General features: G+C 73.3%; 99 protein-coding genes, 2 tRNA genes and 1 pseudogene (1 of these 102 only partly in view). 65 read left to right on the forward strand and 37 right to left on the reverse strand.

Annotation, left to right across the window (positions count from 1 at the left end; translation table 11 throughout):
• From BMW67_RS13460 to BMW67_RS13470, 3 genes are all read left to right on the forward strand, one after another.
• The coding region (locus BMW67_RS13460) for an FAD binding domain-containing protein (protein ID WP_425433842.1) at window positions 1-372 on the forward strand (372 nt) is incomplete at its 5' end.
• Between the two features lie 60 nt (window positions 373-432).
• Window positions 433-1341, forward strand: coding sequence for a 3-dehydrocarnitine:acetyl-CoA trimethylamine transferase BcoG (bcoG, locus tag BMW67_RS13465; protein WP_072748200.1), 909 nt, complete (start codon window positions 433-435; stop codon window positions 1339-1341).
• Window positions 1338-2645, forward strand: a complete 1308-nt coding sequence (locus BMW67_RS13470) for a 3-hydroxyacyl-CoA dehydrogenase NAD-binding domain-containing protein (RefSeq protein ID WP_083581549.1) — start codon at window positions 1338-1340, stop codon at window positions 2643-2645. The genes bcoG and BMW67_RS13470 overlap by 4 nt, the downstream gene beginning before the upstream one ends.
• Before the next feature lie 288 nt (window positions 2646-2933).
• Here the strand turns inward: BMW67_RS13470 and BMW67_RS13475 are convergent, their stop codons facing one another.
• The 4 genes from BMW67_RS13475 to BMW67_RS13490 form a co-directional block, all read right to left on the reverse strand.
• The gene (locus BMW67_RS13475; RefSeq protein WP_072748201.1) at window positions 2934-3365 is read right to left on the reverse strand and encodes a c-type cytochrome; all 432 of its coding nucleotides are present in this window, start codon (window positions 3363-3365) and stop codon (window positions 2934-2936) included.
• Window positions 3366-3470: 105 nt separating this feature from the next.
• Window positions 3471-4385: a calcium-binding protein gene (locus tag BMW67_RS13480; RefSeq protein WP_072748202.1), complete on the reverse strand. Its 915-nt coding sequence runs from the start codon at window positions 4383-4385 to the stop codon at window positions 3471-3473.
• Between the two features lie 129 nt (window positions 4386-4514).
• Window positions 4515-5444, reverse strand: coding sequence for a calcium-binding protein (locus BMW67_RS13485; RefSeq protein WP_072748203.1), 930 nt, complete (start codon window positions 5442-5444; stop codon window positions 4515-4517).
• Between the two features lie 88 nt (window positions 5445-5532).
• Complete coding sequence (locus tag BMW67_RS13490) at window positions 5533-6273, reverse strand: FkbM family methyltransferase (RefSeq protein ID WP_072748204.1); 741 nt, start codon at window positions 6271-6273, stop codon at window positions 5533-5535.
• Between the two features lie 170 nt (window positions 6274-6443).
• Between BMW67_RS13490 and BMW67_RS13495 the strand changes: the two genes are divergently transcribed.
• Window positions 6444-7052, forward strand: a complete 609-nt coding sequence (locus BMW67_RS13495; RefSeq protein WP_083581553.1) for a YqhA family protein — start codon at window positions 6444-6446, stop codon at window positions 7050-7052.
• Window positions 7049-7633: a hypothetical protein gene (locus tag BMW67_RS13500; RefSeq protein WP_072748205.1), complete on the forward strand. Its 585-nt coding sequence runs from the start codon at window positions 7049-7051 to the stop codon at window positions 7631-7633. Before BMW67_RS13495 ends, BMW67_RS13500 begins: the two co-directional genes overlap by 4 nt.
• Before the next feature lie 151 nt (window positions 7634-7784).
• Here BMW67_RS13500 and BMW67_RS13505 read toward each other — a convergent pair whose 3' ends face one another.
• Window positions 7785-8504, reverse strand: coding sequence for a Bax inhibitor-1/YccA family protein (locus tag BMW67_RS13505; RefSeq protein ID WP_072748206.1), 720 nt, complete (start codon window positions 8502-8504; stop codon window positions 7785-7787).
• Window positions 8505-8645: 141 nt separating this feature from the next.
• Between BMW67_RS13505 and thpR the strand changes: the two genes are divergently transcribed.
• Window positions 8646-9230, forward strand: a complete 585-nt coding sequence (thpR, locus tag BMW67_RS13510) for an RNA 2',3'-cyclic phosphodiesterase (RefSeq protein WP_177174514.1) — start codon at window positions 8646-8648, stop codon at window positions 9228-9230.
• A gap of 16 nt (window positions 9231-9246) precedes the next feature.
• Here the strand turns inward: thpR and BMW67_RS13515 are convergent, their stop codons facing one another.
• On the reverse strand, window positions 9247-9477 hold the full coding sequence (locus tag BMW67_RS13515) for a hypothetical protein (protein WP_091764264.1): 231 nt from the start codon (window positions 9475-9477) through the stop codon (window positions 9247-9249).
• A 123-nt stretch (window positions 9478-9600) separates the two neighbouring features.
• On the opposite strand from BMW67_RS13515, the gene BMW67_RS13520 reads away from it, so the two are divergent.
• Window positions 9601-10482 carry a LysR family transcriptional regulator gene (locus BMW67_RS13520; protein WP_072748207.1) on the forward strand — a complete coding sequence of 294 codons (882 nt, stop codon included), beginning with the start codon at window positions 9601-9603 and terminating at the stop codon, window positions 10480-10482.
• Window positions 10483-10804: 322 nt separating this feature from the next.
• Here the strand turns inward: BMW67_RS13520 and BMW67_RS13525 are convergent, their stop codons facing one another.
• Entirely contained in the window at window positions 10805-11764 is a 960-nt protein-coding gene (locus BMW67_RS13525; protein WP_072748208.1) for an NADPH:quinone oxidoreductase family protein, read from the reverse strand.
• A gap of 117 nt (window positions 11765-11881) precedes the next feature.
• Between BMW67_RS13525 and BMW67_RS13530 the strand changes: the two genes are divergently transcribed.
• The 4 genes from BMW67_RS13530 to BMW67_RS13545 all read left to right on the forward strand — a co-directional run bounded on the left by BMW67_RS13530 (window position 11882) and on the right by BMW67_RS13545 (window position 17594).
• Window positions 11882-12940: a DUF2332 domain-containing protein gene (locus BMW67_RS13530; RefSeq protein WP_072748209.1), complete on the forward strand. Its 1059-nt coding sequence runs from the start codon at window positions 11882-11884 to the stop codon at window positions 12938-12940.
• Between the two features lie 608 nt (window positions 12941-13548).
• Window positions 13549-15375 (forward strand): translational GTPase TypA, encoded by a 1827-nt coding sequence (gene typA, locus BMW67_RS13535; RefSeq protein ID WP_072748210.1) that lies wholly within the window; start codon window positions 13549-13551, stop codon window positions 15373-15375.
• Between the two features lie 277 nt (window positions 15376-15652).
• Window positions 15653-16030, forward strand: a complete 378-nt coding sequence (locus BMW67_RS13540; protein ID WP_072748211.1) for a helix-turn-helix domain-containing protein — start codon at window positions 15653-15655, stop codon at window positions 16028-16030.
• Window positions 16031-16754: 724 nt separating this feature from the next.
• Complete coding sequence (locus BMW67_RS13545) at window positions 16755-17594, forward strand: inositol monophosphatase family protein (RefSeq protein ID WP_072748212.1); 840 nt, start codon at window positions 16755-16757, stop codon at window positions 17592-17594.
• 91 nt (window positions 17595-17685) lie between these two features.
• Here the strand turns inward: BMW67_RS13545 and BMW67_RS13550 are convergent, their stop codons facing one another.
• Both BMW67_RS13550 and BMW67_RS13555 read right to left on the reverse strand, forming a co-directional pair.
• Window positions 17686-18630 (reverse strand): alpha/beta fold hydrolase, encoded by a 945-nt coding sequence (locus BMW67_RS13550; protein ID WP_072748213.1) that lies wholly within the window; start codon window positions 18628-18630, stop codon window positions 17686-17688.
• Window positions 18630-18920 (reverse strand): SCP2 sterol-binding domain-containing protein, encoded by a 291-nt coding sequence (locus BMW67_RS13555; protein WP_072748214.1) that lies wholly within the window; start codon window positions 18918-18920, stop codon window positions 18630-18632. The genes BMW67_RS13550 and BMW67_RS13555 overlap by 1 nt, the downstream gene beginning before the upstream one ends.
• An 83-nt stretch (window positions 18921-19003) precedes the next feature.
• Here BMW67_RS13555 and BMW67_RS15770 point away from each other — a divergent pair, with 83 nt between their 5' ends.
• The 5 genes from BMW67_RS15770 (at window position 19004) to BMW67_RS13580 (ending at window position 24513) form a co-directional block, all read left to right on the forward strand.
• Complete coding sequence (locus BMW67_RS15770; RefSeq protein WP_091764266.1) at window positions 19004-19795, forward strand: tetratricopeptide repeat protein; 792 nt, start codon at window positions 19004-19006, stop codon at window positions 19793-19795.
• Between the two features lie 89 nt (window positions 19796-19884).
• The gene (locus BMW67_RS13565; RefSeq protein WP_072748215.1) at window positions 19885-22908 is read left to right on the forward strand and encodes a helicase-related protein; all 3024 of its coding nucleotides are present in this window, start codon (window positions 19885-19887) and stop codon (window positions 22906-22908) included.
• A 4-nt stretch (window positions 22909-22912) separates the two neighbouring features.
• The gene (locus BMW67_RS13570; RefSeq protein WP_072748216.1) at window positions 22913-23332 is read left to right on the forward strand and encodes an RNA-binding S4 domain-containing protein; all 420 of its coding nucleotides are present in this window, start codon (window positions 22913-22915) and stop codon (window positions 23330-23332) included.
• A 74-nt stretch (window positions 23333-23406) separates the two neighbouring features.
• The gene (gene fdxA, locus BMW67_RS13575) at window positions 23407-23745 is read left to right on the forward strand and encodes a ferredoxin FdxA (RefSeq protein WP_072748217.1); all 339 of its coding nucleotides are present in this window, start codon (window positions 23407-23409) and stop codon (window positions 23743-23745) included.
• A gap of 255 nt (window positions 23746-24000) precedes the next feature.
• Entirely contained in the window at window positions 24001-24513 is a 513-nt protein-coding gene (locus tag BMW67_RS13580; RefSeq protein WP_072748218.1) for a CarD family transcriptional regulator, read from the forward strand.
• 131 nt (window positions 24514-24644) lie between these two features.
• On the opposite strand, the gene BMW67_RS13585 is transcribed toward BMW67_RS13580, so the two are convergent.
• Window positions 24645-25283: a hypothetical protein gene (locus tag BMW67_RS13585; RefSeq protein WP_072748219.1), complete on the reverse strand. Its 639-nt coding sequence runs from the start codon at window positions 25281-25283 to the stop codon at window positions 24645-24647.
• Between the two features lie 119 nt (window positions 25284-25402).
• Window positions 25403-26590, reverse strand: a complete 1188-nt coding sequence (locus BMW67_RS13590) for a DUF6456 domain-containing protein (RefSeq protein ID WP_245728536.1) — start codon at window positions 26588-26590, stop codon at window positions 25403-25405.
• Window positions 26591-26813: 223 nt separating this feature from the next.
• Between BMW67_RS13590 and BMW67_RS13595 the strand changes: the two genes are divergently transcribed.
• The gene (locus BMW67_RS13595) at window positions 26814-27191 is read left to right on the forward strand and encodes a DUF6477 family protein (protein ID WP_083581557.1); all 378 of its coding nucleotides are present in this window, start codon (window positions 26814-26816) and stop codon (window positions 27189-27191) included.
• A gap of 19 nt (window positions 27192-27210) precedes the next feature.
• On the opposite strand, the gene BMW67_RS13600 is transcribed toward BMW67_RS13595, so the two are convergent.
• Window positions 27211-28773: a trimethylamine methyltransferase family protein gene (locus BMW67_RS13600; protein WP_091764270.1), complete on the reverse strand. Its 1563-nt coding sequence runs from the start codon at window positions 28771-28773 to the stop codon at window positions 27211-27213.
• Between the two features lie 310 nt (window positions 28774-29083).
• Between BMW67_RS13600 and guaA the strand changes: the two genes are divergently transcribed.
• From guaA to BMW67_RS13615, 3 genes are all read left to right on the forward strand, one after another.
• Window positions 29084-30643: a glutamine-hydrolyzing GMP synthase gene (guaA, locus tag BMW67_RS13605; RefSeq protein WP_072748221.1), complete on the forward strand. Its 1560-nt coding sequence runs from the start codon at window positions 29084-29086 to the stop codon at window positions 30641-30643.
• 456 nt (window positions 30644-31099) lie between these two features.
• Window positions 31100-32335: a DUF2254 domain-containing protein gene (locus BMW67_RS13610; RefSeq protein ID WP_072748222.1), complete on the forward strand. Its 1236-nt coding sequence runs from the start codon at window positions 31100-31102 to the stop codon at window positions 32333-32335.
• 107 nt (window positions 32336-32442) lie between these two features.
• Window positions 32443-32518: transfer RNA gene (locus tag BMW67_RS13615), tRNA-Lys, on the forward strand.
• 214 nt (window positions 32519-32732) lie between these two features.
• Here BMW67_RS13615 and BMW67_RS13620 read toward each other — a convergent pair.
• From BMW67_RS13620 to BMW67_RS13640, 5 genes are all read right to left on the reverse strand, one after another.
• Window positions 32733-33662, reverse strand: a complete 930-nt coding sequence (locus BMW67_RS13620) for an electron transfer flavoprotein subunit alpha/FixB family protein (RefSeq protein ID WP_072748223.1) — start codon at window positions 33660-33662, stop codon at window positions 32733-32735.
• Window positions 33662-34423 (reverse strand): electron transfer flavoprotein subunit beta/FixA family protein, encoded by a 762-nt coding sequence (locus BMW67_RS13625; RefSeq protein ID WP_072748224.1) that lies wholly within the window; start codon window positions 34421-34423, stop codon window positions 33662-33664. Before BMW67_RS13625 ends, BMW67_RS13620 begins: the two co-directional genes overlap by 1 nt.
• Before the next feature lie 207 nt (window positions 34424-34630).
• Window positions 34631-35203, reverse strand: coding sequence for a cob(I)yrinic acid a,c-diamide adenosyltransferase (locus tag BMW67_RS13630; RefSeq protein WP_072748225.1), 573 nt, complete (start codon window positions 35201-35203; stop codon window positions 34631-34633).
• A gap of 34 nt (window positions 35204-35237) precedes the next feature.
• Window positions 35238-35441 (reverse strand): twin transmembrane helix small protein, encoded by a 204-nt coding sequence (locus tag BMW67_RS13635; RefSeq protein ID WP_072748294.1) that lies wholly within the window; start codon window positions 35439-35441, stop codon window positions 35238-35240.
• 47 nt (window positions 35442-35488) lie between these two features.
• A complete protein-coding gene (locus BMW67_RS13640; protein ID WP_245728537.1) occupies window positions 35489-36313 on the reverse strand; it encodes an SDR family NAD(P)-dependent oxidoreductase in 825 nt (274 codons plus the stop codon).
• A gap of 346 nt (window positions 36314-36659) precedes the next feature.
• On the opposite strand from BMW67_RS13640, the gene parC reads away from it, so the two are divergent.
• A complete protein-coding gene (gene parC, locus BMW67_RS13645) occupies window positions 36660-39080 on the forward strand; it encodes a DNA topoisomerase IV subunit A (protein WP_072748226.1) in 2421 nt (806 codons plus the stop codon).
• Window positions 39081-39299: 219 nt separating this feature from the next.
• On the opposite strand, the gene BMW67_RS13650 is transcribed toward parC, so the two are convergent.
• Entirely contained in the window at window positions 39300-40082 is a 783-nt protein-coding gene (locus BMW67_RS13650) for an SDR family NAD(P)-dependent oxidoreductase (RefSeq protein ID WP_072748227.1), read from the reverse strand.
• Between the two features lie 348 nt (window positions 40083-40430).
• Here BMW67_RS13650 and BMW67_RS13655 point away from each other — a divergent pair, with 348 nt between their 5' ends.
• The 5 genes from BMW67_RS13655 (at window position 40431) to BMW67_RS13675 (ending at window position 47013) form a co-directional block, all read left to right on the forward strand.
• Window positions 40431-41228 carry an enoyl-CoA hydratase gene (locus BMW67_RS13655; protein WP_072748228.1) on the forward strand — a complete coding sequence of 266 codons (798 nt, stop codon included), beginning with the start codon at window positions 40431-40433 and terminating at the stop codon, window positions 41226-41228.
• A gap of 111 nt (window positions 41229-41339) precedes the next feature.
• Complete coding sequence (locus BMW67_RS13660) at window positions 41340-42548, forward strand: acetyl-CoA C-acetyltransferase (RefSeq protein WP_072748229.1); 1209 nt, start codon at window positions 41340-41342, stop codon at window positions 42546-42548.
• A gap of 2 nt (window positions 42549-42550) precedes the next feature.
• Window positions 42551-44686: a 3-hydroxyacyl-CoA dehydrogenase NAD-binding domain-containing protein gene (locus tag BMW67_RS13665; protein WP_072748230.1), complete on the forward strand. Its 2136-nt coding sequence runs from the start codon at window positions 42551-42553 to the stop codon at window positions 44684-44686.
• 24 nt (window positions 44687-44710) lie between these two features.
• Complete coding sequence (locus BMW67_RS13670) at window positions 44711-45868, forward strand: acyl-CoA dehydrogenase family protein (RefSeq protein ID WP_072748231.1); 1158 nt, start codon at window positions 44711-44713, stop codon at window positions 45866-45868.
• Window positions 45868-47013 (forward strand): CaiB/BaiF CoA transferase family protein, encoded by a 1146-nt coding sequence (locus BMW67_RS13675; RefSeq protein WP_072748232.1) that lies wholly within the window; start codon window positions 45868-45870, stop codon window positions 47011-47013. Before BMW67_RS13670 ends, BMW67_RS13675 begins: the two co-directional genes overlap by 1 nt.
• Before the next feature lie 626 nt (window positions 47014-47639).
• Here BMW67_RS13675 and BMW67_RS13680 read toward each other — a convergent pair.
• Genes BMW67_RS13680 through BMW67_RS13695 form a run of 4 tightly spaced genes read right to left on the reverse strand, consistent with a single transcriptional unit; the run spans window position 47640 to window position 50164 of the window.
• Window positions 47640-47939 carry a succinate dehydrogenase assembly factor 2 gene (locus BMW67_RS13680; protein WP_072748233.1) on the reverse strand — a complete coding sequence of 100 codons (300 nt, stop codon included), beginning with the start codon at window positions 47937-47939 and terminating at the stop codon, window positions 47640-47642.
• Entirely contained in the window at window positions 47936-48883 is a 948-nt protein-coding gene (locus tag BMW67_RS13685; protein WP_072748234.1) for an ROK family protein, read from the reverse strand. Before BMW67_RS13685 ends, BMW67_RS13680 begins: the two co-directional genes overlap by 4 nt.
• Window positions 48884-48917: 34 nt before the next feature.
• Window positions 48918-49313 (reverse strand): helix-turn-helix domain-containing protein, encoded by a 396-nt coding sequence (locus BMW67_RS13690; RefSeq protein ID WP_072748235.1) that lies wholly within the window; start codon window positions 49311-49313, stop codon window positions 48918-48920.
• A complete protein-coding gene (locus BMW67_RS13695; protein WP_218139774.1) occupies window positions 49310-50164 on the reverse strand; it encodes a TatD family hydrolase in 855 nt (284 codons plus the stop codon). The genes BMW67_RS13690 and BMW67_RS13695 overlap by 4 nt, the downstream gene beginning before the upstream one ends.
• Window positions 50165-50685: 521 nt before the next feature.
• Between BMW67_RS13695 and BMW67_RS13700 the strand changes: the two genes are divergently transcribed.
• The 4 genes from BMW67_RS13700 to BMW67_RS13715 all read left to right on the forward strand — a co-directional run bounded on the left by BMW67_RS13700 (window position 50686) and on the right by BMW67_RS13715 (window position 55409).
• Entirely contained in the window at window positions 50686-51636 is a 951-nt protein-coding gene (locus BMW67_RS13700) for a DMT family transporter (protein ID WP_072748236.1), read from the forward strand.
• Between the two features lie 304 nt (window positions 51637-51940).
• Window positions 51941-53143, forward strand: coding sequence for a pyridoxal phosphate-dependent aminotransferase (locus BMW67_RS13705; RefSeq protein WP_072748237.1), 1203 nt, complete (start codon window positions 51941-51943; stop codon window positions 53141-53143).
• A gap of 200 nt (window positions 53144-53343) precedes the next feature.
• Window positions 53344-54471 (forward strand): carboxylate-amine ligase, encoded by a 1128-nt coding sequence (locus BMW67_RS13710; RefSeq protein ID WP_072748238.1) that lies wholly within the window; start codon window positions 53344-53346, stop codon window positions 54469-54471.
• Between the two features lie 68 nt (window positions 54472-54539).
• Complete coding sequence (locus BMW67_RS13715) at window positions 54540-55409, forward strand: DUF2189 domain-containing protein (protein ID WP_072748239.1); 870 nt, start codon at window positions 54540-54542, stop codon at window positions 55407-55409.
• Between the two features lie 355 nt (window positions 55410-55764).
• On the opposite strand, the gene BMW67_RS13720 is transcribed toward BMW67_RS13715, so the two are convergent.
• Both BMW67_RS13720 and BMW67_RS13725 read right to left on the reverse strand, forming a co-directional pair.
• On the reverse strand, window positions 55765-57423 hold the full coding sequence (locus BMW67_RS13720) for an FAD-binding dehydrogenase (RefSeq protein ID WP_072748297.1): 1659 nt from the start codon (window positions 57421-57423) through the stop codon (window positions 55765-55767).
• A gap of 128 nt (window positions 57424-57551) precedes the next feature.
• Entirely contained in the window at window positions 57552-58397 is an 846-nt protein-coding gene (locus tag BMW67_RS13725) for an SDR family NAD(P)-dependent oxidoreductase (RefSeq protein ID WP_072748240.1), read from the reverse strand.
• Window positions 58398-58644: 247 nt separating this feature from the next.
• On the opposite strand from BMW67_RS13725, the gene BMW67_RS13730 reads away from it, so the two are divergent.
• The 12 genes and pseudogenes from BMW67_RS13730 (at window position 58645) to rplS (ending at window position 69154) form a co-directional block, all read left to right on the forward strand.
• The gene (locus BMW67_RS13730) at window positions 58645-59652 is read left to right on the forward strand and encodes a metal ABC transporter solute-binding protein, Zn/Mn family (protein WP_072748241.1); all 1008 of its coding nucleotides are present in this window, start codon (window positions 58645-58647) and stop codon (window positions 59650-59652) included.
• A 92-nt stretch (window positions 59653-59744) separates the two neighbouring features.
• Window positions 59745-60488 (forward strand): metal ABC transporter ATP-binding protein, encoded by a 744-nt coding sequence (locus tag BMW67_RS13735; protein WP_072748298.1) that lies wholly within the window; start codon window positions 59745-59747, stop codon window positions 60486-60488.
• Between the two features lie 649 nt (window positions 60489-61137).
• Window positions 61138-62370 carry a metal ABC transporter permease gene (locus BMW67_RS13740; protein ID WP_072748242.1) on the forward strand — a complete coding sequence of 411 codons (1233 nt, stop codon included), beginning with the start codon at window positions 61138-61140 and terminating at the stop codon, window positions 62368-62370.
• A complete protein-coding gene (locus BMW67_RS13745) occupies window positions 62367-63329 on the forward strand; it encodes a metal ABC transporter permease (protein ID WP_177174515.1) in 963 nt (320 codons plus the stop codon). Before BMW67_RS13740 ends, BMW67_RS13745 begins: the two co-directional genes overlap by 4 nt.
• Before the next feature lie 285 nt (window positions 63330-63614).
• Entirely contained in the window at window positions 63615-64202 is a 588-nt protein-coding gene (locus BMW67_RS13750; RefSeq protein WP_072748243.1) for an invasion associated locus B family protein, read from the forward strand.
• Window positions 64203-64402: 200 nt separating this feature from the next.
• Complete coding sequence (gene ffh / locus BMW67_RS13755) at window positions 64403-65917, forward strand: signal recognition particle protein (RefSeq protein ID WP_072748244.1); 1515 nt, start codon at window positions 64403-64405, stop codon at window positions 65915-65917.
• Window positions 65918-65922: 5 nt separating this feature from the next.
• Window positions 65923-66219: a chorismate mutase gene (locus tag BMW67_RS13760; RefSeq protein WP_370426856.1), complete on the forward strand. Its 297-nt coding sequence runs from the start codon at window positions 65923-65925 to the stop codon at window positions 66217-66219.
• A gap of 39 nt (window positions 66220-66258) precedes the next feature.
• Window positions 66259-66621 (forward strand): 30S ribosomal protein S16, encoded by a 363-nt coding sequence (gene rpsP / locus BMW67_RS13765; protein WP_072748246.1) that lies wholly within the window; start codon window positions 66259-66261, stop codon window positions 66619-66621.
• A 33-nt stretch (window positions 66622-66654) separates the two neighbouring features.
• Window positions 66655-67287 (forward strand): 5,6-dimethylbenzimidazole synthase, encoded by a 633-nt coding sequence (bluB, locus tag BMW67_RS13770; protein ID WP_072748247.1) that lies wholly within the window; start codon window positions 66655-66657, stop codon window positions 67285-67287.
• A 51-nt stretch (window positions 67288-67338) separates the two neighbouring features.
• Window positions 67339-67866: pseudogene (gene rimM / locus BMW67_RS13775) on the forward strand (ribosome maturation factor RimM); the annotation flags it as partial.
• A gap of 113 nt (window positions 67867-67979) precedes the next feature.
• A complete protein-coding gene (gene trmD, locus BMW67_RS13780) occupies window positions 67980-68780 on the forward strand; it encodes a tRNA (guanosine(37)-N1)-methyltransferase TrmD (protein WP_072748248.1) in 801 nt (266 codons plus the stop codon).
• Complete coding sequence (rplS, locus tag BMW67_RS13785) at window positions 68780-69154, forward strand: 50S ribosomal protein L19 (RefSeq protein ID WP_072748249.1); 375 nt, start codon at window positions 68780-68782, stop codon at window positions 69152-69154. The genes trmD and rplS overlap by 1 nt, the downstream gene beginning before the upstream one ends.
• A gap of 566 nt (window positions 69155-69720) precedes the next feature.
• Here rplS and BMW67_RS13790 read toward each other — a convergent pair.
• A complete protein-coding gene (locus BMW67_RS13790) occupies window positions 69721-70206 on the reverse strand; it encodes an Lrp/AsnC family transcriptional regulator (RefSeq protein ID WP_072748250.1) in 486 nt (161 codons plus the stop codon).
• Between the two features lie 131 nt (window positions 70207-70337).
• Window positions 70338-73844: an indolepyruvate ferredoxin oxidoreductase family protein gene (locus BMW67_RS13795; RefSeq protein ID WP_091764269.1), complete on the reverse strand. Its 3507-nt coding sequence runs from the start codon at window positions 73842-73844 to the stop codon at window positions 70338-70340.
• Between the two features lie 285 nt (window positions 73845-74129).
• Between BMW67_RS13795 and BMW67_RS13800 the strand changes: the two genes are divergently transcribed.
• Together BMW67_RS13800 and BMW67_RS13805 are read left to right on the forward strand one after the other, a co-directional pair.
• Window positions 74130-75638, forward strand: a complete 1509-nt coding sequence (locus BMW67_RS13800) for an amidase (RefSeq protein WP_083581565.1) — start codon at window positions 74130-74132, stop codon at window positions 75636-75638.
• A complete protein-coding gene (locus tag BMW67_RS13805; RefSeq protein ID WP_083581567.1) occupies window positions 75635-76555 on the forward strand; it encodes a DMT family transporter in 921 nt (306 codons plus the stop codon). Before BMW67_RS13800 ends, BMW67_RS13805 begins: the two co-directional genes overlap by 4 nt.
• Window positions 76556-76640: 85 nt before the next feature.
• Here BMW67_RS13805 and BMW67_RS13810 read toward each other — a convergent pair.
• Window positions 76641-76716: transfer RNA gene (locus BMW67_RS13810), tRNA-Ala, on the reverse strand.
• Window positions 76717-76856: 140 nt separating this feature from the next.
• Between BMW67_RS13810 and BMW67_RS13815 the strand changes: the two genes are divergently transcribed.
• The 3 genes from BMW67_RS13815 to BMW67_RS13825 all read left to right on the forward strand — a co-directional run bounded on the left by BMW67_RS13815 (window position 76857) and on the right by BMW67_RS13825 (window position 78607).
• On the forward strand, window positions 76857-77144 hold the full coding sequence (locus BMW67_RS13815) for a YggT family protein (protein WP_072748251.1): 288 nt from the start codon (window positions 76857-76859) through the stop codon (window positions 77142-77144).
• A 5-nt stretch (window positions 77145-77149) separates the two neighbouring features.
• Window positions 77150-77467 carry a DUF167 family protein gene (locus tag BMW67_RS13820; RefSeq protein ID WP_072748252.1) on the forward strand — a complete coding sequence of 106 codons (318 nt, stop codon included), beginning with the start codon at window positions 77150-77152 and terminating at the stop codon, window positions 77465-77467.
• A gap of 96 nt (window positions 77468-77563) precedes the next feature.
• Window positions 77564-78607: an NAD-dependent epimerase gene (locus BMW67_RS13825; RefSeq protein WP_072748253.1), complete on the forward strand. Its 1044-nt coding sequence runs from the start codon at window positions 77564-77566 to the stop codon at window positions 78605-78607.
• A gap of 48 nt (window positions 78608-78655) precedes the next feature.
• Here BMW67_RS13825 and BMW67_RS13830 read toward each other — a convergent pair whose 3' ends face one another.
• The 4 genes from BMW67_RS13830 to BMW67_RS13840 all read right to left on the reverse strand — a co-directional run bounded on the left by BMW67_RS13830 (window position 78656) and on the right by BMW67_RS13840 (window position 83060).
• A complete protein-coding gene (locus BMW67_RS13830) occupies window positions 78656-79102 on the reverse strand; it encodes a lasso peptide biosynthesis B2 protein (protein ID WP_125459055.1) in 447 nt (148 codons plus the stop codon).
• Window positions 79099-81303: an ABC transporter ATP-binding protein gene (locus tag BMW67_RS13835; protein WP_072748255.1), complete on the reverse strand. Its 2205-nt coding sequence runs from the start codon at window positions 81301-81303 to the stop codon at window positions 79099-79101. Before BMW67_RS13835 ends, BMW67_RS13830 begins: the two co-directional genes overlap by 4 nt.
• A gap of 37 nt (window positions 81304-81340) precedes the next feature.
• On the reverse strand, window positions 81341-81481 hold the full coding sequence (locus BMW67_RS15775; RefSeq protein WP_177174516.1) for a hypothetical protein: 141 nt from the start codon (window positions 81479-81481) through the stop codon (window positions 81341-81343).
• 112 nt (window positions 81482-81593) lie between these two features.
• Window positions 81594-83060 carry a hypothetical protein gene (locus BMW67_RS13840; protein ID WP_072748256.1) on the reverse strand — a complete coding sequence of 489 codons (1467 nt, stop codon included), beginning with the start codon at window positions 83058-83060 and terminating at the stop codon, window positions 81594-81596.
• A gap of 156 nt (window positions 83061-83216) precedes the next feature.
• Here BMW67_RS13840 and BMW67_RS16190 point away from each other — a divergent pair, with 156 nt between their 5' ends.
• From BMW67_RS16190 to BMW67_RS13855, 3 genes are all read left to right on the forward strand, one after another.
• Window positions 83217-84320, forward strand: a complete 1104-nt coding sequence (locus tag BMW67_RS16190) for a hypothetical protein (protein WP_125459056.1) — start codon at window positions 83217-83219, stop codon at window positions 84318-84320.
• 69 nt (window positions 84321-84389) lie between these two features.
• Window positions 84390-84902 carry a PqqD family protein gene (locus BMW67_RS13850; RefSeq protein ID WP_072748258.1) on the forward strand — a complete coding sequence of 171 codons (513 nt, stop codon included), beginning with the start codon at window positions 84390-84392 and terminating at the stop codon, window positions 84900-84902.
• Entirely contained in the window at window positions 84899-86896 is a 1998-nt protein-coding gene (locus BMW67_RS13855) for an asparagine synthase-related protein (protein WP_072748259.1), read from the forward strand. The genes BMW67_RS13850 and BMW67_RS13855 overlap by 4 nt, the downstream gene beginning before the upstream one ends.
• Before the next feature lie 84 nt (window positions 86897-86980).
• On the opposite strand, the gene recR is transcribed toward BMW67_RS13855, so the two are convergent.
• Entirely contained in the window at window positions 86981-87613 is a 633-nt protein-coding gene (gene recR / locus BMW67_RS13860) for a recombination mediator RecR (protein WP_072748260.1), read from the reverse strand.
• A 45-nt stretch (window positions 87614-87658) separates the two neighbouring features.
• Window positions 87659-89431, reverse strand: coding sequence for an ABC transporter ATP-binding protein (locus BMW67_RS13865; RefSeq protein WP_072748261.1), 1773 nt, complete (start codon window positions 89429-89431; stop codon window positions 87659-87661).
• Window positions 89432-89680: 249 nt separating this feature from the next.
• On the opposite strand from BMW67_RS13865, the gene BMW67_RS13870 reads away from it, so the two are divergent.
• Entirely contained in the window at window positions 89681-90874 is a 1194-nt protein-coding gene (locus BMW67_RS13870) for a pyridoxal-phosphate-dependent aminotransferase family protein (RefSeq protein ID WP_072748262.1), read from the forward strand.
• A gap of 294 nt (window positions 90875-91168) precedes the next feature.
• Here BMW67_RS13870 and ileS read toward each other — a convergent pair whose 3' ends face one another.
• A complete protein-coding gene (gene ileS / locus BMW67_RS13875) occupies window positions 91169-94072 on the reverse strand; it encodes an isoleucine--tRNA ligase (RefSeq protein ID WP_072748263.1) in 2904 nt (967 codons plus the stop codon).
• A 307-nt stretch (window positions 94073-94379) separates the two neighbouring features.
• Here ileS and cysQ point away from each other — a divergent pair, with 307 nt between their 5' ends.
• From cysQ to BMW67_RS13910, 7 genes are all read left to right on the forward strand, one after another.
• Window positions 94380-95162, forward strand: coding sequence for a 3'(2'),5'-bisphosphate nucleotidase CysQ (gene cysQ / locus BMW67_RS13880; protein WP_072748264.1), 783 nt, complete (start codon window positions 94380-94382; stop codon window positions 95160-95162).
• Window positions 95159-95956, forward strand: coding sequence for a 3-deoxy-manno-octulosonate cytidylyltransferase (locus BMW67_RS13885; protein WP_072748265.1), 798 nt, complete (start codon window positions 95159-95161; stop codon window positions 95954-95956). The genes cysQ and BMW67_RS13885 overlap by 4 nt, the downstream gene beginning before the upstream one ends.
• Before the next feature lie 61 nt (window positions 95957-96017).
• Window positions 96018-96914 carry a UTP--glucose-1-phosphate uridylyltransferase GalU gene (gene galU, locus BMW67_RS13890; RefSeq protein ID WP_072748303.1) on the forward strand — a complete coding sequence of 299 codons (897 nt, stop codon included), beginning with the start codon at window positions 96018-96020 and terminating at the stop codon, window positions 96912-96914.
• A 4-nt stretch (window positions 96915-96918) separates the two neighbouring features.
• A complete protein-coding gene (gene galE / locus BMW67_RS13895) occupies window positions 96919-97902 on the forward strand; it encodes a UDP-glucose 4-epimerase GalE (protein ID WP_072748266.1) in 984 nt (327 codons plus the stop codon).
• A gap of 81 nt (window positions 97903-97983) precedes the next feature.
• The gene (gene kdsA / locus BMW67_RS13900) at window positions 97984-98844 is read left to right on the forward strand and encodes a 3-deoxy-8-phosphooctulonate synthase (RefSeq protein WP_072748267.1); all 861 of its coding nucleotides are present in this window, start codon (window positions 97984-97986) and stop codon (window positions 98842-98844) included.
• A 56-nt stretch (window positions 98845-98900) separates the two neighbouring features.
• A complete protein-coding gene (locus tag BMW67_RS13905; protein ID WP_072748268.1) occupies window positions 98901-100409 on the forward strand; it encodes a phosphomannomutase/phosphoglucomutase in 1509 nt (502 codons plus the stop codon).
• Between the two features lie 35 nt (window positions 100410-100444).
• Window positions 100445-101137 (forward strand): SDR family NAD(P)-dependent oxidoreductase, encoded by a 693-nt coding sequence (locus tag BMW67_RS13910; RefSeq protein WP_245728538.1) that lies wholly within the window; start codon window positions 100445-100447, stop codon window positions 101135-101137.
• Between the two features lie 68 nt (window positions 101138-101205).
• Here the strand turns inward: BMW67_RS13910 and BMW67_RS13915 are convergent, their stop codons facing one another.
• Entirely contained in the window at window positions 101206-101844 is a 639-nt protein-coding gene (locus tag BMW67_RS13915) for a YqgE/AlgH family protein (RefSeq protein WP_256598403.1), read from the reverse strand.
• A gap of 614 nt (window positions 101845-102458) precedes the next feature.
• Here BMW67_RS13915 and BMW67_RS13920 point away from each other — a divergent pair.
• The 7 genes from BMW67_RS13920 (at window position 102459) to BMW67_RS13950 (ending at window position 108440) form a co-directional block, all read left to right on the forward strand.
• Window positions 102459-103295, forward strand: coding sequence for a protein-disulfide reductase DsbD domain-containing protein (locus tag BMW67_RS13920; protein ID WP_072748269.1), 837 nt, complete (start codon window positions 102459-102461; stop codon window positions 103293-103295).
• A gap of 217 nt (window positions 103296-103512) precedes the next feature.
• Entirely contained in the window at window positions 103513-103956 is a 444-nt protein-coding gene (locus BMW67_RS13925; RefSeq protein WP_072748270.1) for a MaoC family dehydratase, read from the forward strand.
• A gap of 35 nt (window positions 103957-103991) precedes the next feature.
• Entirely contained in the window at window positions 103992-104936 is a 945-nt protein-coding gene (locus BMW67_RS13930) for a bifunctional riboflavin kinase/FAD synthetase (protein ID WP_072748271.1), read from the forward strand.
• 70 nt (window positions 104937-105006) lie between these two features.
• A complete protein-coding gene (locus BMW67_RS13935; protein WP_072748272.1) occupies window positions 105007-105480 on the forward strand; it encodes a YcgN family cysteine cluster protein in 474 nt (157 codons plus the stop codon).
• Window positions 105480-106541 carry a threonine aldolase family protein gene (locus BMW67_RS13940; RefSeq protein WP_072748273.1) on the forward strand — a complete coding sequence of 354 codons (1062 nt, stop codon included), beginning with the start codon at window positions 105480-105482 and terminating at the stop codon, window positions 106539-106541. Before BMW67_RS13935 ends, BMW67_RS13940 begins: the two co-directional genes overlap by 1 nt.
• Before the next feature lie 8 nt (window positions 106542-106549).
• On the forward strand, window positions 106550-107314 hold the full coding sequence (locus BMW67_RS13945) for a glycosyltransferase family 2 protein (RefSeq protein WP_072748274.1): 765 nt from the start codon (window positions 106550-106552) through the stop codon (window positions 107312-107314).
• A gap of 79 nt (window positions 107315-107393) precedes the next feature.
• The gene (locus tag BMW67_RS13950; protein ID WP_072748275.1) at window positions 107394-108440 is read left to right on the forward strand and encodes a GGDEF domain-containing protein; all 1047 of its coding nucleotides are present in this window, start codon (window positions 107394-107396) and stop codon (window positions 108438-108440) included.
• 33 nt (window positions 108441-108473) lie between these two features.
• On the opposite strand, the gene rpoD is transcribed toward BMW67_RS13950, so the two are convergent.
• Together rpoD and dnaG are read right to left on the reverse strand one after the other, a co-directional pair.
• Window positions 108474-110402 carry an RNA polymerase sigma factor RpoD gene (gene rpoD / locus BMW67_RS13955; protein WP_072748276.1) on the reverse strand — a complete coding sequence of 643 codons (1929 nt, stop codon included), beginning with the start codon at window positions 110400-110402 and terminating at the stop codon, window positions 108474-108476.
• A gap of 109 nt (window positions 110403-110511) precedes the next feature.
• Window positions 110512-111876, reverse strand: partial view of a DNA primase gene (gene dnaG, locus BMW67_RS13960; RefSeq protein ID WP_072748277.1) — the 3' portion only. The gene runs 699 nt beyond the window's last position; the window shows 1365 of its 2064 coding nt (coding positions 700-2064); its start codon lies beyond the right edge, outside the window; the stop codon is at window positions 110512-110514.

Below are 111876 nucleotides of genomic sequence, written 5' to 3' on the forward strand. Positions count from 1 at the left end.
GACGACTTCTTCGAGGGCATGTTCGCCACCGCCCTCGAAGAGGACGAGATCATCGCCCGCGTCCGCTTCCCCATCCCCGCCGCCGCCGACTACCAGAAGTTCGAGCAGCCCGCCTCGCGCTTCGCCCTCGTCGGCGTCTTCGTCGCCCGCTACGACGACCATGTCCGCGTCGCCGTCACCGGCGCATCGGAAAACGGCGTCTTCCGCTGGTCCGAGGCCGAACAGGCCCTGAGCGCCAGCTTCGCCCCCGAGGCCCTCGACGGCCTCGCCCTCAGCCCGGACGGCATGATCGAGGACATCCACGGAACCGCGGCATACCGCGCCCACCTCGCCGCCGTCCTCGCCAGACGCGCCGTCAAGAACGCAAGCTGAAACAAACGCGCCGGCGGGACAACATCCCGCCGGCGTCATCGCGCAGGCCGCGGAGGTTCCATGCCCCTTTCCATGAAACGAGAGGTCTTCGTGACCTGCGCCGTCACCGGCTCGGGGGCGACGCAGGATCGCAGCCCGCATGTGCCGCGCTCGCCCGAAGAGATCGCCCGCAGCGCCATCGCGGCCGCGCGCGCGGGCGCCGCGGTGGTCCACTGCCATGTGCGCGACCCGCGCACCGGCGCGCCCGCGCGCGACCGGGCGCTTTACCGCGAGGTGACCGAGCGCATCCGCGCCGCCGACGTCGACGTGGTGCTGAACCTGACGGCGGGCATGGGCGGCGATCTGTTCTTCGACGGGACCGAGGCGATGGACCGCATGTCGCCGCGCTCGGACATGGCGGGGGCGGCCGAGCGCGTGGCGCACATCCTCGAATGCCGGCCCGAGATCTGCACCCTGGACTGCGGCACGATGAACTTCGCCGAGTCCGATTACGTCATGGTCAACACGCCGGGCATGCTGCGCGACATGGCCCGCCGCATGACCGAGGCCGGCGTGCGCATCGAGATCGAGGCCTTCGACACGGGCCATCTGTGGTTCGCGCGCCAGCTGGTCGAGGAAGGGGCCATCCCCGAGCCGGTTCTGGCGCAGCTGTGCATGGGCGTGCCCTGGGGCGCGCCGGACGATCTGAACACCTTTCTCGCCATGGTCAACAACGTGCCGGCGGGCTGGACATGGTCGGCCTTCGCGCTGGGGCGCCACCAGATGCCCTATGTGGCGGCGGCCGTTCTGGCGGGGGGCAATGTGCGGGTGGGGCTTGAGGACAATCTCTGGCTCGAGCGCGGGGTCCTGGCCGATAACGCGCAGCTGGTCGAGCGCGCGGTAGGCATCATCGAGCGCATGGGCGCCCGGGTGATCGGCCCGGACGAGGTGCGCGCGCGCCTCGGTCTGACCAGGCGCGATCCGCTGTGACGCCGCCCGCCGCCACGGGCGCCGCGCCGGGGCGCGCGGCGATCATCGGCGCGGGGGTGATCGGCGCCGGCTGGGCGGCGCGCTTTGCGCTGAACGGCTGGGACGTGGCGGTGCATGACCCGAGCCCGAACGCCCCGCGCGCCATCGCGCGCTGCATGGAGAATGCGCGGGCCGCCTGGGGCGCGCTCTTCGATGCGCCGCTGCCGCCCGAGGGGCGCGTCGTCTTTGCGCGTTCCACCGCCGAGGCCGTCGAAGGCGCCGATTACGTGCAGGAGAGCGTGTCCGAATCGCTCGATCTCAAGCGCCGCATCTTCGCCGACATCCAGGCGGCCGCACCGGATGCGCCGCTCGGCTCCTCGACCTCGGGCTTCACCCCGAGCGACCTGCAGCGGGGGGCGCGGGCGCCGGGTTCGATCCTTGTCGCGCACCCCTTCAACCCGGTCTATCTGCTGCCGCTGGTCGAGACCGTGGGATCGGCGCAGACCGATCCGGCGCTCATGGACGCGGCGGAGGAAATCCTGCGCGGCCTTGGCATGTTCCCGCTGCGCCTGCGCAAGGAGATCGACGCGCATATCGCCGACCGCCTGCTCGAAGCCGTCTGGCGCGAGGCGCTCTGGCTCGTGCGCGACGGCGTCGCCACCACCGAAGAGATCGACGAGGCCATCCGTCTGGGCTTCGGCCTTCGCTGGGCGCAGATGGGGCTGTTCGAAACCTACCGCATCGCGGGGGGCGAGGCGGGGATGAGGCACTTCCTCGCCCAGTTCGGCCCCTGCCTCGCCCTGCCCTGGACCCGGCTGACCGACGTGCCGCCTTTCGACGAGCGCCTGGTCGAATTGATCGCCGCGCAATCCGACGCGCAGTCGGGCCGCTGGACGATCGCCGAGCTCGAACGCATCCGCGATTCCAATCTGACGGCGTTCCTGCGCGCCCTGCGCCGCGCGGATTGGGGGGCGGGAAAGCTGGTCGCGGCGCATGAAGGCAGGATGCGCGCGGTGGCGGCGGCGGATCGGTTCCGCGTCCCGGCGGGAGAGAACGGCGCGCCGGATCCCGGCTGGCCGCTGGCCATCGCAGCCAAGGCCCTTCGCGCCGCATTGGCCGGATGGGACGATGCGCCGGCCGAAAGGTGGACGGCGACGCAGAGCCTCGTCGAACAGAACCGAGCGCCCCGGCCTGCGGCGCTGGTCACGGCGCGATGCCGTCTTGAGCCGCAAAGCGGGGAGGCGTTGCAGGCCATCGTCGCCATCGTCGACGAGGACGGCCCTCTTGCGCGGGTCGAACAGACGCTGGTCCGCGAGCGCAGCTGACGCTGCGCGGGGGCTGCGCGCCCCCGCACCCCGCGCCCAAGGGGACGCACGCGCCCCCTTGGGGATCCCCCGTGGATATTTGCGGACAGATGAAGAAGGGTTTCGTTAACCGTCTCGCGGCATGATCGGGTTGCGGTACAGGCGGGGACGCCGATGACCGCGACAGGTGAAGTCGCCCGGTCCCGTTTGGGATCGGGCGCATTTCTTTTCAACTTCATCTGTCCGCAAATATCCTCGGGGGTGAACTGGCCGAAGGCCAGGAGGGGGCGGAAGCCCCCTTTTGCGCGCTCAACGGATGCCGTTCGCGGCCTGCAGCTCGCGAATGTAGCGCACGATCAGCTTCACTTCGCCCGGCGTCACGTCCGCGACCGGCGGCATGTCGCCGAAGGGCCAGTGATGCGCCCGCACACCATTTTGCGCAGCCAGCAGAAAGGCCAGGTCGCCATGGTGGCCCGGCGCATAGATCCGATGGACCAAGGGCGGCGCGATTCCGGCGCGGCCGGCCGCATTCTCTCCATGGCAGGTCGCGCAGCGGGCGTCGAAGGCTCGCTTGCCCATCTGCGCCTCGGACGACGGCGACTGCGGCAGGCGCACCTTCGCGAGGGGCGCGCCTTCGACCTCAGCCTTGGCGGCCGAGCCCTCGTCGCTTGGGCCCGACGCCTGCCAGATGACGACTCCGCCGACAAGCGCGGCGGCGAGCGCGGCTGGAATGAGCCTCATGAACCCCCCTGCGCAATGGCCTGAACGCTCCGCCCGAGGGGGCGGAGCGAGGGCAGGCTGCGCCATCCAGCCGCTGGAAGGTCAAGCGAAAACGGCCGCCGGGGCTCACACGAAGATGAAGTCCGACGCATCCAGCGATGCGGCGCCAACATCGAGAAGCGTGATCTCGGTCCCCGATGCGAGCGTCACCACCGCGCCATCCTCGCCATTCGCGATGGTCAGATCGTCGAAGCTCGCGCCCGCGATGCGGATCCGATCGAATCCATCGTCGAAATCGGCGATGACGTCGGATCCCTCGTTGGCGCGGCCGTTGAAGATGAACAGGTCCGCGCCCAGTCCGCCGTCAAGAAAATCGTCCCCGCGACCGCCATTGAGCCTGTCGGCGCCGCGCCCGCCCCCCAGCATGTCGCGCCCGCCGCCGCCGACCGCCAGATCCTGGCCGCGCCCGCCGTCCAGCATGTCGGCGCCGGCGCCGCCGAAGAGCTTGTCATTGCCCCCGCCGCCGGCAAGGGCGTCGGCCCCTCCGTTGCCGACCATCTTGTCGGCCGCATCGCCGCCCTGCACGAGGTCGTCATACGCGCTGCCCTTGAGCGTGACCGGCTTGAGGGGCGATACCGCTTCAAGATGGAACACCCCCGCGACCGCCTTGGTGGCGTCGATCGTCCAGGCGTATTGCGCGAACAGCGCATCGAGCTGCCCCGTGTCGTCAGGCGAATTGACGGCGTCGAGCGCGGCCACGAAGGTCGGCAAATCGAGCGAAATCCCGGTGATCTGGGCCTGAATCCCGTTCTCCTTGAAGGTCATGGAGGTGATCGTTCCGCCGGTTGGCTCGTCCGTGACGGGATCGAGGCTGAAGCCGGTCCCCAACGCGATCACCCGCGCATGCGTCGCGAGATTGACGGCGACGACCTTGGTCGCGCTGGACGATCGGACCTCCATGTCCGCGGCGAAACCGTCGCCATCGAAAAAACCGCGGTCGAACCAGAACCGGTCCGGTCCGAAATAGGTGATCTTCGCCATCCTCTTCGCTCCTCCTGCGCCGCTTCGCGCGGCCGGTTGCAATGCGCAGCATGAATCGCCGCGCGTTCGGCCTCATTGATCTGAATCAATCATCCATGCGTCGCGCCGGCCAGACCGCGCAGGCGCCGTTCAGACGAAGATGAAATCGCCCGCGTCGATGTCGTTCACGTCCACGCCCTGCAAGGTCACGGTCGTGCCGGTCTCGAGGGAGATGACGGTCTGCGTCGCGTCGCCCGCGATGGTCAGATCCTCGAAGCGCAGGCCGGCGCCGATGCGGATGTGATCGCGGCCGCTCTCGAAGTCGAAGATGAGGTCGTTGCCCTCATATCCGCGGCCGGCGAAAATGAACACGTCGCGCCCGGCGTCGCCGAACATGCGGTCGTCGCCCTCGCCGCCGCGGATGCGGTCGGAGCCCCTGCCGCCGCTGATCCAGTCGATGCCCGCGCCGCCCAGGATCAGGTCGCGCCCGTCCTCGCCGTAAAGCGTGTCGTCGCCGCCGCCGCCATAGACCTTGTCGGCGCGCGCCCCGCCGCGCAGCGTGTCGGCGCCGCCCTTGCCGAACAGCCGGTCCGAGGCCGCGCCGGCGCTCAGATCGTCGGCGAAGGGGCTGCCCTTGAACACAACTGGCCGCGTCTCGGCGATCTGGCCGAAGGTCACGCCCGAGGCCGGCCCCCTGGCGTCGCGCGCGTCCACCGTCCAGGGCTGCTGCTCGATGAACGGGTCGATCTGCCCCGCGTCGCGGCCCGTGGCGACGGCGTCGGCCAAGGCGGGGCCGAAGGCGGCCGCGTCCCAGTCCAGCTTGACGATCCTGGCCTGAAGCTGCCCGTTCTGGCGCAGCGCCACCTCGTGGATGGTTCCGTCGATCAGCGTGCCGTCCTGCGCATCATAGGCGAAGCCGGTTCCCTTGAGGACGATGCGCACCTCGGTCGCGGGGTTGCGCGCGATGATCCGCGTCTCGCTTGCCGAAAGGGTCTCGATCTCGGCGAAGCCGCGGGGCCATGCCGTGTAGGCGTCGCTCAGGATGCGGCCGTTGGGACCGTAATAGTTCAGCGTGGCCATGCGCCCCCCGTCCTTGGGCATGTCCGGGCGCCGCGCGCCCTCGATGACCCAAGGTTAACGCCGCGCGCCGCTTCGGATCAAGGCGCGTTCATCCGCGGCGGCGCGCCAGGTAGTTGGTGGTGACGAAGGCCTCGCAGCTTTCGCGATAGCGCGGCACGGGGACCGGGCCGAAGGGCGTGATGCGGAACAGATCGAAGCCGCGCGCGTCGAACAGCCGCCAGAAATCGCGAAACCATGTGCGCGTGTCGATGTTGCAGCCGCCGAACTCGAACTGCACCAGCCGCGCCGCGTCCAGCGCCGCGCCGAAGCCCTCGAGCGCGTCCAGCTCGTGCCCCTCGACGTCCAGCTTGACCAGATCCATCGGCGCGCGCCCCAGCTCCTCGATCCAGAAGCGCTCGAAGCGCATGACGCGCACGGGCTCTTCATGGGTGAAGCGCAGGCGCGCATGATCAAGGCCGCGGCGCGTCAGGCTGCCCAGCCCCGAGCCGGGCCGGTCGGCGTGCAGGGTCGCCTCGCCCTCGCGCGCGCCAAGGGCGAAGGGGTGCACGCGCAGGCGCGGCTCGTCCGCGAAGCGCGCGCCAAGGGCGGCGACGTTGACCGCCGCGGGCTCGAACACCTCGACCCGGGCCTCGGGAAAGGCGCGCAGCAGCGCGGCGGCGTATTCGCCCGCATTGCCGCCAACATCCACGCACAGCCGCGCCGTTCGCCCGCCCAGCAGGCGGCGCGCGGCGGCGACCTCGGCCGCGGCGGTGGCCGTGCCCCAGCCCTTGCCCTGAAGGCGGGCGCAGGCGCGCTCGGCGCGCGCGAACAGATCCTGAAGCGCCTTCATCTCTCCTCCCTCGCGCCTTGGGCGCGCGCGCAGCATGGCGCAGCCGGGCGGGCGCCGTCCAGCCCCGGCCTTGCGTCCGCCGGCCCCGGCGCGCTATGCCCGAACGGGCCGCAGACAACCGCCCCGCAGCCCACCGGGCCCCGCGCGGCACGACGCACAGGAGACCCGCCATGGACGCGCCGCACCAGCCCTCGCGCCCCGCCGAGCGCCCCGACACGCTCTCACGCCGCATCGAGCTGGCCGTCGAGCACGGCCTGTGGAGCGCGCGGCTGCTGACCTTTCTTGCGGTGCTGGCCAGCCTCGCGGCCTCGATCGCCATGTATTACATCACCATCGTCGATGCCGGGATGCTGTTCCATCACGTCCTGAGCTATGGCGACCCGGCCAAGCTGGCCGCCGAGCGCGCCGAGCTGCGCGCCGAGACGATCACCCATGTGGTCGAGGTGGTGGACGGGTTCCTTCTGGCGACGGTGCTGCTGATCTTCGCGCTCGGGCTTTACGAGCTCTTCATCAGCCCGCTCGATCCCGCGCGCGGCTCGCGCTTCTATTCCAAGGTGCTGGTGATCCGCGATCTGGACGATCTGAAGTCGCGGCTGGGCAAGGTCGTGGTGATGATCCTGATCGTGAAGCTGTTCGAAAGCGGTCTCGACATGAAGCTGACCACGCCGCTCGACCTCTTGACCTTCGCCGGGGCGGTGGCGCTGATCGGGGTGGCGCTTTACGTCTCGCACAGCCATGCGCTGCCGGGCGCGCATCGCGACTCGGAGCGCGGGCATTGACCCCCCCGCACCCGCGCGCGGCCGCGCAGCTGTTGCTTGTGCTGCTGACCTGCGCGGCGGCGTATCTGACCTTTCGCTTCCTCTTCAACGCCTCGGACAGCTTCCCCTTCAGCCAGGAGCTGCTGCTGGTCTTCATCGGCGCGGTGGCGACGGTTCTGATCACCGCCGCGCTCATCAACCGGCAGACCGAGCTCGAGCTGCGCAAGGAGGGGCAGGTTCTGCTGCTCGACCGCAAGTCGGGAGTGTATTTCGCGCTGATCGAGCATCTGGGCGAGATCGTCGAGAAGGGCCGCCTCGAGGAAGAGGCGCTGGCCGAGCTGCGCGTGCTCAATCACAAGCTGGCGATGGTGGCCGACGGCGACGTCATCCGCCATTTCGGCGAGGTGCTGAACCGGCTCGAGCGGGCGGTGCGCGACGGCGACATCTCGGATGACGAGCAGGACCGCATCATGCGCGCCGCGGCCGAGCTGACCTGGTGGATGCGCCGCGATCTTCTGGGCCGCTTCGTGGACGAGGATCCCGAGGCGGTGCTGCGCGCGATCCGCGCCAACAACGCCGGGCTGGAGAGCGCGGGCGGCTGAGCGGGCCTTGCGCCGCCGGTCGGCGCGCGCGCCACCGAACGCCCCCCCGAAAGCCCCCGCGAACGCGCCTTGCGCGGCGGCGGGCGACCAAGCGAAAGGGGCCGGAGCGTCGCCGCTCCGGCCCCTGGCGGCCGTTCCGCCTGACCGCGGTTCACTCGCGATTGCCGAGGAAGTGCAGCAGGAACATGAACATGTTGATGAAGTCCAGATAGAGCCGCAGCGCGCCCATGATCGAGGCCTTGCCCATCACGGCCTCGCCCTCGGCGCCCATCTGCGACATGCCCAGATACTCGTTCTTGATCTGCTGGGTGTCATAGGCCGTCAGCCCGGCGAAGATCAGCACGCCCACCACCGAGATGGCGAACTGCAGCGCCGACGAGACCAGGAAGATGTTCACGATCGAGGCCACGATCAGCCCGATCACGCCCATCACCAGGAACGTCCCGAAGCCGCTCAGGTCGCGCTTGGTGACGTAGCCGTAAAGGCTGAGCCCGCCGAAGGCGATCGCGGTCACGAAGAAGGTCTGCGCGATCGACACGCCGGTATAGACCGCGAAGATGAAGGACATCGACGCGCCCATCAGCGCCGCGAACCCCCAGAAGACGAGCTGCGCCGTCGCCTGGCTCATGCGGTTGATCGCCGCGCCGAAGGCGAAGACCACCAGCAGAGGCGCGAACATCACGACGTATTTCTGCGGCCCGCCGTAGATCGCGGCCAGAAGCGTCGGCGAGGTGCCGATGACGTAGGCCACGACGCCCGTGATCGCCATGGCCGCAGCCATGAGGCCGTAGACACGGTTCATGTAGGCGCGAAGGCCTTCGTCGATGGCCGCCGCGGCGCGGCTGCGCGCGACGGTCTGATAGTTGCTCATGCGTCTCACCCTGTTCGGTTCGTTGAGGCGTTGTTGAACTGCGCTGCGTGTTGCGTTTGCTGCGGGCGCAAGGCGCCCATGCATGTATATTGTCGCGCGCCCCCCGATCTTCAAGGGGCCGCGGCGAAAGGAGAGGCCGAAATGATCCGCGCGTTCCTGGCCCTGACGCCCCCGCCCGAGACGGCGCAGACCCTGGCCGAGCTGGCCGAGCGCATCGGCGAGGGGCGCCCCGTGCCGGCGGCCAACATGCACCTGACGCTGGCCTTTCTGGGCGACCGGCGCCCGGCCGAGCTCGAGGAGCTGGCGCTTGATCTGGACGGGCGCGCCCTGCCCGCCTTCGATCTGCGCATCGAGGGGCTGGGCGCGTTCGGCCCGCCCGCGCGCCCGCGCTCGGTGCATGCGCTCGCGCGGCCCGATCCGGCGCTGCGGCGGCTGCGGGCGGCGGCGCGCTCGGCCGCGGCCGCGATCGGCGCGCCGCTGGCGCAGGAGCGTTTCGTGCCGCATCTGACGCTGGCGCGGTTTTCGGCCTCGCGCCCGGCGGGGCCGGGGCTGGCGCGCTTTCTGGCGCAATCGGCGGGGCTGCGGCTGCCGCCTTTCCGCGTCGCGGCGTTCAGCCTGATGCGCTCGACGCTGAGCGCGGCCGGCGCGCGATATGACGAGATGGCCCGCTTCGCCCTGTCCCCGCCCGCGCATGGGGGCGAGGCGCTCGGCGAAGACGAGGGCTGACGCCGCGCGGCGCGCCTCAGGCGCGCCCGGCCGGAGCGTCCCAGAAGGGGCGGGCGGCTTCGGCGCGGGCGGCCTCAGGGTCGATGCCCAGATCGGCCAGCCGGGAGGCGTCGAGCCGCGCCAGCGCGCGGCGCTCGGCCGCCAGGCGCAGCATGAGCGCGGCGCGGCCGAGGGCGGCGCGCATGCCGCGCGAAAGCGAGAACCCCGGAGCGGCGAGCATGGAAGCGCGGTCTGCGGTGCGGATCATTGATCTTCTCCATCAACAATTGTGATGCTCACTGCTGTCGCATCACCGTGATTGATTTCGTAGCGCGCGCCGCGTATATTTGCCAAACGAATGTTGGTGACCCCTTTCATCACGGAATGAGATATGCGCCGCAATCTTGACCTGACCGCCCTGCGCAGCTTCGTCGCCGTCGTCGACGCGGGGGGCGTGACGCGCGCCGCCGCGCGGCTGAACCTGACGCAATCGGCCGTCTCGATGCAGATCAAGCGGCTCGAGGAAAGCGTGGGCCAGCCGCTGCTCGATCGTTCGGGGCGCGGCGTGACGCTGACCGGACAGGGCGAGCTGCTGCTGTCCTACGCGCGGCGCATGGTGGCGCTCAACGACGAGGCGTGGGGCCGCCTGACCGGCCAGGCCTATGAGGGCGAGGTGGTGCTGGGCGTGCCCTCGGACATCGTCTATCCCTCGCTGCCGGCGGCGCTTCAGCGCATCGCGCGCGAGTATCCGCGGGCCAAGGTGACGCTGGTCTCGTCCTACACGCGCCGCCTGCGCGAGCTGCTGGCGCGCGGCAAGGCCGACATCATCCTGACCACCGAGGGCGCCTGCGGGCCGGGAGGCGAGACGCTGGCGCGCTCGGCGCTGGTATGGGTCGGCGCGCCGGGCGGCGCGGCCTGGCGGGCGCGGCCGCTGCGTCTGGCGTTCGAGAACAACTGCATCTTCCGCGCGCCCGTGCAGGCGGCGCTGGACGCGGCCGGGATCGAGTGGGAGATGGCCGTGACCTCGGACAGCACCCGCACCATCGAGGCGACCGTGTCGGCCGATCTGGCGGTGCATGCGGCGGTGAGCGACAACATCCCCCCGTATTTCGAAGAGATCCGCCACGGCGGCGCCCTGCCCGACCTGCCCGAGACGCTGATCAACCTGTATCTTTCGCCCGCCGCGCGCGACAGCCTGACCGGCCGCGTCGCCCAGATCGTGCGCGAGGCCTACGCCGCCCGCCCCGGCCCGGCCATGGCCGCGGCCGAGTGAGCGCCCCGCGCCGGCGGCGCAGTCATAACCAACCCCGCGCCCGCGGCGCATTCATGCCCCCGCGCCCGCCGCGCACGCATAACCAACCCCGCGCCCGCGGCGCATTCATGACCCCGCGCCCGCGGCGCGGTCCGGCCAGCTCGCGCGGCCGTCGCCGCCCGCCGGGGGCCGCGGCGCGCAGGACGTCGCCCCGATCGGCGGCCCGGCGCCCCCGGCCGCCCCTTGCGGCCCCCGCGCCGGCCGGAGGCAAGACGCGGCGCCGGGCCGATGCCGGGCGGAACGCGGGGCGGGGCGCAAGACGGGGCGCCGCGCAGGAGGCGCCTCAGGGGATCAGCACCACCTTGCCCATCGCGCGGCGCGTGCGCAGCAGGTCCAGCGCCTCGTTCGCCTGCTCGAGCGGCAGGCGGTCCGAGACATGGGGGCGCAGCCGCCCTTCGAGCCGCCACGCGATCAGCTGCCGCGCCGAGCGCGCCACGCGCTCGGGGCGCAGCTTCGGATAGGCGCCCCACCAGAAGCCGATCACGGTCAGGTTCTTGACCAGCAGGATGTTGGCCGGGATCTGCGGAACCTCGCCCGAAGCGAAGCCGATCGGCAGAAGGCGCCCGTCGGGGCGGCAGGCGCGCATGGCGGCGCGGAACTGCTCGCCGCCGACGGGATCGTAGACCACGTCCGCGCCGCCCAGCGCCAGCGTCGCCTCGCGGATGTCCTCGGCGCTGGAATCGATCAGGTGATCGGCGCCGCGCGAGCGCGCCAGCGCCAGCTTCTCGGGGCCCGAGGCGCAGGCGATCACGCGCGCGCCCATCAGCTTGCCGACCTCGACCGCCGTCAGGCCGACCCCGCCCGCCGCGCCCAGAACCAGCAGCGTCTCGCCCGCGCGCAGCCCCGCCTTCCAGTCCAGCGCCATGTGCGAGGTGCCGTAGGCGACCAGGAAGGCCGCGGCCTCGTCCGAGGGGATGGCGTCGGGGACCTCGACGCAGGCGGCCGCGGGGGCCAGGACCGCCTCGGCGAAGCCGCCCCAGCCGCAGGCGGCGGCCACGCGCGCGCCAAGGGCGGGGCGCTCGACGCCCGGGCCCAGCGCCTCGACCACGCCGCAGACCTCGCCGCCCGGGGCGAAGGGCGGCTCGGGGCGCAGCTGATACTTTCCCTGGGTCATCAGCGTGTCGGCGAAGTTCACGCCGCAGGCCGCGACGCGGATGCGCACCTGGCCCGGTCCGGGCTCGGGCGCGGGCACGTCGTCAAGGCGCAGCCTTGCGCCGGGTTCGTGGATGCGCATGGCGCGCATGGGGCCTCCTCCGATTCCGTTTCGCCCGATTTCATGCCATGATGAAGCCCGCGCCGCCATGCCCCCGGCCGCCATGCCAGGGGCGCCGCGCTCGGATGTCCGCCGCAAGAGCCCGCAATGCCCGCACCCGCCCCCCTGCCCGCAGTCGCCGAGGCCTTCGCGCGCCAGGCCGAGGCCTGCGCGGCGCTGGGCTCGGACTTCACCGCGCGCCTGTGCGCCGCGCTGCCCGAGGCCCTGCCCGCCGACGCCGCCTTCGGGGCGCGCGTCCTGCGCTGGCCCGGCGACCCGTGGAAGGACGCGCTGGCGCTGCGCGTGTGCGGCGCGCTGCACGCCCTGGCGCGTTCGGGCGCCGCGCCCGAGCTGACCGAAGCCTGGCCGCCGCGGCTGCGCGCGGACCCGATCGCGGCGGCGGCGCGGGCGATCCGCGCGCATGACGCGCGGCTGCTGCCCTGGCTCGACAGCCCGCCGCAAACGAACGAGACGGCCCGCGCCTCGGCGCTCCTGGGCGGCGCGCTGCACCTTGCCGCGCAGCTGCGCATGCCGCTCGAGATCCTCGAGCTCGGCGCCTCGGCGGGGTTGAACATGGCCTTCGACCTTTATCGGCACGAGCTGGGCGAGGCCGGCGCCTGGGGCGACGCGCGCGCGCCGGTGCGCCTGTCATGCGCATGGCGGGGACCGCCCCCGCCGCTGGACGCGCCGCTCGAGATCGCCGCGCGGGCGGGCGTCGATCTGCGCCCCGCCGATCCGGCCCGGCCCGAGGATCGCGAGCGGCTGCTGGCCTATGTCTGGCCCGACCAGGCCGAGCGGCTGGCGCGCGCCGAGGCGGCGCTGGACTTCGCCGCCGCGCAGCCCTGGCGGGTCGAGAAAGGCGAGGCGGCCGCGTGGCTTGACGCGCGGCTGAACGCGCCGCCCGCGCCGGGACGCGCGCGCGTGGTCATGCACAGCATCGTCTGGCCCTACCTGCCGCCCGACAGCCGGGCGCGCATCCGCGCCGCCATGGCCCGCGCCGGCGCGCGCGCCGCGCCCGATGCGCCGCTGGCCTGGCTGCGCATGGAGCCGGACGACGTTCCGGGCTCGGCGGCGCTGACGCTGCGCGTATGGCCGGACGGGCGCAGCCGCGTGCTCGGGCGCGCGGATTTTCACGGCCGCTGGGTCGCGTGGGAAGGGGGCGCGTAGCACGGGGGCGCGTGGGACGAGGTCGCGCGGGACGGGGTCGCGTGGGACGGGGCGCCGGAGCGACGGCTTGTCCATGACGGCCCAAGGCATGGCGGCGCGCGGACAAGGCAAGGCCATTCGCCGGCGTGAGGGGCCGGCCAGCGCCGCATCCCGCGCGCGGGGCGGAAAGCCTGGCGCCGCCGCCTCCCGGCGCCGATGCCAACCGGCATCCCCGCGCGGCGCGCAAAGGGGCGCCCCGCTCCGCCCGCCACGCCAAGCGGCATGCCCGCGCGCCAGGGGAGGAGCGGTCGATCATCTCGTCCGCGGCGGCGTTGATGGCCGGCATGCCCGCGCGCGAGGGGAAGAGCGGCGAGAAAAGGCATGCCGCGCGTGCGCAAAAGGGTGTGGCCGGCGCATGCGCGCGCGTTGCGCCGTGCAGCCCCCGACCCGCGCCGCATTTCCGCACGCCCGCATCCTCGCCGCCGGGCGTGCGCGATCGCGCCGGCCGCGCAAGGCAGCCCTTGCCGCGACGCAGCATTTGGGCCATATGCCGGGGCAACTCCATCAGACGGCGGCGCGGCCGGGCCGGCGACGGCCGCCCGGGCGCGCGCTCTTTCAAAGGCGCATCCATGGACCTTCGCAACATCGCCATCATCGCCCATGTCGATCATGGCAAGACCACCCTCGTGGACGAGCTGCTCAGGCAGTCAGGAGCCTTCCGCGAGAACCAGGCCACCGCCGAGCGCGCCATGGACTCGAACGATCTCGAGCGCGAGCGCGGCATCACCATCCTGGCCAAGTGCACCTCGGTCGAGTGGAAGGGCGCGCGCATCAACATCGTCGACACGCCCGGCCACGCCGATTTCGGCGGCGAGGTCGAGCGCATCCTGTCCATGGTCGACGGCGTGGTGCTGCTGGTGGACGCGGCCGAGGGGCCGATGCCGCAGACCAAGTTCGTGCTCTCCAAGGCGCTGCGCCTGGGGCTGCGGCCGATCGTGGTGGTCAACAAGGTCGACAAGCCCGACGCCGACCCCGACCGCGTGCACGACCAGGTGTTCGACCTGTTCGCCGCGCTCGACGCCGACGAACATCAGCTCGACTTTCCCATGCTCTACGCCTCGGGGCGCGCGGGCTGGGCGGATCCGACGCTGGACGGCCCGCGCAAGGATCTGACGGCGCTCTTCGACCTGATCCTGTCGCATGTGCCCGCCCCCGCGCAGGCCGCGCGCGCGCACGAGCCCTTCGCCATGCTGGCCACCACGCTCGAGGCCGACCCCTTCCTCGGCCGCCTGCTGACCGGCCGCATCGAGAGCGGCGCGCTCGCGCCGGGCGCGCAGGTCAAGGCGCTGAGCCGCGACGGGGTCGAGCTCGAACGCTTCCGCGTCTCCAAGATCCTGGCCTTCCGCGGCCTCTCGCGCCAGCCGGTCGAGCGCGCCGAGGCCGGCGACATCGTGGCCCTTGCCGGCATGTCGAAGGCGACGGTGGCCGACACCATCTGCGCGCCCGAGATCATGCGCGCCCTGCCCGCCCAGCCCATCGATCCGCCGACCATCTCGGTCACCTTCGGCATCAACGACAGCCCCCTGGCCGGGCGCGACGGCGACAAGGTGCAGTCGCGCGTGATCCGCGAGCGGCTGATGAAGGAGGCCGAGCGCAACGTGGCCATCCGCGTCTCGGACACCGCCGACCGCGACGCCTTCGAGGTGGCCGGCCGCGGCGAGCTGCAGATGGGCGTGCTGATCGAGACCATGCGCCGCGAGGGCTTCGAGCTGTCGGTCTCGCGCCCGCGGGTGATCCTGCGCGAAGAGAATGGCGTGCGCCTCGAGCCGATCGAGGAGGTCACCGTGGACGTGGACGAGGAATTCGCCGGCGCGGTGGTCGAGAAGCTGTCCCAGCGCAAGGCCGAGATGACCGAGATGCGCCCCTCGGGCGGCGGCAAGACGCGCATCGTCTTCCTTGCGCCCTCGCGCGGGCTGATCGGCTATCACGGCGAGTTCCTGACCGACACGCGCGGCACCGGCGTCCTGAACCGGGTGTTCCACTCCTGGGCGCCCTACAAGGGGCCGATCCCCGGGCGGCGCAACGGGGTTCTGATCTCGATGGAGCAGGGCGAAAGCGTGGCCTATGCGCTGTTCAACCTCGAGGATCGCGGGCGGCTTTTCATCGGCCCGGGCGAGGCCGTCTATCAGGGCATGATCATCGGCGAGCACTCGCGCGGCGGCGATCTCGAGGTGAACCCGCTCAAGGGGAAGAAGCTGACCAACATTCGCGCCTCGGGCAAAGACGAGGCGGTGACGCTGACCCCGCCCAAGCGCCTGACGCTGGAAGAGGCGATCGCCTATATCGAGAACGACGAGCTGGTCGAGGTCACGCCGAACGCCATTCGGCTGCGCAAAAGGCACCTGGACCCGCATGAGCGCAAGCGTCACGCGAGAAGCGAGCAGGCCGCGGGCTGAACTTTCGCATTTCGCATTGCATTTTGCAAAATCCTCTCTGGATTGCATTTTGCGCCGGGGCTACAATGCTCCGGCGTATTTCGTGTTCAGGATAGAGATCGCACAAGCAATGAGGCGCGGCCGTCGAACACCCGCCAGTTGCGCGCAGGCACGATCCGAAACGCGAAAAAATGCGCGCATTGCGGGCAATCGCGAAAGTTGGCACGATGATTGCAACATACTCGGCGCAGGCCGCACAGGCCGCAGTCTTCGCCTTGAACGCAGGGAGCGTGAGCATATGAAACACCCCGTTGACGTGCATGTCGGCAAGCGCGTGCGCCATCGCCGCTGGATGGTGGGCATGACCCAGCAGCAGCTTGGCGAGAAGGTCGGCATCAAGTTCCAGCAGATCCAGAAATACGAGACCGGCATGAACCGCATCAGCGCTTCGCGGCTGTGGGACATCGCCCGCGCGCTCGGGGTTCCGGTCAGCTTCTTCTTCGAAGGGCTCGAGGAAGGCGAGGCCGCGGCGCCCGCCCAGACCGCGGCGCAGACCCGCGGCGACCTGCTGGCCGACAAGGAGGCGCTCGAGCTGGTGCGCTCCTACTACGCCATCCCCGAAGAGCAGCGCCGCCGCCTGTTCGACCTGGCCCGCGTGCTGTCGGACGCCGCCTGACCGGCCGGGCCGGACGCAGGGACGGCGCCGGGGCCGGAAGCGCGCGAAGGCGCGCCCCACGGCGCCGACGCCCTGCGCCCGGCGGCCCCGGCGCGGCCCGACCGCGCCCCGACGACGCCCGACGACGCCCCGACCCCGCCCCGATCCGATCCGCGCGGCCCGCGCCGGCGTCGATCGGCAGGCGGGCGGGTCCGCGCTCGGGCCTCGGCTCCGTCAGCCCCGCTTCCCGGCTCTCTTTCGCCATCCTATCCGGCCATCGCCCGCCGGCCCGCAAGGCATGAGGCCAGACCGCCCCACGCCCGACCACCACACGCGACCGCCACGCCCGACCGCCACGCGCGACCACCGCGCCCGACCACCGGGCGGGCCCCGTCCGCGACGCGCGCCGAGCAACGCCCGGACAGGTCGGAGGGCGCCGCCCGAAGGATGCGCCCCTGCGCCCCCGCGCGCCCGCTTGCACTCGCGCCGCGCCGACGGCCGCGCCGGATGCCGCCGCATGTCGCCCCCACCGCCCGCGGCAGCGGACCCGCCGGGCCGGGACGGCGCCGCCCGGCCTCGCCCTGCCCCCCCGCGCGCCAGGCCTCGCGCGGGGCGACGGCCCCCGAGCCGCCGGGCCTGCCCCTCGCTCATCGCCGCCCCCGCCCGGCGGAACCGCCGCGCCGGGCCATTGTGAGCGCCGCGCGCTCGGGCTATGGCTTGGCCCACCCCGCCCAGGAGCCGCGCCATGCCTCGATCGCCCCTTTCGCCCTATCTTCCGCCCGAGACCGACCCCGAAAGCGACCTCGCCGTCGCGCATCTTCTGGCCGACGCGGCGCGCGGGCCGGCGCTGAGGCATTTCCGCGCGCCGGACCTGGCCGCCGACGACAAGTCGGGCGGCGGCGCCTACGACCCCGTCACCGCCGCCGACCGCGAGGCCGAAACCGCCATGCGCCAGCTTCTGGCCCGCCTGCGCCCGCGCGACGGCATACTGGGCGAAGAGCACGGCGCGGCGGCGGGCGCCTCGAGCCGGCGCTGGGTGCTCGACCCCATCGACGGCACGCGCGCCTATGTGATCGGGGCGGCCAGCTGGGGCGTGCTCGTCGCGCTCGAAGAGAACGGCGCGCCGGCGCTGGGGGTGATCGACCAGCCCTATGTGGACGAACGCTTCTGGGGCGATGGCGCGCGCACCTGGCATCGCCGCGGCGCCGAAGGCGCGACGCGCGCGCTGGCCGTCTCGGGGGTGCGGGATCTGGCCCGCGCGCGGCTTTGCACCACCTTTCCCGAGGTCGGAACCCCCGCCGAGCGCGCAGCCTTCGAGGCGGTGCGCGACAAGGCGCGGCTGACGCGCTACGGGCTCGACTGCATGGCCTATGCCCTTCTGGCGGCGGGGCATGTGGATCTGGTGATCGAGGCGGGGCTCAAGCCTTACGACGTGCAGGCGCTGGTCCCGGTGCTGCGCGGCGCGGGCGCGACGGTCAGCGGCTGGCGCGGCGACGACGCCCCGGGCGCCGAGGGACGGGTCCTGGCCGCGGCCACGCCCGAGCTGCATCGCGCGGCGCTGGCGCTGATGCAGGCCGCGCTCTGAACGCGCCCGGCCCTGCCCTCGCGCGGGCGCCCGCGCGAGGAACCCGATGGCCGCTCGCCCCCGCCCGCGCGGACGCCGAGGCGCCGGGCGCTCAGAACCCCGCCGCGTTCAGGAACGCCTGCATGGCGTGCCAGGCGTGCAGGCCCGGCGCGCGGTCGAACGGCTCCATCAGCACTTCGTGCCGGGCGCCGTTCAGACGCTCGATCCGGGCGCCGCTGCGCTCGACGCACAATTCGACCGCCTCGGGCGAGACGACCTTTTCCTCGGAACCGAGCAGCGCCAGGAAAGGCGTGTCGGGGACCGGCGCGCGGCGGATGAAGGCCATCTCGCGAAAGGCCGCATGCGCCCAGCGCATGGTCGGCGCGGTCACGCCCAGCTCGGGCCGGGCGCGCAGATGGGCGCGCATCCATTCGTAGTGCTCGGGGCACGAGGTCAGCACGTTGCCCTCGAAGGGCTCGCGCAGGACATAGGGCGTGTCGGGGTCCTGACCGGGCGCCGGCGCCAGCCCCAGCCCCAGCCGCACCGCCGCCGCGGCCATCAGCCGCCCGGCGAGGGCCGCCGGCAGGCTCAGATTCAAGCCCCACATGGGCGCGCTGAAGATCGCCGCGCGCGGCGCGAGCGCCCCGCGCATGATCGCGCGCATGGCCACCGCGCCGCCCATCGAATGGGCCAGCGCGAAGCGCGGCGCGCGGTCGGCGGCCACGGGCGCCCAGGCCAGCAGGGCGGCGAGGTCGCGCTGATACAGGTCGAAATGGGCCACGTCGCCCAGCATCCCCACGCCGGGCGTGCGCTCGGACAGCCCCTGCCCGCGCCAGTCGGCGCTGGCGACCGAGAACCCGGCCCCGAGCAGGCGGGCGATGACGCGGCCGTATTTCTCGAGATACTCGGTGCGCCCATGCAGCACCAGCGCCAGGCCGCGCCCGTTTCCGCGCCAATAGGCGGCGCGCAGCCGCGCGCCGGCCGATTCGATGCGCTCGCAGCGCAAGGGGGGCGGCGCCTGGGCCAGATCGGCGAAGAAAGGCGCCGCCTCGGCCATCAGCCCAGCACCGAACCCAGCGCCATGGCCTTGGACATGTCGCCGTCCACCGACAGCTTGCCCGCCATGAAGGCCGAGGTGGGATTGAGATCGCCCGAAACCATGGCCTTGAAGGTCTCGGCGTCGGCGCGGATGGTGCAGTCGGCGTCCGAGTCGTCGATGCTCACCTCGCCGCCCTCGATGCGCACGGCGCCCTCGCCCTCGATCTCGAACTTGACGGAACCGTCGAAGCTGCCGTCGCCCAGCTTTTCGCGCAGCGCCGCGACGGCGGCGTTCAGAGTGTCGCTCATGGTCAATTCTCCCGGAGCCTTACCGCCGGACACCGCGCCCGGCTCTCGCTTTCGCGCTCCATGGCGCTAAACTATCACCTGCGATGAGGAAGCAAAGCGACACCCTGCGTCACCCAGGTCATCCCGCGCGCCCGCAAGCGCAGACCGATGCGCATGCCGGCGCGCATGCCGGCGCGCGCCCCGGCCCCGCGGCCCGCCCGCCGGGGCGCGGCCGGGCGCGTCTGGCGCGGGCGCTGGCGGCGGCGCTTGTCTGCGCGCCGGCGGCCGTCTGCGCGACGGGCGCGCGCGCGCAGGACGCCGCCGCGCCCGATGCGCCCCGGGCCGCGCCGCCCGCCTTGAGCGCGCCCGCCGCGCCCTTTCCCCCGCCCCCCTCTCCGGCCGAACGGCAGGCGGCGGCGCGCGCCCAGGCGCAGGCGCTGCTCGACCGCATGGCCGCCGCTCCCGAGGAGGAGGCCGCGCGAATCGCCCGCCGCGTGGCGCGGATGTGGTCGCGCTCGGGCTCGGACACGGCGGATCTGCTGCTGCTGCGCGGACGCAGGGCGCTGGAGTCCGGCGCGCCCGACCGCGCCGCCGAGCATCTGTCGGCGCTGGTCGAGATCGCCCCCGACTTCGCCGAGGCCTGGCACAGCCGCGCCGCGGCCTGGTTCGCGCTGGACCGGCCCGGCCTCGCGCTGGCGGACCTCGAGCGCGCGCTGGCGCTCGAGCCGCGCCACTGGGGCGCGCTGGCGGGCCTTGGCGCGACGCTCGAGCAGATCGGGCGCCTGCCCGAGGCGCTGGCCGCCTATCGCGCCTCGCTCGCCGTCAACCCCGCCCAGCCCGACATCCGCGAAGCCGCCCGGCGCCTTGCGCCGCAGGTCGAGGGCCTGGCCCTCTGACCGCCGGCGGGGCTTGACACGCGCCCGCGCGGGGCGCGATCAGGCCCCCGGCGGCGCCGCCGCAGCGCAGACAGCGAAAGGACCGCTCCATGGCCCAGGACGCCGCCCGCGCCCCGATCGGACATCCGCGCGATTCGACCGTGACGGCGGTGCTCGGCCCGACGAACACCGGCAAGACCCACTACGCCATCGAACGCATGCTGGGCCATGAGAGCGGCGTCATCGGCCTGCCGCTGCGCCTTCTGGCGCGCGAGGTCTACGACCGCGTCGTGGCGCTGCGCGGCCCCTCGGCGGCGGCGCTGCTGACGGGCGAGGAGAAGATCGTGCCGCCGCGCGCGCGCTACTGGATCTGCACGGTCGAGGCGATGCCCGTCGGCCAGGGGCACGATTTCCTGGCGGTGGACGAGATCCAGCTGTGCGCCGACCCGGACCGGGGCCACATCTTCACCGACCGGCTGCTCAACGCGCGCGGCATGCGCGAGACGCTGTTCCTGGGCTCGGAGACCATGCGCGAGCGCATCCGCGAGCTGATCCCGCGCGCGCGCTTCCTGCGCCGCGAGCGCTTCTCGCGGCTGAGCTATGCGGGCGCGCGCAAGCTCAGCCGCCTGCCGCCGCGCTCGGCGGTGGTGGCCTTCTCGGCCGAGAGCGTCTACGCCATCGCCGAGCTGATGCGCCGCCAGAAGGGCGGCGTGGCGGTGGTGCTGGGCGCGCTGAGCCCGCGCACGCGCAACGCGCAGGTGGCGCTGTATCAGAACGGCGACGTCGAGCACCTGGTCGCCACCGACGCCATCGGCATGGGGCTGAACCTGGACCTGGGCCACGTCGCCTTCGCCGGGCTGAGCAAGTTCGACGGCGCGCGCCACCGCCAGCTGACCGCGCCCGAGCTGGCGCAGATCGCCGGGCGCGCGGGGCGGCATGTGAACGACGGCAGCTTCGGCGTCACGGCCGAGGCCGCCCCGCTCGAGCCCGAGCTGGTCGAGGCCATCGAATCGCACCGATTCGCGCCGGTGCGGCGGCTGAACTGGCGCAACTCGCGGCTGGATTTCGGCTCGGTCCCGGCGCTTTTGGCCGCGCTCGAGCGCGCGCCCGAGCTGCCCGGCCTGACCCGCGCGCGCGAGGCGGACGACCTGCGCACGCTGCGCCTTCTGTGGGAGGATCCGCAGATCCGCGACATGGCGCGCGGCCCGGCCATGGTGCGGCTTCTGTGGGAGGTGTGCCAGCTGCCCGACTTCCGCAAGACCTCCGAGGCCGAGCACGCGCGCCTGGCGGCGCGAATTTACCGGTTCCTCGCATCGGACAAGGCTTGTATATCCTCCGACTGGATGGAAAGCCGGGTCAGGTCGGTGGACCGCGCCGATGGCGACATCGACGCGCTGTCGCGGCGCCTGGCCTACATCCGCACCTGGACCTACGTCGCCAACCGGCGCGGCTGGGTCGAGGACGCGGCGCGCTGGCGCGAGACGGCGCGCGAGGTCGAGGACCGTCTGTCCGACGCGCTGCACGCGCGGCTGACGCAAAGATTCGTCGACCGCCGCACATCGGTTCTGATGCGGCGGTTGAAGCAGAAGGAGAGCCTGGTGGCTGAAGTGAACGACAAGGGTGAGGTGACGGCCGAGGGGCATGCGCTGGGCCGTCTCGACGGGTTCCGCTTCACCCCCGACCCCGAGGCGCGCGGCGACGAGGCGCGGACCCTGCGCGCGGCCTCGAACCAGGCGCTGCAATCCGAGTTCTCGCGCCGGGCCGATCGCTTCTACAACGCGCCCGACACCGAGATCGACCTGACCGAACAGGGCGGGCTGATGTGGGGCGAGCACGCGGTGGGCCGGCTGGTCAAGGGCGCCGATCCGCTCTCGCCGGGGGTGGCAGCCTTCGTCGACGAGATGGCCGGCGACGACGTGCGCCTGAAGGTCGAGCGCCGGCTGACCCACTGGATCAACCGCCGCGTCAACGCGCTGTTCGAGCCGCTCGTCAAGATGCGCGACGACGAGGCCCTGACCGGCCTTGCGCGCGGCGTAGCCTTCCAGCTCGTCGAGGCGCTGGGCGTCATCCCGCGCCCGCGCATCGCCCAGGACGTCAAGAGCCTGGACCAGGAGGGGCGCGCCCAGCTGCGCAAGCACGGCGTGCGCTTCGGCCAGCACACGGTCTTCATGCCCGCGTTGCTCAAGCCCGCGCCCACGCGCCTGCGGCTGATCCTGTGGGGGCTGTGGGAAGAGCACGAGGAATTCGCTCCCGCGCCGCCGCCGGGCCTTGTGACGATCCCGGCCCAGCCCGGCCTGCCCGACGATTTCTACCCCCGCGCGGGGTATCGCCTGGCCGGATCGCGCGCCATCCGCATTGACATGCTCGAGCGCCTCGCCGACATGATCCGCGCCCTCGACGCGCGCGCCGGCTTCGAGGCGACCGCCGACATGCTCTCGATCACCGGCTGCACGCTCGATCAGTTCGCCGAGCTGATGGAAGGCCTCGGCTACAAGGCCGAGAAGCGCGAGCGGCCCAAGCCCGCCCCCGCCCGCGCCCCGAAGGCGGCCGACGGCGCGGCCGAGAGCGCCGCGACGCAGGAGGCGGCCGAAGCCCCCGCCGCAGAAGCCCCCGCGGCGGAAACGCCCGACGCGCAAGGCGCCGACGCGCAGGCCGCCCAGGCGCCCGCCCAGGCCGAGGCGTCCGAGGCGCCCGAGTCGGCGGCCGACGCCCCGCAGACGGCGCCGGATTCCGCCGCCCCCGCAGCCGAGGCGAAGAGCGAAGCGCCGGCGCCCGAGGCCGAGGCCGAGGCGACGGATGGGACCGATGCCCCGGCCGAGGACGCCCCGACCCAGGTCGAGATGCAGACCTACTACGTCTTCACCTGGGCCCCGCGCCCGCGCCGCGAAGGCGGCCGAGGCCGCCGCGCCGAGGGCGCGCGCCCCGCTCAGGGCCGCCGCGCGGCCGAAGGCGGCAAGGGGCGCGACGACGCCAGGCCCAAGGGCAAGCCGCGCGGCAAGCCCAAGCCCAAGGGCAAGGGCGCCCCGCGCGACGAGGCGCCGCGCCAGTTCGCCGCGCGCCCGCCCCGCCAGGACAAGCCGGTCGATCCCGACAGCCCCTTCGCCGCCCTTCTGGCGCTGAAGGACAAGATCTGACGCCATGGCGCGCCCGCCCGCAGCGCCCGACGAGGACGCGCGGGCGGGTCTGCGCGTGGACAAGTGGCTCTGGCATGCGCGCATCTTCCGCACCCGCACCCTGGCCGCGCGCTTCGTCGGGCAGACGGGTCTGCGCATCAACGGCGCCCGAATCGCCCGCCCCGCCGCGCTGGTGCGCCCCGGCGACGTGCTGACCGCCGCTCTGGGCGAGCGCGTTCTTGTCCTGCGGGTCCTGGCGCTGGGCGCGCGGCGCGGCCCGGCGCCCGAGGCGCGGCTGCTCTACGAGGACCTGTCCCCGCCCCGCCCCGCGCGCGAGGAGCCCGCCGGCGCCCCGCCCGCCCGCGATCCCGGCGCCGGCCGGCCGACCGGGCGCGAGCGCCGCGCGCTCGACCGCCTGCGCGGCCGCGGCCCGCTGAACGACTGAGCGCCCCTTGAAACCCCTTGCGCCCGGGCATAGAACCCCCTGACCGAACCCGCAGCCTGACGAGGATCCCAGCGATGACCTATGTCGTGACCGAGAACTGCATCCGGTGCGTCTATACCGACTGCGTCGAGGTCTGCCCCGTCGATTGTTTCTACGTCGGCGAGAACATGCTGGTGATCCATCCCGACGAGTGCATCGACTGCGGCGTGTGCGAGCCCGAATGCCCGGCCGAGGCGATCTCGCCCGACACCGAGCCGGGCATGGAGAAATGGGTCGAGTTCAACCGCAAATACGCCGAGCTCTGGCCCAACATCGTCACCAAGCGCGACCCCTATCCCGACGCCGAGAAATATGACGGCGAGCCCGGCAAGCTCGAGAAGTATTTCTCCGAGAAGCCCGGCGTCGGCGACTGACGCCCGACGCATCCGCCCGCGCGCCCATGCGGCGCAAGCCCCGCCCCCGCGCGAATCGGCGCGGGCGCGCAGGGTATGGGAATCGGGTGGATTTTGTGTTATAAGATTGTCACAGCACGAAACGCATGCGCCCCCGTCGGGGTCCTTCCCGGCGGGACGGCGTGCTTGGCGCGCGAGTGACTCCCTCGCGCGTCGGAAGGGCCTTCCTCCCCTTCCCCGCATCCGGCATGCGACCAAAAAGGATAGCGATCGCAGATGAGCAAAACCGCCAAGAAGCCCGAATTCCGCCCCAACGATTACGTCGTCTACCCCGCCCATGGCGTCGGCAAGATCGTCAGCATCGAGGAGCAGGAAGTCGCGGGCATGAAGCTCGAACTGTTCGTCATCTCGTTCGAGAAGGACAAGATGACGCTTCGCGTCCCCACCGCGAAGGCCGGCTCGATCGGCATGCGCACGCTCAGCTCGCCCGACATCGTCGAGCGCGCGCTCGAGACCCTCAAGGGCCGCGCCCGCGTCAAGCGCGCCATGTGGTCGCGCCGCGCGCAGGAATACGAGCAGAAGATCAACTCGGGCGATCTGATCTCGATCGCCGAGGTGGTGCGCGACCTGCATCGCGCCGAGGATCAGCCCGATCAGTCCTATTCCGAGCGCCAGCTTTACGAAGCCGCGCTCGAGCGGCTGACGCGCGAGCTGGCGGCCGTCCAGGCGATCGACGAAGCCGCCGCCGCCGCGCGCGTGGACGAGATGCTGACCCAGCGCGCCGCCTGAGCGCGCTCCGAGCGCAACGCGAAGGGCCTGCCACGCAAGCGGCAGGCCCTTTTCGCATGGCCGCGGGGGCCGCGCCCTTTTCATGGCCGTGGGCGGCCGAGTCGGCGCGCGGCCCGCCGCGCGGCCCAGGCTCAGCCTTCGGCGGCCAGCCGGCGCGCCTCTTCGATCGCCTCAGGGCGCAGACCGCGCACCGCGGTCAGGCGCGCGTTGAGCTGCGCAAGGCCTTCTTCGTCCAGCGCGCCCAGCTGGGCGAAGGTGCGGATGCCCAGCGCCGCAAGCTCTTCCTGAAGTTTCGGGCCGATGCCCTTGATTCGCTTCAGATCGTCGGCGGGCTTGCCCTGGGCTGCGACGACGCCGAACAGGTCGGCTTCGGGCGCGCCCTCGGGGTCCGCGGCAGGCGGCGCGGCGGGCGCGGCGGCGGGCTGCGCATCGTCGCGCGGGGCTTCGGGGCGCGGGGCGTCGTCGCAAGCGGCCTGGTCGCGGGCCGCCTCCTCGCGCGGGGCCTCGACAGGCGCGGCCTCGTCGCGGGCGGCCGGTTCGGCCGGCTCGGCCACGATCACGGCATCCTCGACTGCCTCATCGGCGGCCTTCTCTTCAGCCGCCCTGGCGAAGGGCGTCTGGCCGGGCGCCAGGGTCAGGCTCCACATGGCGCCGAACCGCCAGGGAACGCCGAAGAACGGGGCCATGGGCGAAAAGCTGAGGACGTATTCGAGGGCGGTCTCGTCATCCCTCTTGGTCAGAGAGACGCCGAAGGGCGCATCGAAGGTCATGGCGCACTCCTGAGGATCAAATCCATGTTGCATTGCACGCAAGATACGCGTGCGCATTGTGCATTGCAACATCGGATGCGCCGGCGACGCGACGCCCGCCGCGTCGCCGGCCCCGCGCCTCAGACCGCCTTGCGCAGCTTGCGCCCCTTTTCGGCGCCGGCATAGCCGTAATGCTCGGCCAGGCGCGTCAGGGCGATCTTGAGCACCACCTTGCCCGAGCGCGCCGACCAGCCCATGCGCCGCTCGGTCGCCTCGAGCCCCTCGAGGAAGCAGCACGCGCGCAGCGCCACGTCGTTCAGCCCCGGCCCCAGCGCTTCGAGCGCGCGGGCCAGGCGCTCGCGCGCGCCCATCGGCCCCTCGGAAGGTCCGCGAAGGCGCGACACGCCGCCCTCGTCCACCGGCGCCAGCAGGCGCGTCCAGTCCTGCGCCACGCGCGGGCCAAGCTGGGCCAGCTCGAAATCCTCGCGCAGCTTCTCGCCGGCGGCGACCTCGGCCGAGGTCAGGAAGGGCTTGCCGTCCGGTCCCTTGCGCTTGGCCAGCCAGCCCAGCGGGGTTTCGCCGAGATTGACGCGGCGGCGCACCGATTCGCCGTTCTCGGGAAACAGGCGCTCGCCCTCGACGGCGTGCTGGCGCGCGAAGGGCGAGGCGGCCTCGGCCATCTCGCGCGCCTCGGCGCCGCGACGGCGCCTTTCGCCCTCTTCGGCGATGATGCGCTTGAGCCAGGCGCGGCCGACGGCGCTGATCTCGTAGCAGGCCATGTTGGGGCTCGAGGTGGTGGCCACGATCCACTCGCGCGCGGCGAAGGCCTTGGCGTAGGCGACGGACAGGCGCGCCAGGGTGACGAGCCCGTCCTTGCCCTTGCGGAACACGCAGGCGGTTTCGGCGCCCCGGGCAAGGGCGAGGAAGGCGCCGGGCTCGCACAGACGGCGCAGGATGCGCTTGGCCTCGCGGACGATCTCCTTGTCGCCAGGGGCGCCGACGGCGGGACGGGAGGGGCGAGAATGGGTCAACGCGGTCTCCATGGACGAATCATGCGCTGAGGCATGCGCGCGAAGCCAGGCCGAGGCGTCCTCGAGCAGGGCGTCCGCAAGCGGATCGTCCCGGCGCTGCTCCACGCGCCGGACGGCGCGCATGATGGTTGAGGGTTGGCAGTCCTGCTGCGCCGCAAGCCCCCGCATCGAGACGCCCAGAACCACATGCGCCAGGTAGAGGGCGGCGTCGGTCACGCGCCGATCGTCGGCGTCGGCGTGCAGGACCGACATGGCGGCGCGGCGGCACTGTTCGAGCTGGTCTGCGATGCGCGTCATTTTTTTCGCCTTTTCGGGGAACTTTAGGCAATTTTCAAGCTATGGTTGAATTATGAACATTGAGTTAAGTCGCAAAAATGTTTGGTGATTCGCAGCAAATCCTTACAAATTATTAATTTAATTGGATTTTCACGCAGCGCGCGCTACAACCCATGGTTGCGCAACACCCGGAATCACGCGCCAAGATGAACGCCGTCACGAAACGCAAGCCACGGAGACGGCCATGTCCTTCGCCTACTTCCCCGCCCAGGCCTTCGCCACCGCCGCCCCCGCCATCCCGCCCAAGGGCGCGGAGCCCGCGCCGACGCCGCGCATCCCCCCCGCCCATGCCCTGCGCGGCCTGCGCCGCCCGCGCATCCTGGCCCGCGCCGCGCGCGCGGCCGCGGCGGGCTATGCGCGCAAGCGCGACCTGCCGCGGCTGCTGCCGGGCTTCTCGCCGCGCGATCCGTCGGAACTGATGGGCAAGCTGCGCCAGGTCGAGGCCGAATGCGAAAAGGCCCGCCGCGCCAAGGCGACGGGCTATTGCGCCGTGCGTCATGTCGGCATTCTGGCCGCGCTGATCGCCGAGGCCGCCGCCCCGACCCGCACGCTCCGCGCCTGAGGGCGCGGAGCCGGCCCGCTCAGGTGAAGCTGTCGGGCTCGGAAGCCTTGCGCTGGGCGACATAGGCCTCCAGCGCCTCGCGGGTCGCCGGATCGATCGCCGGGGCCTCGTATTCGGCCAGCATGCGCTTCCAGCGCGCCTCGGCCAGCGCGGCGCTGTCGCGCGCGCCTTCCTCGGCCCAGGTCTCGAAGGGCTTGTAGTCCAGGACCTCGGTGCGCCAGAAGGCGGTCTGGAAATTCGCCTGGGTGTGCGCGCAGCCCAGATAATGCCCGCCGGGACCGACCTCGCGGATCGCGTCCATGGCCTGGGCGCCTTCGGACATGTCCACGCCCTCGGCCAGGCTGTGCAGCACGCCCAGCTGATCGGCGTCGAGCACGAACTTCTCGTAGGACGCGACCAGCCCGCCCTCGAGCCAGCCGCAGGCGTGCAGCATGAAGTTGACGCCGCCCAGCAGCGCCGCGTTCAGGGTGTTGGCGGTCTCGTAGGCGGCCTGCGCGTCGGGCAGCTTGGACCCGCACAGCCCCCCGCCCGAGCGGAAGGGCAGCCCCAGGCGCCGCGCCAGCTGGCCCGCGCCGAACAGGATCTTGGACGCCTCGGGCGTGCCGAAGGTGGGCGCGCCCGAATTCATGTCGATCGAGGTCACGAAGGCGCCGAAGATCACCGGGGCGCCAGGCCGGATCAGCTGCGAATACGCCACGCCCGCCAGCACCTCGGCCAGCACCTGCGTCAGCGTTCCGGCCACCGAGACCGGCGCCATGGCCCCGCCGACGATGAAGGGCGAGATGATGCAGGCCTGATTCGCCCGCGCATAGACCTCGAGCGCGCCCATCATCGTCGCGTCGAAGGTCAGCGGCGAGTTGATGTTGATGAGCGAGGTCATGACCGTGTCCAGCTCGCCCTCGGGCTTGCCGAACAGGATCTCGCACATGCGCACCGAATCCTCGGCGCGCGAGGGCTCGGTGACCGAGCCCATGAAGGGCTTGTCGCTGAGCGTCATGTGCGCCAGCAGCATGTCGAGATGGCGCTTGTTGACCGGCACGTCGGTCGGCTCGCACAGCGTGCCGCCCGAATGGTGCACCCACCTGGACATGTAGCCCAGCTTCACGAAGTTGCGGAAATCCTCGATCGTGGCGTAGCGGCGGCCCTTTTCGTTGCAGCGCACGAAGGGCGGGCCGTAGACCGGCGCCAGCACCAGGTTGCGCCCGCCGATGGTCACGTCGCGCTCGGGGTTGCGGGCGCGCTGGACGAAGCTGCCGGGCGCGGTGGCGCACAGCTGCCGCGCCAGCCCGCGCGGGATGCGCACGCGCTCGCCGTCGATGTCGGCGCCGGCCGCGCGCCAGCGCTCGAGCGCGGCGGGGTTGTCCACGAAATTGACGCCGATTTCCTCGAGCACCGTCTCGGCGTTGCGCTCGATGATCTCCAGCGCCTCTTCGTCCAGGATCTCGAAATTCGGAATCCTGCGCTCGATGAAGCGCGCGGCCTCGATCCGGCGCGCGGTGCGCGCGGCCCGGCGCGCCGCGCCGCCTCCGCCGCGCGCCCTGCGCCGTCCCGCGCCCGCGGCCTCGTCCCGAAGTTCCGTCATGTCATCCATCCATATGTGCGCCGTCAGCGTTGGCACGAACATACCCCGCCCGTCCGCGGCCGAGCCCACGAATGCGGCCCGCCGCGCGCCGGTTGCGACATGTCGGGCGCATCCGGCGCGCATTGGCCGCGCAACGGGGGCCGCGCAACGGGGGCCGCGCGCCGGGGGCGGCCCCGGGGGTCGCGCCGGGGGCGCTGGGGGACCCTTCGGGGGCGCTTCGGGGCCGGGCCCGCGGCGCTCGCGCAGACGCGCGCCGCGCCCCGGCGCGCGCGGATCTTGCGCGCGCGCGCCGCTCGGGCTACGCAGCGCCATGACCCAGGCACATGATCTCATCCTCATCGTCGATTTCGGCAGCCAGGTGACGCAGCTCATCGCCCGCCGGCTGCGCGAAAGCGGCGTGTATTGCGAAATCCATCCGTTCAACAAGCTGGACGACGACGCGCTGCGCCGCCTTGCGCCCAAGGGGGTGATCCTGTCGGGCGGCCCCGATTCGGTCACCCGCCCCGGCAGCCCCCGCGCCCCCGAGGCGCTGTGGACGCTGGGCGTGCCGGTTCTGGGCATCTGCTACGGCCAGCAGGTCATGGTCGCGCAGCTGGGCGGCAAGGTCGAACCGGGCGCCGAGCGCGAATTCGGCCGCGCCTTCGTCACCATCAAGGCCGAGGATCCGCTGCTGCACGGCCTGGCGCCCGTGGGCGGGCGCGAAGAGGTGTGGATGTCGCATGGCGACCGCGTCGTCGCCCTGCCCGAGGGCTTCGGCGTGATCGGCTCGTCCTCGGGCGCGCCCTACGCCATCATCGCCGACCCCGAGCGCCGCTTCTACGGCGTCCAGTTCCACCCCGAGGTGCACCACACCCCCAACGGCGCGCGGCTGCTGCGCAACTTCACCCACGAGGTGTGCGGCCTGAAGGGCGACTGGACCATGGCCGCCTATCGCGACGAGGCGATCGAGAAGATTCGCGCCCAGGTCGGCGACGGCAAGGTCATCTGCGGGCTGTCGGGCGGGGTCGATTCGTCGGTCGCGGCGGTGCTGATCCACGAGGCGATCGGCGATCAGCTGACCTGCGTCTTCGTCGACACCGGGCTGATGCGCATGGGCGAGGCGGACGAGGTGGTGAGCCTGTTCCGCGACCACTACAACATCCCCCTCATCCACGCCGACGAATCCGAACTGTTCCTGTCCGCGCTCGAGGGCGTCAGCGACCCCGAAGAGAAGCGCAAGACCATCGGGCGCCTGTTCGTCGAGGTGTTCGAGAAGCACGCGCGCGAGGTCGGGGGCGCGAAGTTCCTGGCCCAAGGCACGCTCTACCCCGACGTGATCGAATCGGTCAGCGTCACCGGCGGCCCCTCGGTCACCATCAAGTCGCACCACAATGTCGGCGGCCTGCCCGAGCGCATGAACCTGCAGCTGGTCGAGCCGCTGCGCGACCTGTTCAAGGACGAGGTCCGGGCGCTGGGCCGCGAGCTTGGCCTGCCGCCCGCCTTCGTCGGGCGCCATCCCTTCCCCGGTCCGGGGCTGGCCATCCGCTGCCCGGGCGAGATCACCCGCGACAAGCTCGAGATCCTGCGCAAGGCCGACGCGATCTATCTGGACCAGATCCGCCGGCACGGCCTGTATGACGAGATCTGGCAGGCCTTCGCCGTGCTGCTGCCCGTGCGCACCGTGGGGGTGATGGGCGACGGGCGCACCTATGACTATGCCTGCGCGCTGCGCGCGGTCACCTCGGTGGACGGGATGACGGCGGACTACTACCCCTTCAGCCACGACTTCCTGTCCGAGACCGCCACGCGCATCATCAACGAGGTCGAGGGCGTCAACCGCGTCACCTACGACATCACCTCGAAGCCGCCGGGCACGATCGAGTGGGAATGAGCCCGTCGGGCGAGACGGCGCGAGGCGGCCTGCGGCGTGGCTTGAAGCCCATGCCGCAGGCCTTTGTTTTGGATTGAACAAGAAAGACGGCTCGACGCGCCGCCGCCCCATGCGACGCGCTCCTGAAGGGCGCGCGCCTTGGCTCCGCCGCGCGAGGAACGCGCCCCAAGGCGCCGGCGCTTCACGTCTTCTTGCCGCGCGAGACCGCCCGCCGCCGCGCCGCCCCGGGCGATGCCCCGCAGGGCGCGCGCCCCGGCTCCGCCGCGCGAGGAACGCGCCCCAAGGCGCCGGCGCTTCACGTCCTTTTCCCGCCGCAGCGGCCCGCGCCCGCCCGCCGCGCCGCCGCCCCCGGCCCAGCGCGCCGCGCGGATATCTCGCGCGCAACGGGCGAATCGCGCTCTTATCGACCGAGGATGCGCGGCGCCTCTTGCGCCGCCGCGAAAATGGAGGATCGACATGCATCTGGGCGCCGTCCGGCTGCGCGAAGCCGCGATCGAGCTGCGCGGCAGCTACTGGTTCATCCCCGCGGCGCTGGTTCTGGGCGCGGCGGCGCTGTCGCTTCTGCTCGGATGGGCCGACCGCCACCCGCGCGTGGCCGAGCTTGTGCCCGAGGGGCTGTTCAGCGCCCGCCCCGAGGATGCGCGCGCCACGCTCGGGGTCATCGCCTCGGCCGCCATCGGCGTGGCGGGCGTGGCCTTCTCGATCACCATCGTCGCGGTCACCTTCGCCTCGGGGCAGCACGGACCGCGGCTGATCGGCAATTTCATGCGCGATCGGGGCGCGCAGTGGAGCCTCGGCATCCTGATGGCCGCCTTCGTCTACGCCCTGATGACGCTGCGCGCCGTCGAAGGCGCGGGCCCGGAGAATGGCGGGCACGCCTTCGTGCCCCAGATCTCGATCGGGGCGGCGCTGCTGCTGTCGCTGCTTTCGGTCGGCACGACGATCTACTTCTTCCACCACATCCCCGACACGATCGACATCGCCAATCTGGTGGCGGCGCTGGGGCGGCGGCTGTGCGCGCGCGTCGTCCGGCCCGACCTGCCCGCGCCCGAAAGCACGCGCGGCCTGCGGCCCGAACGCACCCTTCCCGCCTGGGAGGTCACGGCCGCGCAGCCCGGCTATGTCCGCGCCGTCGATCCCGAGGGAATCGCCCGCATCGCGCTGGACTGCGCGGCGCGCGTGACGCTGCTTGCGCCGCCGGGCAGCTTCGTCTCGGCCATCGAGCCCGCCTTTCGCGTCGAGGGCGCGCCGCCCTCGGACGAGCTGGCCGATGCGCTGCGCAAGACCATCGCCATCGGCGAGGGCAAGACCGAAGAGCAGAACACCCTGTTCCTGGTCGAGCAGCTGGTCGAGGTGGCCGCGCGCGCGCTCTCGCCCGGCGTCAACGATCCCTTCACCGCGGTTTACTGCATGAACTGGCTGCACGCGGCGCTGATCGCCCGGCTCGAGGCCGGCGCCGCGGCCTGCGACCAGGAAGAGGGCCTGGTCGTTCTGCCGCAGCTGTCCTGGCCCGCGCTGCTGTCGGCCTCGCTGGGCGCGTGCCTGCCCTATGCGCGCCCCGATCCCATCGCCTCGGCCGCGCTGGGCAAGCTGCTTGACCGTCTCGAGGCCTGCACCGAGGGAGAGGACCGCGCCGCCGTCGCGCGCCTCGTGCGCGAGCTTGCCCGCGCCGAGCCGCGCCGCGGCGCCTGATCCGCCCCCTTGGCGGGGGCTGGCGCGGCGCGCGGAAATTGCGGCGATTTTCTCTCGATCGGGTCTTGCAAAGCCCTGAGTCGCCGTATAGATACCCGGCTCACGGAGGGTGTATAGCTCAGTTGGTAGAGCAGCTGACTCTTAATCAGCGGGTCCAAGGTTCGAGTCCTTGTACACCCACCACCAGGTTTCGGCCCCGTCGCGCAGGCGACGGGGCCTTTTCATTTTGCGCGCTGCGGCCCGATGCGGCCCCGGCGCCGGCGGCGCGGGCCCCCGCCCCGCAGCCCCGCCCCGCAGCCCGCGCCCCCGCCCGGACCGACGCGAAAAACCCCGGACGCGCGAGGCGTCCGGGGTCCGCGCCGCCGGCGGGCGACGGCATGGCGCTGCGCGGGGCGCGTCAGCCCAGCTGCTTCTCCAGCTCGGGCACGGCCTCGAACAGGTCGGCGACCAGGCCGTAATCGGCGACCTGGAAGATCGGCGCCTCTTCGTCCTTGTTGATCGCGACGATGACCTTCGAGTCCTTCATGCCCGCCAGGTGCTGGATCGCCCCCGAGATGCCCACGGCGATGTAGAGCTCGGGCGCGACCACCTTGCCGGTCTGGCCGACCTGCCAGTCGTTGGGCGCGTAGCCCGAGTCGACCGCCGCGCGCGAGGCGCCGACCGCCGCGCCCAGCTTGTCGGCGAGGCGCTCGATGATCTTGAAGTTCTCGGCCGAACCGACGCCGCGGCCGCCCGAAATGACGATCCGCGCCGAGGTCAGCTCGGGCCGGTCGCTGGCCGCCAGCTTGTCCTCGACCCACTCCGACAGGCCGGGATCGGCGGCGGCGGGGGCGGTCTCGATCGGCGCGGGGGCCTGCTCGCCGGCGGCGTCGAAGCTGGCGCCGCGGATGGTCATGACCTTCTTGGGGTCGGCGCTGCGCACCACCTGCATGGCGTTGCCGGCGTAGATCGGGCGCTCGAACTCGTCCGGGCCCTTCACGGCGGTGACGTCCGACAGCACCATCACGTCGAGCAGCGCCGCGACGCGCGGCGCGACGCTCTTGCCCATGCTGGCCGAGGGGAACAGGATGTGCTCGTAGGCGTCGGCCAGCGAGCGCACCAGCTCGGCCATCGGCTCGGCCAGCTGATGGGCGTAGGCGTCGCCCTCGACATGGATCACCTTCTTGACGCCGTCGAGCCTGGCGGCCGCCTCGGCGGCGGGGCCGGCGTCCTTGCCGGCGACGAGCACATGCACGTCCCCGCCGATGGCCTTGGCGGCCGAGACGGTCTTGGCGGTGACGTCGTTCAGCGACGCGTTGTCATGGTCGGCGACGATCAGGACGGCCATCAGAGCACCCCCGCTTCATTCTTCAGCTTCGACACAAGCTCGGCCACGTCGGCCACCTTGACGCCCGCCTTGCGCGCGGGCGGCTCCGAGGTCGAGACCACCGTCAGGCGCGGCGAGACGTCCACGCCGTAATCGGCGGGCGTCTTGACCTCGAGCGGCTTCTTCTTCGCCTTCATGATGTTGGGCAGCGAGGCGTAGCGCGGCTCGTTCAGCCGCAGGTCGGCGGTGACGATGGCGGGCAGCTTGACCTTGACGGTCTGCAGGCCGCCGTCGACCTCGCGCGTGACGACGGCATGGTCGCCCTCGATCTTCAGCTCCGAGGCGAAGGTCGCCTGCGGCCAGCCCAGCAGCGCGGCCAGCATCTGGCCGGTGGCGTTCATGTCGTTGTCGATGGCCTGCTTGCCGGCGATGACCAGGCCCGGCTGCTCTTCCTCGACCACGGCCTTGAGCAGCTTGGCCACGGCCAGCGGCTCGATGTCCTGGGTCACGTCCTCGGCCGCCTCGATCAGGATCGCGCGGTCGGCGCCCATGGCCAGCGCGGTGCGCAGCGTCTCCTGCGCCTGCTTGACGCCGATCGAGACCGCCACGACCTCGGTCGCCACGCCCTTTTCCTTGAGGCGGATGGCCTCCTCGACGGCGATCTCGTCGAACGGGTTCATCGACATCTTCACGTTCGCAAGATCGACCCCGGAGCCGTCCGCCTTGACGCGGACTTTCACGTTGTAGTCGATCACGCGTTTGACGGGCACGAGCACCTTCATCTCAGCGTTTCTCCTCGTTGCGCGCGGCGGGGGCGCCGCGCAAGAAAACGTCCCCTCCCTCTACCCCGGCGCGCGCGCCGGGACGAGGCGAAAAACGACCGCGCCGCGCCGAAATCGCCGCGCGGGGCTGCGGGGCGAACCTGACGTTGACGTTCGCGTAAGTCAAGAGCCGCCCCAAGCCGCGGCAGCCTGCCGCACCCGCGCCCCTCAGCGGTTCGCGCCCGGAACCCACAGCACGTCGCGCGCGCCGTTCTCGTTGGCGACGCGCGCGGCGACGAAGAACCAGTCGCTCAGCCGGTTGAGGTAGCGGATGGCGGCGGGGTTGACCTCTTCGCGCGCGGCCAGCGCCACGGCGCGCCGTTCGGCCCGGCGCGCGACGGTGCGGCACAGATGCAGATGCGCCGCCAGCGCCGAGCCGCCCGGCAGCACGAAGCTGCGCAGCGGCGCGAGGGCGGCGTTCATGGCGTCGATCTCGGCCTCGAGCCGCCGGGCCTGCGAGTCGGCCATGCGCAGCGGCGGATGCTCGGCCTCGGCCTCGTCCGGGCGGGGCGGGCGGCACAGATCGGCGCCCAGATCGAACAGGTCGTTCTGGATTCGCGCCAGCGCCGCGTCCATCTCGCCCTCGGCGTGCAGGCGCGCCAGGCCGAGGGCGGCGTTGGCCTCGTCCACCGCGCCGTAGGCCTCGACGCGCAGATCGTCCTTGGCGCGGCGCGAGCCGTCGCCCAGCGCCGTGTCGCCCTTGTCGCCGGTGCGGGTGTAGATTCGGTTCAGAACGACCATGGATCCCCCTTCGCTCGGCGCCGCGGCGGGCGCCTCAGTAGCCGTGGCGCGCCAGCCAGACCGTGGCCACGATCAGCCCGATCGAGACCAGCTGCATCAGCAGCCGCAGCCGCATCATGCGGTTTGCGTTGCGCTTGTGAAAGGCGCCGCCGCGCGCGAAGGATCCCGCGCCGAAGATGACGATCCCCAGCGTGATCAGGCACGAGACGACGGCGAACAGAAGAAACAGCTTGGACATGGCCGAGGACATAGCGCGCCGCGCCGCCTTCGGCCAGACTCCGTCGCTCAGATCCGCGCCAGCAGCGCGTCGCGCAGGCGCGTGGGCGCGGCGCGGCGCAGGCCCTCGGCGATCCAGCTGGCGCGGGTGACGAGCACGCGCGCGGGCGGTCTGCGCGCCTCGAGCGCGCGCGCCAGGGCGCGGCAATAGGCCTCGGGCGAGGCGCCCAGGAAGCCCGGCGGGCCGTCCTCGGGCGCGCGCAGGCGCGGCAGCAGCTCGGCCTCGTATTCCGCGCGCCGGGCCGAGGCGCGCCAGTCGATCCAGCGCTCGAAGCGGGGCGCGGACTTGCGCCGGATCATCGAGGGGATCGGCCCCGGCTGGATCAGCGTCACATGCACGCCGGTCCCGCGCATCTCGAGCCGCAGCGATTCAGTCAGCCCCTCGAGCGCGAACTTGGTCGCCACGTAGGCGCCGCGGTGGCGCGCCCCGACCAGCCCCAGCACGGACGAGACGTTGACGATGCGCCCGCCCCCCGCCGCGCGCATCAGCGCGATGGCGCGGCGCGTCAGGTCGTGCACGCCGAACAGGTTCGTCTCGAAGATCTCGCGCAGCGCCGCGCGCGGCACGTCCTCGACCGCGCCGGGCAGCGCGAAGGCGCCGTTGTTGACCAGCGCGTCCAGCCGCCCGCCGGTCAGCGCGCGCAGCGCCTCGGGCGCGCGGGCGACCGACGCTTCGTCGGCGTAGTCGAGCGCGAAGCTCTCGAAGCCCTCGTCGCGGCGCGCGCGCGCGTCCGCCTCGGCGCGGCAGGTGGCGATCACGCGCCAGCCGCGCGCGCGCAGATGCCGCGCCGCCGCCAGCCCCAGCCCCGAGGAGCAGCCGGTGATGAGCGCCACGCGCCGCGGGTCGGCGCCCGGCTCTTGTCCGGCTTCATGTCCGGGCGCCCCATGGGGCGCCGCGGCGGCCGAGGCCCCGCGCGCCCCGTCCGCAGGCGATTCGGCCGGCCTCCCGCTCACCTTCTGGGCCCCGCGCCCTTCGGTCCGTCCGCCCGCCCGGCGCCTGGCATCGGTCATCGCCGCCCCCCTTCGTCTGCCATTCCGCCGACGATCCGCACCCTCGCCGACGCCGCGAGAAGGCCCGCCGGGCGCGCGCCTGTCAATCCGCCCTCGCGCCGCCCGCGCGCGCCGCCCCGCCGCGCAGCGGGCGCTGGACCGCGCCGCGCGGCCGCTGTATCACCGGCCCATGGCAGACAGCATCGACACCGACGACATCGGCCCGGGCCCCGGCGCGGGCGGCGCGATCATCGCCGAACCCCTGCGCCGCGCGCTTGGGGATCGGTATCTTCAATACGCCCTCTCGACCATCATGCACCGCGCGCTTCCCGACGCGCGCGACGGGCTCAAGCCCGTGCACCGGCGCCTGTTGTGGGCCATGCGGCTGCTCAAGCTGGACCCGGCGCAGGGCTTCAAGAAGTCGGCCCGCGTGGTGGGCGACGTCATCGGCAAGTATCACCCCCATGGCGACCAGGCGGTGTATGACGCGCTGGTGCGCCTGGCGCAGGACTTCGCCGTGCGCTACCCGCTGATCGACGGGCAGGGCAATTTCGGCAATATCGACGGCGACAACGCCGCGGCCATGCGCTACACCGAATCGCGCCTGACCGCCGTCGCGGCCGAGCTGCTCGACGGGCTGGACGAGGACGCGGTCGATTTCCGCCCCACCTATGACGGCGAGGACGAAGAGCCCGAGGTTCTGCCCGGCGCCTTCCCGAACCTGCTGGCCAACGGCGCCTCGGGCATCGCGGTGGGCATGGCGACCTCGATCCCGCCGCACAACGCGGCCGAGGTGATCGACGCCGCGCTGCACCTCATCGCCCATCCCGACGCCTCGGTCGAGGATCTGCTGCGCCATGTCCCGGGCCCCGACTTTCCCACCGGCGGCGTGCTGGTCGAGCCGCGCGAGTCGATCGTCGAGGCCTACCGCACCGGCCGCGGCGGCTTCCGGCTGCGCGCGAGCTGGCGCGTCGAGGATCTGGGCCGCGGCCAATGGCGCGTGGTGGTGGACGAAATCCCCTACCAGGTGCAGAAATCGCGCCTGATCGAGAAGATCGCCGAGCTCATCAACGCGCGCAAGATCCCGATCCTGGCCGATGTGCGCGACGAATCCGCCGAGGACGTGCGCCTCGTGCTCGAGCCGCGCTCGCGCAACGTCGATCCGGCCGTGCTGATGGAGACGCTGTTCCGCCTGACGGATCTCGAGGTGCGCGTTCCGCTCAACATGAACGTGCTGATCGACGGGCGCACGCCCAGGGTGTGCTCGCTGTCCGAGGTGCTGCGCGCCTTCCTCGACCACCAGCGCGAGGTGCTGGTCCGGCGCTCGCGCCACCGGCTCGAGCGCATCGCGCGCCGGCTCGAGGTGCTGGCCGGCTACATCATCGCCTATCTCGACCTCGACCGCGTGATCGAGATCATCCGCACCGAGGACGACCCCAAGGCGGCGCTGATGGCCGAGGACTGGTCCGCCGCCGCGGGCGCCGAGGCGGCGGCGCTGGACTTTGCGCGCCGGCCCGGCGGGCTGCACCTGACCGAGACGCAGGCCGAGGCGATCTTGAACATGCGCCTGCGCGCGCTGCGCAAGCTCGAGGAAATGGAGCTGCGCGCCGAGCGCGACGCGCTGAGCGCCGAGCGCGCCGAGCTCGAGGCCCTGCTGGCCTCGGAAGAGGCGCAATGGGCGCGCGTGGCCGGCAAGCTGCGCGAGGTGCGCGCGCGCTTCGGCGCGCCCGAGGAGCTGCGCGCCGTGACCTTCGCCGAGGACCTGGCCGCGCTCAAGGCCCGCCATGGCGCCGAATGGCCCCAGGGCGCGCGCCGCACGGGCTTCGCCGACGCGCCCAAGGTCGAGGAGGTGCCTCTCGAGGCCATGATCGAGCGCGAGCCGATCACCGTGGTGTGCTCGCGCAACGGCTGGATCCGCGCGATGAAGGGGCACAACCCGCTCGACGCCGAGGTCAAGTTCAAGGATGGCGACGGCCCGCGCTTCGCCTTCCATGCCGAGACCACCGACCGCATCCTGCTGTTTGCCACGAACGGGCGCTTCTACACCATCTCGGCGGCCAACCTGCCCGGCGGGCGCGGCATGGGCGAGCCGGTGCGCCTGATGGTCGATCTGCCCAATGACGAGGACCTGGTCGCCATATTCCCGCACCGCCCGGGCATGGCGCGGCTTCTGGCCTCGAGCGCGGGGGACGGCTTCGTGGTGGACGAGGCCGAGCTGCTGGCCCAGACCCGCGCCGGCAAGCAGGCCCTGAACCTGCGCGAGGGCGTGCGCGCGGCGGTGTGCCGGCCCGCCGTCGGCGATCACGTCGCCGTGGTGGGCGAGAACCGCAAGCTGCTGGTCTTCGCGCTGGACGAGCTGCCGCGCATGAGCCGCGGCAAGGGCGTGCGGCTGCAGAAATACAAGGATGGCGGGCTGAGCGACGCCATGGTCTTCGCGATCGACCAGGGCCTGCGCTGGTTCGACGGCGGCGGGCGCGTGCGCACCGTGGCGCGGCCCGAGCTGGACGAATGGATGGGCAAGCGCGGCGGCGCGGGGCGCATGGCGCCGCGCGGCTTCCCGCGCGACAACCGCTTCCCGCCCGAGGGCGCCGAGCCGCCGGCCAAGGGCTGACGAGGCCGCGATCGGGCCGGCCCCGCGGCCGGGGCGACGGCGCCCCGCGACCATCCCGGCCCGTTCCGCGTCCGCCCCCCGCGCGCCTGCGCGCCCGCCTCCGCGGCGCCGGTCAGGCGCGCGGCGGCGACGGGCGATCAAACCGGCGACCGGGAGGGCGATCGGGAGGGGCGATCAGGCGGGGCGATCAGGCGGGCGGGCGCTCGGAAGGGCCGGCGGTCAGAAGATCGTGTAGCCGCCGTCGATCACGAAGCACTGGCCGGTGTGATAGCCGGAAAGGTCGCTCATCAGATAGCCGGCCACGCCGCCGTAATCGTCGGGCCGGCCGAAGCGGCGCATGGGGATGCGCGGCAGCACGTTGCGCACGAATTTCTCGTTGGCGAACAGGCCCGCGGTCATCTCGCTTTCGGCATAGCCGGGCAGGATGGCGTTGACGGTGATGCCATGGCGGGCCAGCTCGACCGCCAGCGCGCGCACCAGCGCGTTCACCGCGCCCTTCGAGGCGCCGTAATGCTCGTTCCACGCCGCGCCCTCGATCGAGGCCACGGACGAGGTCGCCACCAGCCGGCCGAAGGCGTCGCCGGCCTTGGCGCGCTCGATCATGTGGCGCGCGGCGACCTGGAAGCAGGCGGCCACGCCGTCGACATTCGCCGCCATCAGCGCGCGCCATTCGTCCGGGGTGCGCTCGATCGAGGGCTTGGGCTGGCCCGACACCCCGGCATTGGCGAACATCCCGTCCACGCGCCCGAAGCGCGACAGCGTGCGCGCGAAGGCGTCGGCGATCGAGGCGCGGTCGGTCACGTCGCAATGCTCGGCCGCGACGGCGCCCGCGCCCAGCGCGCGCAGCTCTTCTTCGGCATGGCGGTTCTTCTCGGGGTTGCGCCCCCAGATCGACACGGCGCAGCCCATGCGCGCCAGCGTGCGGGCCATGCCCAGACCCAGCCCGCCATTGCCGCCGGTGACCACGGCCACCCGGCCCTCGAGATCGAAAGGATTGCTCATGCTCGCACGTTCCCAGCCCTTGCGCCCGGCCCCGCGCGCGGCGCGCGCGGGCGCCCCGGCGTCACCCTCACAGGCCGCTTGAGTTCAGCGGCCGCCAACCCTAGCCTCGCCTTCAAGCCGGCGTCAAACAGGGCTCTGCGCCGCGCGGCGGAGCCCGACGACAAGCCCGGGCCGCAGCCGGCGCGGCCCGCGCGCAAGGAGGAGAACGCCCGTGACGCGCCGCATCAGCGCCCCCCGATCCGCGACCCAGGCCGCGCCCCTTTCGGCACCCGGATTCGCGCCCCTTTCCGCCGCCCTGCCCGCCCGCGCGGCGGCGCCCTCTTCGGCGCCCTCTTCGGGGGCCGCGCGATGAGCGCCCCGCGCGAGGCCGAGCCGCTGATCGTGCGGCGCAAGGACGGCGTGGCGACCGTCATCCTCAACCGTCCGCAGGCGATGAACGCGCTCTCTCGCGCGCTGCGCATCGCGCTGGCGCGCGCCATGGCCGAGCTGTCGGCCGACGACGAGGTGCGCGCCGTCATCCTGACCGGCGCGGGCGAGCGCGCCTTCTGCGCCGGGCTCGACCTCAAGGAGCTGGGCGCCGATCCCGAGGCCATCGCCGCCGCCAACCCCGATTCGGCCGCCGAGGACCCCGCCCTGGCCGTCGGCCGCTGCCCCAAGCCGGTGATCGGCGCGATCAATGGCGTGGCCATCACCGGCGGGTTCGAGCTGGCGCTGGCCTGCGACATCCTCATCGCCTCGCGCAATGCGCGCTTCGCCGACACCCATGCGCGGGTCGGCATCATGCCCGGCTGGGGGCTGAGCCAGAAGCTGCCGCGCATCATCGGCCCCTCGCGCGCGAAGGAGATGTCCTTCACCGGCGCCTTCATCGGCGCCGACCGCGCGTTGCAATGGGGGCTGGTGAACCATGTCTGCGCGCCCGAGGCGCTGCTGCCCGAGGCCGAGCGCATGGCCGCCGAGATCGCCCAGGCCGATCCCGAGTTCATCATGGCCTACAAGGCGCTGATCGACGACGGCTATGCGCGCACCCTGGCCGAGGGGCTGGCGCTCGAGGCCGAGCGCTCGCGCCCCTGGAACGCCGCCCAGACGCCCGAGAAGCTCGAGGCGCGCCGCGCCGCCGTCATCGCCCGGGGCCGCGCGCAGCTGTGAGCCGTGGGGGCCGGGCGCGCCGCGCCCGACGCCCCCGAGGCGCCGCCCCGGACGCCCGCGGCCCCCGATGCGCGGACCAGGCCGCCTCGCGCCCATCGCAAGGAGCATCCCATGACCGAAGCCGCCTATATCTACGACGCCATCCGCACCCCGCGCTCGCGCGGCAAGGCGGACGGCGCGCTCAACGAGGTCAAGCCCATCGACCTGGTGGTGACGCTGCTGCGCGAGATGCAGGCGCGCCACGATCTGGACACCGCGCGGGTGGACGACGTGATGCTGGGCTGCGTCACCCCCGTGCGCGAGCAGGGCGCCGTGCTGCCCAAGATCGCGCTGCAAAAGGCCGGCTGGGCGCAGAACGTGGCCGGCGCGCAGGTCAACCGCTTCTGCGCCTCGGGGCTGGACACGGTCAACACCGCCGCCGCCAAGGTCGCCAGCGGCTGGGAGGACCTGGTCTGCGCCGGCGGCTATGAAAGCATGAGCCGCGTGCCCATGGGCTCGGACGGCGGCCCCTTCGCCGAGGACCCCGAGACCAACATCCGCACCGGCTTCGTTCCGCAGGGCGTGGGCGCGGACCTGATCGCCACCATCGAGGGCTTCGACCGCGACGCGGTGGACGCCTTCGCCATGCGCTCGCAAAAGCTGGCCGCCCATGCGCGCGACAGCGGCTGGTTCGACCGCTCGGTCGTGCCGGTGCGCGACGAGAACGGGCTGGTCATCCTCGAGCGCGACGACTTCATCAAGCCCGACACCGACATGCAGAAGCTGGGCGCGCTCAAGCCAAGCTTCGCCGGCCCCGGCGCCATGGGCTACGACCTGATCGCGCTGGCCAAGTATCCCGAGGTCGAGCGCATCGAGCATGTCCACACGCCGGGCAATTCGTCGGGGATCGTGGACGGCGCCTCGCTGGTCATGATCGGCAACGAGCGCGCGGGCAGGGAGCTGGGCCTGACGCCGCGCGGGCGCGTGGTCTCGGTGGCGCTGACGGCGACCGAGCCGACCATCATGCTGACCGGCCCCGGCCCCGCCGCGAAGAAGGCGCTGGCCAAGGCGGGGCTGGGCATGGACGACATCGACCTGGTCGAGATCAACGAGGCCTTCGCCTCGGTCGCGCTGAAGCTGCAGCGCGACCTCGACGTGCCGGACGAGAAGCTGAACGTCGTCGGCGGCGCCATCGCCATGGGCCACCCGCTGGGCGCGACGGGCGGGTGCCTGGTCTCGACCATGCTCGACGAGCTCGAGCGCCGGCGCCTCAAGCGCGCGCTGATCTGCATGTGCGTGGGCGGCGGCATGGGCATCGCCACGATCATCGAAAGGGTCTGATCATGCCGTTCCATTACGAGAAGGACGCCGACGGCGTCGTCGTGGTGACCATGGACATGGACGGCCAGTCGGCCAACACGATGAACGCCCAGTTCCGCGAGCTGATGGCGCAGACCATGGACCGGCTCGAGGCCGAGCAGGGCCTGACCGGGGTGGTGATCGCCTCGGCCAAGAAGACCTTCTTCGCGGGGGGCGATCTGAACGCGCTGCTGGCGGTCGAGACGGCCGACGAGACCTATTTCCGCTACGTCGAGGAGAACAAGGCCTTCCTGCGCCGGCTCGAGCGGCTGGCCGTTCCGGTCGTCGCCGCCATCAACGGCGCCGCGCTGGGCGGCGGATACGAGATCGCGCTGGCCTGCAACCGGCGCATCTGCGTCGACGATCCGGCCGCCGTCACCGGCGTGCCCGAGGTCACGCTGGGCCTTCTGCCGGGCGCGGGAGGCGTGGTGCGCATCACCGCGCTGCTGGGGCTTGAGAAGGCGCTGCCCGTGCTGCTCGAGGGCAAGCCCCACGCCCCCGCCCGCGCGCTCGAGCTGGGCATGATCGACCAGATCGTCCCCGACCGCGAGTCGCTGATCCCCGCCGCCAAGGCCTGGATCAGGGCCAATCCCGACGCCCATGTCCAGCCCTGGGACCGCAAGGGCTTCCGCTATCCGGGCGGCGACGCCGACGCGCCGAACGTGCGCATGACCGCGACCGTCGCCCCGACGCTGCTGATAAGGAAGACCCGCGGCCTGTCGCCGGCGCCCGAAAGGATCCTGGACCTGGCGGTGAACTCGATGCGCATGGGCTTCGACAGCGCCCTGCGCGCGGAAAGCCGGGCCTTTTGCAAGCTGGTCGTCTCGCGCGAGGCGAAGGCGGCGATCTCGACCTTCTTCTTCGGCATGAACGCGCTCAAATCGGGCCGCTTCCGCCCCGAGGGGCCGCGCTGGCGCGCGCGCTCGGCGGCGGTGATCGGGGCGGGCATGATGGGCGCGGGCATCGCCTACGCCCATGCCGAGCGCGGGCTGGAAACCGCGCTGCGCGACGTCTCGGACGAGGCCGCCCGCGCCGGCAAGGCCCGCGCCGGCGCCATCGCCGAGGCGCGCGCGAAGAAGGGCCGCCTGAGCGCCGCCGAGGCCGAGGCGCTGACGGCGCGCATCCGCCCCACCGCGCAGGACGACTTCGCCGGGGCGGACGTGATCGTCGAGGCGGTGTTCGAAGACCTGGCGCTGAAGGAGAAGGTCATCGCCGACACCTTCCCCCTTCTGTCCGAGGAGGGGATCTACGGCACCAACACCTCGACCCTGCCCGTCTCGATCCTGGCCGAGGCCTGCCCGGACCCCGCGCGCTTCATCGGCATCCACTTCTTCTCGCCGGTCGAGAAGATGCAGCTCGTCGAGCTGATCGCGGGCGAGAAGACCTCGGCCGAGACGATCCGCAAGGCCTGGGACTATGTGCGCCAGATCGGCCGCATCCCCATCGTGGTCAACGACTCGCGCGGGTTCTTCACCAGCCGCGTCTTCGGAACCTATCTGGACGAGGGCATGGCGCTGCTGCGCGACGGCATGGCGCCCGCCGCCATCGAGCGCGCCGCGTGGAAGATCGGCATGCCGGTCGGCCCGCTCCAGGTCCATGACGAGGTCTCGCTCGAGCTGACGATGAAGGTCCACGCCACGCACAAGGCGCTGGACGCGCGGCTGGGGGTCGAGAACGGCTTTCCCGCCGACAACGCCGCCACGCTGGCCGTGGCCGGCCCCATGGTCGAGATGGGGCGCCTTGGCCGCAAGGCGGGCGCGGGGTTCTACGACTACGGCCCCGAGGGCCGGCGCCTGTGGCCGGGGCTGGCGCAGTTCGCGCAGGGGCCGGGCGCGTCCATGCGCGACGCCGAGGACCGGCTCTTGTGGCGCCAGGCCATCGAGGCGCTGCGCTGCCTCGACGAGGGGGTCCTGCGCTCGCAGGTCGAGGGCGACATCGGCTCGATCATGGCCATAGGCTTTCCGCACCACACCGGCGGGGCGCTGCGCTTCATCCGCGGCATGGGGCCCGAGGCCTTCAAGGCCCGCGCCGACCAGCTCGCCGACGCCTGGGGCGAGCGCTTCCGCGTGTCCGAGCGCGCCCTCGCCCGGCTGCGCGACGACGGCCGCGCCGCCGCCTGACCCTTCCGCCGCAAGGAGATTGCCATGCTCAGACGCCGCATCTACGAGCCCGAGCACGAGATGTTCCGCGACTCGGTCCGCAAATGGGCCGAGGCCGAGGTCTTTCCCCATTCCGAGAAATGGCGCGAAGACGGCATGGTCAGCCGCGAGGTCTGGCGCTCGGCCGGCGCCAACGGCTTTCTGTGCATGTATGCCGACGAGAAATACGGCGGCGCGGGGGTCGACGACTTCCGCTACGACATGATCCTGACCGAAGAGGTCGGCCCGCGCGAGCCGGGGCTGTTCATCCCGCTGCACAACCGCATCGTCGGCCCCTATCTGCAGCGCTTCGGAACCGAGGACCAGCGCGACCGCTACATGCCCGGCGTGGTCTCGGGCGAGACGATCCTGGCCATCGCCATGACCGAGCCCGGCGCGGGCTCGGACCTGGCGGGCATCCGCACCCGGGCCGAGGACAGGGGCGATCACTGGGTGCTGAACGGCGCCAAGACCTACATCTCGAACGGGCATCTGGCCGATCTGATCGTGGTCGCGGCGCGCACCGACCCCGCCCGGCCCCACGCCATCGGCCTGTTCCTGGTCGAATCGGGCTATCCCGGCTTTCGCCGCGGGCGGCGGCTGCGCAAGCTGGGGCTGCGCAGCCAGGACACCGCCGAGCTGTTCTTCGACGACGTCAAGGTGCCGAAGGAGAACGTCATCGGCGACCCGGCCGGGGGCTTCAAGCTGATGATGACCAACCTTGCCGAAGAGCGCATCACCGGCGCGGTCGGCTACATGGCCAAGGCCCAGCGCGCCTTCGACATCACGCTCGACTGGGTGCAGGAGCGCCGCGCCTTCGGCAAGCCCATCGGCGCCTTCCAGAACACCCGCTTCAAGATGGCCGAGATGCGCACCAGGATCGACGCCGCCCAGGCCTTCGTGGACCACTGCGCCATGGAGCATGTCGCCGGCCGGCTGACGGCCGAGCAGGCGGCGCAGGCCAAGCTTCTGTCCTCGGAGGTCGAGTGCGACGTGGCCGACGAATGCCTGCAGCTGCATGGCGGCGCGGGCTACATGGAGGAATACGAGATCTGCCGCATCTATGCCGACGCGCGCGTCAGCCGCATCTATGCCGGCACGTCCGAGATCATGAAGGAGATCATCGCCCGCGGCCTTGGCCTTGACGAGCGGAGGCGCAACTGATGGCCGCCCCCGCCCCTTCCCGCGGCCCGCTCGAGGGGCTGCGCGTGGTCGAGATGGCGGGTCTCGGCCCCTGCCCGCTGGCCGGGCAGCTGCTGGCCGATCTGGGCGCCGAGGTGATCGTGATCGAGCGCGCCTCGGGCGGGCCGCGGCCGCATGACGTGAACAACCGCGGCAAGCGCTCGGCGGCGCTGAACCTCAAGACCCCCGAGGGCGTCGAGGCGGCGCTGCGTCTGATCGACCGCGCCGACGCGCTGATCGAGGGCTTCCGCCCCGGCGTGATGGAGAAGCTGGGCCTCGGCCCCGAGATCTGCCATGCGCGCAATCCCGCGCTGGTCTACGGGCGCATGACCGGCTGGGGGCAGAGCGGCCCGCTGGCGCGCACGGCCGGGCATGACATCAACTATCTGGCGCTGACCGGCGCGCTCTGGATGATGGGCGAGCGCGACCGCCCGCCAACGCCGCCGCTGAACCTGGTGGCCGATTACGGCGGCGGCGCGATGTTCCTGCTGCTGGGCGTTCTGGCGGCGCTGTGGGAGCGCGGGCGCTCGGGCCGCGGCCAGGTGGTGGATGCGGCGATGGTGGACGGTGTGTCGGCCTTCGGCGGCATCTTCCGCATGATGTCGGCGCTGGGCGCCTGGCGAGAGGAACGGCAGGCCAATCTGCTGGACGGCGGCGCCCCCTTCTACCGCTGCTACGAGACCAGGGACGGCAAGTATCTGGCCGTCGGCCCGCTCGAGCCGCAGTTCTTCGCCCAGCTGCTCGAACGCGCGGGGCTGCCGGCGGCGCATCTGGCCGACCAGAACGACCGCGCCAAATGGCCCGAGCGCACGCGCCTTTACGCCGAGGTCTTCCGCAGCCGCACCCGCGACGAGTGGGAGCGGATCTTCGCCGGCTCGGACGCCTGCGTGGCGCCGGTGCTGGCGCCCTCCGAGGCGCCGGCCCATCCGCACAACGCCGCGCGCGGCGCGCATGTCGAGGTCGAGGGCGTGCTTCAGGCCGCCCCCGCCCCGCGCTTCGACCGCACCCCGGCGCCCGCCCCGCGCCCGCCCGCCCCGGCCGGCGCCGACACCGAAGCGGTTCTGCGCGAGGCCGGGCTGGACGACGCCGCCATCGACGCGCTGCGCCAGGCGGGCGCGCTGACCTGAGCGCAAGGCGGCGCGGCGGTGCGGGCGTGGCCGCGGCATGATCGCTCGGGGGCCGGCCTCGGCCCTCGTCGCCGCGCCGGCGCGGACGCGCCGGGGTTAGGGCCCGCGCGCATCGGGCCGCCCGCGCCGGCGAACCTGCCCGCGCATCGGGCGCGGGCGCGGCGGCCGCGTCGGCGCCGTGCTGCGGGAGCCCCTGTTTCGCCGCCATGACCCGGCCGCCTTCGGCCTGCGCCCGGCCGCCCGCTCCGGCGCCGGCGCCGGCAGGATCAGCCGCGCGGCGCGATGCCGTGAAAGTCGCGCAGCGCCGCGATCATGGGCATGTGCCGCTCGGGCGCGGGCGCGGCGCCGCGTCGGCGCCATCCTGCGGGAGCCCCTGTTTCGCCGCCATGACCCGGCCGCCTTCGGCCTGCGCCCGGCCGCCCGCTCCGGCACCGGCGCCGGCAGGATCAGCCGCGCGGCGCGATGCCGTGAAAGTCGCGCAGCGCCGCGATCATGGGCATGTGCCGCTCGGGCGCGGGCGCGGCGCCGCGTCGGCGCCGTCCTGCGGGAGCCCCTTTTTCGCCGCCATGACCCGGCCGCCTTCGACGTGCGCCCGGCCGCCCGCCCCGGCGCCGACGCCGGCAGGATCAGCCGCGCGGCGCGATGCCGTGAAAGTCGCGCAGCGCCGCGATCATGGGCATGTGCCGCTCGGGCGCGGGCGCGGCGCCGCTGACCCACAGATAGAGATCCTGGTCGTTCTCGGCCATCAGCGCCTCGAGCGCGTCGAGATCGCACGCGGCCCGGCCCTCGGCCACCGCGTCGGCGAAGGGGCCGAGGATCAGGTCCATCTCCTTGGTTCCGCGCCGCCAGCAGCGCAGCCGCAGCCGCTTGAGCCGCATCGCCGCGCCCTCGTCCGCCAAGGCGCCGTCGCGCTCGTGTCCCGTCATGTGTCCCTCGCTTCCTCGTCCCATAGCCGGGCCGCGCCGCGCACGCCCGATCCGTCGCCATGCATGTTTCGCCTTATGGCCGTTTCGAACACGTCCGAAAAGACGTGAGGCCGCGTCGCCTCGCTCAGCCGCGCCTCGATGTCGGGCAGGTTCGACAGCCCCCCGCCCAGGACCACCGCCTCGGGGTCGAGCACGTTCACGATCAGCGCCAGCGCCCGGCCCGCCCGGTCGAACCAGCGATCGAGCGCGGCGCGGGCGTCCTCGTCGCCCGCCTCGGCCAGCGCCGCGATCTCGGCCGCGTCCGGGCCCTCGCCCTCGGCCGCCCCGACGGCGCGGGCGAAATCGGCCGCCAGCCCCGGCCCCGACAGCCACGTCTCGATGCAGCCGCGCCGGCCGCACCAGCAGCGCGGCGGGTCCAGCTCGTCGGCGCGCGGGGCGGGAAGGGGGATGTGCCCCCACTCGCCCGCGACGCCGTTGCGCCCGCGCAGCGCGCGCCCCGCGATCACGATCCCCGCGCCAACGCCGGTGCCCAGGATCGCGCCGAACACGCTGCGCGCCCCCGCGCCCGCCCCATCGGCGGCCTCGGACAGCGCGAAGCAGTCGGCGTCGTTGGCCACGCGCACGGGCCGGCCCAGCGCCTGCGCCAGATCGCGCGCCAGGGGGCGGCCCAGCATCCACACCGCGTTGCCGTTGCGCGCCAGCCCGGTGGCCGGCGAGAGCGAGCCCGGCGCGCCCACGCCCGCGCGCGGCGCGCGCACCCCCGCGCGCGCCTCGAGCGCGGCGGCCAGATCGGCCATCGCGCGCAGGCAGGCCGCGTAGTCATGGCGCGGGGTGGGCGCGCGCATGCGCGCAAGCTCGCGCCCGTCGGGGGTCATCAGAACCCCCTCGATCTTCGTGCCGCCGAAGTCGAGGCCAAGGCGGGGCGCGTCGTCCGCGCCGCTCATGCCGCCGCCGGGCGATCGGGACGGGCGGCGCGCATCAGCCCCGCGCCGTCGCCAGCTTGCGCAGGCGCTTCTCCAGATGGGCCAGCCGGTCGCCCAGCCGCCCATGCTCGGCGCGGATGGCGCGCAGCTCGTCCAGCAGCGCGGCCTCTTCGACCGAGGGCGCATCGGGGCCCTCGTCGGCGGGCGCCGGGCCCTCGCCGCGGCCGGTCAGCAGCCAGCCCAGCGACACGTTCAGCAAACCGGCCAGCACCTCGAGCCGATTCGCGCGCGGCTCCGAGCGGTCGTCCTCCCAGTTGCGCAGCGTGGCGGGGCGCACGCCAAGCCGCGCGGCCAGCTGCGCCTGGCTCAGACCGGCGGCCATGCGCGCGGCGGCCAGGCGGTCTCCGAGGGTGGCGGCCTCTTCGCCATACCATTCCTGCGGGTCGGTCATCGGGCTTCCTCCTCGTGATTTCGTGGCTGTGGCGCCGCCGGCCCCGAGGGCGCGAAAAACGCCTCGGCCGCGGCGAAGGTCGCGGCGGCCAGGGCCTCGGGGCGCTCGCCGCGCAGGCGGGCGGTCTCCTGGGCGATCCAGACCAGGTTCGCCGGCTCGTTGCGCGCGCGGCGCGGGCCGCCCGCGTCGGTCCGGGGCATGGAGCGCGGGAACAGATAGGGCGCATCGGTCTCGAGCATCAGCCGCCCGGCGGGAATGCGGCCGATCAGGCGCACGAGCTCGGCGTTGCGGCGTTCGTCGCAGATCCAGCCCGTGACGCCGAAGCTCAGCCCCAGCTCGAGGCAGGTTTCGAGCAGCGCCTCGCCGCCGGTGAAGCAATGGAGCGTCGCGCGCGGCAGATCCCGGCCCATCGCGGCGAGCATCCGGCAGAACAGCGCCTCGGCGCCGCGCTGGTGCAGGAACAGCGGCAGCCCCAGATCGGCCGCCAGGCGCAGCTGCGCCTCGAAGGCGCGGATCTGCGCGTCGCGCGGGGCGTAGGCGCGCTCGAGATCCAGCCCGCACTCGCCCACCGCGCGCACCTCGGGGCGGGCCAGCAGCGCGCGCACAAGCGGGGCGTCCTCGTCCCAGCGCTCGGCATGGTGGGGATGGACGCCGGCGGTCGAGACGAAGCCGAGGCGCGCGGCCAGATCCGCCGAGGCCGCCGAGCCGGGCCCGTCCACGCCGGTCAGTGCCATGCGCGTCACCCCCGCCCTTTCCGCGCGCGCCACGACCTGATCGCGGTCGCGGTCGAAATGCGGCTTGGCCAGGTTCACGCCGATGTCGAACAGCTCCATGACGCGCAGCCTAGTCATGCGCGCGCAGGGCGCAAGGGGCGCGGCGACGCAGGCGCGCAGCCCTCGGGCCCCTGCCCCGGGCCGGTCCTGGCGCGCCGCGCCGCGCTGCGGCCGGGGGGCGGCCGGCGCTGCGGCTCCGGGGGCGCCGGAGCGCGGCCGCCCCGGCCTGGCCCGATGCGCCGCGCAAGGCCGCGCCGCCGCGCACGGGGCGGGCCGCGGGGCCGCGCAGCCTTCGCGCCGTTGCGCGCCAAGGGCCGCGCAGCGACGCCCCCGCGGCCGGTCAGGGCCCCCGCCCCGGCCGGTCCGGGCGCGCGGCCCACCGCGGCGGTCGGGGCGCACGGCTCTCGCCGCGGCCCCGGCGAAAACGGCGCGCCGCCCTCGCCGCCGGGTCGAGGGGCGACCCCTCGGAGCGGTCGGGGCGCAGGCGGGGCGCGCGCCTTGACGCCCGCTCGCGGGGCGGCGCGCAAGATCCGGGTGGCGGGGGCGGCGCGCGGGGCGCATGGTCGCCGCACGCAAAGGGTATCAACCATGGAGCCGACATGCGCATCACCAACCGCGCCTGGGCCGAGCTGGCGCTCTTGTCGCTGATCTGGGGCGCCTCCTTTCTGACCATCGCGCTGGCGTTGCGGGCGACGGGGCCGTTCACGGCGGTCTTCTGGCGCGCGTGCCTGGGCGCGGGGGCGCTGTGGGCCGCGGCGCTGGCGATGCGGCTCGGCGTTCCGCGCGACCTGCGTTTCTGGGGCGCATGCGCGGTCATGGGGCTGCTGAACAACGTCGTTCCCTTCACGCTGATGGCCTGGGGGCAGACCAGCATCGAGAGCGGCCTGACGGCGATTCTCAACGCGACGACGGCGGTGTTCGGCGTGCTGACCGCGGCGGCCTTCCTGCGCGACGAGCGCCTGACCGCGCCGCGCGCCGCGGGGGTGGCGCTGGGCCTTGCGGGCGTCGCCGCGATCGTCGGACCCGAGGCGCTGGGCGCGTTCGACATCCGCTCGCTGGGGCAGCTGGCGGTGCTGGGCGGGGCGCTGAGCTATGCGCTCGCCTCGGTGTGGGGGCGCGCGCGGCTGGGCGGGCGCCCGCCCGTGGTGGCGGCGGCGGGCATGACCAGCGCGGCGACGCTGATGATGGCGCCGCTCATGCTGCTCGTCGAAGGGCCGCCGCGGCTGGATCTGGGCGCCGCGGCATGGGGCGCGATCCTGTATTACGCGCTGATCGGCACGGCGCTGGCCTATCTGCTCTATTACCGCATCCTGGCCATGGCGGGCGCCGCGAACCTGATGCTGGTGACGCTGATGATCCCGCCGACCGCGATCGTGCTGGGGCGCGTCGTGCTGGACGAGCGCCTGGCCCCCTCGGCCTATCTGGGCTTCGCGCTGATCGCGCTGGGGCTCATCGCGATCGACGGCCGGGCCGCGGCGGCGCTGCGGCGCGCGCGCAGGCCCGCCCCGCGCGCCGCGCCGCCGACCAGGGGCCGCCCCGACCGGCCCTGAGCCGCCGCGCGGCGCGTGCGGCATCCGGTCCGCGCCGGCCTCGCCCAGCGCGCGCGCCCCGAGGACGGGCGCGCCGCTTGCCGGCCGCGCGCGACGCCGCGCCCGGCCCGCCCGGCCAAGGACGGCGCAAGGACGGCGCCCCGCCCGATCCGGCGCCCGATCGCCCCCCGGCCCGTCCCCGCCCCGCGCATCGCCGCGCGGAGGGCGCCATGGCCGGCAAGTCGCCCGCCCTCTCGCGCTTCGCCTTGCCGCGCGCGCGCGGCGGGCGTAGAGAGTGCGCGGACGCAACCAAGGAGCCTTCACGATGGCCTTTCTCGCCGACAGCCTCTCCCGCGTGAAACCCTCGCAGACCATCGCGGTCACCAACAAGGCGCGCGAGCTCAGGGCGGCCGGGCGCGACGTCATCGGCCTTGGCGCGGGCGAGCCCGATTTCGACACGCCCGACAACGTCAAGGCCGCCGCCAAGGCCGCCATCGACGCGGGGCACACCAAATACACCGCGGTCGACGGCATCCCCGAGCTCAAGGAGGCCATCTGCGCCAAGTTCAAGCGCGAGAACGGGCTCGACTACGCGCCCGCCCAGGTGTCGGTCGGGGCGGGCGGCAAGCAGGTGCTCTACAACGCCCTCATGGCCACGCTCAACCCGGGCGACGAGGTCATCATCCCCGCGCCCTACTGGGTCAGCTATCCCGACATGGTTCTGCTGGCGGGCGGCGCGCCGGTGATCGTCGAGGCCACGCTCGAGAACCGCTTCAAGATCACCCCCGAGCAGCTCGAGGCGGCGATCACGCCGAAGACCAAGTGGTTCATCTTCAACTCGCCCTCGAACCCCTCGGGCGCGGGCTATTCGCGCGACGAGCTAAAGGGCCTGACCGAGGTGCTCATGCGCCATCCCCATGTCTGGGTGATGACCGACGACATGTATGAGCACATCGCCTACCCGCCCTTCGAGTTCTGCACCCCCGCGCAGGTCGAGCCGGGGCTTTACGAGCGCACGCTGACCTGCAACGGCGTCTCGAAGGCCTATGCGATGACCGGCTGGCGCATCGGCTACGCCGCCGGCCCGGTCGAGCTGATCGCGGCCATGCGCAAGCTGCAGTCGCAAAGCACCTCGAACCCCTGCTCGATCTCGCAATGGGCGGCGGTCGAGGCGCTGAACGGCCCGCAGGACTTCCTGGCCGAGCGGCGCGAGGCCTTCCGCCGCCGGCGCGATCTGGTGGTGCGGATGCTCAACGAGGCCGAGGGCGTCGAGTGCCCCACCCCCGAGGGCGCGTTCTACGTCTATCCCTCGATCAAGGGCTGCATCGGCAAGACCGCCCCCTCGGGCAAGAAGATCGCCACGGACGAGGACTTCGCCGCCGAGCTGCTCGAGACCGAGGGCGTGGCGGTGGTGTTCGGCGCGGCCTTCGGATTGTCGTCGAACTTCCGCGTCTCCTACGCCACCTCGGACGAGCTGCTCGAGGAAGCCTGCCGGCGCATCCAGCGCTTCTGCGCCGCGCTGCGCTGAGGCCGCGCGCGGGGGGAGAGGCTGCGCGAGCCCTCGGCCCCGCGCGCCCCCGTCCCCGTGCGGCGCCCGGCCCGGCGGCGCGCGCCGTCGGGCCGGCACGCCCCCCCCCGTTCCCGCGCGAACCGCGCCCGTTGTCCCCTCTGCGCCCCGCCGGTAACGTCATGACCGCGCGCAGCGAAATCCCACGGAGGGGACAGCGGATGGAACGACCCAGCCTGACCGTCGGCATCGAGGAGGAATACCTGATCGTCGACCGCGAGACGCGCGATCTGGTCGCCCGTCCCGATCCGGCCTTCATGCAGGCCTGCGAGCGGCGCCTGGGCAAGCGCGTGACGGTCGAGTTCCTGCAATGCCAGGTCGAGGTCGGCACCGCCCCGCACGCCACCGTCCCCGAAGCGGCGGATGAGCTGCGCGCCCTGCGCGCCGCCGTCGCCCAGACGGCGGCCGAGTTCGGCTATGCGCCCATCGCCGCCTCGTCCCACCCCTTCGCCCGCTGGCGCGATCAGACCCACACCCGCAAGGAGCGCTACGACGCCCTGCGCGCCGATCTGGGCCAGACCGTGCGCCGGCTGCTGATCTGCGGGTGCCATGTGCATGTCGGCGTCGAGGACGAGGACCTGCGCATCGACCTGATGAACCAGGCGGCGTATTTCCTGCCCCATCTTCTGGCGCTCAGCTGCTCGTCCCCGTTCTGGGAGGGCGAGGACACCGGCCTGGCCAGCTACCGGCTGACGGTGTTCGACGCCCTGCCCCGCACCGGGCTGCCCGATCCGCTCGGCTCGTATTCGGAATACCGGCGCCTGACCGACCAGCTGGTGCGCTCGGGCTGCATCGAGGACGCGACGCGCATCTGGTGGGACATCCGGCCCTCGGACCGCTTCCCCACGCTCGAGCAGCGGGTCACGGACGTGTGCTCGCTGGCGCGCGACGCAGCGACGGTGGCCGCGCTCTATCAGAGCCTTCTGGCCTATCTGTTCCGCCTGCGCACGCGCAACCAGCGCTGGCGGCTGTATCCGCACACGCTGATCCGCGAAAACCGCTGGCGCGCCCAGCGCTACGGCGTCTCGGGCGAGCTGGTCGATCACGGGCGCGCGCGCCTTGCCCCCATGGCCGACCTGGTCGAGGAGCTGATCGACATGCTCGGCCCCGACGCCGAGGCGCTGGGCTGCGCGGCCGAGCTGCGCCATGCGCGCGCCATCGCCGCGCAGGGCGTGTCGGCCGACCGGCAGCGGCGCGTGCACGCCGCCGCGCTCGAGGCCGGCGCCGATCCGGCCGAAGCCATGCGCGCGGTCGTCGATTCGCTGATCGAGGAATTCGCCGCAGGCTGAGCTTGGCGATCCCCCGCCCGCCGCGCTAACCTTTTGCGCAACGAAACGAAGACGCAGGGGGAAACGCCATGAACGCGCAAACGCCGCGCGCCTATCCGCCCATGCCCAGGGTGCGGCCGCTGAGCTGGGCCGACATCCGCGACGCGGTGGCCAGGGGGCTGGACGATTTCCGCGCCGCGCCGCTCTACGGGCTGTTCTTCGGCGGCATCTTCGCCGCGGGCGGGCTGTTGATGCTGGCCTTCCTGACGCGGCTCGAGATGCCGTGGATGATCCTGTTCCTCGGGGTCGGCTTCCCGCTGATCGGACCCTTCGCCGCGGTCGGGCTTTACGAGGTCAGCCGCCGGCGCGAGCTGGGCCTGCCGCTGAGCTGGCGCGCCGTTCTGGGGGTGGTCTTCGCCCAGAGCCGGCGCGAGCTGGGCTGGATGGCCTTCGTGACGCTCTTCATCTTCTGGGTGTGGATCTATCAGGTGCGGCTCTTGCTGGCGCTGTTCCTGGGGGGCAAGTCCTTCTCCTCGCTGGACGAGTTCCTGACCGTCGTCGCGACCACCCCCGAGGGGCTGGGCTTTCTGGCGGTGGGCACGCTCGACGGCGCCTTTCTGGCGACGGTGCTGTTCTCGGCCACGGTGACGGCGATTCCGCTGCTTCTGGACCGCGAGCGCGACTTCATCACGGCGCTCATCGTCAGCTTCCAGACGGTTTTCCGCTCGCCCGTGGTGATGATCGGCTGGGCGTGGATCGTGACCGCCGCGGTGATGCTCTCGATGCTGCCGGCCTTTCTGGGGCTGGTGGTGACGCTGCCGGTGCTGGGCCATGCGACCTGGCATCTTTACCGCCGCGCGGTCGAGCCCGACGAGGCCCCCACGCAGGACGCCGCCCAGGACGCCGCCGGCGCGCCCCCGGGCGCGGGCGACGCCGACGCGCTGCGCGGGCCGGCCTGAGGCGCAGAAAATGGCGCGGCGACCCTTGAGATCGCCGCGCCTGCCTTTGAATGCGGAACTGAAATCAATTTCAACCAAGAGGGACCGGCGCGCCCCCCGACGCACGCCTTGTCAAATCAGGCGCCGCGGCTTTCGCCGCTCCGGTCGGGATCCCGTGGGATCCGTCGATGCCGGCGGCTTCCCCTCCGCCGGTCTTCTCCCCCCATGCGATTGCGTCATCAACGATTCCGAAACTATCGATTCGTCGTGACAGGATCGTGACGTTGCGTCGGGCGGGCGCGAAAAAACGCCGAAGCGGCTGAACCGCCTTCCGAGCCGCCCCGCGAATCGCGCCCGAAGCGCCTCCGCGCCGGCCTCAGCCGCGCCCGGCCGCCGCGCGCCCCGCGGCCCGGCCCGAGAAGATGCACCCGCCCAGGAACGTGCCCTCGAGCGCCCGCGCGCCATGCAGCCCGCCGCCGCCGAAGCCCGCCGCCTCGCCCGCCGCGAACAGCCCCGGCGCCGGAGCGCCGTCGGCGCCCAGGGCGCGCGCCTGCAGGTCGGTCTCGATCCCGCCCAGGGTCTTGCGGGTCAGGATGTTGAGCCGCACCGCGATCAGCGGGCCGTTCGCCGGGTCGAGCAGCTTGTGCGGCGGCGCGGTGCGGATCAGCCGATCGCCGCGATAGCGGCGCGCGTTGCGGATGGCCATGATCTGCGCGTCCTTGCAGAAGGGGTTGTCGAGCTGCGCGTCGCGCGCGGCGATCTGCTCGAGCATGTCGGCCGGGTCCAGCAGATCCTCGCCCGTCATGGCGTTCATCGCCTCGATCAGCGCGCGCGGATCCTCGCGCACGATGAAATCGGCGCCCTTCTCCTTGAAGGCCTCGACCGGCCCCGGCGCGCGCCGCCCGACCGCGCGCCGCGCGACCATGCGCCAGCTGCGCCCGGTCAGGTCGGGGTTCTGCTCGGACCCCGACAGGGCGAATTCCTTGCGGATGATCTTCTGCGTCAGCACGAACCAGGAATGATCGCGCCCCGTGCGCAGGATCCGCTCGAGCGTGCCCAGCGTGTCGAAGCCGGGCAGATACGGCGCCTCGAGCCGCCGGCCGAAGGCGTCGAACCACATCGAGGACGGCCCCGGCAGGATGCGGATCCCGTGCGCGGGCCAGATGGGGGCCCAGTTGCGCACGCCCTCGACATAGTGCCACATGCGATCGCGGTTGATCAGGCGCGCCCCGGCGGCGGCGGCGATCTCGATCCCGCGCCCGTCCACATGCGCCGGCACGCCCGACAGCATCGCGCGCGGCGCGGGGCCCAGGCGCTCGGGCCACAGGGCGCGGACCTTCTCGAGATCGCCGCCCACCCCGCCCGAGGCCAGGATCACGGCCTCGGCCTCGACGGCGAAGGCGCCCAGCTCGCGCCGGTTCGTCGGCGCGCCGCGCGGGGCCTCGTCCGGGGCCAGGATCGCCCCCTGCGCGCCCGCCGCGGCGCCCGCGCGCATGACGATCTCGTCGACGCGGCGGCGGAACAGCAGGCGCAGCCGCCCGGCCTCTTGCTGCGCGCGCAGCCGCCGCTCCAGCGCCTCGACCAGCGCCGGGCCCGTGCCCCAGGCGACGTGAAAGCGCGGGACCGAATTGCCCGGCCCCGAAGCGTCATGCCCCCCGCGCTCGGCCCAGCCCACGACGGGAAAGAACCGCACGCCGCGCTCGCGCAGCCAGGCGCGCTTTTCGCCGGCGGCGAAGTCCACATAGGCCTCGGCCCAGGCGCGCGGCCAACGGTCCTCGGGGCGGTGGAAGCCCGCCGTGCCGAGCCAGTCGCGCAGCGCCAGATCGCGGCTGTCGCGCACGCCCATGCGCCGCTGCTCGGGGCTGTCGACCAGGAACAGGCCGCCGAACGACCAGAAGGCCTGCCCGCCCAGGCTCTGCGGCCCCTCCTGATCCAGAAGGATCACCTTGCGCCCGGCCTCGGCCGCCTCGGCCGCGGCGGTCATGCCCGCAAGCCCCGCGCCGATCACCAGCACATCCGCCCGTTCCGTTTCCATGCGCTCCTCCGCCCTCGCGCCGGTCCCGACGCCGGCTTCGGCGCAAGCGTGCCCCGTCGCCGCGCAGCCCGCAAGACGCCGCGCGGCGCGCGCGGCCGGCCCCCGCCGAAGCGCCGCCGGGGCGGCCTTCAGCCTGGCGGGGGACGGCGGCCCTGCTCGGCGCGGCGGGCGCGGCGCGCGGCGCGCGCGGTCCACAGCCGCAGCGCCGGGCGCAGGGCGTCGCCCAGCCGGCCGAGCGCCGCCAGCTCGGCGCCGACGAAGACCTCGGCCCTGCCCCGCGCCATCCCGCGCAGCAAGGCGCGCGCGACCTCTTCGGCCGAGCGCACCCGCGCCGCGCCCGACAGCGCCGCCAGCTCGGGCGGCTTGAGCGGCCGTTCCGCCGCCAGTTGCGGCGTGTCCGTGTCGGGCGGATGGCAGATGGTGACACCGACGCCGAAGGGCGCGCATTCGGCGCGCAGCGTCTCGGCAAGCCCGCGCAGCGCGAACTTGGTCGGCCCGTAAGCCGCGTAGCCCGGCACCCCCACGAGCCCCGCGCCCGACCCGACCAGCCCCGCCGCGCCGCGCCTGCGCGCGCGCATTCCCGCAAGCGCCGGGCGCAGCAGGTTGAGCGCGCCGAAATAGTTCACCTCCATCAAGGCGCGGAACGCCTCGGGCGGCAGCGCCTCGAAACGGCCCGGCAAGGTCGCGCCCGCCGACAGGATCAGCGTCTCGACCGGCCCGAATTCGCCCTCGGCCTCGCGCAGCGCTCGCGCCGCCGCCTCGGCGTCGGTCACGTCCAGCGGCGCGACGCGCACCCGCGCGCCCGGCGCGGCGCGGCGCACGCGCTCGGCGGCGGCGCTCAGCCGCGCCGGGTCGCGGGCGGCCAGGGTCACCGGCGCGCCCCGCCGCGCCAGAAGCTCGGCCGCGGCAAGGCCGATGCCGCTCGATCCGCCCGAGACGAAGGCGTGGCCGTCGGTCAGGCGCCTGGGGGACATGCGCTCCTCCATCGCAGTTGCGGGCGCGCCAGGGCGCCGGCCGCGCCAGTGGGCGCCGCGGCGGGCGCGCATGTCAACGGCGGGCCGGGGGGCGATCTTGCGTCGCGGGATCGGGGCGCTCGAGATCGGGGGCCCGAGAGCGCGTCGGTTCGGGGCCGAACTGAAATTGAAAATCATTCTCATTCATCTTGACGCGACGCCGTCCGCGCGCCTAGATGAGAACGGCTCGCAAGAAGGAGAACCGCGCATGACCCACCGACGCCCGGCGCAAGCCGCCAACGCCCGCGCCGCCGCGCCGACCCGGCGGGGCCTGCTGGCCGGCGCCGCCGCGCTGGCGCTGGCGGCGGCCGCGCCGCTGCGCGCGCAGGACAAGCCGCGCGTCGTCTGCACCACCTCGATGCTGGGCGACATGATGCGCAACCTGGCCGGCGGCCGGGCCGAGGTCCGGGCGCTCATGGGCCCGGGGATCGACCCGCATTCCTACCGGCAGACGCGCTCGGACGTGGCGCTGATGCTGCGCGCCGATCTGATGGTGTGGCACGGGCTGTGGCTCGAGGCGCAGATGGACGACTTCCTGCGCGAGCTGGCCCGGCGCAAGCCCGCCGCCGCGCTGGCCGAATCCCTGCCGCGCGCGCTGCTGCGCCCGCATGATTCCTACCCCGACCGCTGGGACCCGCATGTGTGGATGGACCCGGCCCTGTGGGCGCGCCTGCTGACGCCGGCGGCGGCGCTGCTTGCGCGCATCGACCCCGAGGGCGCCGACGCCTTCGCCGCCGCGGCCGAGCGGCACGGCGCCGAGATGGCCGCCCTCGACGCCTATGCGCGCGAGACCCTGGCCACCGTCCCGCCCGAGCGGCGCGTGCTGATCACGGCGCATGACGCCTTCGGCTATTTCGGCCGCGCCTATGGCTTCGAGGTGATGGGCGTGCAGGGCATGTCCACCGAGTCCGAGGCCGGCCTGCAGCGCATCCGCCAGCTGGTGGACGTGCTGGTCTCGCGCCGCGTGGGCGCGGTGTTCGTGGAAAGCTCGGTCTCCGAGCGCAATCTGCGCGCGCTGATCGAGGGCGCGGCCGCGCGCGGGCACGAGGTGCGCGTGGGGGCCGAGCTCTACTCGGACGCCATGGGGCCCGAGGGCAGCTACGAGGGCACGTATCTGGGCATGATCGATCACAACGTGACCGCCATCGCCCGCGCGCTGGGCGGACGGGCGCCGGCGCGCGGCATGCGCGGGCTTCTGCGCGAGGCGCAAACATGAGCGCCGCCTGCGAAGCCGCCGCGGCGGCCGGACCCGCCCGGCTTGCGCGCGATGCCGCGGCGGGCGCGGCCGAGAAGGCCGGGACGGCGACCATGGCGCGCGCCCCCGCCCAGGGCATGAGCGTGCGCGGTCTGAGCGTCAGCTACGGGCGCACCCCGGCGATCATGGACGTGGACGCCGATTTTCCCCTCGGCGCCATGACCGCCATCATCGGTCCCAACGGCGCGGGCAAGTCGACTCTGCTCAAGGCGGCGCTCGGGCTTGTGCCGCGGCTGACGGGCGAGGTGCGCGTCCTGGGTCGCCCGCTCGAGCGCGCGCGCGACCTGATCGCCTATGTGCCGCAACGCGCCTCGGTGGATTGGGAGTTCCCCGCCCGCGTCATCGACGTGGCGTTGATGGGGCTTTACCGGCGCAAGGGGCTGTGGCGCCTGTTCGACCGGAACGACCGCCGCCGGGCGATGGAATGCCTGGCCATGGTGGGGATGGAGAGCTTCGCCCGGCGCCAGATTGGCGAGCTGTCGGGCGGCCAGCAGCAGCGCGTGTTCATCGCCCGCGCCCTGGCGCAGGACGCGCAGGCCTATCTGCTGGACGAGCCCTTCGCCGGCGTCGACGCGGCGACCGAGCGCGCCATCGTCGCGGTTCTGCGCCAGCTGCGCGACGCCGGGCGGGCGGTGGTCTGCGTGCATCATGATCTGAGCACCGCGCCGGTCTATTTCGACCGGGCGCTGCTGCTCAACCGCGTGGTCGTGGCGCAGGGCCCGACGGCCGAGACGCTGACCCCGCGCAACCTGCGGCTGGCCTATGGAGGCCGGCTCGAGACCGCGGCGACGCCATGACCCGCGCGGCCGGGTCCCGCCGCGCGCCGCAGGACCCTTCCGGGCGCCTCCACCCGGCGGCCAGGCTCCCCGCGCGCCGCCCTGCGCCCGAACTCGCTGCGCGCCGCCCCGCCATGCGCCGCCGCCCGCCCCGCCCCGCCGCGCCAAGCAGCGCGGCCTGCCCTATCGCGCGCCGCCACGCGCCCTGCCCCGCCGCGCGCTGCAGCGCGCCTCGTCCCGTTGCGCCCTGTTGCGCGCCCTGCCCCGCCGCGCGCTGCCCCGTTGCGCCAAGCGGCGCCTCCTCCCCCGTCGCGCGCCGCCACGCGCCCTGCCCCGCCGCGCGCCGCCGCGCGCCTTGCCCCGTCGCGCGCCGCCGCGCGTCCTGCGCCGCCGGACCCCGCCCTGCCGCCGGTTCCGCCGCGCGCCGAGGCGCCGGCGTGTCGCGGCGATGGTTCGCGCCCGATCGCGCCTCGTCGGCTCCCGCCCCGTCTGGTCCTGCGCCGTCCGGTCCCGCGCCATCCGCTTCCGCCGCGCCCCACGCCGGCGCCGTTCGCGCCCCGGCGGGGCAGGCGCGGACCGCGGGCGGGCAAGGCGCCGGGGGGGCGCGGCGCGCCGGAGCGGCGGGCAAAGGCGCGCGGGGCTGTGCCGCGCGAAGCAGGATCTCGTGATCATGGACCCGATGAGCGAATTCCTGCGCGCCCTGACCTTGAACGCCGGCTACAACGCCGCGCTGGTCGCCGTCGGCGCGGCGCTGCTGGGCGGCGCGGCGGGCGGCGCGGCGGGAACCTTCGTGGGCCTCAGGCGGCGCGCCCTGGCCACCGACGCGGCGGCCCATGCCACGCTGCCGGGGGTGGCGGCGGCGTTCATGCTGATGGCGTGGCTGGGCGGCGACGGGCGCTGGCTGCCGGGGCTGCTGGCGGGCTCGGCGCTGAGCGCGGCGCTGGGCATGTGGCTGGCCGACCGCATGGCCGCGCGCACGCGCTTGCCCGAGGACGCGGCCATCGGCGCGATCCTGTCCACCTTCTACGGGCTGGGCGTGGTGCTGCTGACGGTGATCCAGGGCATGAACGCGGGCAAGGCGGCGGGGCTGTCGGGCTTTCTGCTGGGGCAGACGGCGGGCATGCTGCGCGCCGAGGCGCTGACCATCGCCGCGGCGGGCGCGCTGGCCGGACTGATCGCCTTTGCGCTGCGCACGCCGATGACGCTGGTCTGCTTCGATCCGGGCCATGCGGCGGCGATGGGCGTGCCGGTGCGCGCGGTGGATCTGGCGATCATGGGCCTTGCGGTCGGCGTGACGGTGATCGGGCTCAAGATCGTGGGGCTGGTGCTGGTGGTGGCCTTGCTGATCGTGCCGCCGGCGGCGGCGCGCTTCTGGACCGACCGGGTCGAAGCGATGACGGCGCTCGCCGCCCTGATGGGCGCGGCGGCGGGGTGGATCGGCGCGGCGCTGTCGGCCTCGGCGCAGGACATGCCCGCGGGGGCGCTCATCGTGCTGACGGCGTTCGGGCTTTTCGCGCTGTCCATGCTGGCGGCGCCGAGGCGCGGCGCGCTGGCCGCGCTGGCCGCAAGGCGGGCGGTGCGGCGGCGCATGTTGCTGCGCCAGGGCCTGGCCGCCCTGGCGCGCGGCGCCGCCCCGGGCGACGCGGCGCAGCTTCGCGCGCTGCGCCGGGCCGGCATGATCGGTCCCGACGGCGCGCCCACCGCGCGCGGGCTTGCGGCCGCCGCCGAGGTGGCGCGCGACATGCGCCGACGCAGCTTTCTGCGCGGGGGCTACGCGCTGGATGCGGGGCTGACCGAGTTCCTGACGCGCGACGACGGGCTGACCCCGCTCGAGCGCATGCTGGCGCCCGACCAGCTGGCGGCGCTGGACGCGGCCATGGCAAGCGGCGGAGAGGCGCCATGATCGATTCCCTGATCGCCGAGATCTCGAGCCCGGAATTCGTGCAGCTGAGCCTGCCGCCCATGGTCATCGGCGCGCTGGCGGCGATGAGCTGCGCCCTGCCCGGCAACTTTCTGCTGCTGCGCCGGCAGTCGATGCTGGCCGATGCGGTCTCGCATGTGGCGCTGCCCGGCATCGTCGCCGCCTTCCTGCTGACCGGCTCGATGGCCGGCGGAACGATGATGCTGGGCGCGGGCGCGGCGGCCCTTGTCGCGGCGGGCATGATCGAGGCGGTGCGGCGCGTGGGCCGGCTCGAGCCCGGGGCGGCCATGGGCGTGGTGTTCACGGCCATGTTCGCGCTGGGGGTGCTGATGCTCGAGCGCACGGGCGCCTCGGGCGTGCATCTGGACGTCGAGCACGCGCTTTACGGCAATCTCGAAAGCCTGATCTGGTTCGACGCGACGGGCTGGAGCTCGGCGGCCGATCCGCGCGCCCTGGCGGGGCTGCCGGCGCCGCTGTGGCGGCTGGCGGCGGCGCTGGCGGCGATGGCGGCGCTGACGCGGCTGTTCTGGAAGGAGCTGACCATCTCGACCTTCGACCCCGGCCATGCGCAGGTCATCGGCGTGCCGGTGCGCGCGCTGAGCCTGGGCCTGACGGGCGCGACCGCGGCGGCGGCGGTGGCGGCCTTCGACGCGGTGGGCTCGATCCTGGTCATCGCCATGTTCATCTGCCCGCCCGCGGCGGCGCGGCTGTGCGCGAACACGCTGTCGCGGCAGGTCTGGCTGAGCATGCTGTTCGCGGCGCTGTCGGCGCTGGTCGGCTATGTGCTGGCGGGCTACGGGCCGCTGTGGCTGGGGGCGCGCGGCTCGGTCAGCGCGGCGGGGATGATCGCGGTGGTCTCGGGGCTGATCCTGGCGCTGGCCTGCGTGGCGGGGCCGGCGCGGCGGCGCGCGGGCGGGGCGCTCGGCGCCGAGGGAAGATGAGGGCGCGGGCGGCGGCGATTCCCGCCAAGTCAAGGGCTTGACCGTCCGAGCGACTCGGCCTAGCGTGCCCTCAGCGATTGGCCGAGCCAGTCCGACAGGGAAGAGACGACATCCGGAAAACCGGTGCGTGAAAGCGGGCGCCGCCCCACGGCGCTCGCGATTTCCTGCGCGCATTCGCCGGGCGCGGCGGGCTTTGGCCTTGATTTCGCCGCCGCGCGCGCCCAGACACGAGACGGGCGGCGCCGGCGCCGCTCTTGGCTGGACAAACTCAGGACGACCGACCCCATGACCTCCACCCTTCGCATCGCGCTCGCCGCGGCGGCCCTGGCCGCAGCCGCCCCCGCCTGGTCGCAGACCGCCGCGCCCCAGCCGGCCCCCCAGCCCGCCGCGCCGCCGGCGGCGCAGGCCGAGGCGCCCAGGACCGCCCCGGCCGCCCCGCGCGAGGTCGAGGTGGCGCGGCATGGCGACTGGCGCGTGGTCTGCGTGCCCGAGGGCAAGCCCTGCGTGATGCTGCAGGACGGCTTCAACGCCCAGGGGCAGAAGATCATGCAGGTGCGCATCCGCAAGATCCCGCCCCAGCAGACCCAGGCCGGCACGGTCGAGGCGGCCATGCAGGTGGCGGTGCCGCTGGGCGTGCTGCTGCCCGCGGGCGTGCGCATCCAGATCGACCGCGACAAGCCCCTGGTCGCCGGCTACACCATCTGCGACCGCGGCGGGTGCATCCTGCAGCAGCCGGCGCCGAACCGCCTGATCGCGGCCATGAAGAAGGGCGCCAAGGCCACCTTCACCATCGTCGCCCCGCCCAACCGCGAGATCCCGGTGGATATCTCGCTCACCGGCTTCACCGCGGCGTGGAACGCGCTCGAGCCCTGACGCGCCCGCGCCCGGCGCGGTTGACTTGCCGGGCCGGGCGGCGTATCTGACGCGGGAATCCCCGGAAGCCAACGCTTCCGGTCCCCGCCATGCGCGGGGATCGCCGCCGGCCAGCGCGTTGCGCCCGCCGGCGCGAAACCGCTTGCCGACGGCCCCGGGGCCGCGGCGCACCGCAACGTTCGCCTCAAGGAGGGGCGCCGATGTTCGAGAGCCTTTCAGAGCGCCTTTCGGGCGTGTTCGACAAGCTCACCAGGCAGGGCGCGCTGACCGAGGCCGACGTCTCGGCGGCGCTGCGCGAGGTGCGCGTGGCGCTGCTCGAGGCGGACGTGTCGCTGCCCGTGGCGCGCGACTTCATCCGCCAGGTGCAGGCCAAGGCCGCCGGCCAGGCGGTCACGCGCTCGGTCACGCCGGGCCAGCAGGTGGTCAAGATCGTCCATGACGAGCTGGTGGCCATGCTGGCGGGCGACGAGGGCGAGATCGGCGCCCTGCGCATCGACAGCCCGCCCGCGCCGGTGCTGATGGTCGGCCTTCAGGGCTCGGGCAAGACGACCACCACCGCCAAGCTCGCCCGCCGCCTGAAGGAGAAGGATTGCAAGAAGGTCCTGATGGCCTCGCTCGACACGCGCCGCCCCGCGGCGATGGAGCAGCTGGCCGTGCTGGGCGCGCAGATCGGGGTGGACGTGCTGCCCATCGTGCCCGGCGAAACGCCGGTGCAGATCGCCCGGCGCGCGCGCCAGCAGGCCATGCTGGGGGGCTACGACGTCTACCTGCTCGACACCGCCGGGCGCCTGTCCATCGACGACGAGCTCATGGCCGAGGTCGCGGCCGTGCGCGACGAGGTCAAGCCGCGCGAGACGCTGCTGGTCGTCGACGGCCTGACCGGCCAGGACGCGGTGCACACGGCCGAGAATTTCGACCGCCGCATCGGCGTCACCGGCGTCGTGCTGACGCGCATGGACGGCGACGGGCGCGGCGGCGCGGCGCTGTCGATGCGCGCCGTCACCGGCAAGCCGATCAAGTTCGTCGGCCTGGGCGAGAAGATGGACGCGCTCGAGGAATTCCACCCCGAGCGCGTGGCCGGCCGCATCCTGGGCATGGGCGACATCGTCAGCCTGGTCGAGAAGGCGCAGGAGACGATCGAGCAGGAAGAGGCCGAGCGCATGATGAAGCGGTTCCGTCAGGGCCGCTTCGACATGAACGACCTCAAGACCCAGCTCGAGCAGATGCTGCGCATGGGCGGCGTCGGCGGCCTGATGTCCATGCTGCCGGGCATGGGCAAGATGCAGAAGCAGCTGGACGCCGCGGGCCTCGACGACAAGGTGCTGCGGCGCCAGATCGCCATCATCCAGTCCATGACCAAGGCCGAGCGCCGCAACCCCCAGATCATGCAGGCCAGCCGCAAGAAGCGCGTGGCCAGGGGCTGCGGGCTTGAGGTCTCGGACGTCAACAAGCTTCTGAAGATGCACCGCCAGATGGCGGACATGATGAAGAAAATGGGCAAGATGGGCAAGATGGGCAAGAAGGGCCTGCTGCGCGGCGGCCTTGGCGCGCTGCTGGGCAAGGGCGCGCCGGCGCCCGACGCGGCGGGCCTTCCGCCCGGCCTGGCGCCCGGCGCGACGCCCCCGGGCCTGCCGGGCGGGCTGCCCGGTCTGGGCGGCGGGGCGCTGCCGCCGGGCCTTGCGGGCCTGACGCGCGGAGCGGGCAAGAAGAAATGAGCGAAATGCAGAACGACGCCGCCCGCGCGCAGCAGCTTCTGGCCGCCTACCGCGCCGACATCGACAATCTGGACGCGATCCTGGTCTACACCCTGGCCCAGCGCTTCAAGGCGACCAAGGCGGTCGGGCGGCTCAAGGCCGAGCACGACCTGCCCCCCGCCGACCCCGCCCGCGAAGAGCGCCAGATCGCCCGCCTGCAGAAGCTGGCGCAGGACGCCGACCTGGACCCCGAATTCGCGAAGAAGTTCCTGAGCTTCATCATTCAGGAAGTCATTCGCCACCACGAGCAGATGCAGAAATAGGGCCTCGGCCCGCCACCGGTCATCCAAGGAGACACGACAATGGCCATCAAGATCCGCCTCGCCCGCGCGGGCTCGAAGAAGCGTCCCTTCTACCGCGTCGTCGCCGCCGACAGCCGCGCGCCGCGCGACGGCCGCTTCATCGAGAAGCTGGGCACCTACAACCCGCTCCTGCCCAAGGACAGCGAGGACCGCGTCAAGCTGAACGTCGAGCGCATCATGGAGTGGATCTCCAAGGGCGCGCAGCCGACCGACCGCGTCTCGCGCTTCCTCGAGGCGGCGGGCGCCATCGAGAAGAAGCAGCGCGCCAACCTCAAGAAGGGCCAGCCGGGCAAGAAGGCGCAGGAGCGCGCCGCCGCCCGCGCCGAGAAGGCCGCCGCCGCCGCCGAGGCTTCGGCCGAGTAAGCCCCGCGCGCCCGCGGCGCAAGGAGGCGGCGCATGGACGTCTTTCCCGACGATTTCCGCGCCCGGCTCGCCGAGCTGATGCGGCTGCGCCGGGACGTTCGCCGCTTCCGCCCCGACCCGGCGCCGGCCGAGGTCATCGAGGCCATGCTCGCGGCCGCGCGCCTCGCGCCCTCGGTCGGGCTGTCCGAGCCGTGGCGCTTCGTCCACGTCGCCAGCGAAGCGGCCCGCGCCGCGGCGCTGGCGAATTTCCAGCAGGCCAACGCCCGCGCGCTCGCCGGATATTCGGGCGAGCGCGCGCGCCTTTACGCCGGGCTCAAGCTGTCGGGCATGCGCGAGGCGCCCGTGCAGCTGGCCGTCTTCTGCGACGACAGCACGCCCAAGGGCGCGGGTCTGGGCGCCGCCACCATGCCCGAGACGCGCCGCTACTCGGTGGTGGCGGCGGTGACGAACATGTGGCTGACGGCGCGCGCCGCGGGGCTGGGCATGGGCTGGGTCTCGATCCTGGACCCCGAGCGGCTGGCGCGCGATCTGGACGTGCCCGCCGACTGGTCGCTGGTGGCCTATCTGTGCATCGGCTGGCCCGAAGAGAACCTGGAAGAACCCGAGCTTGAACGCGCGGGCTGGGAGTCGCGCGCCCCCGCGCCGCCCCGCCCGCTGGTCCGCTGACCGCGCCGGTCCCCGCCGCGCGCGGGGCCGCCCCGCAAGGAGACGACGCCCATGACCGCATCCAAGGCGCATGACGACGCCCCCGCCGGACATGTCTGCGTCGGCGCCGTGGCCGGCGCCTATGGCGTGCGCGGCGAGGTGCGGCTCAAATCCTTCTGCGCCGAGCCCGCCGCCATCGCCGACTATGCGCCGCTGGTCGCCGCCGACGGACGCAGCTTTTCGGTCACGCTGATCCGGCCGCTCAAGGACGGCTACGCCGCGCGCCTGTCGGGCGTGAGCACGCGCGAGCAGGCCGAGGCGCTGCGCGGGCTGCGCCTTTACGCCCCGCGCGAGCGGCTGCCCTCGTTGCCCGAGGACGAATTCTACCACGCCGACCTCATCGGGCTCGAGGTGGTCAGCGTCGGCGGCGCCCCCCTTGGGCGGGTGATCGCGGTGCATGACCACGGCGCGGGCGACATTCTCGAGATCGCCGGGCCGGGGCTGACGCACACCGCCCTTCTGCCCTTCACCCGCGAGGCGGCGCCGACGGTGGATCTTGCCGCCGGGCGCATCGTGGCCGACCCGCCCGAGGGCGTCTTCCCCGCCCGCGGCGACGACGCGGACGCCGCCCCCGGGGCCGACGACGCGGGCGCTGGCGGCGACGCGCCCGACGCGCCCGGCGCGCGCGACGCGCCCGACGGGGGCGACGGGGCATGAAGGCGCCCGCCCCCGGCGTCTGGACCGCGCGGGTGCTGACGCTGTTTCCGCAGATGTTCCCCGGCCCGCTCGGCATGTCGCTGACCGGCCGGGCGCTGGAGCGCGGCCTGTGGGCGCTCGAGCCCATCGACATCCGCGACTTCGCCTTCGACCGCCACCGCTCGGTGGACGCGCCGCCGGCGGGGGGCGGGCCGGGCATGGTCATGCGTCCCGACGTGGTGGCCGCGGCCATCGACCACGCCGATGCGGGGCTGTCGCGCGAAGAATGGCCGATCATCTACCTGTCGCCGCGCGGGCGGCGCTTCGATCAGGCCATGGCGCGGCGCCTTGCGGCCTGCCGGGGCGCGACGCTGCTTTGCGGCCGTTTCGAGGGCGTGGACCAGCGCGTTCTGGACGCGCGCGGCGTCGAGGAGGTGTCGCTGGGCGATTTCGTGCTGACGGGCGGAGAAATTCCCGCCATGGCATTGATCGACGCCACGGTTCGGCTTATACCCCGCGTTCTCGGGAACGCCGAGTCGACGCAGGAGGAATCGTTCTCTTCCGGTCTGCTCGAACACCCGCAGTATACGAGGCCGACGGAATGGGAAGGCCGCGCGATACCGGAGGTGCTCCTCTCCGGCCATCACGCGAAGATCGCCGCCTGGCGGCGCGCCCAGTCCGAACGCCTGACCAAGGAACGTCGTCCCGACCTCTGGCGGGCCCTGTCGGAAGGCAGCGCGGACCCGGAAGGAGAGGCAGAGCTCTCGGACGCGAAAACCTCCGCCGCGACAGGCGGGCAGAAGAAGGACGAACGCTGATGAACCTGCTTCAGCAGATCGAGGCCGAGCACATCAAGGAGCTTGGCAAGGACATCCCCGATTTCGCCCCGGGCGACACGGTGCGCGTGGGCTTCAAGGTGACCGAGGGCAACCGCACCCGCGTCCAGAACTACGAGGGCGTGTGCATCGCGCGCAATGGCGGCTCGGGCCTGGGCGCGTCCTTCACCGTGCGCAAGATCTCGTTCGGCGAGGGCGTCGAGCGCGTGTTCCCGCTGCACTCGCCGCTGATCGACAGCATCACCGTGGTGCGCCGCGGCAAGGTGCGCCGCGCCAAGCTCTACTATCTGCGCGCGCGCCGCGGCAAATCGGCCCGCATCGCCGAGCGCAGCAACTACAAGCCCAAGGAAGACTGAGCCTTCCAGGGCATGGCGGCGCCCGCGCGGCGCCCGTCTTCGCGGCGCCCCCTGCGGGCGCCGCGCGCGTTTCGAGCGGCGTTTGGGGTGCGCGCGTTTAGCGCTGCGCGCGTTCCGGGCCGCAGGCGTTCAGGGCCGCGCGCGTTCGGGGCTGCGCCGGCGCTGGAGACCGGGCGCTTGGGGCTGCGCGCGTTTGGGGCTGCGTTCGGGGCCGCACGCGTTTGGGGCTACGCTCAAGCCGAGCGGCGTGCGCACTGGGCTGCGCGCCAGTCAGGCCGCGGGCGTGCGGGGCCGCGCGTCATGGGCTGCGCCGGCGCCGGGCCGCAGGCGTTCGGGGCCGCGCCGACGCTCGGCTGCGTGCGTTGCAGGCGGCGCAGGGTCCCGGCCGCGGGCGTGCGGAGCGGCGCAGGGTCCGAGCCGCGCGGGCGCGCCTTCGGGACCGGGGCGACGGGCGCTTTCCGGGGGCCGCCGCGCGCCTTGCGGGGCCGAAGCCTTGCGCCGCGGCGCGCCGCGTCCCTCCCCGCCGCCTGACCCGCGCCATCAGGGCCGGACGCCCCCGGCGGCGCTCAGATCGGCAGGGCCAGGGTGTTCTTGACCTCGCGCAGGGCGAAGTTCGACTGCACATGGCTCACATGCGGCAGGTGCAGGATCGAGACCTTGACCACCTGCTCGTATTCCTTCACCGAGCGCACCAGCACGCGCAGGATGTAGTCGTTCTCGCCCGCCAGCGAGTAGCATTGCAGGATCTCGGGAAGGCGCCGGGCGGCTTCCTCGAAGGCGTTGAGCGCCTCTTCGTCGTGATGCGTCAGCCGCACCAGGCAGAAGACCGACACCTCGAAGCCCAGCGCGTCGGGGTCCAGCAGCACGGCGCGGCCGCGGATGACGCCGGCCTCCTCCATCTGCTTGATGCGCCGCCAGCAGGGGGTGTGCGACAGGCCCACGCGCTCGCCCACCTCGGCCACGGTCAGCGCCGGCTCGCTCTGGAGCACGCGCAGGATGCGCAGATCGGCGTCGTCGAGGGTGCGCGGCGCGGCGCGGCGCGGGGCGCTCATGGCCCCGCGCTCCGGGGCGGGGTGGGCCGGTGGGTCATGGCGCGTCTCCTGGCGCGGCGAGGGACAGGCCGTCGGGCTTGGCGTCCAGAATGCACCCGCCCCGGCGCGCAGGCAAGCGCCGGGGCGCGCCGTCACTGGGCGGCGATGCGGCTTTGGTCGGGCGCCGCCTCGGGGCCGGGCGCGGCGGGGCTGCGCAGCGCCTCGAGCAGGCGCGCGCGCGCCGCCTCGGCCTTGCGCATGGCTTCGGCCTTGACCGGACCGAAGCCGCGGATCTGCTGGGGCAGCGCCAGCAGCGCGCGCGCCGTCTCGGCGGTCTCGGGACGCAGGGCGCCGAGCGCGGTCTCGACATCCTCTTCGAAGCGGGCGATGAGCCGACGCTCGGCGCGGCGCTCCTCGGAGCGGCCGAAGGGGTCGAGCGGCGTGCCGCGCAGCGCCTTGCCGTGGCGCAGCAGCTTCAGCAACGGGCGCAGCCACGGACCGAAGACGCGCTTCTTCGGGCGCCCGTTCGCATCCGTCCCGCCCAGGAAGGGCGGCGCAAGATTGTAGCTGAGCGTGACTTCGCCGTCGAAACGGGCCTTGAGCCCCGCGATCCAGCCCTGGTCGGACAAGAGCCGCGCCACCTCGTATTCGTCCTTGTAGGCCAGCACCTTGGCGTAGGACACCGCCGCCGCGCGCGTCAGCGAGCCGGGCGCGTCGGGGTCCATGCCCAGGGCCTGCTCGGCGGCGCGCACGCGCTCGACCAGCGCGCGCCAGCGCCGCGCCAGGCGCTTGCCCTGATAGGCGGTCAGATGCGCCTCGCGATGGGCGACGATCTGCGCGAGGGTCATGTCCTCGAGCGCCGGCGGCGCGTCCTCGGGGCGCAGGAGCTCCTTCATCTTCTCGGGCCGCGCGGCCAGCAGCCGCCCCCAGTCGAAGGCCGCCTTGTTGGCCTCGACGGCGACGCCGTTGAGCTCGATCGCCGCCATGATCGCGTCGAGCGAGATCGGCGCCCAGCCCGACTGCCAGGCATGCCCGAGCATCATCACATTGGCGGCGATGGCGTCGCCCGCCGTCGCCTCGGCCGCGGCGCGGAAGTCGAGGAAGGCCGAGTCGGGCGTCAGCGTCTTGCGCAGCGAAGCCAGCACCGCATGGGCCTTGAAGTCGAAATCGCGGTTGCGCACGAAATCGGCCACGGGCGTGAGCGCGGTGTTGACCACGCCATGGGTGCGTTCGGGGTCGCACAGGCCCCGCGCCTCGGCCGAGGCGGCGACCACGTCGTCGGCCGCGATCATCAGATCCGCCGCCCCCGGCACGATGCGCGGCGCAGCCACGTCCTCGGCCCGCCGGCCGATGCGCACATGGCTGAGCACCGCCCCGCCCTTCTGCGCCAGCCCCGCCATGTCCAGCAGCATCGCCGCCTTGCCGTCCAGATGCGCCGCCATGCCCAGGATCGCGCCGATGGTCAGCACGCCCGTGCCGCCGACGCCGGCGATGGCGATGTTCCAGGGCTCGTCCACGTCGCGGATCGCGGGCATGGGCAGATCGGCGACCTCGGCCGGGCCGGCGCCGCCGCGGCTTTTCTTCAGCTCGGCGCCCTCGAGCGTGACGAAGGAGGGGCAGAAGCCCTTCACGCACGAATAGTCCTTGTTGCAGGTGGACTGGTTGATGGTCCGCTTGCGGCCCATCGGGGTCTCGAGCGGCTCGATCGAGACGCAGTTGGACTGGATCGAGCAATCGCCGCAGCCCTCGCAGACCTCGGGGTTGATGAAGACGCGCTTTTTGGGGTCCTCCATCAGCCCGCGCTTGCGCCGGCGGCGCTTCTCGGCCGCGCAGGTCTGCACGTAGACGATGGCCGACACGCCCGGAACCTCGCGGATCTCGCGCTGGAGGCGGTCGAACTCGTCGCGGTGCAGCACCGTCACGCCGGGGGCGAGATCGGACGCGCCCTCGTAGGTCTCGGGCGCGTCCGAGACCAGATAGATGGGCGCCACCCCCTCGTCATGCAGAAGGCGCGTGACCTTGGCCGGGGTCAGCGGCCCGTCCACCACCTGCCCGCCCGTCATCGCCACGGCGTCGTTGTAGAGGATCTTGTAGGTGACGTTGACCCCCGCGGCCACCGCCTGGCGGATGGCCAGATGGCCCGAGTGGAAGAAGGTGCCGTCGCCCAGATTGACGAAGCGGTGCTTTTCCTCGGTGAAGGGGGCGATGCCGATCCAGGGCACGCCCTCGCCGCCCATCTGGGTGAAGGTCTCGGTGTTGCGGTCCATCCAGGTGACCATGTAGTGGCAGCCGATGCCGGCCATGGCCTTCGAGCCCTCGGGCACCTTGGTCGAGGTGTTGTGCGGGCAGCCCGAGCAATAGAAGGGCGTGCGCGCCACGGGGGCCTCGTGGGCGCGGGCGCGGGCGGCGCGGGCCTGCAACGCGCTCAGCCGCTCGGCGATGCGGGCCTTGAGCCCCTCGTCCAGCTCGAGCCGCGCGATGCGCGCGCCGATGACGTTGGCCGCGTCCTCGACGGTCAGCGCCTTGGAATGGCTCAGGATCGCGTGGTCGTGGTGGTCGAACTTGCCGATGATCCTGGGCCGCACGTCGGCGCGCCAGTTGAACAGCTGCTGCTTGATCTGGTTCTCGATGATCTCGCGCCGCTCTTCCAGGATCACCACCTCGTCCAGCCCCTCGGCGAAATGGCGGATGCCGTGCGGCTCCAGCGGCCAGGGCATGCGCACCTTGTAAAGCCGCAGGCCGATGGCGCGGGCCTCGTCCTCGCCGATCCCGAGCTCGCGCAGGGCCTGGCGCGCGTCCTCATAGGCCTTGCCCGAGGCGACGATGCCCAAGCGCGCGCCCGGCGCGTCGATGATCGTCTCGTCCAGGCGGTTGGCGCGCGCGAAGGCCAGCGCGGCGTAGCCCTTGTATTCCTGCAGCCGCAGGTCCTGCTCGAGCGGCGGGTCGGGCCAGCGCAGGTTGAGCCCGCCCGGGGGCATCTCGAAATCCTCGGGAATGACGAATTCGCGCCGCTCCTGCGACAGGTCCACGATCGAGCTGGTCTCGACCGTGTCGGCGATCACCTTGAAGCCCACCCAGCAGCCCGACCAGCGCGACATGGCGACGCCGAGCAGGCCGTATTCAAGGAATTCATGCACCGAAGAGGGGTAGATCATCGGCATCAGGGCCGACATGAAGGCGTGGTCCGACTGGTGCGGAATGGTCGAGGACTTGCACGTATGGTCGTCGCCCGCGATGCACAGCACGCCGCCATGGGGGGCCGTGCCGGCGGCGTTGGCATGCTTGAAGACGTCGCCGCAGCGGTCCACGCCCGGCCCCTTGCCATACCAGATGCCCAGCACCCCGTCCTTCTTCGCCCCGGGCGACAGGTGCAGCTGCTGCGAGCCCCAGACGGCGGTCGCGGCCAGCTCTTCGTTCACGCCGGGTTGGAAATGGATGTCGAGCGGCGCCAGGTGCTTGCGCGCCTTCGCCAGCTGCTGGTCGTAGCCCCCCAGCGGCGAGCCGCGATAGCCCGAGATGAAGGCCCCGGTGTTGAGCCCCGCCGCGCGGTCGCGGCGCATCTGGGCGATGGGCAGGCGCACCAGCGCCTGCGTGCCGCTCATGAAGACCTGGCCGCTTTCGGCGGCGTATTTGTCGTCGAGCGTGATGGGCGCGTTCATTCGCAATTCTCCCTGCATGGCGCTTCGGCGGCGCCGCGGCGCCGACCTGTCCTTGCGTCAATCATAGCGCAAGGGCGCGAGGCTGGATTTGCGCAAACAGGGCAGCGATTGCGACCTTGCGCAACGTCATCCCATGATGTGGTATTTTTCTGGGTTTCCATCCTATCTTTCGCCATGTTGCGGCGCACAATATTTCGTATCGACGGAAACCGCGCCATCGCCCGCTTGACCGGCCGGCCGACCCGGCCAAGCATGAGCGCGCCGCCGCCCTGGCAAGGAGCCCGCATGACCGCCCCAGTTCAGCCCTCGCCGCAGGCGCGAATCGCGCCGAACCCGCCCCCGCCCCCGCCCGCGCCGCCGCCGCCGCTCATGGCGCTCGAGGGCGCCGAGCTGGCGCGGCGCCTCGTCTCGGGCCAGGTCTCGGCCGAGGCGGCGATGGAGGCGGCGCTCGAGCAGATCGGCCGGCTCAACGGCGCGTGGAACGCGATCGTCTCGCTGCGCCCGGCCGAAGAGCTTCTGGCCGAGGCGCGCGCCGCCGACCGGCGCCGCGCCCGCAATGGACCCGACGGGCCGCTGCATGGCGTGCCCATGGCGATCAAGGATCTGGCCGATGCGGCGGGCCTGCCGACAAGCCGCGGCTCGCCGCTGCTGGCGGGCGCGGTGGCGGGGCGCGACGGGCTGCTGGCGGCGCGGCTGCGCAAGGCGGGCGCGATCTTCGTGGGCAAGACGAACACGCCCGAATGGGGCCTGGGCTCGCAAACCTACAACGGCGTGCACGGGGCGACGGGCTGCGCTTGGGATCCGGCGCGCACGGCGGGCGGCTCGTCGGGCGGGGCGGCGGCGGCGCTGGCGCTGCGCATGCTGCCGCTGGCCGACGGCAGCGACATGATGGGCTCGCTGCGCAATCCGGCGGCGTTCAACAACGTCTACGGGCTGCGGCCCTCGATGGGGCGCGTGCCCGACCCGGACGCGCCCGAGCTGTTCTTCGCCCAGCTGGCCACCGAGGGCCCCATGGGGCGCACGCCGCGGGACATGGCGCTGCTGATGGACGTGATCGCGGGGCCGCATCCGGGCGCGCCGCTGTCGCTGCCCGCGCAGCGGGGGGGCTATCTTGGCGCGCTCGGGCGGCCGGCGCGGGGGGCGCGAATCGGCTGGATCGGCGATTGGGACGGGCGCTATGCGCTTGAGCCCGGCGTGGCCGAGCTGTGCGAATCGGCCTTGGGCGAGATCGAGCGCATGGGCTGCCGCGCGACGCCGGTCCGACCCGACTTCGACCCCGAGCGACTGTGGCGCGCATGGCTCGACCTGCGCAGCTTCTTCGTGTCGGCCAGGCTGGCGCCGCTGGCGGCCGATCCGCTCAAGCGCGCCGCGCTCAAGCCCGAGGCGCTGTGGGAGGTCGAGCGCGGCGCGGCGCTGACGGCCGAGCGCCTTCAGGCGGCGGCGCAGGCGCGCTCGGACTGGTTCCGCGCGCTGATGGCGCTGTTCGCGCGCTTCGACGCGCTGGCGCTGCCGGCGGCGCAGGTCTTCCCCTTCGACATCCGCACCCCCTGGCCCGAGCGCATCGGCGCGCGCGCCATGCAGACCTATCACCAGTGGATGGAGGTCGTGGTTCCGGGCAGCATGTCGCCCTGCCCCTCGGTCGCCGTGCCGGCGGGGTTCGACGCCCGCGGCCTGCCCATGGGGCTGCAGCTGATCTTTCCGCCGCGCGCGGACCTGGCGGCGCTGCGCTTCGCCGACGCGTATGAGCGCGCGCGCGCCATGTCCGCCCGCCTGCCGCCGCAGCTGGCGCCATGAGCGTCGCCGAGGGTCCCCCGCACCCGCCCGCCGGCGCGGCGGCCGAGCGCGACCCGGGCGAGAACGCCCGCGGCGCGGCGCTGATGGTCGCCGCCATGGCCGGTTTCGCGGCCAACGACGCGATCATGAAGGGCGTGCTCGAATCGCTGCCGCTGTTCCAGGCGGTGTTCCTGCGGGGGCTGATGGGCACGGCGCTGATGGCGCTGGCGGCCTGGCGGCTGGGGGCGCTGCGCCTGCCGCGCGGGCGCGACGCGCGGCTGATGGCCTGGCGCACCGCGGCCGAGGCGGGCGCGACGGCGTTCTACCTGACCGCGCTCATGCGCATGCCGCTGGCCAACGCGACGGCGATCCTCCAGGCGATGCCGCTGACGGTGACCTTCGCGGCGGCGCTGTTTCTGGGCGCGCCCGTGGGCTGGCGGCGGTGGAGCGCCATCGCCGCGGGGTTCGTCGGCGTGCTGGTCATTCTTCGCCCCGGCCCCGAGGGCTTCGGCGCCGGCTCGCTCTGGGTCCTGGCGGCGGTGGCGTGCATGACCGCGCGCGACCTGCTCAGCCGCAGCCTGTCGCCCGCCCTGCCCTCGGCCACGGCGACGCTGTGGACCATGGCGGCGCTGACGCTGCTGGCCGCGCCGGCGGCGGCCGCGCAGGGCTGGGCGCCGGTGACGCCGGCGCTGGCGCTGCGGCTGGCGGCGGCGGCCTGCCTGATCCTGGTCGGCTTCGGCTGCGTCATCGCGGCCATGCGGGTGGGCGACGTCGCCGCCGTGGCGCCGTTTCGCTACGTGATTCTGGTCTTCGCGATGATTCTGGGCGCGGTCTTCTATGGCGAGCGCCCCGACGCGCCGATGCTGCTGGGCGCGGCCATCGTGATCGGCGCGGGCCTTTACACCCTGCGCCGCGAGCGCATCCGCGCGGAGGACTGAGCCCCGCCGGGCGAGAATCGAGAAAGGCGGGCTCCGGCCCGCCTTTGCAAGAACTCCGTCCCCGTCCGACTTCGCCGGATTGTCTTGGTGGAGCCGAGGGGGATCGAACCCCTGACCTTCGCATTGCGAACGCGACGCTCTCCCAGCTGAGCTACGGCCCCGTTGCGGCGTCTGATAAGCAGTCCGCGGGGGGGTGTCAAGCGCCATCGCGCAGCCTCGGCTTGAAGGATGCGGCCGCGCCCGCTAGGTCTGTGGCCAGCGCCGGCGAAGGGCCGCGCGCGGCGGAGAAAATCGGGGCGACATGCATTCCTTGGCGACGATTCTGCTGATGATCCTCAACCTCGCGTGGTGGATCGTCATCATCCAGGCGGTGATGAGCTGGCTCATCAATTTCGACGTCATCAATCTGCGCCAGCCGCTGGTCTATCAGATCTGGTCGGGCCTGAACCGCATCACCGAGCCGGTCTACCGCCGCATCCGCGCGGTGATTCCGCCCATGGGCGGGCTGGACCTGTCGCCCGTCATCGTGCTGATCGGCATCATGGCGCTGCAGGTGATCATCGCCAACAACCTGCTGCACGCCTACTGAGCGCCATGAGCGCGCGGCGCCCATGGCGGCGTGACGCGGGCGGGCTGACGCTGTTCGTTCGGCTGACCCCGCGCGGCGGCCGCGACCGGATCGAGGGCGTGCGCCTTGACGCCGACGGCCGCCCGACGCTGAGCGCGCGCGTCGCCGCCCCGCCCGCCGAGGGCGCGGCCAACGCCGCGCTGACGGCCCTGCTGGCCAAGGCGCTTGGCGTGCCGCGCGGCGCGGTGCGCATCGAGCGCGGCGCCCAGGCGCGGGTCAAGCAGGTGGCCGTCGAGGGCGACCCCGACGCGCTCGAGGCCGCGCTTGCGCGCCTCGTCGGCTGATCGGGGCGGGGCGGCGGCCCCCGCCATTGCCGCGGCCGCCCGGGCGCCCTAATCAGCCCCCAGCCCCCGACGCCGCGCGCAAACACGGAGCCCGCCATGACCCGAGATCCGCTCGCCGACATTCCCGACGACGCCCCGATCCTTGTGACGGGCGCGGCGGGGTTCATCGGCTATTTCCTGGCGCTGCGCCTGCTCGAGGCGGGCAAGACGGTGGTCGGGCTCGACAACCTCAACCCCTATTACGACGTGCAGCTCAAGACCGACCGCCTGGCGCAGCTGCGCGAGCGGCCGCGATTCGCCTTCCACCAGGCCGACATCGCCGACCGCGACGCGCTGCGCGCGGTCTTCGACGCGCACGAGCCGCCCTTCGTGGTCAACCTGGCGGCGCAGGCGGGGGTGCGCCACTCGATCGACAATCCGCACGCCTACGCCGAATCGAACCTGACCGGCTTTCTCAACGTGCTCGAAGAGTGCCGCCGCACGCAGGTGCGCCACCTGGTCTACGCCTCGTCCAGCTCGGTCTATGGCGGCAACGTCAAGGCGCCCTTCTCGGTGCGCGACAGCGTCGATCACCCGGTCAGCCTCTACGCCGCGACCAAGAAGGCCAACGAGCTGATGGCCCATGCCTATGCCGACCTTTACGGGCTGCCCGCCACGGGTCTGCGCTTCTTCACCGTCTACGGGCCGTGGGGGCGGCCGGACATGGCGTATTTCAAGTTCGCCAAGGCGATCTTCGAGGGCCGCCCCATCCAGATCTACAACAATGGCGAGATGGAGCGCGACTTCACCTATGTGGACGACATCGTCGAGGGGGTCGCGCGGCTGATTCCGCACATCGCCCGTCCGAACCCCGATTTCGACCGCATGAACCCCGATCCCGGCTCGAGCTGGGCGCCGCACCGGGTCTACAACATCGGCAACCGCCGCAAGGAGCGGCTGATGGACATGGTCCGCATCCTTGAAGAGGCGGCCGGGCGCGAGGCGATCAAGCAGTTCCTGCCCATGCAGCCGGGCGACGTGCGCTCGACCTGGGCGGACGTGACCGAGCTTGAGCGCGAGGTCGGCTTCCTCCCCGACACGCCGCTCGAGGTCGGGCTGCGCCGCTTCGTCGACTGGTATCGGGCGCGCTACGCGGTCTGAGCGCCCCCGCCCGGCGCGCTCGCGGCGCGGCCGGTCGGCGGCGGCCGGCTAGTCTGGGGCGGCGGGCGGATCCGCGGCCGGCGCGAAGGCGGCAAGCTCGGGGCTGAGCGCGCCGCCCGTCGCCGGCAGGCCGTCCAGCTCGAGCCAGGCATGGGCGGTCAGCGCGCCGTCGGCGCCGCGCAGAGCCCCAAGGCGCAGCTCGGCGTCGCGCCCCAGCGATTCGAGCCACATCTTGCCCGCCAGCGCCTGCACCAGGCAATCGGCCCGCCAGGGCGCGCGCCGCGCCGCCGCCGCCAGCGCCCAGCGCATCTCGTCCGCCGTCGGGGCGCCGGCGCGGGGGCGGCCCGGCGCGCGAGCGGGCCGGCGCAGGCGGCGCAGCACGGCGGGGGCGTCCATGCGCGCATGCATCATCCGCGCCTGCGCCAGCCGCGCCCAGGCGGTGCAGAACAGGCGCAGCTCGCGCGCCGTGGGGGGGAAGCGGCGCGCGCGCCTCATCGCCCGGACGAGCCGGCCGCGCGGGCCGGCGCCGGCGCGCCGCAAGCGCCGCCGCCGGTCGCTGGCGGGGTCCGGGCGTCCGGCGCGCCGGACGGCTGGGCGGCGCCGCCGCGCCCTGGCCGCGGCGGCGCACCTTCGCGCGCATCGCCCTCGGCCGGACGCGGGTTCGCTTCGTCGCCCGGCCGGTCCGAGGCTTCGGCGCCGCCGGACCCCGGCGCCTGCGCCGCGCCTTCGCCCGAGACGCCCCCGACCGAGCGCGGGTTCGTTTCATCGCCCGACCGGTCCGGGGCCTTGGCATCGCCGGACCCCGGCGCCTGCGCGGCGCCTTCGGCCTCGACCTCGGCCGGGCGCGGGCTCGCGTCGTCGCCCCGCCGGTCCGAGGCTTCGGCGGCGTCGCCCGGATGCGCGCGCCGCGCGGGCGCCTCGTCCAGTCCCGCCGGCGCCTCGGCCGCGGCCATGCGGCCCAGAAAGCCATGCGCGGCCATCTGCGCGCGCGGGCCCGCGGCGGCCAGGCGCCCCTCCTCGATCACGGCGATGCGATCGACCCACGCCACCGAGGACAGCCGATGCGCGACGACGAGGATGGTCGTCTCGGCCCGCAGCGCGGCCAGGCGCCCGACGATGCGCGCCTCGTCCAACGGGTTCATCGCCGAGGTCGCCTCGTCCAGCGCAAGAAAGCGCGGGCGGCGCAGGATCGCGCGCGCCAGGCAGATGCGCTGGCGCTCGCCCGCAGACAGACGATCGCCCCGGTCGCCCACCTCGGCGTCCAGCCCGCCCATGGCGCGGGCGCGCTCGGCGAAGCCGACCAGCTCGAGCGCACGCCACATCGCCGCCTCGTCGGCCTCGGCGGCGCCCATGGCCAGATTGGCGCGCAGCGTGTCCGGCGCCAGGAAATCGTCGCGGCTGACCAGCGCCACCTGCGCGCGCCAGGCGGCCAGGTCCGATTCGGCCAGCGGCGCGCCATCGACCAGCACCTGCCCGGCGCTCGGCGCCATCAGACCGCACATGAGGTCGGCGAGAGTCGTCTTGCCCGCGCCCGACAGGCCCACCAGCGCCGTCGCCGTGCCCGCGGGCAGGTCCAGCGTCACGTCGCGCAGCGCCGGCGTCTGCGCGCCCGGATGCGTGTGCGACAGCGCGCGCACGCTCACCCGCGCGGGGCCGCGCGCGCGCGCCAGCGCGGCGGCGGGGCCGCGCGGCTCGGCGGCGGCGGCGAAGTCGCGCACCTGGCGCTCGTATTCGGCGAAGGCGGCGGCGACCGAGATCAGCTCCTGCAGCAGCTCATGCGCCGACATCAGCCGCGGCAGAAGGCGCATGAACAGGACCGCCATCAGCGCGCCCTCGCCCGCCGTCATGCCCGAATGCGCCGCGATCCACAGGATCGCCGCCAGCGCCGTCGCGCCGCCCGCCTGATGCGCCAGATCCGAGCGCAGCCCCAGCCGCCGCACCCGCCGCGCCATCTGCGCCTGCCGGCGCGAGGCGTCCTCGAACGCGGCCGATCCGGTTGCGCCCTGCGCGCCGGGCCGCGCCAGGAAGCGATCGAGCTTCAGATTGTCCAGATACCGCGCCACATGGTCGTAGAGCCGCGCCGTGCGGCGGAAGACGTCGCGGCTGCCGCGCGCGATCAGGCGGTCGATCCATAGCATCGGCAGCGCCAGCGCCCCGGCCACGCCCGCCGCCGCCAGCACCACGCGCGGCTCGACCGTCAGCGCCAGCGCGCCCGCCGTCAGCGCCACGCAGCACGCCACGGCAAGGCGCATGGCCACGTCCGCGCCATGGGCCAGCTCGTTCGGGGCCATGGTCAGCGCATGGTGCAGGTCTGCCCGCCGCGCGCCCTGGACCTGGGGCCAGCGCGCGCCGGCCACCGCGCGGTAAAGGCGCATGCGCAGCTTGTGCATCAGCCCGGCCATGATGCGTGCGGCAAGCTCGCCATACAGATACGCCGCGCCCGCCCGCGCCAGCACCGCGGCCAGGAACAACGCCAGCAGCGCCTCGAAGCCCGGCGCGGCGCCCAGCGCGCGCTCGAGCCAGCCGAAGGGGCCGCCCACGGCCGCGCCCTCGAGCCCGCCTTGCGCCAGCAGGCCGCCAAGGCTGAGCAGCCCGAGCCCCTCGGTCGCCGTGACCAGCGCAAGCAGAACGAGCGCCGGCGCGATGCGCCGACGCTCGAGCGTCCAGAGGATCCGGGCGAAGCGGAGAATGGTCATGCCGTCGCGCGGCGCGGGGCCGCGGCGCGAGCGTGCGTCAGGAGCACTTCGCCGTGCTGCCCAGCGCCGCGTAGCCGCAGGCGTCGCCCGGGTTCTTGGGCTTGCCGTTGCCCTGAGTCGCGGCCTTGACCTCGACCTTGGTCAGCCTGGGGGCCTGCCACGCCTGCTTCTCGTTCATGTCCTGTCCTCGCAATGCCTACGCCAATGTCTTTGCGCTCGGGCGCAAGATAGCACCCTGCGGCGATGAATGAAAGCGCCCAGAAGCCGGCGCGCGGCCCGGCTCGGGCCGTTCAGATCGCGCCGAGGGCGCGCAGAATGCTGAAATCCTGGTGAACGAAGCGTTCAGCGCGCCGGCGCAGCGCCGCCATGGCCGGCGAGGCCGCCGCCCCTCCTTGCCCCGGCGGTTGCGCGTCGCCCAGCGCCGCGATCAGCGAATCGACGTCCTCGTCCGCGCCGCCCAGCGCCGCGCCGGCAAGGCGCATGCCCTCGGCGTCGAGCTCGACCGCGCCGCCGATGGCCGGCGCGGCCAGCGCCCGCGGCCCGCCCCGCCCGTCGGCCCGCGCGGCCAATGCGGCGTTGACCGCCCGCGCGCGCGGCGGCGCGGCCGGCGGCTCTTCGGGCGCGGGGGCGAGGTCGCCCGAGGACAAGAGCGCCGCCGCCGCCCGCCGCGCGGCCTCGAGCGTCATGCCCAGCCGCTCGGCGAGCGCGCCCAGCCGCGCCGGGCCGTCGGCGCGCAGCGCCTCGAGCATCGGCCCGTGCACGCGCCGCGACAGCGCCGCCGAGCCCAGCAGCCCCTCGACCCGCCCCGGCGGCGCCCCGGCCGGCCCCCGCGCCGCAAGGCGCAGCGCCGCCGGATCGGCCCTGCGCCCGCCGGGCTTGACGAACAGATCCGCACGCCGCAGGCGGCGCGCAAGGATGTCGCCCAGCTCTTCGGCCGCCGGGCCGCCCTGCGGGATGCGCGCCGCGATCAGGGCCTGCTGCTCGGGGGTGAAATCGAGATCGCGCAGCAGACGCGCCGGGTCGGCCGGCGCCGCCAGCCGCAGTCCCGCCCGTTCAAGCCGCGCGCACAGCCGCTCCACCCCCTCGGGCGCGGCCGGGCGGCGGAACCAGCGCCGGGCGGCCAGCTCGGGCGGCAGGGCGCGCAGCTCGGCCATCTGGGCGTCGAACCCGCCATAGCCGCGAAACAGCGCGTGGCTGAGCGCAAGCGCCTCTTCCAGACGCGCGAGCGCCTGCGCGGCGCGCGCGGCCTCGGAGGCCCCGGGATCCGTCCGCGCCCAGCACAGGCGGGCCAGCTGGCGCAGGGGCAGCTCCTCGGCCGCGCCGGGAAGGACCTCGTGCGTCAGCATCAACGCGCCGCCCGGCGCCAGCGCCCGCGCCGCCAGCGCGATCAGGGCCTCGCGCGCGGCCTCGTCCAGCTCCTCCCAGCATTCGGGAACCGCGATCAGGTCGAGCGCGCCGGGACCGAGCGCCGCCTCGGCCTCGCGCCAGCCGGAATGCACGCGCGCGCCCGACGCGGCGGCCAGCGCGCGCGCGTCCGCGGCCTCGTCCTCGCGCAGGACAAGGCCGTGCGCCTCGACGCCGCAGGCGGACAGGATGGCGGGCGTCACGCCGCGCCCGCAATCGACATGCAGCGCCCGGCGCAGCGGCCGGAACGGCGCGCCGGCCAGGGTCAGCGCGGCCTCGAGGCGCGCGGGCTCGGCCATCGGCAGATGCGCCCAGTGCGAGGCCGCGCCCGCGACATGCGGCGGCGCGCTCATGGGCGCGCGCGGCCCGGAGGCGGCGTGATGAAGGCGCTTGCGGTCATGTCCATCCGTTGCGGCGGGCCTGCGGTTGTGCGACGACCATTACGCAAGCCGCCCGCGCCCGGCAAGCCGGGCCGGCCGCCCGGGCCGCGGACGAGCGCCGAGGATGCCATGACCGAGCCCCCCGAGCAGAACCCCGAGCAGAGCCCCGAGCGGAACCCCGACCGCAAGGCCCGAAGGAGCGCCGCTCGGCATTCCGCCCCCTATTCCCCCCCCGATTCCCCCCCCGATTCCCCCCGGCCCTTGACCGGCGGCCCCGATCCGGGCCCCACCGATCCGGCGCCCGCCCGTCTTCTGAGCGCGCACGGCCTGGTCTTCGCCTGCCCCTTCGACGTGCCCGGCATGGCCCCGGCGCCGCCCGGAGCGCGGGCCGACGTGACCGCGCGCCTCGGGGCGGTTGCGCCCGCGGCGCTGGCGCGCGCGCCGCTGGCGGGCGATTGCCGCATTCTGGGGCCGGGCCGGGTCGCCATCGAGGACGCGGCCTTCCGCGCCCTGATCGAGGAGGGCGCGCGCATCACCATCGACCCCTCGCCCGCCGCCGGCCCCGGCGCGGGGGCGGGTTTCGGCCCGCAGGCGGCGCGGCTGCTGCTGGGCTACGGCGCCAGCGCGGTGCTGCTGCACCAGCGCGGCGGGCTGCCGCTGCACGCGGCCGCCGTCGCCCTGCCTCGGGGCGCGGCGCTGTTGCTGGGCCCGGCGGGGGCGGGCAAGTCGACCCTGGCCGCGGCGCTGGGCGGGATGGGATTCGCCATGCTGGCCGACGATCTGACCGCGCTCGATGACCGCGCGCCGGGCGGGCCGCTGGTTCAGCCCGCCATCGGCACGGTCAAGCTCTGGCCCGACAGCGCCAGGGCCCTGGGCGGCCCGGGCGCGCGCGTGCCGGTCGAGGGCATGTCCAAGCAGATCCTGCGCACGCGCGAGAACGCGCCGGCGCCGGCGGCGCTGCGGGCGATCGTCGTCCTCGACTGGCTGCATCCGCCCGAGGCCGCCCCCGAGACCAGCGAGATGAACCGCATCGAAGCCCTCGACGCCCTGCGCGGCGCGATCCAGCGCCCGGCTCTGGCGCGCGCGCTTGGGCGCGAGGGCGAGATCCTGGCGCGGCTGGCGGCCCTGGCCGGCCGCATCCCGGCGCTGCGCCTTGCGCGCCCGCGCCGCTACGGCGCGATGCCCGAGGTTGCAAAGCTGATCGCGGACTGCATCATCGGCGACGCGTCCTGACGCCCGCCCCCGGGGGCGGCGGCGCGGGCGCAGGCGAGGGGCGCGGCCCCTGACGCGAAAGGAGGGCCGATGATCTTCGACGATGCGGAAAACACGCTCTTGCGCCGCGCTCGGGGCGTGCTCGAAGCGCGCATGAGCGCGGACGAGCTGGTGCTGCTGGCCGCGGATGGGCGCGTCTATCTGGACCTTGACCGCATCGGCGCCGAGATCTGGGAGCGCCTGGCCAGGCCGATGCGCCCGGCCGATCTGGCGCGGGACCTTGCGCGCGATTTCGACGCGGCGCCCGAGCGCATCGCCGCGGACATCGGTCCCTTTCTGGCCGAGCTGGTCGCCGAGGGCGCGCTCGAGCTGATCGCAGGCCCCTTGCCGGCCGCGGATGCGGGCGAGGTGGGCGAAGGCGCGGCGGATCGGGGCGCAAGCGATCAGGGCGCGGCGGGCCGGCCCATGGCGGATGCGGGCGGCGCGGATGAGGGCGGCGCGGACGCGGGCGCGGCGGCGCACGAGCCCGGCGCGGATGCGGGCGGCGCCGACCGGGGCGACGCGGATACGGGCGACTCGAATGGGCCCCCCGGCCGCGCATGAGCGGCCCGACCGAGGATCCCGACGCGTTCGAGCGTGCGCAGCGCTGGTTCGCCGGCGCCTTCGACCCGCGCGGACGCGCCGATCTGCTCGAGGCGGCGATGCGCGCCATGCGCGCCGCCCCGCCCGTCGCTGACGCCCCGGGCCTGCGCTGGCGCGAAGCCGCGCCCAGCCCCTTCCTGCGCGTGGCCGCGGCGGCGGCCGGGGCCGATCCCGCGCCGATGATGACCGCCGCCCCCGCGCCCGATGGCGGGCCCGCCCTGTTCGCCGCCGGCGACGCGACGCTGTTCGCCCCGGAGTTCGACCAGGCGTTCGACCCTGGTTTCGCCCCAGGGTTCGGCCAGACGCTCGTCCCGGGTTTCCGCCCGACCGATCCGGCCCGCGATGCGGGCACCGCGCCTCGGGCCGCGCGCGACCTGCGGCGCCTGGCGGCGCTGGCCGCCGCCGGCCGGCTGGACGAGGCCGAGGGCGTGTTCGCCGCGCTCATGCACGATCCCCGGCGCCCGGCGCTGACGCTGCTGCGCGATCGCTGGGGCCACGGGCCGCTCTGGATCGCGCGGCTGGCGGGGGGCGCGACGCTGTTCGCCAGCTCGCCCCACATGCTGCTGGCGGCGCCGGGGGTCTCGCGCACGCCCGATTTCGCCGCCTGCGCGCTGTTCCTGGCCGCGCGCCAGCCGGGGCCCGAGCACGCCTACTTCGCCGACATCGCCCAGGCGCCGCCGGGCGCGGCGCTGCGCCTTGGGCCCGAGGGCGAATCGCGCCGCGCCGTCGCCCCGCTGGGCCCCGATCCGGCGCTTGGCGGGCGCCCGGCGGACGAGATCGCGCAGGCCGTGGCCGAGCGCGCGCGCGCGGCCACGCTGGCGCGCGCGCCCGGATCGGGGCCGACGGCGATGATGCTGTCGGGCGGGCTCGATTCGGCGCTGATCGCGGCGCATCTGGCCGCGCGCGGCCCGGTCGAGGCGTTCGCCTCGGTTCTGGGCCCCGGCGCGGACCCCGCCCTGACCGACGAGCGCGCCCATCAACGCGCGCTGGCGCACGCCCTGCCCGGGCTGCGCCTGCACGAGACGCCGGCGGGCGATCTGGACCTGCTGGCGCCCTCGGCGCATTGGTGGCGGCAGGCGGCCTCGCCGAACCCGGACGTGATGCACGCGACGCAGCTGCTGCTGGCGCAGGCGGCCGCGGATCTGGGCGCGCATGCGCTGTTCAGCGGCTTCGGCGGCGATTTCGCGCTGTCCTCGCATGGCGAGCCGGCCTTGTTCGAGTTCCTGGTCACCGGCCGCTGGCGCGCCCTGGCGCCCGAGCTGGCGCGCCGGCGCGCGGCGGGCGGACGCTGGCGCAACATCCTGCTGGGCGGCTTCGTCAAGCCGCTGCCGATTTACGAGGCCTGGCGGCGCCTGCGCCCGGACGCCGCCGCGCGCGAGCTGCCGGCCATCTTGCGCACGGATCCGGCCATCGCCGCGCGCCTGGCGCAGACCGGGTGCAGCGCGCATCTGCGCTATCATCGCACCGTCGCCGCCGAAGAGGCCGCGGCGCTGGCCGCCCTGCCGGCCTGGACGGGGCAGGCGCATGACCTGCCGGGCGGTCGGCGCATCGCGCAGCGCCTGCCGCTTCTGGACGCGCGGCTGCTGCGCGCCGTGCTGGCCGCGCCCGTCTCGCTCAAGCTGGGGCGCGGGCCGGACGGCCGATGGCGCAACCGCGCGCTCATCCGCGCGCTGCTGCGCCCCCTGGTTCCGCCCGCCATCGCCGAGCGCGAGGACAAGGACCTGTTCCAGCCCGATTTCGGGCGCCTGATGCGCGCCGCCCTGCCCCGCATCCGCGCCGACGCGCCCGAGCTGGCGCGCAGCGAGATCTGGCGCGCGCTGATCGACGCCGAGCGCTGGCGGGCCGCGCTGGACGAGGCCGGGCGCGCGCCCGATGCGGCGCTGCTGTCGCTGGCGCATCCCATCCTGCTGCCCTGGCAGCTGGGCGACTTCCTGCGCCGCACGGGCGCGCCCTGACGCGGCGGCGCGCGCCCCGCCGCGCAGGATGGCCGGGCCGCGCGCCCGCTTGGGCGCGGGCTCGCCGCACGCCCGGCCGCGCGCCTACAGGCCGCGCCGCTGGCGCAGCGCGGCGGTGATGGTGCCGTCGTCCAGGTAGTCCAGCTCGCCCCCGACCGGGACGCCCTGCGCCAGCGAGGTGACGGCGCTCAGCCCCTCGAGCTGCGCGGCGATGTAATGCGCCGTGGTCTGCCCGTCCATGGTCGCGGGCAGGGCCAGGATCACCTCGCGCACCGCGCCCTCGCGCACGCGCCGCGCGAGGTCCGGGATGCGCAGCTCGTCCGGCCCGATCCCGTCAAGCGCCGACAGCACGCCGCCCAGGACGTGATAGCGGCCGGCATAGGCGCCCGAGCGCTCCATCGCCCACAGATCCGAGACGTCCTCGACCACGCAGATCAGCCCCGCGTCGCGGCGCGGATCGGCGCAGATGGCGCAGCGCTCGGCCGTGGCCAGCGCGCCGCACTCGGCGCAGGGGCGCACCGTGCGCGCGACCTCGGCCATGGTCTGCGCCAGCGGCGCCATGAGCGACTCGCGCCGCTTGAGCAGATGCAGCGCCGCGCGCCGCGCCGAACGCGGGCCCAGCCCGGGCAGCCTGGCCAGCATCTCGATCAGCCGATCGACGCCCTCGCCCCCCAGGCCCGGCGCGCCCCCGGGGCGATTCCCAATCTCGTCGCTCATGCGCCCTCCGCTGCGCCCGCGCCCGGCCCGTCGGGCGGCGCGGGGTCAATCCTCATTGAACTGGAGCCTGTGGAGCTCGGCGTAAAGCCCCCCGCGCGCGATCAGCTCTTCATGGCGGCCCTGCTCGACCACGCGCCCGCGGTCCAGCGCCACGATCAGATCCGCGTCGCGCACCGTGGACAGGCGGTGGGCGATGACGAAGGTCGTGCGCCCCGCCGCCAGCCGGTCGAGCGCGGCGCGCACCAGCGCCTCGGATTCGGCGTCGAGCGCCGAGGTCGCCTCGTCCAGCAGCAGGATCGGCGCGTCGCGCAAGATGGCGCGGGCGATGGTCAGGCGCTGGCGCTCGCCGCCCGAGAACCGCCCCCCGCGCGGGCCCGCCATGGTCTCGTAGCCCTCGGGCAGCGCCTCGATGAAGTCGGCGGCGTTGGCGGCGCGGGCGGCGGCGCGGATCTCGTCCATGCTCGCGCCCGGGCGGCCGAAGGCGATGTTGCGCGCCACGGTGTCGTCGAAGATGACCGGCTCCTGGCTGACCACGGCGATCTGGTCGCGCAGGCTGTCCAGCGTCACGTCGCGCACGTCGCGCCCGTCGATCAGCACGCGCCCCTCGGTGGCGTCGTAAAGGCGCGGGATGAGGTTGAAGATCGTGCTCTTGCCCGCGCCCGAGCGCCCCACCAGCGCCACGCGCGCGCCCGCCGGCACGGTCAGGTTCACCTCGCTGAGCGCGCGCGAGCCGTCCTCGTAGACGAAGCCGACATTCTCGAAGCGGATCTCGCCGCGCGCGCGCGGCAGGGGCTCGGCGCCGGGGCGGTCGGCGATGGTCGGGCGGGCGTCCAGCAGCTCGTAGATGCGCTCGGCCGCCGCCGCGCCCTGCAGCACCTGGGCATAGAGATTGCCGAAGGCGCGCAGCGGCTGCCCCGCGATGAGAAAGGCCGAGACGAAGGCCATGAAGTCGCCGATGGTGTTGCGCCCCTCGGCGATGCGCATGCCGATGACGTAGAACACCACCGCCAGCCCGATGCCGGCCAGCGCCTCGAGCGCGGGATCGATGCGCGCGCGCTGGTCGGCGGCCTTGACCTTGAGCTTGCGCAGCGTCTCGAAGCTTTCGCCCGCGCGGCGGGTCAGGTAGTCCTCGAGCCGGTAGGTCTTGGCCAGGCGGATGCCGCCCAGCCCCTCGTTGACGCGGGCGGTCATCTGCCCCGCCTCCTGCTGCGAGCGGCGCGCGATGCGCCGCAGCCGCCGCCCGATCGCGGCGATGGGCGCGGCGGCGATGGGCAGCGCCGCCAGGGCGTAGAGCGTCAGCTCCCAGTCGATCCAGAGCAGCGAGGCCAGCAGCCCGACCACCGTCAGCCCGTCGCGCACCAGCGAGGTGATCAGGCTTTCGAGCGCCGAGCGCACATAGGACACATCGACGGTGAAGCGGCTGGCCGTGGCGGCCGGCGCCTCGCGATCGAGGCGCGCAAGGTCGGCGCGCACCAGCGTCGCATACATGGCGCGCTGCATGTCGGCCTCGATCTCGGCCAGCACCGAGTTGGTCAGCATGCGATGCGCGTATAGCGCCCCCGACTTGAGCAGCACCGCCGCCACCACCACCAGCGGGGCCATGGCGATGATCTCGCGCGAGCGGCGCTCGAACCCGTCGAGCGCCCACTGGATCACCACCGGATAGGTCGCCGTCGCGCCCGCCACCATGGCGATGAGCGCCAGGTTCAGCGCCAGCCGCCCGCGCCGCGGCGCCAGCCAGTCGCGCCACAGCCGGCGCAGGATGGGCCACACCCGCGCCTCGGCCCGCGCCGTGTCCTGCGTCTTTTCGCCCGCCATGCCTTGCTCCTGCGCCGATCGCGCCCGACCCTTGATGCCCCGGCCCGCGCCCGCGGCCCGTCCCGCCCTGCGGGCGGCGCCGCGCCCGCGCGCGGGGCCTGCGGGCCGTCGCCGCCGACCGCCGCGGCGCCCGGATGCGGCGCCCGCGCCGGGTCCTGCGGCCGGACGGGTTCCGCGCGCCTTGCCGCGGGCGCCGAAAATGGCCTAGCTGGAGCGCGAACGCCAGACCCGCAATGCGAAAGGCCCGTCATGTCGCTCCGTTTCGGCAGAGAATTCGTCGCCATTCCCGGCCCCTCGGTCATTCCCGACCGCGTTCTGGCGGCCATGCACCGCCCCGCCCCGAACATCTACGAGGGCGAGATCATCGCCCTGACCGAAAGCGTGCTGGCCGATCTGGCCGAGCTGGCGCGCACGCGCCAGGCGCGCCCCGTGATCTATGTGGCCAACGGGCATGGCGCGTGGGAGGCGGCGATCGCCAACCTTTTCTCGCGCGGCGAGCGGGCGCTGGTCCTCGACGCCGGCCGCTTCGCCGCCGGTTGGGGCGAGATGGCCGCGCGCATGGGCGTCGAGGTCGAGCTGATCGCCACGGACGGCCGGCGCGCGGTCGATCCCCAGGCGCTCGAGGACCGGCTGCGCGCGGACAAGGAGCGGCGCATCAAGGCGGTGCTGACCGTGCAGGTGGACACCGCGTCCTCGGCGCTGAACGACGTCGCGGCGCTGCGCGCGGCGATAGACGCGGCGGGGCATCCGGCGCTGCTTTGCGTGGACTGCATCGCCTGCCTGGGCTCGATCCCCTTCGAGATGGACGCCTGGGGCGTGGACGTGATGGTGGGCGCCGGGCAGAAGGGGCTGATGACCCCGCCGGGGCTGGGATTCGTCTGGGTCGGCCCGCGCGCCTGGGCCGCGCAGGGCGATCTGGTCACCCAATACTGGGACTGGCGCGCGCGCGCCGAGCCCGAGCTCTTCTACCAACGCTTCTGCGGCACCTGCCCCACCCATCACCTGTTCGCCCTGCGCGAGGCGCTGACCATGCTCTTGCGCGAAGAGGGGCTCGAGGCCGCCTGGCGGCGCCATCGCGCGCTGGCCGAGGCGGTGCGCGCCTGCGTGGCAGGATGGGCCGAGGGCGGCGCGCTCGAGTTCAACGTGCTGGCGCCCGAGCAGCGCTCGGACGTGGTGACGACGATCCTCGCCCGCGGGGTGGACGCCGAGGCCATGCGCCTGCGCGCCCATCGCGAGCTGGGGCTGGTGCTGGGGGTGGGGCTGGGGCCCTTCGCCGGGCAGGCCTTCCGCATCGGCCATATGGGGCACCTGAACCCGCCCATGATCCTCGGGGCGCTGGGCGCGGCCGAGGCGGCGCTGATCGCCCAGGGCGCGCCGCTGCGCAGCGGCCTGGCGGCGGCGGCCGAGACCATCGCGCGCCACATGGACAAGGACGGCCGCTGACGCGCGGCCCCGCGCCGGGGCGTGACGAGGGCCGCCGGTCGGGTCGATGGGGGCCGTCGATGGGGGGCGGGGCGGGCCGCCAAGGCTGGCGCGGCTTCACGCAAGGGCCGACCCGGAGGCGGCCCGGCCTCGGGCGGCTGGGCGGCGGCGCGGCGCAGGGGCGCCGTTCCCGACCGGCCACGACCGACGCCGCCGGCCGCTTTCGTCATCCCCCGACGCCCCCGAACGCGCCCCGGCGCCGCTCCGCCGCCGGTCCCGCGCCGCGCCGGGCGAGGCGGGCCGGCGGCGCCGCGTTCAGCCCAGCGCCTTGTCGCAGCGCCCGCACACGCCCGGATGGGCGTGCCGGCCGACATCGGGCAGGATCTTCCAGCAGCGCAGGCACTTGTCGCCCTCGGCGCGGCGCGGCTCGACGGCGACGCCGGGGACGTCGGGCAGGCGGAAGGCGTCGGCCGGCCCCTCGCCGGGAACGAGCTCGATCCCGGAGGTGATGCAGACCTCGGCGAAATCGAGCGATTCCAGCAACGCCGCCAGGTCATTGTCGGCCACATGCACCCGCGGCGCCGCCTCGAGGCTGGCGCCGATGCGCTTCTCGCGCCGCTCGACCTCGAGCGCGCCGGTCACCGCGCGCCGCGCCGCGCGCACCCGCGCCCAGCGCGCGGCCAGGGCCTCGTCGCGCGGCAGGGGCGCGTCGGGGAAGTCGCGCAGATGCACCGAGTCGTCCTCGGAGGGGAAGCGCGCCAGCCAGACCTCTTCCATGGTGAAGCACAGGATCGGCGCCAGCCACGTGACCAGCCGGTGGAACAGCAGGTCGAGCGTGGTGCGGCAGGCGCGCCGGCGCAGGCTGTCCGGCGCATCGCAATAGAGCGCGTCCTTGCGGATGTCGAAGTAGAAGGCCGACAGATCGACCGTGCAGAAGTGGAACAGCTTCTGGAACACGGTCGAGAAGGCGTAGGCCTCGTAGCCCGCGCGCACCTCCTCGTCCAGCTCGGCCAGGCGGTGCAGCACGTAGCGCTCGAGCTCGGGCATCTCGGCGGGGTCCACGCGCTCGGCCTCGTCGAAGCCGTCGAGCGCGCCGAGCATGAAGCGCATGGTGTTGCGCAGGCGCCGGTAGCTGTCGGCGGCGTTCTTGAGGATCTCGGGCCCGATGCGCAGATCGGCCGAGTAGTCGGACTGCGCCACCCACAGCCGCAGGATGTCGGCGCCATACTGGTTGATCACGTCCTCGGGCGCCACGGTGTTGCCGAGCGACTTGGACATCTTCATGCCCTTCTCGTCCAGCGTGAAGCCGTGGGTCAGCACCCCCTTGTAGGGCGCGCGCCCGACGGTGCCGCAGGCCTGCAGCAGCGAGGACTGGAACCAGCCGCGATGCTGGTCGGTGCCCTCGAGGTAAAGATCCGCCGGCCAGACGCCGTCGGGGCGGTCGCGCAGCACGAAGGCGTGGGTCGAGCCCGAGTCGAACCACACGTCGAGGATGTCCTCGACCTTTTCCCACTCGTCGGGGTTCACGCCCTCGACGCCGCCGAGGAAGCGCTCCTTGGCGTCGTCGCGGAACCAGGCGTCGGCGCCCTCGGCGCGGAAGGCGGCGGCGATGCGGGCGTTGACCTCGGGGTTGCGCAGCAGCTCGACCTCGCCCGAGGGCAGGCGGCGCATGAAGCAGGTCAGCGGCACGCCCCAGGCGCGCTGGCGCGACAGCACCCAGTCGGGGCGCGTCTCGATCATCGCGCGCAGGCGGTTGCGGCCCGTCTCGGGGCGGAAGCGCACCAGCCGGTCGATCGAGGCCAGGGCGCGCTGGCGGATGGTGTCGCCCAGCTCGCCCTTGCCGTCGTCCAGCGGGCGGTCGATGGCCACGAACCATTGCGGCGTGTTGCGGAAGATCAGCGGCGCCTTCGAGCGCCAGGAATGCGGGTAGGAATGCGTCACCCGCCCGCGCGCCACCATCGCGCCCTGCGCGGCCAGCGCCTCGATCACGCGGCGGTTGGCGTCGCCCTCGCGCCCCTTCTGGTCGAAGATCACGGCGCCGCCGAACAGCGGCATGTCGGCGCGCAGCGTGCCGTCCTCTTCGACGTTGTGGGTCATGGGCAGGCCGTGGCGCAGGCCCAGAAGGTAGTCGTCGGCGCCGTGGCTGGGCGCGGTATGCACGAAGCCCGTGCCGGCGTCGTCGGTGACGTGCTCGCCCGGCAGCATGGGCACGTCGTAGTCCCACTCGCCCGCCGCGCCGGGGGCGCCGCGCAGCGGATGCGCGCAGACCATCCCGGCCAGCTCGTCGGCCGCGACCGCGCGCAGCCGCGTCCAGGCGCCGGCGCGCGCGGCGCGCATGGTCTCTTCGGCCAGCGCATCGGCCAGCAGCAGCAGATCGCCCGCCCTGACCCAGTTGTCCTGCGGCGCCTCGTCCACCCGGTAAAGCCCGTATTCCACCGACGGGTTGTAGGCCACCGCCCGGTTCGAGGGGATGGTCCAGGGCGTGGTGGTCCAGATCACCGCCGCCGCGCCCGCCGCGTCCTCGCGCGCGCCGCGCGCGACGGGAAAGCGCACCCAGACCGCGGGGCTGACATGGTCGTGATACTCGACCTCGGCCTCGGCCAGGGCGGTCTTCTCGACCACCGACCACATGACCGGCTTCGAGCCCTGGTAGAGCGCGCCGTTCATGACGAACTTCATGAACTCCTCGGCGATGACCGCCTCGGCCTCGAAATCCATGGTCAGATAGGGGTCGTCCCACTTGCCGGCGACGCCGAGGCGCTTGAACTCCTCGCGCTGGATCTCGACCCACTGCATGGCGAACTTGCGGCACTCGGCGCGGAACTCGTTGACCGGCGCCTCGTCCTTGTTCATGCCCGCGGCGCGGTAGCGCTCTTCGATCTTCCACTCGATGGGCAGGCCGTGGCAGTCCCAGCCGGGCACGTAGCGCGCGTCGCGGCCCATCATCTGCTGCGAGCGCACGACGAAATCCTTGAGCACCTTGTTCAGCGCGTGCCCGATATGCAGATGGCCGTTGGCGTAGGGCGGGCCGTCATGCAGCACGAAGGGCTGGCGGCCCTTCTTTTCGCGCAGGCGGTCGTAGATGCGCAGCCGCTCCCAGCGGGCCAGCCATTCGGGCTCGCGCCTGGGCAGGCCGGCGCGCATGGGAAAGTCGGTGCGGGGCAGGAACAGGGTGGACTTGTAGTCGGGCGCCGCGGGGCTTGCGTCGTCTGCGCACATCTTGATCGTCCGTCGTCATGAAGGGGGGCTGAGGCCTTGCCGTCTTCCGGCAAGGGCGGCGCGCGTCTCGCATGCGCCTTGTCCCGGCTCTCCCGATCGATCAGGAGGCCGGGCGGATAATTCGGACGGCCAGGGCCGGATCGCGCGTGTGAAGCTGGCTCATGCGCGCGCTTATAGACCCGCGCGGGCGCGCTTGCAAAGCCCCGCCGCGCCCCTTCGCGCCCCGGTTGATCGCGCCGCCCGCCGGCCATGGACTTGCCGCGCGATCCGGGTAAAAAGGGCCGCGAAACGAAACGGAGCGCAGAGCATGGATTACGCCGCCGTCGCCGCGACGCTGAACCGCCTGGCCGCCGAGGCCGGGCGGATCGTGATGCAGGTCTACGAAGGCCCCGAATTCGAGGTCGCGCTGAAGGCCGACGACAGCCCCGTCACCATCGCCGACGAGCGCGCCGACGCGCATATCCGCGCCGGGCTGCGCGACGCCTTTCCCGACATCCCCGTCGTCACCGAGGAGCTGACCGAGAGCCACGCGCTGAGCGCCGAGCGGTTCTTCATCGTCGATCCGCTCGACGGCACGAAGGAATTCGTCAAGCGCCGCGGCGAGTTCACCGTCAACATCGCCCTGGTCGAGAACGGCGCGCCCACGCGCGGCGTCGTCTACGCGCCGGCGCTCGACCGCATGTTCTACGTCGACGCCCAGGGCCGCGCCGTCGAGGCGCGCCCCGCGCAGGGCCTTGCGCGCGAGATCTCGGTCGCCGCGCCCGACAACGCGGCGCTGCGCGTGGTGGCGTCCAAGTCGCACCGCGACGCGGCCACCGACGAATACATCGCCCGCTACGCGGTGAAGGATTTCGTCTCGGCGGGCTCGTCGCTGAAGTTCTGCCTGGTGGCGGCGGGCGAGGCCGACCTTTACCCGCGCCTCGGCCGCACCATGGAGTGGGACACCGCCGCCGGCCACGCCGTGGCCGCCGCCGCCGGCGCCAGGGTCGACCGGCTGGACGGAAGCGGCCCGCTCGCCTACGGCAAGCCGGGCTACGAGAACCCCTTCTTCATCTGCTACGCCCCGGGGGTGGAGGTGAAGCCGCTGTGACGCGCGTCTCGATCGTCATTCCCGCCCGCCACGCCTCGTCGCGCTTTCCGGGCAAGCCGCTGCAGCCGCTGCGCGGCGCCGGCGGCAAGGCCAAGCCGCTGATCCGCCGCAGCTGGGAGGCGGCGATGCAGGTGCGCGGCGCGACCGAGGTCGTCGTCGCCACCGACGACGCGCGCATCGCCGAGGCGGCGCGCGGCTTCGGGGCGCGCGTGGCCATGACCCCCGCCGACTGCCGCAACGGCACCGAGCGCTGCGCCGCCGCCCTCGGGCAGCTGGCCGCGCCCGACATCGTCGTCAACCTTCAGGGCGACGCGCCGCTGACCCCGCCCTGGTTCGTCGAGGCGCTGATCGCGGCCATGCTGCGCTCGGGCGCCGAGGCCGCCACCCCGGTGCTGCGCTGCGACGCGGCCGCCCATCGCAGCTTTCTCGAGGACCGCATGGCCGGGCGCGTGGGCGGCACCACCGCCGTTTTCGACCGGGCGATGAACGCGCTCTACTTCTCCAAGCAGGTCATTCCCTGGACCGGGCGCAGCTTTGCGCCGGACGAGCGCATTCCCGTCTTCCATCATGTGGGCTGTTACGCCTACACTCCTGACGCGCTGCGCCGATACGCCGCCTGGCCCGAGGGCGAGCTGGAACGGTGCGAGGGGCTCGAGCAGCTTCGTTTTCTCGAGAACGGCGCGCGCATGCTGTGCGTCGAAGTCGAATCCCGCGGCCGCGTATTCTGGGAGCTGAACAACCCCGCGGACGTCGAGCGCGTCGAGCGCGCGCTGGCGCAAGCCGGGATCGAATGATTTCGCCCCGCGCCCGGCGCAGGGGGCCATGCGGCCGCGGCCGCGCAATTTGGAGCACGAGATGCGCAAGCGAGTGACCAAGGCGATCTTTCCCGTCGCGGGACTGGGCACGCGGTTTTTGCCGGCGACCAAGGCCATCCCCAAGGAGGTGCTGCCGCTGGTGGACAAGCCGCTGATCCAGTATGCGATCGACGAGGCGCGCGCGGCCGGGATCGAGGAGTTCATCTTCGTCACCGCCCGGGGCAAGTCGGCGCTCGAGGACTATTTCGACACCGCCCCCGAACTTGAGCGCACGCTGCGCCTGAAGAAGAAATACGACCTTCTGGCCGAGGTCGAGAAATCGAACATGGACAGCGGCGCCATCGCCTATGTGCGCCAGACCGAGGCGCGGGGCCTTGGCCATGCGGTGTGGTGCGCGCGCCGCCTGATCGCCGACGAGCCCGTGGCCGTGCTGCTGCCCGACGACGTGATCGACGCCCCCGGCGCGCCCTGCCTGCGGCAGATGGTGGACGCCCATCGCGAGACCGGCGGCTGCATGGTCGCGGCGATGGAGGTCGAGGGCGCGGCCATCTCGGCCTATGGCGTTCTGGACGTCGAATCGCGCGACGGACGGCTGGCGCGGGTGCGCTCGATGGTCGAAAAGCCCGCGCCCGAGCGCGCGCCCTCGAACCTGGCGGTGATCGGCCGCTACATCCTGACGCCCTCGGTGCTCGACATCCTCAACGAACAGCGCGTGGGCGCGGGCGGCGAGATCCAGCTGACCGACGCCATCGCCGCCGAGGCGCTGCGCGGCGGGCGGGTGCATGGCTTCATGTTCGAGGGGCGGCGCTACGATTGCGGCTCGAAGCTGGGCTTCCTGCAGGCCACGGTCGCCTTCGGCCTGGCGCGCCCCGAATTCCGCGACGAGCTGACCGCCTTCCTGCGCGACGGCGTCGCGCGCGCCGACGCGGCCGAGTGACGCCATGGCGCGGATCCTGGTGACGGGCGGCGCCGGCTATATCGGCGCGCATGCCTGCAAGGCCCTGCGCGCGGCCGGCCACGAGCCGGTGGCGCTGGACGATCTGCGCACGGGCTGGCGCGAGGCGGTGCGCTTCGGCCCGCTGATCGAGGCGGATCTGAACGATCTCGACGCCACCCGCGCGGCGCTGGCGCAGGCGCGGCCGGACGCGGTCATGCACTTCGCCGCGCTCTCGAATGTGGGCGAATCCGTGCGCAGCCCGGGTCTTTACTGGCGCAACAACGTCGGCGGCTCGCTCAACCTGCTCGAAGCGATGGTCGAGACGGGGGTGCGCGCGATCGTCTTCTCCTCGACCGCGGCCACCTATGGCGAGCCGGATGTGGAGCTGATCGACGAGGACCAGCCCCAGCGCCCCATCAACCCCTACGGCGCGTCCAAGCTGGCGGTCGAGCGGATGCTGGACGACTTCGAGGCCGCCCACGGGCTGCGCACGGCGGCGCTGCGCTATTTCAACGTGGCCGGCGCCGATCCCGAGGCCGAGATCGGCGAACGCCATCAGCCCGAGACCCATCTGATCCCGCTGGTGCTGGACGCGGCCGCCGGCGCGCGCGAGGCGCTGTCGATCTTCGGGCGCGACTACGACACGCCCGACGGCACCTGCGTGCGCGACTACGTGCATGTGTGGGACCTGATCGAGGCGCATCTGCTGGCGCTCGAGCGGCTGATGGGCGGCGCGCGGGGCATCCGGCTCAATCTGGGCGTCGGGCGCGGCCACTCGGTGCGCGAGGTGATCGAGGCCGCCGAGCGCGTGCTGGGCCGCCGCGTGCCGGTGCGCGACGCGCCGCGCCGGCCGGGCGATCCGTCGCGGCTGGTGTGCGACGGATCGCGCGCGCGCGCCGAGCTGGGCTGGGAGCCGCGCCTGTCCACGCTCGAGCGCATGATTGCCGACGCCTGGCGCTGGCGCTGCTCGGGGGGCTTCGGCCCTTGACCGCCGGGCCTTCGACCGCGGGGGCGGCGGCGCGCCGCCGCGCGCGACGCGCGAACACGCATTCACGCTGATGGGGACGACATGACCGCAGGGACAGGCGCAGAACAAAGGGTGGTGCAGGTCGCGAATGTGCGCATCGGCAACGCGCTGCCCTTGGCGGTGCTGGCCGGGCCGTGCCAGCTCGAATCTCTCGACCACGCGCTGATGATCGCCGAGCGCATGGCCCGCATCTGCGACGATGCGGGGCTGGGCTACGTGTTCAAGGCCAGCTTCGACAAGGCCAACCGCACCTCGCTTTCGGGCAGGCGCGGCGTGGGGATGGAGGCCGGGCTCGAGATCCTGGCCGCGGTGCGCGCGCGCATCGGCTGCCCGGTGGTGACCGACGTGCACCTGCCCGACCAGTGCGCGCCCGCGGCCGAGGCGGTGGACATGCTGCAGATCCCCGCCTTCCTGTGCCGCCAGACCGACCTTCTGATCGCGGCGGGGCGCACGGGCCGCGCCGTCAACGTCAAGAAGGGCCAGTTCCTGGCGCCGTGGGACATGCCCAACGTGGCCGCCAAGATCGCCGCCACCGGCAACGAGAACATCCTGCTGTGCGAGCGCGGAACCTCGTTCGGCTACAACACCCTCGTCACCGACATGCGCGCCCTGCCCCAGATGGCGGCGACGGGCTATCCGGTGGTGTTCGACGCCACCCATTCGGTGCAGCAGCCCGGCGGGCTGGGCGGCGCCTCGGGCGGGCAGCGCGAGTTCGCGCCCGTGCTGGCGCGCGCGGCCGTCGCCGTCGGCGTCGCGGCGGTGTTCGTCGAAACGCACGAGAACCCCGACGCCGCGCCCTCGGACGGGCCGAACATGATCCCGCTCGCGCGCATGCCCGAGCTGATCGCCGACCTCGCGGCCTTCGACCGCATGGCCAAGGAGCGGCCGATCCCGCGCCCCTGAACCCCGTCCCTCGATCCCGTCCCTCGATCCCGCCGCCCATTCGCGCAGGAGCCGCCATGACCGACTCATCCCCTCGCCCCCGCCCCGAGGTCGCGCGCAACACCTGGGACGAGCTGCGCGAGCCCATGATCGACCCCGCCGGGTTTCGGGAATACGACGTGCGCTGGCGCTATCCCGACCAGATCAACCTGCCGGGGCTGCAGCTGCTGGGGCTGGGAATCGGCACGCAGATGCACGAAGCGGGCCTGGCGCCGCGCATCGTCGTCGCCAACGATTACCGCAGCTACTCGCTGGCGGTGAAGCAGGCGCTCAGCATCGGGCTGATGCAGGCGGGGGTCGAGGTGCTGGACATCGGCCCCGCCGTCACGCCCATGGCCTATTTCGCCCAGTTCCACCTGGACGCGCCCGCCGTGGCCATGGTCACGGCCAGCCACAACCCCAACGGCTGGACCGGGGTCAAGATGGGCTTCGACCGCCCCCTGACCCACGGCCCCGAAGAGATGGCGCGCCTGCGGCGGATCGTTCTCGAGGGTCAGGGCGTCGAGCGGCCGGGCGGGCGGCTGACGCGGGTCGACGGGCTGCGCGAGGCGTATCTGGACGATCTGACCGCCGGCCTGCGCCTGACGCGGCCGCTCAAGGTGGTGTGCGCCTGCGGCAACGGCACGGCCTCGGCCTTCGCGCCCGAGGCGCTGCGGCGCATCGGCGCGCAGGTGATCGAGCGCCACTGCACGCTCGACTACGACTTTCCCAACTACAACCCCAACCCCGAGGCGCTCGAGATGCTGCGCGACATGGCCGCCGCCGTGCGCGAAAGCGGCGCCGACCTGGCGCTGGGCTTCGACGGCGACGGCGACCGCTGCGGCGTGGTCGACGACGAGGGCGAAGAGATCTTCGCCGACAAGGTGGGCGTGCTGCTGGCGCGCGAATTCGCCCGCGCGCATCCGGGCGCGGTGTTCGTGGCGGACGTGAAGTCGACGGGCCTTTTCGTCTCGGATCCCGAGCTGCGCGAGCTGGGCGCGCGCGCCGAGTATTGGAAGACCGGCCACAGCCACATGAAGCGCCGCGTGCGCGAGCTGGGCGCGCTGGCGGGGTTCGAGAAATCGGGCCACTACTTCATCGCCGACCCCATCGGCCGCGGCTATGACTGCGGCCTGCGCGCGGCGATCGAGATCTGCCGCATGCTCGACCGTCGCCCCGACGCGTCGATGTCCGATCTGCGCCGCTCGCTGCCGCGCACCTGGAGCACGCCGACCATGTCGCCCTTCTGCCCGGACGAGGTCAAATACGACGTGGTCGCGCGCGTGCGCGCGAGGCTCGAGGCCCTGGCCGCGTCGGGCGGCGCGCTGGGCGGGCGGCGCATCGCCGACATCGTGTCGGTGAACGGCGCGCGGGCCATGCTCGAGAACGGCGCCTGGGCGCTGGTGCGGGCCTCGTCGAACACGCCGAACCTGGTGGTGGTGTGCGAAAGCCCCGACAGCGAGGACGAGATGCGCGCGATCTTCGCCGATCTGGACGCGATCCTGGCCGAGCAGCCCGAGATCGGCGACTACGACCAGAAGATCTGAGCGCCGCCGCCGGCGCGCATTGCGGAGGAAACGACATGGCGCTGATGGTGATCGCCGGCGCAAGCCGCGGGATCGGGCTTGAGCTGGCGCGGCAGGCCGCCGCGCGCGGCGACGAGGTGCTGGCCTGCGCGCGCCGCCCCGACGCGGCGCCCGCGCTTGCGGCGCTGTGCGAGCGGTCGGGGGGGCGGGTGCGCGCGGCGGCGCTGGACGTGACGGACCCCGATTCGTGCGATCGCGCGGCGCGCGAGCTGGGCGCGCGTCAGGCGGATCTTCTGGTGTGCAATGCGGGCGTGTTCATCGGGCGCGGCGGGCTGGACGATCCGGCGCTCGACGCCCGGGCCTGGCGCGAGACGCTGATCACCAACGTCGCCGGGCCCTTCTTCGTCGTGCGGGCCTTTCGCGCGCGCATGCGCCGCCCCGGCGGGAAGATCGCGGTGATCGGCTCGCGCATGGGCTCGAGCGCGGCGGCGTCGGGCGACGCCTACGCCTATCGCGCGTCGAAGGCGGCGGCGGCGAACCTGGCGCTGAACCTGTCGCGCGAGCTGGCGCCCGAGGGGCTGGCCGTGGGCGTGTGGCATCCCGGCTGGGTGGCGACCGAGATGGGCGGCCCGCGCGCGGCGCTGACGCCCGAGCGCAGCGCGCGCGATCTGCTGGCGCGCTTCGACGCGCTCACCCTGGCGCGCACCGGCCTGTTCGAGGATCACGAAGGGCGGCTGATTCCGTTCTGAGGGGCCATGGGGGATATGCGTGCGGGGCGTTTGCGGGGCGGGGCGCCGCGCCCGCCCCGGCGCCCGGCTCAGGCGTGGCCGCCCTCGCTGGACAGCAGGGCCGGGTCGACGCCGATGCGCCGCATGGCCGCTTCCCATTTGCGCGCGTCGTCGGGATCGAAGATGAGGTCGTGATCGGCCGGGCATTCCAGCCACCCGTTCTGCGCCAGCTCGGCCTCGAGCTGCCCCGGCCCCCAGCCCGCATAGCCCAGCGCCAGCAGCGCCTCGCGCGGGCCGCCGCCATTGGCCAGGCTTTCCAGGATCTCGACGCTGGCGGTCAGGCAAAGCCCGCCCGACAGCTCGCGCGTGCCCTCGGGCAGGCGCATGTCGTCGCTGTGCAGCACGAAGCCGCGGCCCATCTCGACCGGACCGCCGAAATGCACCTTCAGATCGCGCGTGCGCGGCCCCGGCGCGATGCGCAGCTGCTTGAGCAGCGAGGCGAACTTCAGATCCGGCGCGGGCTTGTTGACGATCAGGCCCATGGCGCCGTCCTCGTTATGCGCGCACATGTAGATGACCGCGTGCGAAAAGCGCGGATCGGCCAGGCAGGGCATGGCCAGAAGCATCCGGCCCTCCAGACTGTCGGCGCCCGAGCGGGCCGTGGCGCTTGCGGGCGCGGCGGGATCATGCGGGTTCGTGTTCATGCCCTTGATGATGGGGTCGCGCACGCCCGCAATCAATGGTCAACGCTTGTGCGCGCGAAAATTGCCGCCCCATGCGCCCATCCCGAACGCCCGTGCGGCGCGGCTTCGCGCCCGCTCCCCGGACCGACGGCCAGGGCGGCGCGGCTTCGCGCCGGCTTCGGGCGCCGCGCCTGAGCACCCGCAAGGCTTGGGCTCGACGCTCCCGCGCCGGCCGCCCATGGGCGCAGCCGCGGCGCCTGTCGCGGCGCTGTCTCGCCGCGCGCCCGCTCGGGCGGCAACCGCTCGCCGCCCCGCGGTCGCGGCCGACGCGGGAACGGCGCCGCCTGCTCCCGCCGTCGGAGGCCGCACGCTTGGCGTTCATGGCCTCATAGAGCGTTGGGGCTCCCCCCTGCCCGCGCGCCGTCGGCCGCCTCACGGCCCCTGCGGCCGCTGCCCGTCCCGAAGGCGCCCCCTTGGGCGGGCGGCGCAAGATCGCTCCCGCGCGCGCCCGCCGACCGCCCCGCGCACCACCCCGCTCGCCGCCCCGCTCACTTCATTGTGCGCGCGGCGCCCTCGCGATCGGCGGCGCAGCGCGCTATCTCTGTCGCATGAGAACGCGACGTCCGCCCCGCTCCGCCCCAGGATCCGCCCCTTGGCTCATGGCCCGCGCCGCGCGCCTCGCGCTCGGGCTGGCCGTCGCCGCGATGGCCGCCGCCGCGCTGCCGCCCCCCGCCGCCCGCGCCGAGCAGGGCGCGCCCGCGACGCTGCGCCTTGTGCCCGCGGGGCGCACGGCCGACGGCCGACCCATGGCGGCGCTGCTGATGGATCTGGCCGATGGGTGGAAGACCTACTGGCGCGCGCCGGGCGAGGCGGGCGTGCCGCCGCGCATCGACTGGAGCGGGTCCGAGAACCTGGCCCGCGCCGAGGCCCTGTGGCCGCGGCCCGACGCGTTCGAGAGCTTCGGCATGCTCACGCTGGGCTACAAGCACGCGATGACCCTGCCCCTGGCGCTGGCGCCCGAGCGCGCGGACAGGCCCATGCGGCTGCGCATGCGGATCGATTACGGCGTGTGCTCGGATATCTGCATGCCCGGCAGCGCCGAGCTGTCGCTCGAGCTGCCCGCGGGCGGCGCGCCGGCCCCCGAGGCCGTGGCCGCGCGGTTGTCGGCGGCGCTGGCCGACGGGCCGCAGGACGCCGCGCGCGCGGGCGTCGCCATGGCGCGCTGCGCCCTCGAGGGCGCGGGCGGCGAGCGGCGCCTGACCGCGCTGCTGCGCCTGCCCGCCGCGATGCGCGCGCATGCGCCGGCCGTGGTCGTCGAGGGCCCCGAGGGCGTGTGGTTCGACCCGCCGCGCGTCAGCCCCGCCGCCGAGGGAATCGAGATCGCCGCCGACGCCTTGCTGGACGATCCGGCGCTGTGGGTGGCGCGCTCGGCGGTGCGGGTGACGGTGCTGGCGGGCTCGGGCTTTTTCGAGCTGACGGGCTGCCCGGCGGGCTGAGCGGCGAACCAGGACGAGGACCGGGACCAGGACGGGGACCGAACCGCGCGCCTGCCCGGCCGCGGCAACAAAATTGCCGCACCCGGCGATTTCGTGACGCAATATTGCGCAATATTCTTGCAAACGCGGCCGCCCCGCGCTATCCCTTGTGCATCGCAGCATTCCAACGCGGCGCCTCGCCGCCCAAGGGCCGCCACCCATGTCAGGAGAGACCGACATGCTCGACAACCTGCCCCGCGGCACGATCTGCATCGAGGATCTCGAGATCGGCATGTCGCGCCACCTGCGCAAGACGGTGACCGATCGCGACATCGAGCTGTTCGCCGAGGTCTCGACCGACCGCAACCCCGTGCATCTGGACGAGTCCTACGCGCAGGACACCATCTTCGGCGGGCGCATCGCCCATGGCATGCTGACGGCGGGCCTGATCTCGGCCGTGATCGGCGAGCAGCTGCCCGGCCACGGCACCGTCTACATGGGCCAGACGCTCAAGTTCCTGGCCCCCGTGCGCCCCGGCGACACGGTCGAGGCGCGCGTCACCGTCCTTGCCATCGACCATGCGCGGCGCCGCGTCACCCTTGATTGCGTCTGCCGCGTGGGCGATACGGTCGTGCTGAAGGGAGAGGCGCTGGTGCTGGCGCCGTCCCGCAAGTTCGACTGAAGCGGCGGGCTCGCCCCGCCCCGGCGGGGGATTTCATGCGCATCATCCGCGGCCTCGAGCAGGTTCGGCCCGAAGATCGCGGCGCCTCGACGGCGCTGGGCAATTTCGACGGCGTGCATCTGGGCCACCAGGCGGTCATCGACCTGGCGCGCGCGCCCGACGCGCCGCTGGGCGTGATCACCTTCGAGCCCCACCCGCGCGAGTTCTTCGCCCCCGACGCGCCGCCCTTTCGCCTGATGAACGCGGCCGCGCGCGCCCATCGGCTCGAGAAGCTGGGCGTCGAGCGCCTGTTCGAGCTGCGCTTCGACGCCGCCCTTGCCGCGCTGAGCGCCGAGGAGTTCGCGCGCAAGGTGCTGGCCGAGGCTCTGGGCGTGAAGCGGGTGGTGGTCGGGGCCGATTTCCGCTTCGGCAAGGGCCGCGCGGGCGACGCCGAAACCCTGCGCCGGCTGGGCGACGAGCTGGGCTTCGAGGTGCGCGCCGCGGGGCTGGTGCGCGGCCCTGCGGGCGAAGAGATCTCGTCGACCGCCATCCGCCGCGCCCTGCTCGAGGGCCGCCCCGAGGATGCGCGCCGCATGCTGGGCCACTGGCACCGCATCGACGGCGAGGTGCGCCACGGCGACAAGCGCGGGCGCGAGCTGGGCTTTCCCACGGCGAACCTGTCGCTCGAAAGGCTGCTGGTTCCGCGCCATGGCGTCTATGCGGTGCTGGTCGAGGTGCTGGACGGCCCGTTCCGGGGCGTCCGGCAGGGCGCGGCCAGCATCGGCGTGCGCCCGACCTTCGGCATCAACGCGCCCAATCTCGAGGTGCATCTGCTGGATTTCTCGGGCGATCTTTACGGCGCGCAGATCTCGGTGGCGCTGGTCTCGTTCATCCGCCCCGAAGAGAAGTTCGACGATGTGGAGGCGCTGATCGCCCGCATGCGCGAGGACTGCGCCGAGGCGCGCCGCCGCCTTGCCGCGGCAAGCGTCGCCGCAAGCTGAGGCGAGCGCGTCCGAACGGGGGCCGCAAGCCCTCTGGACCTGCGGCGCGCGTTGTGCTCGTTTGCCGCCCATGACCGCAGAACGCCCCTCGCCCGCCGCGCCCGACGCCGAACCCTTCTGGCGCACGACGCCGCTTGCGCGCATGACGCGCGCGCAGTGGGGATCGCTGTGCGACGGCTGCGGGCGCTGCTGCCTGCTCAAGCTCGAGGATGAAGACGACGGGACCGTCGCCTACGCCAACGTCCATTGCCGCCTGTTCGACCCCGAAACCCGCCGCTGCGGCGCCTATGCGCGGCGCAAGGCGCTGGTGTCCGGCTGCGTGATCCTTTCGCCCCAGACCATCGACGAGATCAAGGACTGGATGCCCGCGACCTGCGCCTATCGGCTTCTGGCCGAGGGCAAGCCGCTGTTCGACTGGCACCCGCTGATCTCGGGCGATCCCGAATCGGTGCGCCGGGCGGGCGTGGCGGTGCAGGGCTCGGCGCCCGAATACGAGGTGGACGAAGACGATCTGCCCGACCACCTGATCGAAGGAATGCTGTGATGTGGTTCAGCTCCGACAACGCGGCCCCCGCGGCCCCCGCCGTGCTCGAGGCCCTGGCCCGCGCCAACGAAGGCCCCGCCGGCTCTTACGGCGCCGATCCGTGGACCGCGCGCGCCACGGCCCTTGTGCGCGAGATCTTCGAGGCGCCCGAGGCCGTCGTCCTGCCGGTGGTCACGGGCACCGCGGCCAACAGCCTGGCGCTGGCCACGCTGTGCCCGCCCTGGGCGGCCATCTGCTGCCACGAACACGCCCATGTGCAGGAGGACGAGTGCGGCGCGCCGATCTTCTACACGGGCGGCGCGACGCTGTGGCTGATCCCCGGCGCGCATGCGCGCATCGACCCCGAGGCGCTCGAGCGGCGGCTGGCGCAGGCCTGCCATGCGGGCGTGCACAACGTGCAGCGCGGCGCGGTGACGGTGACGCAGGCGACCGAGCTGGGCACGCTCTACCGCCCGGCGGATCTGCGCCGCATCGCCGACATCGCCGGCGCGTGGGATCTGCCGCTGCACATGGACGGCGCGCGCTTCGCCAACGCGGCGGCGCGGCTGGGCGTCAGCCCCGCCGAGCTGACCTGGAAGGCGGGGGTTCAGGCGCTGTCGCTGGGCGCGACGAAGAACGGCGCGCTGGGGGTCGAGGCGGTCGTCTTCTTCGGCGAAGAGGCCGAGCGCCGCGGCTGGGAGTTCGAGCTGCGGCGCAAGCGCGGCGGCCACCTTCTGTCCAAGATGCGCTACGCCTCGGCGCAGCTGGCCGCCTGGCTGGAAGACGGGCTGTGGCTCGAGCTTGCCGCCCGCGCCAACGCGGCGGCCGACCGCCTGGCCGAGGGGCTGCGCGCCTCGGGGCTGGCGCAGATCCCGCATCCGGTCGAGGCGAACATGGTCTTTCCGACCCTTCCGCGCGCGGTGCATGCGCGGCTGCAGGCGGCGGGGGCGCGCTACTATCCCTGGCCGCACGAACCCGCCCCCGACGGCCCCGATGACGAGCCCATCGGCTGCCGCCTGGTCTGCGCGTGGAACACCGCCGACGAGGACATCGACGCCTTTCTGGCCGCCCTGCGCGGGTGAGGCGGCCCATGGCGCGCGAACGCCCCGGCCTCTCGGCCTTCATCATCGCCAAGAACGAGGCCGCGCGCCTGCCTCGCGCCATCGAGGCCCTGCGCGGCCTGGCGGACGAGGTGGTGGTGGTCGATTCGGGCTCGACCGACGGCACGCCCGAACTGGCCGAGCGGCTGGGCGCGCGCGTCTTCGTGCGCGACTGGCGCGGCTACGGCCCGCAAAAGCGCTTCGCCGAAGAGCAATGCCGCCATGACTGGCTGCTCAACGTCGACGCGGACGAGGTGGTCACCCCCGAGCTGGCCGAAGAGATCCGCCGCGTGGTGCGCGAAGAGCCGCCCTCGGCCTGGAAGGTGCGCATCCTCAACGTCTATCCGGGCGACGCGCGCCCGCGCCCGCTGGCCAACGACTACAACGTCGTGCGCCTTTACCATGTCGAGGCCGGGCGCTACCGCGACCACCCGCTCTTCGACCGGGTCGAGACCCTGGCGCCGCCGCGCCAGCTCAGGGGCGCGCTGTGGCACTATCCGTTCCTGACCTGGCACGCGCTGATCCAGAAGCAGAACGCCTACACCACCTTCCAGGCCCAGGCGGCGCGGCGCCGGCCCCTGTGGCTGCTCAAGGCCCGCCTGGCGGTCGAGTTCCCCTACGTCTTCCTCAAGACCTATCTGCTGCGCGGCCATGCGCTGGGCGGCTGGAAAGGCTTCGCCTTCTCGGTCGCGCTGGCGCATGCGCGCTTCCTGCGCATCGTCAAGCTGATCGAACGCGAAGAGAGCGCCGATTAACCGCGCGTAAGAAAAGCCGCCCTACCCTGCGAATCGGATGCCGCGCCCCGCGCGGCCCGGGGTGCGACGGAGGATCGACATGGCGGCGCTGGTCAAAAGCGAAACCGGCTTCGACGAGGATTTCGAGGCGCAGGAGGCCCTGGCGCGCAAGGCCCTCGACCTTGCCCACGCAAGGCGGCTGCCCCCCACGCCGCGCGTCTTCGAGGTGCTCTATGGCTATGTGCGCGGCGAGCCCGAAGGGTTGCGCAACGCCGTCGGCGCGCTGCTGGAACGCGACGAATCCCCCGCATTGTCGGCGATCGAGCGCATCTATGAAGAGCATCTCGCCCTTGGCGCGGCCCCCGTGCGGCTGTTGTCGCTGGGCCAGACGCTGGACGGCGAAATGGGCGAGGTGGTCGAACGCCTGGCGCGGCGCGAGACCGAGGATGCGCGCTTCATGGGCGCCCTCACCCGCATCCGCGAAGGGGTGAACCTGCTTTCGCGCGCCTCGACCGTGCGCGAGGCCGCCGAGTCGCTGATCGAGGTCACCGGCGCCCACGCCGCGCAAACCAGCGATCTGACCTCCCAGCTTCGCGCCGCCCGGCGAAAGATCGAGGATCTGTCGCGCGATCTGAAGGATCTGCGCGAAGCGGCCTATCTGGACCATCTGACCCAGCTCCCGAACCGCCGGCGGCTGGACGCCGTGCTCGAGGCCGAAATCGCCGCGGCGCCCGAACGCGGCCCGCTGTGCTTCGCGCTGGCCGACATCGACCGCTTCAAGCAGCTCAACGACCGATACGGACACGCCGTGGGCGACTCGGTGCTCAAGGAATTCGCCCGCATCCTCAAGCTCAACCTCAAGGGAAAGGACACGCCGGCCCGCTTCGGCGGCGAGGAATTCGCCATGGTCCTGCCGGCGACCAACCTGATGGGCGCGCGCCACATCGCCGAAAAGATCCGGCAGGAGCTGGCGGCGAAAAGCTTCGTCGTCGCCGAAACCCGCGAACGCCTCGGGACGGTGACCGTGTCGGTGGGCGTCACGCAGCTTCGCGAAGGCGAGGACGCCGCCGCGCTGATCAAGCGCGCCGACGAGCTGCTCTACAAGGCGAAGGAAGCCGGACGCAACCGCGTGGCGAGCGCCGCCTGAGGGCCGCGCCCCGGCTGGGGCGCGGCGCCCGCTTCAGCCGTCGAGGAAGCTGCGCAGCTTGCGGCTGCGGCTGGGATGCTTGAGCTTGCGCAGCGCCTTGGCCTCGATCTGGCGAATGCGCTCGCGCGTCACCGAGAATTGCTGACCGACTTCCTCGAGCGTGTGATCGGTGTTCATGCCGATGCCGAAGCGCATGCGCAGCACGCGCTCCTCGCGCGGGGTCAGAGAGGCCAGAACGCGCGTCGTCGTGTCCTTGAGGTTGGCCTGGATCGCGGCGTCCAGCGGCAGGATCGCGTTCTTGTCCTCGATGAAATCGCCCAGCTGCGAGTCCTCCTCGTCGCCGATCGGGGTCTCGAGCGAGATCGGCTCCTTGGCGATCTTCATCACCTTGCGCACCTTCTCGAGCGGCATCTGCAGCTTGGCCGCCAGCTCTTCGGGCGTGGGCTCGCGCCCGATCTCGTGCAGCATCTGCCGGCTGGTGCGCACCAGCTTGTTGATGGTCTCGATCATGTGCACGGGAATGCGGATCGTGCGCGCCTGATCCGCGATCGAGCGCGTGATCGCCTGGCGGATCCACCACGTCGCATAGGTCGAGAACTTGTAGCCGCGCCGATACTCGAACTTGTCCACCGCCTTCATCAGGCCGATGTTGCCCTCCTGGATCAGGTCCAGGAACTGAAGGCCGCGGTTGGTGTATTTCTTGGCGATCGAGATGACCAGCCGCAGGTTCGCCTCGACCATCTCCTTCTTGGCGATGCGCGCTTCCTTCTCGCCCTTCTGCACGGTCTGGACGATGCGGCGGAACTCGGGAATGTCCACCCCCACATGGCGCCCAATCTCGCCGATCTCGCGGCGCACGGCCTCGATGCGGTCGCGGTTGCGCTCGACGAACTGCGCCCAGCCCTTGCCCTTGAGCGTGGCGACGCGGTCGATCCAGCCCGGATCGAGCTCGGAGTTGCGGTATTCCTCGATGAAGGCCTTGCGGTCGATCTTGGCCGCGTCCGCCATCTTGATCAGCGAGCCTTCCAGCGTCATCAGCCGGCGGTTGATGCCGTAAAGCTGGTCGACCAGCGCCTCGATGCGGTTGTTGTGCAGGTGCAGCTCGTTGACCAGCTGCACGATCTCGGCGCGCAGGCGCTGGTATTCCCGCTCCTGCTGGGGGGTGAAGGTCTTCTGCTCGGACAGAGCGGCCGAGATGCGCTGCACCTGCATCTCGTGCAGGCGCTTGTAGTCCTCGGCGATGCGGTCGAGCGTTTCGAGCACGCGCGGCTTGAGCTGCGCCTCCATCGCCGCCAGCGACAGATTCGCGCGCTCGTCCTCGTCCTCCTCGTCGTCGTCGCCCGACGCCGCGGCGGGCGCGGCGGCGCCCTCGGCGGGCGCGGCGTCGACGTCCTCTTCCTCGTCCTCCTCCATATGCGCGCCGAAGGTGGACTCAAGGTCGATGACGTCGCGCAGAAGGATCTTCTCCTCCAGCAGCTCGTCGCGCCAGATGGTGATGGCCTGGAAGGTCAGCGGGCTTTCGCAAAGCCCCGCGATCATGGTCGAGCGGCCGGCCTCGATGCGCTTGGCGATGGCGATCTCGCCCTCGCGCGACAGCAGCTCGACCGAGCCCATCTCGCGCAGATACATGCGCACGGGGTCGTCCGTGCGGTCGAGCGTCTCGGAGGGCGTCGCGGCGACGGCCACCTCGCCGCCCTTCTCCTCCTCCTCCTCGGCCTCCGCCTCTTCCTCCTCGACGACGTTCACGCCCATCTCGGACAGCAGCGCCATCACGTCCTCGATCTGCTCGGAGGAGACCTGCTCGGGCGGGAGCACGCGGTTGAGCTCGTCGATCGTGATGAAGCCCTTCGCCTTGGCGGCGGCGATCATCTTCTTCACCGCCGCCTGGCTCAGGTCGAGCATCGGGCCTTCGGCGTCGTCCTGATCTTCGGGCTTGTCGTTTTCGGTGTCCTTGGCCGCCATGTACGTCTCCGCTTGGCCGACCGTTCCGCCAGGCTGCCGCCCGGGAACGGCCCGCGATTGAGATCCCGAGTCCGTCAGACCGGGATATATAGGTGATTCGCGATTCGAATCACGCCCCGTCGGGCCGATTTTTTCGCCGCTTCCTCGCCCAGATTCGCGATTCGTGCAATGCGCGCAGCTGCGCGCGCAGCGCCTCTTCGTTCTCGTCGCCCAGCGCCTCGGCGCCCGGCGCGGGGCGGGCGGCGCGCTCGCGCTCCTGCGCGGCCTGCGCCAGGCGGCGCATCAGCAGATCGAACGCGCCTTCGGCGCCAAGGTCGCGCCGCGCCGCCTCGATCTCGGCCGCCTGCGCCTGCCGCGCCAGGTGAATGGCCAGCGCCTCGCGCAGCACCGCCTCGGCCCGGGCGCGCGGGGCGCCGCGCGCCAGCGCCGGCGTCAGCGGCGCGACGCCCTGCGCCAGAAGCGCGTGCGGATCGCGCCCCAGCCGCCGCGCCACGCCCGCGCGCAGGATGTCGGGGGCTTCGGCCTCGGGCGCCTCGAGGGCGGGGCCCAGCTCGGCCAGGATCGCATCGCGCACCGCCTCGAATTCGGGCGTCTCGAAGCGCAGCACGTCGAGCTCGGCCTCGAAGGTCTCGGCCAGCGGCGGGTGGTTGAGCACGCCCAGAAGCAGCGCCGCCTCGCGCCAGCGCGCGGGCGAGGCGCCGGCGCGCGAGGCCAGCTGCGAGGCGCGCAGCTGCGCCGAGGGCCCCGCCTCGCGCCGGGCCGCGTCCTTCCAGCCGCCGCGCCGGGCGCCGAAGCCGCCGCGCCGCCCCCCCGGCGCGCGCCCCCAATCCTCGCGCGGTTCGGCGGCGGGCGGCGGGTCGTCCTCGGGCGCGCGGGATCGGCGCGCCGGGCGGCCGAAGAGCGCATCGCGCCGCTCGCGCAGCGCGTCGGCGTAGTGCCCGCGCAAGCCGCGGTCGGGGATGCGCGCAAGCGCCTCGGACAGGCGCTTGTCCAGCGCCGCGCGGCGCTCGGGCGCGTCGAACACCCTGCCCTCGATCTCGCGCCGCCACAGCATCTCGACCAGCGGCAGCGCCTCGGCGATCAGCCGCTCGAGCGCCTCGGGCCCCGAATCGCGCAGGAAGTCGTCGGGGTCCTTGCCCTCGGGCAGCAGGCAGAATCGCAGCGTCTTTCCCGGCTCGAGCAGCGGCAGCGCCAGGTCGACCAGCCGCCGCGCCGCCCGCAGCCCCGCCGCGTCGCCGTCGAGCATGATGACCGGCTCGTCCGCCAGCCGCCACATCAGCCGCAGCTGGCGCTCGGTCACCGCCGTGCCCAGGGGCGCCACGGCCGCCTCGAACCCCGCCAGGACCAGGGCGATGACGTCCATGTAGCCCTCGGCCACCAGCAGCCGCCCGGCGCGGCCCGCGGCCTCGCGCGCGGGGCCGATGTTGTAGAGCGTGCTTCCCTTGTCGAAAAGCGGCGTGTCCGGGCTGTTGAG

The organism is Oceanicella actignis (assembly GCF_900111545.1).
GTDB lineage: Bacteria > Pseudomonadota > Alphaproteobacteria > Rhodobacterales > Rhodobacteraceae > Oceanicella > Oceanicella actignis.

Coding starts and splice junctions, on each gene's coding strand:
- bcoG (WP_072748200.1), top strand. CDS start 433: ATGCCCCTTTCCATGAAACGAGAGGTCTTCGTGACCTGCGCCGTCACC.
- BMW67_RS13475 (WP_072748201.1), bottom strand. CDS start 3,365: ATGAGGCTCATTCCAGCCGCGCTCGCCGCCGCGCTTGTCGGCGGAGTC.
- BMW67_RS13480 (WP_072748202.1), bottom strand. CDS start 4,385: ATGGCGAAGATCACCTATTTCGGACCGGACCGGTTCTGGTTCGACCGC.
- BMW67_RS13485 (WP_072748203.1), bottom strand. CDS start 5,444: ATGGCCACGCTGAACTATTACGGTCCCAACGGCCGCATCCTGAGCGAC.
- BMW67_RS13490 (WP_072748204.1), bottom strand. CDS start 6,273: ATGAAGGCGCTTCAGGATCTGTTCGCGCGCGCCGAGCGCGCCTGCGCC.
- BMW67_RS13495 (WP_083581553.1), top strand. CDS start 6,444: ATGGACGCGCCGCACCAGCCCTCGCGCCCCGCCGAGCGCCCCGACACG.
- BMW67_RS13505 (WP_072748206.1), bottom strand. CDS start 8,504: ATGAGCAACTATCAGACCGTCGCGCGCAGCCGCGCCGCGGCGGCCATC.
- thpR (WP_177174514.1), top strand. CDS start 8,646: ATGATCCGCGCGTTCCTGGCCCTGACGCCCCCGCCCGAGACGGCGCAG.
- BMW67_RS13515 (WP_091764264.1), bottom strand. CDS start 9,477: ATGATCCGCACCGCAGACCGCGCTTCCATGCTCGCCGCTCCGGGGTTC.
- BMW67_RS13520 (WP_072748207.1), top strand. CDS start 9,601: ATGCGCCGCAATCTTGACCTGACCGCCCTGCGCAGCTTCGTCGCCGTC.
- BMW67_RS13525 (WP_072748208.1), bottom strand. CDS start 11,764: ATGCGCGCCATGCGCATCCACGAACCCGGCGCAAGGCTGCGCCTTGAC.
- BMW67_RS13530 (WP_072748209.1), top strand. CDS start 11,882: ATGCCCGCACCCGCCCCCCTGCCCGCAGTCGCCGAGGCCTTCGCGCGC.
- typA (WP_072748210.1), top strand. CDS start 13,549: ATGGACCTTCGCAACATCGCCATCATCGCCCATGTCGATCATGGCAAG.
- BMW67_RS13540 (WP_072748211.1), top strand. CDS start 15,653: ATGAAACACCCCGTTGACGTGCATGTCGGCAAGCGCGTGCGCCATCGC.
- BMW67_RS13545 (WP_072748212.1), top strand. CDS start 16,755: ATGCCTCGATCGCCCCTTTCGCCCTATCTTCCGCCCGAGACCGACCCC.
- BMW67_RS13550 (WP_072748213.1), bottom strand. CDS start 18,630: ATGGCCGAGGCGGCGCCTTTCTTCGCCGATCTGGCCCAGGCGCCGCCC.
- BMW67_RS13555 (WP_072748214.1), bottom strand. CDS start 18,920: ATGAGCGACACTCTGAACGCCGCCGTCGCGGCGCTGCGCGAAAAGCTG.
- BMW67_RS15770 (WP_091764266.1), top strand. CDS start 19,004: ATGAGGAAGCAAAGCGACACCCTGCGTCACCCAGGTCATCCCGCGCGC.
- BMW67_RS13565 (WP_072748215.1), top strand. CDS start 19,885: ATGGCCCAGGACGCCGCCCGCGCCCCGATCGGACATCCGCGCGATTCG.
- BMW67_RS13570 (WP_072748216.1), top strand. CDS start 22,913: ATGGCGCGCCCGCCCGCAGCGCCCGACGAGGACGCGCGGGCGGGTCTG.
- fdxA (WP_072748217.1), top strand. CDS start 23,407: ATGACCTATGTCGTGACCGAGAACTGCATCCGGTGCGTCTATACCGAC.
- BMW67_RS13580 (WP_072748218.1), top strand. CDS start 24,001: ATGAGCAAAACCGCCAAGAAGCCCGAATTCCGCCCCAACGATTACGTC.
- BMW67_RS13585 (WP_072748219.1), bottom strand. CDS start 25,283: ATGACCTTCGATGCGCCCTTCGGCGTCTCTCTGACCAAGAGGGATGAC.
- BMW67_RS13590 (WP_245728536.1), bottom strand. CDS start 26,590: ATGACGCGCATCGCAGACCAGCTCGAACAGTGCCGCCGCGCCGCCATG.
- BMW67_RS13595 (WP_083581557.1), top strand. CDS start 26,814: ATGTCCTTCGCCTACTTCCCCGCCCAGGCCTTCGCCACCGCCGCCCCC.
- BMW67_RS13600 (WP_091764270.1), bottom strand. CDS start 28,773: ATGACGGAACTTCGGGACGAGGCCGCGGGCGCGGGACGGCGCAGGGCG.
- guaA (WP_072748221.1), top strand. CDS start 29,084: ATGACCCAGGCACATGATCTCATCCTCATCGTCGATTTCGGCAGCCAG.
- BMW67_RS13610 (WP_072748222.1), top strand. CDS start 31,100: ATGCATCTGGGCGCCGTCCGGCTGCGCGAAGCCGCGATCGAGCTGCGC.
- BMW67_RS13620 (WP_072748223.1), bottom strand. CDS start 33,662: ATGGCCGTCCTGATCGTCGCCGACCATGACAACGCGTCGCTGAACGAC.
- BMW67_RS13625 (WP_072748224.1), bottom strand. CDS start 34,423: ATGAAGGTGCTCGTGCCCGTCAAACGCGTGATCGACTACAACGTGAAA.
- BMW67_RS13630 (WP_072748225.1), bottom strand. CDS start 35,203: ATGGTCGTTCTGAACCGAATCTACACCCGCACCGGCGACAAGGGCGAC.
- BMW67_RS13635 (WP_072748294.1), bottom strand. CDS start 35,441: ATGTCCAAGCTGTTTCTTCTGTTCGCCGTCGTCTCGTGCCTGATCACG.
- parC (WP_072748226.1), top strand. CDS start 36,660: ATGGCAGACAGCATCGACACCGACGACATCGGCCCGGGCCCCGGCGCG.
- BMW67_RS13650 (WP_072748227.1), bottom strand. CDS start 40,082: ATGAGCAATCCTTTCGATCTCGAGGGCCGGGTGGCCGTGGTCACCGGC.
- BMW67_RS13655 (WP_072748228.1), top strand. CDS start 40,431: ATGAGCGCCCCGCGCGAGGCCGAGCCGCTGATCGTGCGGCGCAAGGAC.
- BMW67_RS13660 (WP_072748229.1), top strand. CDS start 41,340: ATGACCGAAGCCGCCTATATCTACGACGCCATCCGCACCCCGCGCTCG.
- BMW67_RS13665 (WP_072748230.1), top strand. CDS start 42,551: ATGCCGTTCCATTACGAGAAGGACGCCGACGGCGTCGTCGTGGTGACC.
- BMW67_RS13670 (WP_072748231.1), top strand. CDS start 44,711: ATGCTCAGACGCCGCATCTACGAGCCCGAGCACGAGATGTTCCGCGAC.
- BMW67_RS13675 (WP_072748232.1), top strand. CDS start 45,868: ATGGCCGCCCCCGCCCCTTCCCGCGGCCCGCTCGAGGGGCTGCGCGTG.
- BMW67_RS13680 (WP_072748233.1), bottom strand. CDS start 47,939: ATGACGGGACACGAGCGCGACGGCGCCTTGGCGGACGAGGGCGCGGCG.
- BMW67_RS13685 (WP_072748234.1), bottom strand. CDS start 48,883: ATGAGCGGCGCGGACGACGCGCCCCGCCTTGGCCTCGACTTCGGCGGC.
- BMW67_RS13690 (WP_072748235.1), bottom strand. CDS start 49,313: ATGACCGACCCGCAGGAATGGTATGGCGAAGAGGCCGCCACCCTCGGA.
- BMW67_RS13695 (WP_218139774.1), bottom strand. CDS start 50,164: ATGACTAGGCTGCGCGTCATGGAGCTGTTCGACATCGGCGTGAACCTG.
- BMW67_RS13700 (WP_072748236.1), top strand. CDS start 50,686: ATGCGCATCACCAACCGCGCCTGGGCCGAGCTGGCGCTCTTGTCGCTG.
- BMW67_RS13705 (WP_072748237.1), top strand. CDS start 51,941: ATGGCCTTTCTCGCCGACAGCCTCTCCCGCGTGAAACCCTCGCAGACC.
- BMW67_RS13710 (WP_072748238.1), top strand. CDS start 53,344: ATGGAACGACCCAGCCTGACCGTCGGCATCGAGGAGGAATACCTGATC.
- BMW67_RS13715 (WP_072748239.1), top strand. CDS start 54,540: ATGAACGCGCAAACGCCGCGCGCCTATCCGCCCATGCCCAGGGTGCGG.
- BMW67_RS13720 (WP_072748297.1), bottom strand. CDS start 57,423: ATGGAAACGGAACGGGCGGATGTGCTGGTGATCGGCGCGGGGCTTGCG.
- BMW67_RS13725 (WP_072748240.1), bottom strand. CDS start 58,397: ATGTCCCCCAGGCGCCTGACCGACGGCCACGCCTTCGTCTCGGGCGGA.
- BMW67_RS13730 (WP_072748241.1), top strand. CDS start 58,645: ATGACCCACCGACGCCCGGCGCAAGCCGCCAACGCCCGCGCCGCCGCG.
- BMW67_RS13735 (WP_072748298.1), top strand. CDS start 59,745: ATGGCGCGCGCCCCCGCCCAGGGCATGAGCGTGCGCGGTCTGAGCGTC.
- BMW67_RS13740 (WP_072748242.1), top strand. CDS start 61,138: ATGGACCCGATGAGCGAATTCCTGCGCGCCCTGACCTTGAACGCCGGC.
- BMW67_RS13745 (WP_177174515.1), top strand. CDS start 62,367: ATGATCGATTCCCTGATCGCCGAGATCTCGAGCCCGGAATTCGTGCAG.
- BMW67_RS13750 (WP_072748243.1), top strand. CDS start 63,615: ATGACCTCCACCCTTCGCATCGCGCTCGCCGCGGCGGCCCTGGCCGCA.
- ffh (WP_072748244.1), top strand. CDS start 64,403: ATGTTCGAGAGCCTTTCAGAGCGCCTTTCGGGCGTGTTCGACAAGCTC.
- BMW67_RS13760 (WP_370426856.1), top strand. CDS start 65,923: ATGCAGAACGACGCCGCCCGCGCGCAGCAGCTTCTGGCCGCCTACCGC.
- rpsP (WP_072748246.1), top strand. CDS start 66,259: ATGGCCATCAAGATCCGCCTCGCCCGCGCGGGCTCGAAGAAGCGTCCC.
- bluB (WP_072748247.1), top strand. CDS start 66,655: ATGGACGTCTTTCCCGACGATTTCCGCGCCCGGCTCGCCGAGCTGATG.
- trmD (WP_072748248.1), top strand. CDS start 67,980: ATGAAGGCGCCCGCCCCCGGCGTCTGGACCGCGCGGGTGCTGACGCTG.
- rplS (WP_072748249.1), top strand. CDS start 68,780: ATGAACCTGCTTCAGCAGATCGAGGCCGAGCACATCAAGGAGCTTGGC.
- BMW67_RS13790 (WP_072748250.1), bottom strand. CDS start 70,206: ATGAGCGCCCCGCGCCGCGCCGCGCCGCGCACCCTCGACGACGCCGAT.
- BMW67_RS13795 (WP_091764269.1), bottom strand. CDS start 73,844: ATGAACGCGCCCATCACGCTCGACGACAAATACGCCGCCGAAAGCGGC.
- BMW67_RS13800 (WP_083581565.1), top strand. CDS start 74,130: ATGACCGCCCCAGTTCAGCCCTCGCCGCAGGCGCGAATCGCGCCGAAC.
- BMW67_RS13805 (WP_083581567.1), top strand. CDS start 75,635: ATGAGCGTCGCCGAGGGTCCCCCGCACCCGCCCGCCGGCGCGGCGGCC.
- BMW67_RS13815 (WP_072748251.1), top strand. CDS start 76,857: ATGCATTCCTTGGCGACGATTCTGCTGATGATCCTCAACCTCGCGTGG.
- BMW67_RS13820 (WP_072748252.1), top strand. CDS start 77,150: ATGAGCGCGCGGCGCCCATGGCGGCGTGACGCGGGCGGGCTGACGCTG.
- BMW67_RS13825 (WP_072748253.1), top strand. CDS start 77,564: ATGACCCGAGATCCGCTCGCCGACATTCCCGACGACGCCCCGATCCTT.
- BMW67_RS13830 (WP_125459055.1), bottom strand. CDS start 79,102: ATGAGGCGCGCGCGCCGCTTCCCCCCCACGGCGCGCGAGCTGCGCCTG.
- BMW67_RS13835 (WP_072748255.1), bottom strand. CDS start 81,303: ATGACCATTCTCCGCTTCGCCCGGATCCTCTGGACGCTCGAGCGTCGG.
- BMW67_RS15775 (WP_177174516.1), bottom strand. CDS start 81,481: ATGAACGAGAAGCAGGCGTGGCAGGCCCCCAGGCTGACCAAGGTCGAG.
- BMW67_RS13840 (WP_072748256.1), bottom strand. CDS start 83,060: ATGAGCGCGCCGCCGCATGTCGCGGGCGCGGCCTCGCACTGGGCGCAT.
- BMW67_RS16190 (WP_125459056.1), top strand. CDS start 83,217: ATGACCGAGCCCCCCGAGCAGAACCCCGAGCAGAGCCCCGAGCGGAAC.
- BMW67_RS13850 (WP_072748258.1), top strand. CDS start 84,390: ATGATCTTCGACGATGCGGAAAACACGCTCTTGCGCCGCGCTCGGGGC.
- BMW67_RS13855 (WP_072748259.1), top strand. CDS start 84,899: ATGAGCGGCCCGACCGAGGATCCCGACGCGTTCGAGCGTGCGCAGCGC.
- recR (WP_072748260.1), bottom strand. CDS start 87,613: ATGAGCGACGAGATTGGGAATCGCCCCGGGGGCGCGCCGGGCCTGGGG.
- BMW67_RS13865 (WP_072748261.1), bottom strand. CDS start 89,431: ATGGCGGGCGAAAAGACGCAGGACACGGCGCGGGCCGAGGCGCGGGTG.
- BMW67_RS13870 (WP_072748262.1), top strand. CDS start 89,681: ATGTCGCTCCGTTTCGGCAGAGAATTCGTCGCCATTCCCGGCCCCTCG.
- ileS (WP_072748263.1), bottom strand. CDS start 94,072: ATGTGCGCAGACGACGCAAGCCCCGCGGCGCCCGACTACAAGTCCACC.
- cysQ (WP_072748264.1), top strand. CDS start 94,380: ATGGATTACGCCGCCGTCGCCGCGACGCTGAACCGCCTGGCCGCCGAG.
- galU (WP_072748303.1), top strand. CDS start 96,018: ATGCGCAAGCGAGTGACCAAGGCGATCTTTCCCGTCGCGGGACTGGGC.
- galE (WP_072748266.1), top strand. CDS start 96,919: ATGGCGCGGATCCTGGTGACGGGCGGCGCCGGCTATATCGGCGCGCAT.
- kdsA (WP_072748267.1), top strand. CDS start 97,984: ATGACCGCAGGGACAGGCGCAGAACAAAGGGTGGTGCAGGTCGCGAAT.
- BMW67_RS13905 (WP_072748268.1), top strand. CDS start 98,901: ATGACCGACTCATCCCCTCGCCCCCGCCCCGAGGTCGCGCGCAACACC.
- BMW67_RS13910 (WP_245728538.1), top strand. CDS start 100,445: ATGGCGCTGATGGTGATCGCCGGCGCAAGCCGCGGGATCGGGCTTGAG.
- BMW67_RS13920 (WP_072748269.1), top strand. CDS start 102,459: ATGGCCCGCGCCGCGCGCCTCGCGCTCGGGCTGGCCGTCGCCGCGATG.
- BMW67_RS13925 (WP_072748270.1), top strand. CDS start 103,513: ATGCTCGACAACCTGCCCCGCGGCACGATCTGCATCGAGGATCTCGAG.
- BMW67_RS13930 (WP_072748271.1), top strand. CDS start 103,992: ATGCGCATCATCCGCGGCCTCGAGCAGGTTCGGCCCGAAGATCGCGGC.
- BMW67_RS13935 (WP_072748272.1), top strand. CDS start 105,007: ATGACCGCAGAACGCCCCTCGCCCGCCGCGCCCGACGCCGAACCCTTC.
- BMW67_RS13940 (WP_072748273.1), top strand. CDS start 105,480: ATGTGGTTCAGCTCCGACAACGCGGCCCCCGCGGCCCCCGCCGTGCTC.
- BMW67_RS13945 (WP_072748274.1), top strand. CDS start 106,550: ATGGCGCGCGAACGCCCCGGCCTCTCGGCCTTCATCATCGCCAAGAAC.
- BMW67_RS13950 (WP_072748275.1), top strand. CDS start 107,394: ATGGCGGCGCTGGTCAAAAGCGAAACCGGCTTCGACGAGGATTTCGAG.
- rpoD (WP_072748276.1), bottom strand. CDS start 110,402: ATGGCGGCCAAGGACACCGAAAACGACAAGCCCGAAGATCAGGACGAC.